Raw genomic sequence first — 86,828 nt, 5'->3', positions numbered from 1 at the left:
GCGACCTTCGTCTTCTACACCCAACAGGACTCCGCCCCCCCACCCCCCCCCCCCGTGCAGGAGACCTGAGCTTCTACTTCCCCCGGCCCCGCGCCACCGGCGGTCTGCGCCTTCACGGGGTCCGACGGTCCCGCCCGCCCCGGGCGCCGCCGAGCCCGGGGCGGCTCCTGAACCCCGCCGCGCTCAGGCGGTCGTCACATCGATGATGGGGCTCATCGGGGTGGCCGTGGCCGGGGGTGTGCGGCGGAGGTGAAGGCGTCCCAGTCGGCGCGGCCGCCGGCGCCCAGGACACCTGGGTCGGCGGCGAGTTCGGTGTCGGAGCGGGTCATCAGTTCGCGTCGCGAGATCCGGCCGACCAGTGCGGGGAAGAGCGGGCGCAGCGGTTGGCACCAGCGCAGCCAGGGGGGTGCGTAGATCTGGTGGGCCCGGCGGACGATCCCGGTGGTGAGCCAGTCGGCGACCTGCGCGGGTGTGTGCACTCGGCGCGCGAACCACGGCTGGTGCCGGCGCAGTGCCTGCAGGACGGGATGGTCGTCGATGCCGCTGATCATGTCGGTGCCGGTCCAGTGCAGGTAGGCGATACCGACGCCGATTCCGTCGGGTGCCACCTCGCCGCGCAGTGCCTGTGCGAAGGATTCCGCCCCCGCCTTGGAGGCGCAGTACGCGCTCATCATGGGCGCGGAGCCGAACGCGGCGGTCGAGGCGATCTGGAGGAAGTAGCCACCAGTGCGGGCCAACTGCGGCAGGAAGGCCCTGGCCGTGTTGGCGGAGCCGATCAAGTTGACGTCGACGACCCGTTGCCACAGCTCGGCCGGCGTTCGGCTGAACGGCCCGCCCACCGCGATGCCCGCGTTGGCCACGACCACACTCGCGGGCCCGAGTCGTTCGGCGACCTGCTGGGCGGCACGGTCCAAGGCGGCACGGTCGGTGACGTCCGCCTCGACGCAGATGCTCGGGGACGGCAGGGACGCCGCCGCCCGGTGCAGGGTCTCCGCTTCACGGCCGAGGAGAGCGACTCGCATGCCGATGCCGGACAGGCGGCCGGCGAGCGCCTCGCCGATTCCGCGGGCCGCCCCGGTGACCACGGCGACACGTCCCCGCAGCGGGTCCTCGCACCCGTGGGCGTGTGCACCGGTGCTAGCCATGGCCGACCTCCGTCCGGGTGCGGGCGCTCCAGCGCCTTGTCTCCACGTTCGCACCACCGTCTGTCCCGCGCGCGCTGGGCATGATCGCCAGGGCCCTCCCTGAGAGGCGGGCGGCGAGGGTTGCCGCGAGGGCGGACGAGCCGGACCACTGCCGTTCCGATGCACACGGGAGGGCGATCACGGACAGGACGCACCTCATCGACATCACGGCGCGCCGCGCCGCCGAGACCCCGGCAGCAGGACTCGCCCCGGAGGAGATCGACCGGGTAAGGGAGACCCTCTTCGGGACGGTGGAACACCCCCGGACGATCGCCGAGGCGCTCAAGGCCGACGAGACGGTCGGCCTGGGCAGCTTCGGCAGCGTCCACAGCGCTGACGGCACGGCCGCGTTCCGGCCGGGCAAGGCGCTGTCCGAGTATCTCCAGGGCCGGGTCGGATGAGCCCCTGCCGCACCATGGGCCGGACGCGGGGGGACGGGCCTTCCATAGGCCGCCTGACGCCCCGTCCACCTCAGGCTGGACTATGAGGTACGCGCGCATATTCGCGGCAGCCAGACGTCCCTCGTCATGGACGGTCCGGTGCTCGTGGCGACTGTCTACGCCCCGTTCACGGGCCTCGCCTTCCGCCGCCTCGTACGGTCCTGATCGGATCGATGAAGCGTGGCAGGCCGGCGAGTCCGGCTCCCCTACGGCGGCTTCCGCTCGCGTCCACCCCCCAAGCTCCCACCGGTTCACCACACCACCCACCCGAGCGGAGAACACCCCCCCAGAGCGTGAGCACCCGGTGTGCGATCCCCCACCGCCTCCTCAGAAGACGTGGAAGAGCTGCAAGAGCATCAGCGCGACGAACTCCATTACGACCTGGGCGGTGAGACAGACCGCGACGATCCCGATTTCCACTCCCAGAACTTCCAGTTCGGCCGTGATGCGGGCCCGCGCGGGGTTCTTGGGATCGTAGGTCACCTCGACCTCTTCGCCGGGCGAGGCATAGGTCCAGCGGTATCCACGGGTCTTCTTCGAGAAGGAACCATGGCCGGCGATCCGGTAGCGGTAACTGGTGAACGCGGAGTTCTCCGACCGCTGGACATTGACGCAGTCACCCGTGATGGCCAGCCCGCGTCGCCGCAGCACCAGCTTCGCATACAGATGGATTCCACCCCAGACGGCGACGGCAAGTGGAAGGTGCAGAAGGCAGACGACCGTCCAGACGCCCCAATGCATACCCCTCCCCCTTCTACGCATCGCAGGCGGATTATTCGCAGTGGCGCGGCATGGTACCCGCTACGAGAAGACCGCCACGATCTACCTGGCCGGACTCTACATCGCAAGTATCTTCCTAGGGTCGTTGACTGCGGCGACGGACCTCATCCGGCTCGCCGTCCTGGTTCCGGGCTCCGGTGATCACTGGGCCGTGTGCCGCGCAGCCGCTTGAACGACACGCTCAGCGTGAAGGCGTTGGCATAGCCCACCTTCCTCGCGATCGTGCCCACCGTGTGGTCGGTCTTTGGCAGGAGGTCTGCGGCCAAGGCGATGCGCCAGCTCGCGAGGTAGGCCGTGGACGGTTCGCCGACCAGCGCGGTGAGACCAGCGTCAGGTCCCGCAGCCGGTCCGGTACGGGCTCTGTCCCGGCCGGTCTCGGGCGATCTCCTCGGCCACCATTTCCACCGACGGGTAGGGGCTGCCCTCGGCCGGCGCCCCAGCACGGGGGGCAGCGCCTGCAGCAGTCGTTCGCTCAGTTCCCCCCGTTGCTCGAAAGACCCGCCAAGTAGCACGGTCGCGCGCTGGCGAGCTATGCCCGGTGACGATCGGCGATGTCCACTGAGAACACGGCCAGTGGGGCCGGTTCGTCAGCCAGGGCAAGCGCGCTCGCGGCTCAGGGTCGCGGCCACGCGAGGCGTGCCTGTTCGACGGGGTGTACCTGGCCGAGGTCGACCTGGAGCCAGTGCGGCCCCGGTCACCTACACGCCGCTGACGGTGCCGGCGCTCTCTCTGCGGCGGCAGGCCGGCCGCACGGGACGCAGGACGATTGCCACTTGCGGCGGAGGGGGCCCACGAGCGTGAGATGGAAACGAGGAAGCCCGGCCAGGGAGCGTGAGTGGCCGGTCTGAACCGCCCGGGTCGCTCCGTACCGTCGTCGCTCTCGCCAACTCCGGCGCGTCCGTGCCGGACTCCCCGGCAAAGAAGCGGCCCGGGCACCGCCTACTCCTTCGGTGCGGTCACTTCGCAGTCTGAGCCCGGGAAAATCAAGCTTTCGTGCCCGCCCGAGAATCGCACCAAGTACGGGGGCGCGCCGTCCTCCCCTCGCACCTCGACGATCTCCCCACGATGATCCCTGAGCCGACGGTCCTCCCGCGCACATAGATCTCGTCCCCTACGGACGCACGCATCATCGTCCTCCACTGCACTTTGCTGCCTTGTCTGACCTTTCCTGCGTTCCCTCTGGCCAGGATCACCAAGCGAAGCTGCCCCGAACGGAGGACACCCGGAACACTGCATGATGTTCGAAGCCGCACGCGCCGGTTACAGAGGCGGCCAGTGGGGTGACGTGCTGGTCCGCGATCACGTGGTGCTTGGATCCGGGGCTGCCGCGGTCGACGGGAGAGGATCCGACATGATCCCCTTTGAGTGCACGAATGTGGGAGCCGTCAATCGCGAAGTCGTCCATCTCCAGCAGGCCCACAGGCGGGCCAGTGCCGGTTGGCAAGATCCACGGCACCCCGCAGGCTCCCGCCCCCGAGTACTGCTACGACTCCGCGCAGGAACTCGCCAGGAAGATCGACACGTACATGCGGTTTGCCAGCAGAAGGTGAAGGACGCCGACGGCAAGGAGCGGCCGACGGTGATGACCTGTGGGCTTGCAGCCGCACGGTCGCCGAGGCCAGGTCGTGCTGGTCCGGCCCGGCAGGGATGATGGTCAACTGAGGGAAACCCGGTGGCCGGTCGCCGTTTTTGGCGACCGGCATACGAGGTCCTCAAGTACTACAGGTCACCTCTCAGAACCTGGGGCTTCTCAGCTCTCTGCGGTGATTTCGATGAGCGTTGTTGGTCTGCTTGTAGGGGAGCCTCCCAGGTGGCGGTGATGTCGCGGGCGACGTCGCGTAGGAGGTCGATGAGCATGCCGACGAGGGCCTGGGCGACGTCGTAGGACTCGGTCTCGAACCGCACGGTGGGTGTGAAGCCGGCCTCGCGGGCGGCGTCGTGGAACTGTTCGCGGCCAGCGTTGGCCGGCCAGGATGGAAAACCCACGATTCGTTGCGCAGTTGTTTCAGGTGAAGTTCCGTGTCCGCGGGATGCCCGGTGGCCAGTGGGTGGTCGTCGGGGAGCACCACGACCATCGGGTCCAGCAGGAGCGGGTGGGCCCGTAGGTGCGGGGACGGCGTGAGCGGCGTGCCCCAGGATGCGACGATGGCCACGTCCAGGCGCCCTGCGCTGATCTCGTCCGCTCCACGTCCGGACACCACGTCCACGACCGAGACGTCGGCTTCCGGATGGCGGTGCGGCAGAGCCGTCAGGGCTGGTGGCAGCAGGTGCGGGGCAGCCGCCTGGAACGTACCGATCCGCAACCGTAGGGACAGATGGCCCAGCAGTGCGGCTGAAGGACAGGTCGTAGTCGTAGTCCTTCATGCAGCCCCAGCAGCAGGTTTCCTGCTCACACATCAGCGACGGAACATCAGCAGCAGCCCGCGCCAGGTCGTGCCCGGACGGTGTTGGTCTCGGGATCGTAGCCGTACGGGTTCTCGGTGCCGGTCTCATGGGCATCGCACCTCTCCTCGTCCACGCGCGCTGGTGGGCTGAGTGTGCCGGGAACGCGCGGGGCGTGACAGTGGCGACAGGTGGAAGCCCACTGCTCCGGGGCCCGATGAACCTGTGAGGTCTGTGAGGCTCACACGCGTCGCCTCCGCGTCGGCGGTCGACACGTTCCTCGCCTCCGGCCATGACGACTCCGGCTTGGTGGACCTGAAGGAGATCCGGAGCAGGCAGCCACACCCTGCCAGGAGGTCGGCGCCTGTGGTGGCGGATCAGATAGCCGGTGTAATGACTCCGATTTTCCGGTTTCACCCTCTTGAGTGGATTAAGTAACTAGCGGCAATAATTTTGACGATTTCTGCTTCGCTAGGCAGACCTGCACATCGGAGGTCATGTCATGCGATACCGCAACATCGCGTTGTACGCACCCGCCGCCGCTGCCCTGCTGGCTCTGGCCATGCCGACGGGAACCGCTCAGGCAGCCACTGGCACCTTCTTCTACCACGAGCAGCCCGGAGACCTTGAACGCTCCCTGACCAACCCCGCGGACAACACGTGCTTCAACCTCGGAAACGGCGGAGGCCCAATTTCCAACCAGACCAACCGCGTAGCCAACGTCTACTTCCAGAGCAACTGCAGTGGCGGGATCTTCGGATTCTTCAACCCCGGCGACAACGGCACTCTGCCCGAGTACCACAGCGTGAGGTTCACAGAGTTCCCCCCGTGACTGCCGCTCAGCTTGTTTTTGGTCTGACCTCGCACGATGTCCCGAAAGTGATCGCTCGTTCGAGGATTCCGGGGACGTGAACACGGCCTCCGTCTGATCCTGTGCTCCGCCCAAAGAGGCACTTGACCAGTAGGAAGGCCGTGGGGGGATGAGTCTGCTGCATCACGATGCCGGCGGGAAGCGTTCGCGGTGACGTCACACTTCCGGGACGACTTCTTCGACTGCCTGAACGTGCGTGGGGACACGCTGTTCGAGCTGACCGACGCGTTGCTGTGCGCGGACGGTCCGGTGACCACGCCGGTGGACCTCACGCTGACAGCCGAGCACCGTCGCGGACACGGCGCGATGTACGCGGCGCTGAACCACGGGAACGTGGATGTGCCGGGGCTGCGGCAGATCTTGGCCGGGCTGCCGCAACCTGAGGCCGCCGAAGGGCGCCTGGTCCTGGCGGTGGCCTTGGTGGACGTCACCCACTGGCTCCGGCCGGACGCTCCGCGCAGCGCGGACCGATTGTTCTGCCCCGTCTACGGCCGCAGCGGACGCTCGTCGGACCAGTTCGTGCCCGGCTGGCCATACTCGTTCGTCGCCGCGCTGGAGTCGGGCCGGACCTCGTGCAGCCCTCGCGGACCTCGGCCTTCGCCGCTTGGACAACGACGTACGCGACCCCAGGATCGTCACCGGCTTCCAGCCGGCCGCGCCCACGAGCTCACGGTCGGTCAGGGGGACGCCGGCCGGGTTCTCGCCACCGCACGTGCACCCGGTCGAGTACGGCGTCACCCACCTCAGGATCGGCGAACCTCACCAAGCTCTGCTCCGACTCAGCCCCGCGCCACCCGCCTCCTGCGCGCCCCGCTTGTACTGACGACCCTCGAAGTCAACCACTGGCGGTTCTGAGGACCCGCGCCGTCCGAACGCTGAAAGTCACTCGGGGAAGGTGAGGGAACGGAGGTGAGCGTCCAGCACGCGGATCAACTCACCAACTCGTCCTCCGCCACTTGGCGCCGCGGGGAAGCGTTTGAGTACGTCAACTACGATGGGCGTGGCACGGTGCACCGTCTGCTCAAGGTGCCTGGCGCCAACGCTCCGATCGTCGCCGGCGAGGAGTTCCGCTGCTCTGGCTGCGTAGGCGCCGGCTCCGAGAATGTGCTTGACCTGGGTGGCCTTGGCCAATGGATGCAGGTAGGCGGCACCTGCCGCGGACATCGCTGCCCATGCTGCCTCGCGCGCAGCCGCAGTGTTCGTGCCCTTGGCTGCCTTGAGGGCCGCCGACGCCGTGTCGCGCAGAGATTTTCCGCGTTCGCCGCCCCGGGCGAACTCCCACGCGGCATTGACAGCATCTCGAGGCCGCGAGTCGCCCGGCTGATCGACCTCGAATATCTTGAGCACCACTTCTGCACACGTCGCGGCGAACGCAGTGACCGCACGAAGGTCCTGCTTGCTCAGAACGATCTCGCTCACTTCCGCTGTCATCGTTTCATCTTGCATGACTAGTGCTCTGACCGGGAAGGTTCGCCGGGTTGGCGGGTCATTCCTTCTCAGAGGCAGCTGCGAGGTGGCGGCGGCAGAGGTCGGCAGCCGTGAGGTGGGGTGTGTGCAGCGCATCGCTGTAGAGCCGCATCTCACGAGCTGCTCGGTCGAGGTGCTGCCAGAAGGTCAGCGGCAGGTCGAGGTCGTCACCGAGATCGACGAGACAGTCGAAGGCCAGTCCCAGCTCGTTGTGCTCCAGGAACTCACGCGTCGCTGAGAGGTCGATGTTCGCCAGGCCCGTCAGGTGGGCCCGAGCGGCGTCGAGGTGGTTACGGGTGCAGTTCCAGCTGGCCTGAACTGCCTCACGATCAAGGGTCATGGCGTCAGTGTCGCCGGTGCTGTTCGTATGGTCACGCGGCTTTCGCCGGTCGCCCGCCCCAGCGGATGCCCTTCTCACTACGGATGCGGGCGCGCTCGCGCCGTTGGGCGGCCAGCACGTCGGGATGGCGGGCGTTCTGGTTCCGCCAGCGCAGATAGCCGTGCAGGGCGCGCGTTTGGGCGGTGTGGTTGCGGTGGTTGGAGTTGGCGACGGTGAACTGCCGCAGCGGTCCGAAGTGGGCCTCGATCGGATTGGCCCAGGAAGCGTAGGTCGGGGTGAAGCACAGCTTGACCTTGCTCTTTTTCGCCCAGCGGCGGATGTCGGGGCCTTTGTGGGCGGACAGGTTGTCCAGGATCACGTAGATCGGGGCGCCGTCGGGCCGGGCGGCACGAATCGACTTCAGCGCAGCCAGGGTGTTCGCAGCACCCTTCTTACGACGGTTGACGCCCCACAGGGTGTCGTCGCCGATCGAATAACAGCCGTGGAAGTAGCGCACTCCGTGGGCGCGGTGGTAGGTCGCGGGATGCCGTTCGGGCCGACCGTGTTCGGCCCAGCACGACCCGGCGGTGGGCCGGATACCGAGCGGCCCGAACTCGTCGAACGCGAATACGCGGTCCGGGAAACGCTCCAGCACCTGCTCGATGTGGTCGAGCTTGGCGTCGCGCTCGGGGTCGGGCGACTCCTTCCACGTCTTGGTCCGCTGGAAGGTGACGCCGCGGCGGGCGAGCAAACACCGTAACGCCTCGCGGCCGATGCGGATGAAGTGGCCGTGCACTCTCCGCAGGTAGGCGGCGAGTTTGCGGATGGACCAGCGGGTGAAGGGCTGGCCGACCTTGGTGGGGCGGGTGGTGGCCGTCTGGATGACGAAGTCCTCGTCGTCAGGCTTGAGCAGGCGGGGACGGCCTCCCGCCCACTGAGGGTCCAGGCAGGCCAGGCCAATCTCGTTGAACCGGTGGATCACGTCGCGCACGGTGCCCTCGTCGGCCTGTACCAGCTGGGCAATCACCGGCACCCGGTTCCCGCCGGCCGACGCCAGCAGCATCATCGCCCGCCGGTAACGCACCGAGTCGGTGCTGCCCCGGCGCACGATGTGCTGCAGCTTCTGCCCTCCTGGTCGGTCAGTCTGCGCACACGGACAGGCTCGGCCACCGCGCCTCCAGCGGTCGGATCAGACGTAACCACACATCCAACCGCCACGACCACCAACCCCGCGAACCTATGCGGTCAGAGCACTAGCTGAGCCTTTGGGACCCGGGGCGACTCGGGGCCATCCATGCCGACGGGCTCCCAAGCAGCCGGGATCGTAGAAGGCCGCCCGGCCGCAGCGAGCAGGAACCGGCCAGCCGGACCACTCCGTCAGACTGCCGCCCGCAGCGTTAGACCCTGGTGGCGCCCGGAGACCAGGTCGGAGATCCCCAGGACGCCACCGCCATCCCGGCGCCGACGCCCTGTGTATGGGTCATCGGCCGCACGCAGACCAACGGTCCCGACGACTACAAGTTCGTCAACGTGATCCGAGACGACTACACGGTCACCTTCGTCAACGGACTCAGTGCCGTCGACTTTTTCCGCCCCGGTGCGGAGTTGCTGCGCGTGCATTCCCCGCACGCCACGGACCTCTCCGTCCTGGCCCGTATTGCCGGTCTCGGCCTCGTCCCCGGCCGCCCCTTCATGGACAGCGACTTCACTCCGGAGCGACTCGGGGAGATCCAGGCGGGCGTCGATAAGGCCCAACAGCAGATGCTCGCCACCCGCACCTCGTTGGGACGGCAGGCCAACGGCTGGGCGGTCGTCACGGAAAACATCGGGCTCTACGGCGACAACTACTTCCAGCGCGCTGTCGTCAGCATGGTCGGGTTGGGCGCCAACCAGGTGATGCCCCCGGTCTCCGCCTTCTGGTCGGTCACCATGTACGACACGGCCGGATTCCAGGCACCCAACGAGCTGAACCGCTTCGCGTTCGGCGACCGCGATCGGCTGAGCTACGACGGCTACGGCTCCCTCGACATCCTCATCAGCCACGCCCATCCCAGCCCCGAACGCGAAGCCAACTGGCTTCCCGCCCCTACGGGCCCGCTGGGCGTCACTCTGCGCCTGTACGCCCCCCGCCCGGAGGTCCTCAGCGGGCGCTGGGTACCGCCCGCTGTACGCAGGACCTGACGCACCGCCGGACGCTCCGGCCGGGGCCCGGGCCGGCGGAGATCACTGATGTAGCCGTGACCAAGTTCGCACCGTACCGCGGAAACCGCGCCGTCGCGGCAGGGGCGATCATGCTTCTTGGCGGCCTCCTCATCAGCGGATACGGCACGATCCGCTACCGCTCGGTAGGCCGTCAGCTCGTCCTCGGGCTCTACGCACCGGCCCGGCTCGGCCAGATCACCGCCAGCGCGGCTGGGTACCGGAGTGCTCAGCATCGGCTCCGGCAGCGTCCACGTCACACGGGAGCCCTTCCACCAGCCGCTGTCCTACCTCCTGCCACCGGCCCTCGCGTCAGCTGGCTGGCGGTGTAATCGATCCACAGCAGCGTCGACTCGACTCCGGCCCGCCAAAGGTCGTCAGTGAGGACCTGTCCATGGAGCAGGAGCCGGTCGGCGAGGGAGTCAAGGGCTGGGGTGCGGTGCCCATGCCGGGCCGGGCGTGAGCTAACTCGTCCAGCTGTGCGCTACGTCGATCACGATCCGGTCGTTCAACTGCGTCACGCGGAACGGCAGCCGGGCGCGTGTACCGAGACCGACCTGCGTCTGTCCCTCGAAGGTGCCGCCGAACCGGGTGTCCCGGAAGGTGCGGTACCCGCTGATGTTCACGCTGGGCAGGGCCTCGCCCACCTCTCCGGGGTAGGTCGCCACGCCGGCCTCCAGGTCGTAGCTCCACGCGCCGACGCGGATGTCGAGGATCGCCCCGCCGGCAACTGGTATGTACTGGCCCGAGGGGTCCGCGTAGAACCGGTCCACGTACTGGACGTGGTAGCCGATCCGGTCGCCGCCGCCGGGCACGTCGAACACGATGCGGTCGTAGCATTCGTGCTGTCCGGTCCTGATGTCCTCCAGGTGATCGGCCCCCATGGTGACACCACCCTTGGCGCCGCTGCCCCAGCCTGTCGGGCAGGCCGCCGCCGCGCGTGGTCCCTCCGCCGGGGCCGCGCCCGCGGTGCTCGACGCCGTCCCCAGCGTGGCGCCCGCGAGCATGATCACCGCCACTGCCGCTCTGACACGTCGCATCCTGTCCCCCTTGGTCGCGTAACTCTGGTGTTGAGTGAGACGGCCTACCGCACCGGAAGGTTGTACGCCAGGTCGGGCAAATAGGGAATCTTGCCGTCCGTGAGATCACTTCGAGGACGCCCGGTTCGATGTGTGCCAAGACTCCCGGCATGAGCACCGGGGCCGACGGCACGCGCGGCCGGGCGGAGCGCGAGGAGTAGGAGCGCATGGACTGGCTGCTCGGCGCCGCGGCCCGGGCGCGGTGTACGCCCCGGACGGCGACGCGGTCGTCCAGACCGAGTTCGCCGCCGAGGTCGAGGTCGAGGCCGCCGCCGCACGAGAGGCCGAGTTGTGCGAAGCCGTGCGGATCGAAGCTGGCCGAGCTGCAGCGCCTGGTCCTGGCCGCGTTCGTACGGCGCTGGGACGCGGCGGGGGAACGTCTGCCTGAGCGGCCCGCTGGGACTACGAGCGCTTCGCCCTGCGTGTACCGGATGCGCTGCTCTCGCCCTACCGGCCGCAGCTCATCGGCTCGGATCGGGAACCGCAGGGGAGGGGAGCCGGGGGGAGGTGGGGGAGCGGAGGTGCCCAGTTCTCCCTACAGGTAACCAGTCTCGCCGTTGGCTGCGAACCGTGTCAGGGATTGCTCCAGCAGCTCCAGAAAGTGCCGCAGGTCATCAGCCACCCGGTTGAGCTCGGGCTTGTCCAGCGACGCCGTCCGTGTCCGGTAGATCACCCCACGAGGGCCGGCGACATAGGACAGGCCGCCGCCGTTGGAGCCGATGACCAGGCCACTGGGTTTCTGGTCCGCGCCGACATCGAGGCCGGATCATGGCATGACCCACGGACTCCACGGAGTGACCAGCGAGCTTGTACGCCATCGCCGGTCTCGTCCCTGTCGGCGGGTGCCTGCACGTCAAGGTGCCGGCACTGGTTACGCAGGCTCCGAAGGCACGTACCTCGATGCAGCGTTCGTTACTCCCAGCACCCGCCGTGGACCGGTGCGCCAGGTTCCCGACGGACATCGCATGTTCAAGATCCACTTTTGATACGCACCCTAGGTGCGATCCTGCGGTGTATGAACCATTTCGGCGATGCGCACGTGCGTACCTGGACGCTGCGCTTCATGGCCCTCCTCGCAGCCGACACCCAGGATCAGCTTGCCTGGCTGGGGGAGCGGGAGCTGGAGACGGAGGCCGTCGTTGAAGAGGGGGAGCTCCTCTGCCGCGTCTGCGAAGGACTCGCGGAGCGCGGAGTCTTCGAACCCAAGAATCTGCGTGATCTTCAGGCCATCGGCCGTCGCCTCGGCAAGATCGATGCCGCCAGCCGCGCCGGCCTCTGGGTAAACGCCCTGGCCACAGATCCGGCGTGGGACGAGATACGTCCTCTGGCCCGCCAGTTTCTCCTGACGACGCTGGGCGACTGGCGTCAACCCCTCCCACGCCCCGTGCGCCCGCCCGCGGGTGACCACTGAGCACGTCCAGGCGGCCTGTGCGGCTGTATGCCGCGCGTCTGAAGGAGCTGGGTGCGGCGCTCGCCGATGTCGGCGGGGGCGACACTTCGCGGAGCGTTCTGGCCGACCCGGAGGGCGACGAGTTTTGCGTCCTCGGCCCGGCCTGACACGGAGCCCCGCCCGCCTGCCCGACTGCTCGCCCACGCTCACGCCACAGAGCGTGTGGATGACGGCATCCGCCGCCGCCGAAGTCGTCGGCCGCCTGGGCTACGCCTGCGCTGGGACCGGTGCACTGCGTCGACAAGACCCGGCGGGGCCTGCTTGCTGGTCGCCCGACGAGGATCTGGTGGCACCGTCGACCCCCACAAGGACGCGCGGATCGCTCCGATAGCATGTTCGAACTTCGATGGTTGCCCACATCGATTTTCATCTGTCGAACCCACTTGAACAAAACGGCTAAACGATTGAAATCCACAGCATCGCGGGTTTTCTCGCAAGAAAATGTCAGAACTGTCTTGGCCGCATGGCGTCAACAGCGAGCGATGGTGTGGGTCGCAGTGGGTGTGGCGGCCCTTGGATTCCTGGTCGTGCTGGAGGTCGCCGCGCGCCGATACGGTCAACCGGGGCCGATTTCCAGCCAGGTGAGAGAGCTGATATGCGCCCCCAAACCGGGGCCGCTGTACGGCGGTTTGGCGCTGATGATGGTGGTGCTCACCTGGCGGCAACGGTTCATCGCGGCTGGGGTCGCGATCGGGATCGATGTCGGCTTCCTGCTGGTGCGGTGGGCGGTCGACGTCAGGGTGACCGACGACCGTTTCTTCGGCAATGGGGCGTTGTGGGTGATGTTGGGATACGCGGTCGTCGCTGTCACGCGCCGCACCGGCCCGGAACGCGTCTTGCTGCTGAAGGGCGTCGGACTGGGCCTGCTGCTGGTGACCGGTCGTAAGATCGGTGACACCTGGCTGTTCCTGACGTCGAAGACCCGCCCGACGGTGCTCGACCAGTATGTGGCAACCGCCGATCACGCGCTGGGCAATCCGTCGTGGCTGGTAGGCCGGATCGTCAGGGCAACCGACCCGATCGGCACCCATCTTCTCCACTTGGTCTACGCGCAGCTTGCGGTGGCCGCGGTGGTCGTCACGCTGTACCAGTTGCGTGACGTGGCGGTCGAACGCCGCTTTCCGCGCCACCACCTGGTGCGCACCTTCCTGCTGATCGGCTTCCTCGGACCGGCCATCTACATGATCTTCCCGGTGGTCGGACCGGTCTTTGCCTACGGCCCGGGCGCCTCCGGCACCGGCGGCGTGCAGTGGGCGGTGGCCAACCTGTGGCCGGACACGCCGCCGTCGATCACCACGCCGCACCTGATGTCGTACGACGGGATCACCCCGCGCAACTGCATGCCCAGCCTGCACACAGCGTGGGCTACCGCGATATTCATACACTCCCGCAAGGGCTCACGGCTTTTGCGATACGCAGGTACGTTCTGGCTGATTGCCACGCTCTGCGCCACGCTGGGCTTCGGCTACCACTACGGCGCGGATCTCGTCGCCGGCGTAGTGTTCGCGCTCACCATAGAGGCAGCGCTGCGCTCGTTCGACCGTGGCTGGGACCGGCAAGGAATCCAGTTGGTCATCTATGGCGTTACGGTCTTTGCCGCGCTCTTGGTGTCGTACCGCTATCTGCCGATGGAGTTGGCCAGACACCAAGGGATTTCCGGGCCACTTCTCCTTCTGGCGATGACCTCTGTGGTCTACGGCTACGTACGGATCACCAAGCTATGGGAAGCGACGGCCGCACCCACACGACAGCCGGAACCGCAACCCGAACCCGTCTGAGCGTGTTGTCTCAGACGTCGTCGGCCAACCGCGCAGGCAGGTCAGGTAGCTCAGAGGGGGCACCCCGCTCGCCGCAGCGGACCCGGGCCCGAGTACATCCAGTACGAGTTCGGGGGCCCGGCACTCCGCCAGACTCCGACCGGGCCCCCCAGAGCGCCGCCAGGACCTGAGAGCTGTCCCGTAAAAGATGGTCAGGGGTCGGTAGGGGGCGCTCCGGGAGGAGCCGCTCCGGCGCTCCACAGCTTCTCGTCCGATTCGAGGACGAGGCTTCCGCCGTGGTCAACAGCCTTCGAGGACGCCGTCCGGAACCGATGTCGCATGGCCTGGGACGCCCCGTCCGCTGACAGCCCCGTGAAGGTGACTGCGCTCAGGCGAGTTCCTTCCGCATCAACGTGCACATCGTTTCGTACCGCCGCAACGATCCATCAGCGGCTTGCTCGTCCCACGAGTCCGGCTGGCGGTCATACGCGACATATCCCAGTCGTCCGTATAGCGCCCGTGCCCGGGGATTGCTTTCCTCCACAGCCAACTCGGCCTGCCGCAGACCGCGGTTCCTTATCCGCAGTTCTGCGGCTTCGACAAGGAACGTACCGATCCCACACGACTGCAATGCGGGGTGGACTGCCAGCTGCCGCAAAGTGCCGACGCCCTCCTTGACCTGGTAGTCGACGCCGCCCTTCGCTACAGGGATGTTCGTTGGAGGGCATACCGCAAGGTAGTCGACCTCCCCGATCCGGGCACGTTCCAACTGCTTGGCGACGCCGGCCAGGTGATGGTCAGACCCTGCCCACCCGAGCGACGCCAGGTCCGCATGCACCAAGGCACGGGCTGACAGCTTCAACACCACGTTGGTCATCTTCAGCACCTCCGGCGGAGCCAGCATCCACGCCGATCACACGGGACGCAAAGCCGTTTTCGCTTCCGGACCGGGAGTTCGGCCTCGCCGCGCTCACGAACGTCTGGGATGACCAGGCCGGTGCCGCTAGTTTTCGACTGCTCAGCGATCGTGTGGTCACGGGTGGGCACCGGGGTGCCGTCCACGATCAGTTCGGTGTCCTTGCCGAACCGCCTGCGTAGAAGGAGTGCGATCGACGGGCCGAGGTGGTCAATGATGCGGCCGGCTGCGGACTTCGAGATGCCGCACAGCGGAGGTTGGTGCGCCATAGGACATCTCCGACCGACGCCGTGATCACAGCAGCCGCAGCGAGGCCGTCTCAAAGATCGACGCTGTGAAACGATGATCGGCATGGCAGGTCAGGTCTGGGTGTCACTCATATCGTTGGGCGGCGTCGTCCTCGGCGGCGTGTTGTCCTACCTCGTCCAGCACAAGACTCAGCAATCAGCGGAACGTGCCGAACAGCAACGGCAGCGGATCGCATTGTCGGAGACCCGCCGCGCGGAACGGCTGGCGCTGCTGGAGCGGTTCATCGAGGTATCGGCAGAGGCGGAACGATGCGCCTACACCCGGCCGTCCGAGTGGGAGGACACCGATGACTGGTACCTCACGACCCGGGACGTCATGTACCGGTTGTGGGTCGCGGATCGGCTCCTCCGCATCCAGTTTCCCCTTCCCGTCCATGACGCGGCACACGCGCACTTCCTTGACCTCAACCGGACCGTTTGGCACGGCTTGCCCGACGGTGAGAGCGTGCGGGACTACCTGGAGGGCAACCGGTCGGCGTTTCTCGACGCAGCCCGCGAGGTCATGGGATAGCTCACCCACCGACTCCCGAGGTCTTTTGCGGCACAGCTCTCAGGTCGACGAGCGCGACGGGTGCCGGACAGGGGGAGGGCCGCCCGGGAGGGGGGCCTGTTGATCGTGGGTGCTGACTGTGGAAGAGCCTGGGCCGCCCCATGGTGCACGGCGGAGCAGCTCGCGCCCTGGCGCAGAACCACGTGGACTCGCTGGAGAGCCTGGTCGCGTACGCGGGCTTCGAGGTGAGCGGGCTCAGTGACGTCGGGCCTTGGTTGTTTCTCCTGCAGGCGGCGGGGCCGGGGTAGCTACGGGGCGTCGACCCGCCCTGCACGATGAGTGGGTCATGACGACTTCACCCCATGCACCTCGCCTGTACCGTTCCGGCTGGATATCGGAGGCGGCGGTACGGGAAACAGCTGCCCGCGCCGATGCCCGCCCGGTCTTGGTCGTCCTGCTGCTCGCCGGGGCATGTCCTGGATCCCGTCGGACCAGTGCCGTCTCAGGGCAGCTGACGCTTGTTGTCACGGGGCAGGCGCTCGGAGCCTGGCGGTCCACCGCGACACGGGAGCCGCGTATGAGCGGTTGGTCACAGGTTGGCTCCGGTACCGCCCAGCTCCTGCCGCGGCTCATCGTCGGCCGTATCCACGGCCCGCTGTTCCTCACCGACCGTAAAACCCCGCCAGCACGTCGACCCTGGACACCTGCCCCGTGACAGGCCGCGCACGGCTGCCCCTACCGGCGGGCGGAAGAAGTCTTCGAGAAGAGCACCCGGCTGCTGACCAATCCCTCGCGGCCCCCGCCAACTTCGACGACCTGGAGGGGTGGACACTCCACCGGCTCCGCCGCAGTGCACTGACACACCATGCGGAAGACGGCACCTCAACGCCGATGTTGTTGGCCCACTCCCGCCATGCCTCCGTGCGATCCCTGGAGAGGCACGCCCGGCCCGGCGTCGACGCGATCACGAAACCGCGCTGGAGTACTAGTCGGAGTCGAACTGTTCTTCCCACAGGGCGAAGCTCTCCGGCTGAAGCCCGTAAGCGCTGTACTCCTTCAGCGCAGCGTCGATTCGTGGCGGCAGGGACGCCATCGGCCCGAGGTCGCAGACCACACGCCACCCCGTGTCGCGCGCCCGTCGTTCGGCGGGAGTCAACGCGTCCGGTCGCAGGCGGACCTGGAGAAGGTGTCGGCCAGTGCTGACGCCGCGGGGTCTGAAATCGTGCAACGCGATCTCGTCGACGTGCCGCCATTCGAAGCGGGAGGAATACCGGTGCCGCCACTGACACTCCAGGGTGTCGCGGTTCAGGCGCAGGTCGACGACGTAGGGTTCTCGGGTGTCTCGGCCCGTGGGATGTGAAAGTGGATGCCGCCGTAGTTGTCCCGGAACTGGACGACGATGTCGGCGTTGCCGTTGAAGACGTTGTGAAAACCGCCTCGGGAATCGCCTCCGGCCGGCCCCCGCTCAGTCATCGGCCCCCCGTGGGTCGCTTGCGCTCCGATGGTGACATGGTAGCTACGGAGGGCCATCGCGGCTCGGCTTTGAGCATGCGAGGGAATCCTGGGCAATCATCCACGCACCGGGGGAAGTTGGGGCGTGCGTTCTTGATCGGGGAACCGGCCGGTAAAACTCATTCGGCCATCAATGGAAGTTCATCGGGCCATGGAAGTCCCGGCCCATGACGACGTTGCGCTGCGTGCCGCCTTCGATCGTGTTATGGACGTCGCCCTCGCCGGCATGCCGCACCCACGCGTCCTCGGCCGCTCGCCCCTGCGACCGCCACCAGGCCCCGAGGCCCGCCCGAAAGGCGGCGTCGTGCCTGGCCCTCAACTCCAGTGCGAGCGCGAGCGCACGGGCGTCGGCAGCGGCTCGCTCTTGCCCGACGTTCTGTTCCAAGGCGTCGACTTCGGCCACGCCCGGTGGCAGTTGAGCCGCGCCACCGCCCGGCTCCGTGCCCGACGCTGTGTCACGCCTCACCAGATCCCGCAGAGCCGTCCACGCCTGGGCTCCCGCAGCCCCCGCCGTACCGCTGGCCAGCGCCATGAGCAGTTCGGCCGCCATCACTTCCACGAGCACCTCCGGTCTCCGCACACGCTCCACGGTCCAGCGAGCGTAGAACAGAAGGGCGTCCTGAGGCCGTTGCGGGAATGACCGAGGACACGCTCACCGGAGGTACGGGGCCGCTCAGAGCGTGTCCTATGGGGTGAGGCGGATGAGTCGCTTGTAGCTTGCGCCGCAACTTGTCCAACGGCGCGGACCTTCCCTTGTAACGGCCAGGCGCCTGCCATGATCGTCATCATGGGGATACACATCGCACCGGCCGCGGTGGCCGACTTCCACCAGGTCCTGACTGATCACTCCCGTTACTGGGGCGAACGCGACCTTCGGTCGCTGCACCTTCTGGCCCTGGTGCAGGAGTTCGGTTCCACCTGCTTGGTTGCCCACGCCGAGGACGGAATCCGCGGGTACGTCTTCGGGTTCGTCACCCCAGACGGAACCGGGTACGTGCATCTGATCGCCACGCGGGATGATGCCCGTGGCACCGGTCTCGGGCGTCGTCTGTACACGGCGTTCGCTGAAGCAGCGGAACGTCACGGTGCACGGAAGTTGAAGGCGATCACATCAGTCGAGAACACCGGCTCGATCGCCTTCCACCGCAGCCTCGGCTTCGACACGAAGATCGTCGACGACTACAACGGCCCCGGCCGGGCTATGGCCGTCTTCCACCGAGATCTGCCGCTCGACGTCTCGCGGCCCCGACCCACCAACCATCACCGGTAAGTGCTGGAGCCGTTGTTGCCGAGGGGCAAGAAGCCCGGCCGCCCGCTGACGTGGTCCCGGCGACAGTTCCTCGACGGCATACGGTTCCGGGTCCGCACCGGTGTCCCTGGCGGGACATGCCCACCGAGTGCGGACCCTGGAGCCGGGTCTACGACCTGACCTGTTCCGTCGATGGCAGCGGGACGGCACCTGGCATCGGATCTTCACCGCGTTGCAGGTCCGAGGAGATGCCAAGGAGCTGATGACCTGGGGCCTCAACGTGGACTCCACGGACGTGCGCGCCTACCAGCACGCCGCCGGTGCGCGTCAAAAAGGGGAGTTGCAACACGCATCGGGGTGCTCCGACTGGGTGCGGTAGGCCCCGCGTGCGCCCGCGACGGGTGCGGGCGGACAAGGCGTAGGCGGCCCGCAAGAACCGCGCCTACCCTCAGCGTCGCGGTGTCCGCTGCAACATTCCGGACAAGGCCGACCAGGTCCGCAGCCGCAAGAAGCGCGGGTCGCGGTCCGCTACGGGGCTACCGTCCTCGTTGCCGCCGTCAACGCGTGGTTGTGACGTACTGGTCCGACGACAACGCGAACACTCGTACTGGTCGGTTGCCGTTGGGATTGACGGTCTCACGGACCGGATGCATCCCCAGTTTGGTCATGATTCGTTCGGAGGCGTCGTTGCCCACTTGAGCGATGCTGACGATCCGCTCCAGCCCTCGTTCTTCGAACCCGAACCGTACAGCGGCCGCAGCAGCCTCGGTGGCCAAGCCCTGTCCCCAGTGGGAACGTCCCAGCCGCCAGCCGACCTCAACCGCCGGCAGTACCTCCGGCAAGTAGTTGGGCACCGAAAGGCCGGTGAACCCGGCCAGCTCGCCCGTGGCCCGGATCTCCACGGCGAACAGGCCGAAGCCCTGCGACTCCCACTCGCTCTCCCATGCCTGGATCCGGCCGCGAGTCTGCTGTTCGTCAAGGACGCTGCCGTCACGGATCCACCGCATGACCTCGGGGTCGGCATTGACGGCAGCCATGGGCGCAACGTCTTCCTCGCGCCAGCGACGCAGGATCAAACGGGGAGTGTCAAGCGGGACCATCCAATCATTCTGGATCACCACTGGGCTCTCCGCCATCCTCACCAGGCACTTTCGGTAAATGCCCTGACGAACTCGTGCACGGTAGGCGGTGAGGCGTCGGCTTCCTGATCGTTGATCACGGTCGTGTGGTGGGGAACGCATCTCGTGCAGCGATCATCAGGGACCGGGGGATCACGAGCCTGTCGGCTGACGTGATCGCTGAACTCGTCGCAGGCTTCGGCCGGTTGTGGCATGAAAGGCACAAGGCGAAGCTTGCGTCCAGACCGCGGAAGCGCGCCCTGGGCGCCGACGCGAAGCACCGGCTGGTTTTTGTCGACCGGCTCCTGGCCCCCCTCGTGCATCTGCGACACGGGCCCGCGCACGCACGACGTGCCGGCCTGCTGGTCTGACGTGGACCGCTCCACCATCACCCACCCCATCCCGAGGTACGACCGCTGCTCGCCGAGCGAGGACGCACGGTGAGCTCCGGCGTGCGGCTGCGGTCTCTGACCGAGGTCGTCGACCATCTCGGTGTGAGCGGGAAGACCGGGATCATCGACGGCACCGAGATCCGGGTCCGGTGGCCGGTTGCCAGCCGCCGGCAGCCGGCAGCCGGACGCAAGGACCGGGACAAGTTCATCTCAGGCAAGAGCAAGCAGAACGCTCCTCGCCGCCTCCGCCGCCCGTGACGGGTTCGTCCGGTCGTCCCAGCGGCTCGGCCGTCGGCGGAGTCGCCGGGCTGACGATGGTCGGGCTGACGATGGTCGGGCTGGGCATGAAGGTCGAGGTCACCGGCCAGAAGGTCTGACGGCCTCGCGATCGGCCGGGCGAGGGAGCCGTCTCGCTCCTTCGGCTTACGACGGAAGGCCGACTCGGGCATCGGGTGATCCGCTGATTCCAGCGCCGGGGCACCGGACGAGTGCCGCGGGCGCGGAAGGAGGAGCACCGATGCTTTTGCTGAGTTCCAGACCCAAAAGCCCCGCTGCACGCCGTTGGCGAGCGCGGTTTCTTCAGGTGGGCACGTTGTTGGTGGCCGGACTGACGGCCCTTCCGGCTCCAGCTGCCCAGGCGGCCCGCCCTGACTCCCCGCCGGGAACAGCGTCCCGCCCCACGGTGAGCACCGCCGCTGCCCAGGACCGGCTGAGCGATCCGGTGGTCACGCCCCTGGGTTCGTTCGGCGGCATTCGCTATGTGCAGTACGACGGTGTGTTCGAGGGCAGGACGTCGACCGGGCGGTTCCGCGTGCCGTACCGGATCAGCGCCCCTGCCGATCCGCACCGCAGCAACGGCACCGCTCTCGTGGAGCCGTCCCACTTCGTGACGGGCCTCGGCACACTCAATGTCTACCTGGGCAGGGATTTCCTGTTCCGCCGGGGCTTCGTGCACGCCGGCATCGGCTGGAGCACCCTCCGTAACCGCATCCTCGACCCGTCCGTGCCCGGCACCTTCATCGAGGGCGGAGTCGAGGAGGACGGTGCGAGGGTCGACGACGAGATCATCACGGACTTCGCCCGCGCACTGTCCTCCCGCTCCTCCGGAGCGCGTCCTCTGGTCGGCAAGCTGTCCCGCCGGTACGGCACGGGCTTCTCCGACAGCTCGTACCCGCTCCTGCGCCTTGTCCATTCTCGCGACGCCACAGGCGCTTTCGACCTGGTGCTGCCCATCACCACGGAGGGCTTCGACCCCCAGGCCGACATCGCCGCCGGCCGCTACAAGGGGAAGGTGCTCATCGTGAACTCGGAATTCGACAACCCCTCGAATCTGACCGACCGGGGCAAGGTGACCAAGCGGTACCGGTTCTACGTCGTCGCGGGAAGCCCGCACGTCCCGGATCCGTTGGACGCGCCGCTGAACGTGCCCTTCCCGGTGCACGGGACAACACCGGCGACCTTCGTGCCCCAGCTGCGCGCACACTTCCTGCAGGGCCACAACTGGGTACGCAAGGGGTCAGCGCCGCCGAAGAGCACGCAACTGCGCACCACGAACGGCAGCGTCGTCCGCGACGCCAACGGCAACGCGATCACCGAGGACCGCACCGGCCGGCGCGTGCCCCGGCTGCCGTTCCTGGAACTCGGCGAGGCCCGCTTCGTCACCGGGTTCACCGGCAGCTATGACAACGTGCGCACCGTGCGGCAACTGGGCTTCAGCAGCCACCAGGCCTATGCCAGGGCCTTCGCCGACAAACTCCGGGACTACAAGAAGGCCGGCTTCATCCTGCCGGAGGACGCCGACGACATGAGGCGCCGTGCCAGGCTGTGCCCGCCCTCCACGTTCACGGAAACCTACCGCGACCACTACACCGAATTCGTCGAGATCCGCCCCTGCGCGGCCTGAGTGCAGGGCACTTGGCCGTGACAGGACGAGGCCGGCGTCCGGCACGGAAAGCCTGACCTTCGCCTGGCCGGTACCCGGCAACAAGGCAGACGCCCATGTGCGGCGCGAGCCGGACCTGCCGGCCGTGGCGGCGGGCACGACGGTGGCGGCGGGCACGACGGTGATCGAGGACGGCGCCCACCCGGCACTGGGCTGATTGCCCCGCACCGCGGAAGAACCGGACGTCAGCCTCCTGGGTGGCCAGGAGGAGACAACGCCGAACACCGGTACTCGCTTGCTGTGGTGCCGAGGATGCGCTGGAAACGCAGACAGGCGCAGGTTCGCGCCGGCGCCGAGGCCCGACGGCGGCGGCGATCTGTCCGACGCTGCGCTGGGAGCGTTCGAGCCGTTCGCGGGGGCAGGTCGATGCGGGCGCGCATCATCCACTGCCTCGGCGTGTAGCCGTCCCCTCGACGAAGCGTTGGGAGAAAGGTGCGTGGCGAGGCCCTCGGCCTGCCGTGACAGTGTGGCGAGGGTGAGGGGCCTGCTGAGCCGGTGCATGGTCCACTCGCGGGTGGCGGTGAAGCGTTCGCCGGGGACGCCGACGCCGGCGAAGGTGAGCAGCCCCAGTCCGGTCACGGCGGTCACATGTCACCATGATGGCCCTGCCCTTCCAGCACGCCTGGCTGGGAACCCCCGACGAGCGAACGTTGCCGCCCGCGTCTACGGCAGCCGCAGGCCAGTTCCGTGAGCGATTTGTCGTCCGGCCGGACCACTCCCTCACTGTCGGGCGCCCCCGGTTCCGCGCACGCCGACGAGATCGTGGTGGCCGTGAGGTCGCTGCCAGTCCGGCGCACGTGCTGGTCGGTGGCACAGCAGCCTTAAGCGCTGACACGGGGGCCGCCGTCGAGGAGGCATTGCCTGCCATTGCACTCATCCTGTGCTTCGGACTATGGCTACTGCTCGGTACCTACACTCGCGGTCCCGTCGCTCCCCTGAAGGCCCTCGCTGTCGGACTGGTCAGCCTCGGCGCCGGCTGGGGGTCCTCGTGACCGTCTTCCAGGACGGTGTGCTGGTGAACCAGCTCGGCGGGTTTACCGTCACAGGCAGCCTGGGCAGCGCTCTTCAGGCAGACTGATGACCTCAGCCGCCCTCGCCGTAGCGTGCTGACGGTGAGGCGACCACCGGCGCACGCTCAGGACTCGTTGCCTACACCGCCGAAGCGTCGTTCACCGGGCATGAAACTCTTCGGCAAGGCAATTACGGCGGCCGGCCTCGCGACGGCGGTTCTCGGGACCGCTTGGTCGTCACAGTGCCCGCCCACGCCGGGGGCATCGGCGGTGCCCTGAGCCCCTCGTTCGGCGCCCCGTCACAGAGTGGGTCAGTGCGAAGGCCGTGGTCGTGAATTTGGTGTATCAGAGCGTCCAGCGGGACGCGTTCGCGGAAGCGTCACACTTCCGGTCGGAACCGTACGCGTGTCTGACCGCGCGGGGCGACGCGTTGTTCGAGTCATGCGACGCGCTGCTGTGCGCGGGCGGCCCGGTGCGGACGCTGGTCGATCTCGCGCTCGCGCCCGAACACGCCGTGGGCGCGGAGCTCTGTACTGCGGACTCAACCAGGCCCGGATCGACGTCGCCCGGCTGCGTCGTGCTCTGGTCGGGGTGCCGTTGCCGAGGGCGGCGGACGGTCGGCTTGTGCTGGCGGTGGATGTCTCGCCGTGGCTGCGACCGAACGCCAATACATGCTGACCGGGCCCTTTGGCACACCTTCGGCCGGGTGAGGGTAAGCATCAGATGGCGCCGTACTCGGTGGTGGCCGCGCTGGAGACCGGCCGCACGTCCTGGACGGCGGTGCTGGACGCGGCCCGTCTGGAGCCCGGCGCCGACGTCGCCGCGGGGACCACGGTGCAGATCCGTGAGGTCGTCGAGCGGCTGGTCGCCGCCGGCCTGTGGCGGCCGGATGACTCGGAGGTCCTGGTCGTGCCGGCCACGGGCTACGATGCCCCGCGCATCATCCATCTACTGGATGACCTGCCCGTCGAAGTCCTCGGCCGACTCCGTTCAGACCGGGTGATGCGGCGTCCTACACCCTCCTGCGAAGAGTTCCACCTGGCCAACCCCAAGGGTGGCCGGCCACCCAAGCACGGCGGCGAGTTCGTCTCGGCGCCCATGGCACGTGGGGCATCGAGCAAGCCATGACGGTCACTGACACCAGGCTCTACGGGGAAGGCAACCGCCCGGGGGTGGGACCGGCTGCACCCTCGGCTGACCCGCCGGGCCGCATGGCTTAACCACGGCGGGCCGCTGCCCATGATCGAGGGCACCGTGATCCGCCTGGTCATGGAGAAGCTGCCGTCCGGCCGGGTGAACAAGCCGGTCTCGCTGTGGTGGTCGCGCACCAGCGCCACCGAAGCGGACATCGACTGCTGCTGTGCGGTCCTTCCTCCGCCGCTTCGACATCGAGCCCACATTCCGCCTGTCCAAACAGACTCTCGGCTGGACCAGACCCGGCTCCGCAGCTCGGCAGCGGCTGACCGGTGGACCTCGCTCGTGATCGCCGCCGATGCCCAGCTCCGGCTTGCCCGCCTGCTGGCCACCAACCTCGGCAGGCCCTGGGAGAAGTTGGCTGATCCGCACAAACTGACACCCGCCCGCGTCCGCATAGGGTTCAGAAGCCTGCACGCGAACACCGGCTCTCCGGCCGGTGCACCGAAGCCGTCCCGTCGCCTTGCGACCGGTGAGGCGTTCAGCCGCCCTACCCATCACAGCGTCGGGAGGAAGCCACGGCGCACCAATCAACAGCTCAGGGCTTAACAGTTGTCCAGGTAGGCGGTGTGGATCCACACACCGGTGGTACCGCCCCACAGATCGCCCATGACCCAGTTGCCCTGATGGCCGCGGTAGTTGAGATTCTGTCCCCGATTCACTTGCCCCAGCACAGGATACTCGGGGCCCGGACCTCCCCTGTAGTTGACGCCGTTGTCATTGACCGTGCATACGGGCGCGAGGGAACTGCGCACGTGGGGCGTTCCGACACTGCTTGGACGCATGTCGGCAGCCGATGCGGTGACGGTGGATACGGAAGTCAGACCGATGAGAGTTGCTGTGGCAATGACGGCGGCGCGGTGAATCACATTGGTCCCTTTGCTCTAGGAAGTCCGGCACCTGGGACTCTGTCCAGCAATCGCATCAGCCAAAGACGCCATCACCCCTATGGGCGGCACACTTTCCAGCCAATCCGCGCAGCTGCTACGGCGGTCCAGGTAGGCGGTGAGGTGTCGTGGGCCTCGAGCACGCCCGCGCCGCAACGGCCGCGATCTGGGTCCGGGTCGCCGCTGTGGTCGACGTCGCCCTGCCGGCCGTCGACGTCGCCGAGACCGTTCGTGATGAACGGTCGCGGCCGGTCCACCGCCGGCACTTGCTCGCTGAAGCCCGCCGTCACCTCGCTCTCGTCCCGCGCGGCCGCCGCCGCGAGCCGGGCCTGGACGAGGCGGTCGTGGGCGCCGCCCTCGCCCGGCCTCTGCCTGGACATCAGCGAGCCCAAGACGCTGCGCGGCCGGTAACGAAGCACTACTAGAGCGTTTCTTCTGGATCATCGTGCGGCCGTGGCGGCATTGGGTCCCCGAGGCCGGAGAAGTTCGGCCCGATCAAGCGCCCCCGCTGGCTCTGGCCACGGCTTCGGACCTCTACTTGATTCTCACCTTGAGGATGCGGTCCTTGCCGGTGCCCTGGTCGCTCGTGCCCATCCAGAGCTGGTCGGCGCCGGGGACCTTGGCGATCGCCCGCAGCCGGCCGTACGTGCCGTTGTAGTAGGCCGTCGCGTGTTCGACGTCCTCGCCGGTGGCGTCGATCGGCATCCGCCACAGCCGGCGGCCGCTCAGCGTGGTGGCGTAGATGACGTCGTTGACGACAGCGATCTGCGCGGGTACGCCTCCCTCGTCCGGTTTCCAGACCATCTTCGGGTTCGTCATGCCGGAGGTGGAGCAGTTGCCCTGGCAGGTCGGCCAGCCGTAGTTCTTGCCTGGTTTGATGAGGTTGAGTTCGTCCCACTTCTCGGCGCCGATCTCGGTCTCCCACAGGCGTCCGGCGCGGTCCCAGGCCAGTCCCTGGGGGTTGCGGTGACCGTAGCTGTAGACGCGGGTTCCGAAGGGATTTCCGGGAGCCGCGGCGCCGGTCTTGGTGATCCGCAGGATCTTTCCGTTGGGCGACTTCTTGTCCTGGGCCAGGTGGCGCTCCGAGGCGTCGCCAGTGGTGACGTACAGATATCCGTCGGGTCCGAAGGCGATCTGCCCGCCGTTGTGCCTGGTCTCCTGGGGGTCCCTGCGGATTCCTGTCAGGATCGGGGTGTAGCCGCTCAGTCCGGTGCCGTCGAAGTGCATTCTGACCACACGGTTGTCCGCGGCCGTGGTCTCCATGAAGAACACGTCCTTGTCGGTGGTGCCGTTCCAGGTCGGGGACACGGCGACGCCCAGCAGGCCGCCCTTGTCCCGTGACTCGCTCCACACCGCGCCCGGCACGGTGCCACCCTTCTTCTTGGCACCGTCCAGGGCGATCTTCCAGACCACTCCGGTGTCGCGTTCAGTTACCAGCGCCGCCTTATGGCCCCGGAGGAACGAGATCCCCCAGGGTGTCGTCAGCTTGTCCGCGAGCGTGCTGATGCCTGATGGTGCGCCACCTGCGCGGGGCGCACCCGTTCCGTCGCCATGCGCAGGGGGGACGAAGGGCCGTTCCGTCGCCGTAGCGGCCGGCCCGGACGTGCCGAAGGCCATGATGGCGGCGACAGCGGTGAACACGACCATGCCCGGCCGGGCCCAACCCAGCGACGAAAGCCTTAAGTGTGACATCCTGTTGTCCTTCCTATTCTGAAACGACTATGTGATTCCTAACCTGAATGACACGGCCGACCGCGATACCAGGGGGTGGTGCTTGTTGCTGCGCTGCATCATGAGGATCCGGTGAACAGGGCGTATCCATGACTCCTTTCCGAAATCTCAGGCGGCTCCTGAAAGTAATCAGCACCGATCTCGGTCCGTCCTGCTGACTGACCGTTTTCCGGCGTCGGACGACAGCGCACTTCAGTGAGCTTGCGGCTGACTCGTCCGCCATCGGTCCACCGACCCCAAGAGGTCCCTCCCAAGAGTGACCGCAGTCATGCGGGTGGGCGCGGATGGAGTGAACCGTGATCGAGGGCCAGGCCTAACAGCTCATTCCAGGTGGATCGGATAATCCACCTCGTCGTCGATCGCCGTGGCCTGCTGCTCTCGGTGGGAATGTCCGCCGCCAACACCCACGACAGCCAAGCCCCGCAGCCGCTCGTGCAAGGCATGGCTCACCGGCTGCCGACGTCTGCACCGCCGCTACGAGCGCAAGCCCGGCCACTTCCTGGCCTTCACCGCGCTGGCAGCGGCCCTCATCTGCTACCGCAGACTCCCCAAAGGAAAGGGCCAGCTCAGGGGCTGTGTCCGCGTCGTTTGTGGTGGCTGGTACGGGCCTGGTGTTGTCGTCGTCGGCGCCAGGTCGACCAGCGCAGGATGTGCTCGACGGGCGCGGGTCGGCGGTTGGTCACGCGGGTGATCAGCCGTCGTATCTCGGCGAGGCTGAGGCGGATGAGCTGGGAGGATCCGTTTCCGCTTTCCCGGTGTCCAGCTCGCGGACTCGCGGTCTCAGACGGTCAGCATGCGGATCACCGCAGGGAAGGCCATCAGCAGCATCACCGAGCCAGCCAAGAGAGCTCCTGGCGCGGTCATCTTCTCGCTGGCCGCGTTCGCCTCGGCGGCCTGGTCGGCCAGCGGTTCCGCATTGGCCGCCGTGGTACGGGCTCGCAGCGCCTTGATAGCGGCGGGGCGCCATCGGTGGCACTGCCGCGAATGATGTCGGCGACGTCGTCCAGGACGGGCAGGTCATACTCCGCGGTCCACTGCGCGAGCGCCTGATACGGCGGGATTGAAGGAACCGCAGCGGAGAGATAAGGACGCTGGTCCCGGTCCATTGTCAGTGGTTGCCCCTACGCTTCCTCGCGATCATCGACGAGCGACGGAGAGGCTGCCGTGACCACCGAGGACAAGACCATGAAGCGTATCGAGGAAGCCATGGCGCTGCAGCACGCAGGCGACATCGACGGCGCTCGGCAGCGGTTCACCGAGGTCTGGGGGGAGATCGCCTTGGACGGTGACCCGTTCCACCGCTGCGTCCTCGCCCACTACATGGCCGATCTCCAGCAGGACCCGCAGGACGAACTGGACTGGGACCTGCGGGCCTTGGACGCCGCCGCGTCCGTCTCCGACGACCGGGCCAAGCAGCACGACTCCTCCTTGGCCATCCGCGGGTTCTATCCGTCCCTGCACCTCAACCTCGCCGCGGACTTCCACAAACTCGGAGACACCACACAGGCCCGCACGCATCTGGCTCAGGCCCAAGAGCACCTTGACGCGCTCAACGATGACGCCTACGGCCACGGCATCCGATCGGCAATACAGCGGCTCGCCAACCAGCTCGCCGAGTAACAACGCCTGACACAATGACTTCAGTTGTCTGCCGCGGTCGTGGCTTCTGCCGATTCGCCGCCCGGCGCCCCACGACGACTCGGCTGCTCATTAGGACGGCGGCCTCGGCAACGAGGTCGGGCAGCAAGCGAGGGCTTAGCGGTGTCGGGGCCGTCATCGGCGGAGTCAGCGAGCAGCTGCGGCGCGCAGCGCTTGTCAAGATCGACACTGTGACGGCGTAGCTCGCCAGCTCCTCGGGGCGGAATGAGGGGAAGACGCCGAACAGGACCCTGAGCCGCCACCTGGACCCATGGCATCCACCAGGTCGAAGACCTGCTCCACGGTGGACGTTGGACGCTCGTCGGCCTCCTCCTGTCGATGCCTTTGGATGACGGGAGTCGGACCGGAGCAGAAGGCTCCACCAACCGTGTGCCTTTCAGCGCCCCGAAGCGCCGCAAACCCGGTTCATGGTGGGCGAAGTATCCCTACTCTGAAGGGCGCACGAACGCTCAGAGGTCTGCTCCGAGTATTGGCCTGTGTTTGATGGGGGACAGCAGGGATGGAGATCACGCAATGGGTGGCGCAGGCGGGGCCAGTGGTGTCGGCCGCGGTAGGGGCGTATGGAGCGGCGGTGCTGACGCGTGCGGAGGATGCCATGGCCGATGCGACGGTGGGATGCGGGCAGCGCCTTGTGCAGGCTGTGTGGCGGCGCGCGGACGCGGCAGGGCGAGCTGAGCTGGAGCAGGCGGTGGTAGAGCACGCCGAGGACCCGGAGGACCCCGATACAGAGGCTGCACTGAGGACAGTGCTGAAGCGGGCACTGCGGGACGATCCCGACCTGCGCGAGGAATTGGCGGCTCTGCTGCCGGTTTCGGCACCAGGCTCGGTAACCATCACAGCGTCCGGTGAACGGTCGATCGCCGCCCACCACATCGGGACCGCGATCACAGGGGACGGCCACACGCCGCGCCCATGAACGGACACGAGCCCCAGCCCTCGCAAGGAAGCTCGTTTCATGCCATGGGGAAGGGGTCGATCTCCGCCCAGCACATCGGAATCGCGATCACCGGCGACGTGTTGCCCGTAGAGTCCCCGGACGCTCCGAAGAAGGCGGAGGCGGCTCCCGGCACGTCCAACCTTCCGGAAGGCGGGTTGTGCCTGGGACGTGCGGAAGAGTTGGCCGAGCTGCGGCGCATGCTGACGAGCCAAGGAGGGGGCGCGATCACGCAGAGTGGGGCGGTGCACGGCCTTGGCGGAGTGGGTAAGACCACGCTCGCCCTCCACTACGCCCACCACCACCGCAGCCTCGGCGACTATCCGCTGGTGTGGTGGATCGACGCCGTGTCCCCAGCGTCCATCGAGCAGTCCCTTGCCGCACTGACCGAGCGATTAGTGCCGCGCTGGGCGGCTGAGGCAAACCCGGCGTCGCGGGTAGCGTGGGCGTTGCAATGGCTTGCCTGGCATCCCGGTTGGCTCCTGGTGTACGACAATGTCGAGAACCCGCAGGACCTCTCTCCCTACACGGGTGCATTGCACGGCGGGCATCATCTGGCGACCAGCCGCCGCAGCACGGGATGGCCGGACCATGCGCCAAACCTGGCATTGGGCACACTCGAGCCAGACGACGCCACCGACCTGTTGTGCCGGCTCGCGTTGAAGGACGGGCCGACAGCACGGGAGCGGGCTGACGCAGCCGTGCTCGCTGCTGAGCTGGGATTCTTGCCGTTGGCGTTGAAGCAGGCCGGGGCCTACCTCCGCCAGAACCGCGGTATCGGCATCGACGCCTACCGCCGTCGGCTGCAGACGAACATGCGGGAAGCCGCGGATGGCATCGACGCCGAACGCACCGTCGCCCGCGTCTGGCACGTCACCCTGCACACTCTGAGCAAGACCTGTCCGCTCGCGGTGCACGTGCTGGACGTCGCTGCCTGGCTGGCACCCGAGGGCATACCCCACACCCTGCTCACCCCGCCAGACAGCGACCCGTACGAGATCGCCAAGGCAATCGGGACCCTAGCTGCCTACAGCATGGTCACCGACAGCGGTACCGCCATCACCCTCCACCGTCTGGTCCAGGCCGTCCTGCGTACACCGATGCCTCGCCGCTGGTGGTCCCGGGCATGGAAACGCCGCCTCTCACGAGCACGTGCTCAAGCCGAGCGCGCGGTTCTGCAAGCCCTTCCCCCGTCGGTGAGCCAGGAAACAGCCGACGAGATCAGGTGGGACGCCCTCACGCCTCACCTGATCTCCCTCGCGGCCACCACCCCGGCGGGACATGCCACCAGCGTTCCGCTCGCCAACGCGTACAGCGCTGTTGCCCACCGCCTCCACCACCAGGGCAACACCGCTCGCGCCATCCCTCTGCTGCTCACCATCGTTGCCCAACGCGAGCAGTGCCTCGGCAACACGCACCCCCACACGTTGACCAGCCGCAACGACCTCGCCCTCGCTTACCAGGACGCGGGAGACCTCGATCAAGCCATCCCCTTGTATGAGGCCACCCTTGTCCAACGCGAACGGACCCTAGGCGACACGGACCCCCACACGTTGACCAGCCGCAACGACCTCGCCCTCGCCTACCAGGACGCGGGAGACCTCGACCGCGCCATCCCTCTGCTCCAGACCACCCTCGCCCAACGCGAACGAATCCTCGGTAACGCCCATCCCCACACGTTGACCAGCCGGAACAACCTCGCCCTCGCCTACCAGGACGCCGGAGATCTCGACCAGGCCATCCCCCTGCTCCAGATCGCTCTCGTCCAACGCGAGTACTTCCTCGGTACCGTCCACCCCCACGCCCTGACCAGCCGGAACAACCTCGCTCTTGCCTATCAGGACGCGGGAGACCTCGGCCGCGCGATTCCCTTGCTGCAGACGACTCTCGCCCAACGTGAACGGATTCTTGGTGACGTCCATCCTCATACGTTGACCAGCCGGAACAACCTCGCCCTTGCCTATCAGGACGCGGGAGACCTCGGCCGCGCGATTCCCTTGCTGCGGACGACTCTCGCCCAACGTGAACGGATTCTTGGTGACGTCCATCCTCATACGTTGACCAGCCGGAACAACCTCGCCCTTGCCTATCAGGACGCGGGAGACCTCGGCCGCGCGATTCCCCTGCTGCAGACGACTCTCGCCCAACGTGAACAGATTCTTGGCGACACCCATCCCCATACACTGACCAGCCGGAACAACCTCACCCTCGCTCTGAGAGCCGCTGAAGGCATACAACCCGAGCAGTCCAGCAACTCCACTCTCCCTTGAGGTTCGCGTGGAGGAACGGGGAGAGCCGGGCCATGTCGCTGTCCAGGACGTCATGCTCGCGCTCGGCGGCCGGAAGGCGCCGGCGCAGGGGCTCCGACGAGCGTGCGGTGACCTGTCCCATGAGCGAGCCGACGGTGCTGGGCAGCAGCACCGAGGCGACGTCGGCCAGTGCGGACTGCAGATGCCCAGGCAGAGCCCGCGCGAACCGCGTGGCGAGGCCGCCGCCGCGCAGGTACTCCTCCGCTGGACGCCGCACGCCCGCACCGGACCACCACGGTGGACGACGTCCGTATCCGCGTGGCGCATCTCGCCGCATCCCGGCCCACCACCGTCGCGGCCTGACACCATCGGACCCATGGGCAAGCACTGCCGAGCCGGACCGCCGGACCAGCCGTCCCGCGCGATCCTGCGCGCCGACGCCGACGACCCGCTCGCGGGGTACAACAAGCGGCGCCGTCCGCCGCTGGACGTCGGCGCCGGCACCGCCCGCTCCACGGCGGCGGTGGTCACCTCCGGCCCGACGAGCCGAGGGCACTGGAGGAGTGGAACGGCTTTACGTACGCGCCTGCGGGCACGGCCGCGAACCTCGCGGAGGCTCAACGGTGGGTGAACGAACAGGCGGCCGGCGACCAACCAGCGGCGTGACCGGCCAGGCGGGCGTCAGCCGACCGGCGCGAGTGCGGCGTCGTACTGCTCGACGGCCCACTCCCCGGCCTCCGAGTACGACCTGGCCGTCCTGGTCACGTCGAGGGTGGTCACCGAGCACCCGGACGAGCCCGTCACCGCCGCGCACCTGCCGGCCAGGATGGCCGAGCACAGCGACCAGGTCCTCGCCCCGGACCGGCCGGGAGCCTGCTGGACCCGTACTCCCTCGACGGCGGCCACCCCCGGCCGGCTCAGCGGCCCCGCGCCTGGCCGCGCGATCGAGCTTGAACTCCGACCGGACCGCTGCCGCTCCTCGCCAGCATGGCAAGTCCGCCCGCGCCCGGCACGCCGCATGCGGTGTGCCGTCAGCACGTGGGTGGTGATCGCCGCCCTCCTTGCCGAGGAGTCTTGGCAGGTGGCGGACCTGCCTCAGGGTTCAGCGCTCTCGGTGCCGCGCGTCGCTGGTGCGTGGTCGGCCCGGAGTGTTCATGCTGCGTCGAAGTCGGACCGGGGCCGGACCTCCACGACGAAGTCGGCATCCTTCAGCTCGCCCGCCTCGTGGTGCCAGAGGAAGACCCGCACGTGCATCGCGTGGCTCAGGCCGGTCCGCTCCCACTCGGTCATGAGGTCGCCGACGATCCGGCCGATGGCGTGCTTGGCGCCCTCGTCCGTGTCGGGAGCGGTGATCGTGCCGTGCCACCGTTCGGGGTCGCTGCCGTAGGGGCGCCAGCCCTCGGACCCGTGGGGCTCGAACACCCGGTACGCCCAGTCCGTATTGGTGTCCATAACACCGATCGTGTCACCTCAAGGAGTCTCATGCGCCGCATCGGATCGACGCCCGCCGAGCGCGGGTCCGTCGGAGCGAACAACTGCCCTGACGTCCTGGAACTGGAGGACGGTGACTTCCTCGTCATCGGCACGCTTCACCTCCTGACCGCGCCGGAGGCGGAACGGATGAACGAGGTGGGCGCCTCGATCGGCGAGGATGAGGCCGTGGTCCTCGTGCCCCGCGACTGCGTCCTGGCCGCTGTGAAGCAGCTGGCGTCGGAGGGGGTCACCGGCTGACCAGCGCCAATCGGGCCCTCTTGGCCTACTCCCGCACGTAAGCCGGTCGAGACCCGACCCGGTCCTCAGAACGGTCCGGCACAGCACTTGGTGTAAGGGCCCGCCTACGAAAGACACCACAGCGGATACGGAGAGTAACTGTTACTCCAGCGCAACGGGGGAGGGACAGTGTCGTAGCACCCACCGGCCCCCGGCCCTGCGGAAAACCGCAGGGCCGGTGCTACGGAGAACGGTATGCCGTTCGATGGCAATCCTCGTACTGCGGCTGAACTGGGGCTCTTAGGTTGGAGATCGTCGGGGCGCCCGCCTCGGCCCCGTCGATGCGCCACCTTGGAGACCACCATGCCTCACCTGACTCAGGCCCTGTCCCAGGAGCCCGCGGACGGCATTGCGGGGTGGGCTGCCGACCTCGTGGACAAGATGGGAGGCCTCGGCGCCGGCCTGGCCATCGCCCTGGAGAACCTCTTCCCGCCGCTGCCCAGCGAGGTGATCCTGCCACTGACCGGATTCGCCGCGGGGCAGGGCGTGCTCAGTCTCGCGTCGGCGCTGTTCTGGACGACGCTCGGTTCGGTGGTCGGCGCGGTCGCCTTGTACTGGATCGGCATGCTCTTCGGCCGAGAACGGATGTTCGCTCTGTGGGCGAGGCTGCCGTTGGTGAAGACCTCGGATCTGGAGCGCACCGAGGCATGGTTCGCCAGGCACGGCACCAAGACGGTCTTCCTCGGCAGGATGGTGCCGATCTTCCGCAGCCTGATCTCGGTGCCCGCCGGCCTGGAGCGGATGCGGATGCCCGTCTTCATCATGCTCACCACGCTCGGCAGCCTGATCTGGAACAGCATCCTGGTGTTGGCCGGCTACTGGCTGGGTGATCAGTGGGATGTGGTGGAGACCTACGTCGGCATACTGAGCAAGGTGGTCCTGGCCTTGGTGGCCGCCGCCCTGGTCATGTACCTGGCCGTCCGGCTCAAGGGCCGCAACAAGGCCCAGCACCGCCGCATCTGATGCGCCCCGGCCCGCTCCCCGATAGCCCGGCCGTGTTCGTGCCCACAGCCCCGGACGATCTTGTCCGTGGCTGTCCGGCCGCGCTAGGCTCGGCGCCCGTGCACGAGGAGCTGAGAGGCGCGGCGTCCCGCGGGCCAGCAGGAGCCCTCGGCGCCCCGGGCCCCGGAGCCACTCCGACTGCCGACCCGACGCCCTCGTGGCGCCGCCGCGGTACAGGCCTCCTGCTCGGCTGCCTGACCGCGCTGCTGGGTTCCCTCTACTTCCTCGTCGTCGGCGCCGCGCTCGGCCCGTTCCTGCTGTGGCCGCGCACCCGGACGGACGCCCTCGGCGTACTGATGACCGGCGCGCGCACCTTGACGGCGCTCGAACGCAGCCGCCGCTCGGTGTTCTTCGCGGACCGCTTCCCCGGGCTGTACACGGCGTCCGACCGGAAGATCCTGCGCTACCTCGCCGTACGCTGCTACACCGGACTGCTGTGCGCGGTCGTCATCGCGCTGCTCGGCTTCGGCGCCGTACTGGCCGGGCTGCTGGTCTACGGCCTTGCGCGGGGCAGCCTCGGCTGGGAGGAACTGCTGACGCAGGTGGTGCTGGGCGGCGTGCTGCTCTTCCTCGACATCCAAGGCCTGCACTCGCTGGCCGCCCTGGACGCCCGCACCGCCCTCGAGTGCTTCGGACCCTCCGAGCGGGAGCTGCTCCAACAGCGCATCGACGAACTCGCAGCCAGCCGCGCCGCGGTGGTGCGGGCGGTGGACGCCGAGCGACGGCGCATCGAACGCGATCTGCACGACGGAGTGCAGCAGCGCCTGGTCGCGCTCGCCATGCTGCTCGGGCGGGCCCGGCGCAGCCGTGACCCCGAACGGACCGACGCGCTGCTGCGGCAGGCGCACGAGGAGTCCCAGGGGGTTCTCACCGAACTACGCGAAGTGGCCTGGCGGGCCTACCCCTCAGCGCTGGACAGCGTCGGTCTGCGGGAGGCGCTCGGCGGAGTGGCCGAACGGTGCAGCATCCCGCTGCGCATCCGGTACGAGGTCGGCACGCCCTTGCCTCAACCGGTGGAGACTGCCGCCTACTTCGTGGTGTCCGAGGCCGTCACCAATGCCGCCAAGCACTCCTCCGCCACCGCCATCGAGGTGCGGGTCGCGCTCGTCGGCGAGCGCCTCACCCTGCGGATCGAGGACAACGGCAAGGGCGGCGCGGACCCCTCCGGCAGCGGCCTGACCGGATTGCGCGGCCGCATCGCCGCGCTCGACGGTGTCCTGTACGTCGACAGCCCCCTCGGGGGACCCACCATCGTCACCGCGGAGCTGCCATGCGCGTGATCCTGGCCGAGGACTCGGCCCTGCTGCGAGAGGGCCTGGTACGGCTGCTCGCCGACGAAGGCCACGAGGTTGTGGCGGCGCTGGGCGACGCGGTGACGTTGCTGGAGCAGGTCGACAAGCACCAGCCGGACATCGTCGTCGCCGACATCCGGATGCCCCCCACCCACACGGTCGAGGGCCTGCGGGTGGCGGTGGAAATCCGTGAGCGCCGGCCGGAGATCGGCGTGCTGGTCCTCTCGCAGCACATCGAGCGCAACTACGCGGTCCAGCTTCTGGCGTCCAACGCCGAGCGGGTCGGCTACCTGCTCAAGGACCGAGTGGCCCAAGTGGAGGAGTTCCTGGACGCCTTGGAACGCATTCACGCGGGCGGGGCCGCGATCGACCCGGAGGTCGTACGGCAGTTGCTCATCCGCACCACGCACGGCGATCCGCTCGCCCGGCTCACCCCGCGCGAGCGCAGCGTGCTGGAGGCGCTGGCCCAGGGGTACACCAACACGGCCATCGCACAGCAGCTGCATATCTCGGTCAGTTCGGTGGAGAAGAACCTCAACGCGGTCTTCGACAAACTGGATCTGAGTCACACCACCGGCTACAACCGGCGCATCCTCGCGGTACTGCGCTATCTCGAGTCCTGACACCGTGTCCCGTACCCCAGTGGCGGCGGTCGGGCCGGTGCCAGGGCCGTACCTCGACGCGGGACCAGTCGTAGATGCGTAGGCCGTGAGCCCCGCTGCCGTAGCAACGACGCTTCCATTTGTGCCGGGCAAGACCGTTGGACAGGTCCAGCTCCGACCGCCGGCCCTCGGAGCCGATCTGGCAGTTCTCCGTCCGCCCGGCAGTACCGGCGTACTGCCGCCGCACCCACCACCTAACTCCCGCCTTGTTCGGTGATCTGTTTCCTCAGGGCATCGGTAAAGCCTGATCGGCTGTCCAAGTTGAAGAAATGCCCTCCGGGTATCACCGTGTGCTCGAACGCACCGTGCGTGTTGGCCCCCCAACCGATCATGGCGCCGGCCGGCAACTCTGGATCATCCTCTCCGGCGTACGCGCTTATGGGGCAGGACAGCAGCGGCATGGGGCGGAAGGCGTAGGTGTCGGTGAGTTCGAAGTCCGCCCTGAGCGTGGGAAGCAGCATCTGCCGCATCGACCGGTCCTCCGCGATCTCGGGGGGCACACCCCCCATCTCGCTGACGACTTGCCACAGCGCCTGATCGGTGAGTTTGTGTCGCTCATGCCCTGTCGGGTTGTCCTGTGGAGCCTCCATGGCGGAGACGATCAGCTGCCGGGGGTGCATGGCGTAGCCGAGTGAGAACAGTCGGGCCGTCTCGAAGGCGATCAAGGCGCCCATGCTGTGACCGTAGAGCATGTAGGTACTGCCCAGACGAGGGCGGAGTGCGGGCGCGAGTGCGCGGACCAGGGGGCGGACGTCGGTGAAACGGGGTTCGGCGGACCTGCTCTCTCTGCCGGGAAGGCGCACGATGAGGGGGCGGACGAGGTCGCGCAGCGACAGGGCCAGCCGCCAGTATGCTGCGGCGCCCGCTCCCGCGTGAGGGAACAGGACCAAGGTCGGCAGTGATGAGGGGGCGTCGGCTTCCAGGAACCACTCGCCCGGCGTTGTGGAGTTCACCGCGGCTACCTCGTCGCGAGCGTGCTGGCCCGAACGGACAGGAGATTGGCCTCGTACTGGGTGCGGCACAGGCCGCGCTGCCGCTTGCCGGAGGTGGTCTTGGGCAGTGTTTTCGGTGAGACCAGTACGACGTCGTGCGGCGCGTACGACAGCTCCTGGGAGAGCGTCTCGCGCACGGTGTGGGCGAGCTCCTGCGCGGACGCGCCGGTCAGGCTGGTCTCGGCCACGACGATCATGTTCTCGCTGGCCTGGAGCGAGAACGCCATGACGTTGCCCAGCCGGATGCCGGGGATGCGTTCCGTGGTGAACTCGAAGTCCTCGGGGTAGAGGTTGCGGCCGGCCACGATGATCATGTCCTTCTGCCGTCCGCAGACGTAGAGGCGGCCGTTCAGAGAGAAGCCCAGGTCCCCGGTCACGAGACGTCCCACGTGGTCCAGCAGGGGTACCGGGTGGGGGCTGCCGTCGGCCGTCCAGTACTGGTCGACCACCCCGGGGCCCTGAACGCGGATCGAGCCGATCCGGCCGTCGGGCAATGGCGCGCCGCTGTCGTCCGTAATGGTCACGGTGGTCGCAGTGATCGGGGTGCCGCAGTCCACGAAGGTCCGGCCGGAGCCGCCCGCCTCCACCTCCAGCGCCACACCGTCCTCCAGAGCGGCCCGGTCGACCGTGACACTCGTGTACAGCTCGTCGTGCCGGCCCATGGTGACTGCCAGGGTCGCCTCGGCGAGGCCGTAGGAGGGCGCCATGGCTGTGCGGGGCATGCCGTACTTGAGCGCGGTCGTCGTGAAGCGTTGGAGACCCTCGGCGTCGATGGGTTCGGCGCCGTTCACTGCGTACCGCAGCGAGGACAGGTCGTAGCCGCCACGCCTGAGAGAGAGGTAGTGGTTGGCCAGTCCGTAGGCGAAGTTGGGTGCCACGGTGGCGGCGGCACGGTAGGTGGCGATGGTTTCGAGCCAGGCTCCCGGCCGGGCGCTGAATGTCTGCGTCGCCATGGTGCAGGCGGTGTAGCCATGGGCTATGGCGCCGGTCAGAAGGATCATGCCCATGTCGTGGAAGAGGGGGAGCCAGGAGACGAAGGTGTCTGTCGCCGTCAGCCCTCCGGCGGCGAAGACTTCATGAGAGTTGGCCACCAGCTGGCCCTGAGTGACGGCGACGGCTCGCGGAAGGGCGGTCGTGCCGGAGGTGAACTGGAGCAGGGCCGTGTCGTCCGGGCTCGGCAGCGGGGGAGGTGCGCCGGGTGAGGAAGAGGCCAGGGCCGGGAAGTCGGTCACGGGTGCCGACACCTTGCCCGTCAGGGCGGATGCCGCCTGCGGATCGGTCACCACCAGCGACCCGTGCGCTGCCGCCACCCTGCGCTCGGTGAGGTCGTGCAGCTCGTCAACGCCACCCGCACGCGGCAGCGGCAGGACGGTGACCGCCGCGCCGGCCCGCCAGATGCCGAACAGCGTGGTGATCAGGTCCAGGGACGTCCGGCCGAGCACACACACGCGATGGCCCGGCCCGACTCCGTACCGGCGGCGCAGTGATCCCGCGACGGCCTCGGCACGGGCACGCAGTTCGCCCAGGGCGAGGGAGGCAGGCCGCAGCTGGTCGTCGAGGAAGATCAGCGGCCGGTCATGGGGTTGGGGCGCCAGACGCTCGACGATGGACGGCTGGTCCGTCATGGGATGGGTTCCTCCTCGTCAGTGGGCGAGCCAGTGCCGCAGAACGTCGAGTTCGGCCGGAAGCTCCATGGGCGCGGGGTGACCGAGGGCCCCGACGGTGATGTCGTCGCCGATCTCGCGCAGAAGGTCGTCCGCGCCGGGGGTGCAGGCCACGATGAGTCGGCCGGAGACAAGGCCCGCGAGAATCTCCAGGCGAGGGTTCTTCGGGTCGCGGGCCGGCAGCACTCCCGGGTGATCGGGGCTCAGTGTCACTCCCCGGGGGGCCCACAGGGCGTCCGAGTGCCCGAGGTAGTTGAAGAGCACCGGCGCGGGTGCCTTCCGGATCGCGGGCTCGCAGAAGGTGGCGAGCAGTTCGTAGTGGTTTCCGGCGGCCGGGGCCCGGCGGCGTGCCTCGCCTGTGACGGCTGCCGCCTCGCGCAGCGTCAGGTCCGGCAGGGCCGGTACGTCCAGCGGCCACCGGGTGGCCAGCCTGCCGAGGATGCGGGCCGGGTTCAGTCCGTCGGGGGGCAGATCACGGCCGTGCGCGTCCAGGTCGACACGTACCACGTCGGCTCCCGTGCGCTTCGCCACCGCGCGGGCTGTCGCCGCCAGCAGGAGGTCCGGGACGGCTGACGTCTTCACGAGGGCCGCGGTCGCTTGCGGGTCGAGTGCGATGAGCGCCGGCTCGTCCGGCGTCGGCTCGTTCAGGGGGACCGGTCGGGGGACGTCCTGGAGCCGGAGCCAGTACGCGAGTTCGCCCCGTACGTCCGGGTCCTCGGCCCGGGAGCGCACCAGCTCGGCCCAGGCCACGACCGAGTCCGCGGGCGCGAGGGCGGCTTCTCCCGTCGCGGTCACCTGGTCGTAGGCGGAGAGGAGGTCCTCGCACAGGATCCGGCAGGAGTAGTTGTCGCAGATCAGCTGGTTGACGACGATGAGCAGCTGCTGCCGTCGCGCCCCCTGGAAGGCGGCGACGCGCCAGAGGGGAGCGGCGTCGATGTCGAGGGAGGACTGCAGGCTCAGGCTGACGTCCTTGACGGTGCGCTGGGCCACCTCGTCCGCAGCGTCGGTGAGATCCACCCAGGTCAGCGGTACCTCGAGCTGGTCCAGCGTCCGGACGCGCCCCGTCCAGCCGGAGTCCCCTGCGACGAACGAGAGCCGCAGTGCCTCGTGGTGGCGCAGCAGCGTGCGCATCGCGACCTTGAGGGCAGTGCGGTCCAAGGGTTCGGTGACGTCGAAGAGCAGGACGTAGTTCTGGCTCTCCGGGTGGTTCCACTCGTCCAGGAGCGCCAGCTGTCTCGGGAGGAGGGCGGCCTCTCCGTCACGGGGCGTGCGGGACCCGGTGTCGGCCGGTCGCGCGATGGCGGCGAGCGCGGCGACGGTCTGGTGGGCGAAGAACTCTCGGGGGGATACGACGAGACCGGCGTCCGCCGCCTTGGCGATCACCTGCATCGCCAGCAGCGAGTCGCCGCCCAGCCGGGTGAACTCCGTGGTGTCGTCGATCGCGTCGACGCCGAGCACCTCGCACCAGATCTGGGCGAGTACGCGTTTCGCCACGGCGCTGTCGGCTGCGGCCGGGGCGATGTCCGGCACGGTGGACGGTGCGGGGAGGCGAGTTTCGATCGTCGGGCATTCGAGAGGCTGTACGCGGCGGAGGGCGGCGTCCGCCCACGCGGCGCCCTCGGAGGACAGTCGCTCCACGAGACCCACGTACTGCTGGAACATGCCGTCGAGATCGCGCTCGTCAAACAGTTCGTCAAGCGAGTCCCAGTTCAGTACGAGTTCTCCGTCGTACTCGAAGACCTGGTGGTCGATGTGGACCTGGGGGGTGTGCACGATGCCGCCGACCATGGTGCCGAGCCCGCTGACCGCCTGCCCGAAGTCGGCGCCGGCCGAGTCGAGGGCGCTGGTGAACACCACCGGCATGGCCGCGCGCGCCGGGCCGTGCAGTCGGGCCACCTCCCGGAGCACGCCGATGCCGGTGAACTCGCTGTGGTCGAGGTCCCTGGCCAGCTGTGTCTGTAGTGCCCTCGCGCGGTCGGCGAAGCCCGCCGCCGGGTCGGGAGCCACCGCGAGGAGGTTGACGGCGGTGAAGTCACCGATGATCTCGCTCACTTGGTCGTGGACCGGTAGGCGCTTGTTCACCGTCACGTTCAACGTGAACGGGTAGCCGTCGGACCACGCGGCCAGGGTCTCGGCGTAGGCGGTGGCGAGTGCGGCCGACGGTGTGATGCCGTGCTGTGCGGCATTTCGCCGTAGCGCACTCCACGCCTCGGCGGTGATGCGGTGGGTGCGACGGGTGAAGTGCGGTTCGGCGACGTCTGCGGGGTCGGTCACCAGGGGAAGGCGGGGGGCCGGCGGCAGGTCGGGGACCCGCGCCGTCCAGTAGTCCCGGGCGCGCTGGTGGCGTGGGGTCCCTTCGGTGCCTGTCATGGCGAGGTGGTAGTCCCGGAACGTCAGCGTCAGGTCGGGCCAGCCGCGGTCGGGCTCGGCGTAGCGGGCGGCCAGTTCGGTGAGGAACACGGCGACCGTGCCGCCGTCCGCGATCAGGAGGTCCAGGCAGACGTGGAGCCGGCTCGATCCGGCGAGCCGGCTGACCCTGACGTCGAAGAGCGGACACTTCCCGGGGTCGTAGATCTTCTCGCTGCATTCGCGGCGGATCCGGGCCAGTTCCGCCTCGGTCCCGGCCGGGCCGAGGTGGCGCAGGTCGGTCACGGGGACCCGGTAGGGCGGCACTTCTTCCTGCACGTGCCACTGGCCGTCCGGGCCGATGACGGCACGCAGCATGTCATGGCGCCGCACCATCCCTTCGACGGCCGCGGACAGGCGGTCGGGGTCGAGGTCGTCGGCGGTCAGCTCGATGTAGAAGGAGGCCGCGACGTTGCCCAGGTCGAAGAAGCCGTTGCGGCCCAGCAGGTATGCCTGTTGCAGATCGGTGAGGGGGAAGGGCTTGAAGCGGTCCTCCGGCGTCGGAACCACCTGGGGCGGCTCGGCCGGTTCCGGGGCGGCGTCGGAGGCCGGTCGCCGACGGCGTACCAGGTCGGCGAGCTGAGCGATGGTGGGGTGGGCGAACACGTCGGCGACGGTGACCCCGACCCCGGCGTCGCCGGCCGCTCGGACCAGGCGCACGGCGAGGAGCGAGTCGCCGCCGATCTTGAAGAAGTCGTCGTGGACCTTCACGCCGGCCAGGCCGAGGACCTCCTGCCACGCGGACGCCAGCGCCTGCTCGGTGGCGTCCCGGGGCTCAGCCTCGGTCGGTGCGGCGGAACAGCCCCGGTCGCGGGCCGCGGTCTCCCGGAGGCGGCCGACGTCGACCTTGCCGTTCGCCGTGAGAGGGAGCGCGGCGAGCACGAACACCTCGCTGGGCACCATGTAGGCGGGCAGCACCTGGCGGGTGTGGTCGATGAGCCGAGCGGGCAGGGAGGCTACCTGACGGGCCAGGAGCGGCGAATTCGCCGCCGTAGCCACGTCGACGGGATCGGACAGGGCGACCGCGTACGTGCGCACTGCTGCCTCGGCGTCGTGGGGGGAGAGGGTGAACACCGCGTCGAACGTGCCGGTGGCCGCTTCCGGACGGTAGAAGAACTCGCATGTGTAGCCGTGCCGTTCGGCGAGGTCGATGAGCGTCGAGGGCGCCGTACATCGCAGTGCCTCGGTCTCCGGCCAGACCACGTCCTCGTACTCCGCGAGTGAGCAGCCGGCCACCGCCGAGTCGTCGAGCCGCTCCGCCCAGGCGAGGTCGCGTTCGAGCCGCTCGTTGACCACACCGCTCAGGCAGACGGTCGGCTGCCGAAGGCTCAGCAGCCGTGCGAGTTCCGGCAGCGCGCTCAGGCTGTCGGTCCACGGCAGCGCGACGGAGAACGGAGTGGCGGCCGCCGTGTCGTTGAACAGCATCGCGTCGTACCGGTAGTCGGCCATCTCGGTGTCCGCGCGCCCGGGACGGGGCAGCACCGCGGTCCGGCAGCCGAGCCCCGCCCAGAACAGCCGCGGGTCCACGACCAGTTCGTCCTCGGTCAGTTCCCGCTGCCGGAGTCGCCAGGCCAGATCACGGACGAGGTCCTGTGGTCCGGACCGCGCGCGCTCGACGGCGGCGTGGAACGCACGGAGCAGGCGCAGGTCCCGGACGTCCCCGAGGTAGAGCATCCCGCCGGGCCGGAGCGTGGACAGCGCGAGTCGTACGGTGTCCATGAGGTAGTCGGCCGAGGGGAAGTACTGCACGACCGAGTTGATGACGACACAGTCGAAGTGCCCGCGCGGAATGCCACTGAAGTCGCTCGCCTCGCGATGCAGGAGGGTGGCCCTCGCGGACAGCCCCTCCCGTTCAAGGTGGCGGGTCAGGTCCTCCAGGGTGCGCGCGGACAGGTCGGTACCCACATACTCCACGCACTCGGGCAGCAGCCGGGAGGCGATCAGGCCGGCCCCGCAGCCGATCTCCAGCACCCGGCGCGGACGGTGGGCCAGGACGCGGCGGGCGGTGACGTCGGCCCAGTCGGTCATGTCCGCCTCGGAGATCATCCCGCCGGTGAAGCTGTCGGCCCATCCGGCGGTCTGCGCGGCGGATTCGGTGCGGAGTGAGTCGAAGACCTGCTGCCAGTCGGTCACCTGTGCCCTGGCGCTCGCGTCGGGATCCGCCGAGCCTTCGCGGCTCGTGGTCACGAAGGCGAGCAGCCGGTTGCCCTCCGCGACGGCCACCGCCCGCTGTACGACGGGGTGCTCGGTGAGGGTGTGCTCGATCTCCCCCAGCTCGATGCGGTAGCCGTTCACCTTGACCTGGCCGTCGTCGCGGCCGAGGAACTCGATGGTCCCGTCCGGGTGGTAGCGGCCGACGTCGCCGGTGTCGTAGAGCCGTTCGCCGGTGTGGGGGTCGGGCACGAAGCGTTCCGCGGTCCGTTCCGGGTCCCGCCAGTAGCCGCGTGCGAGACCGATGCCGCCGATGAACAGCTTTCCGGCCACCCAGTCCGGGCAGGGCCGCATGGCGTTGTCCAGGACGTGGAAGGTCTGATTGGCCAGCGGTGTGCCGTAGGGGACGGACTTCCAGCCGGGAGCGGGGGCGTCGATCGGGTGGTGGATGGACCAGATGGAGGCTTCTGTCGCGCCGCCGAGGCTGATGATCTCGATCGGGCCGTTCTTCTGTGCCCTGATGCGGTCCGCCAGCGTCACCTCGATCCAGTCACCGGACATGAGGACCAGGCGCAGTGGTGCGACCGCCTTCAGGGACGGCTGGGCCTCGGCGTAGGTGACGTACATCTGCATCAGGGCGGGGACCGTGTTCCAGACCGTCACCTGATGCCGGGTGACCAGTTCGGACCAGCGATGGGGGTCGCGGTCGGCCGCGGGCTCGGGTACGACCAGTGCCCCGCCGGCCGCCAGGATGCCGAAGACGTCCCAGACCGACAGGTCGAAGCTGAGCGAGGAGAGGGCCAGGACACGGTCGCCGGAGCCGACGCCGAATCTGGTGTTGATGTCCCAGGTGGTGTTGACCGCGCCGCGATGGTCGATCATGACGCCCTTGGGCTCACCGGTCGAGCCGGAGGTGAAGATGACGTAGGCGAGATCGGTGGCGCTCTGTACGTCCGTCAGCGGTGCGTCCATCTCGTGTCCCCAACGGCTGGGGTCCGAGACGTCGAACACGGTGAGTCCGGGGGGCCATTCCAGGCGGTCACGTACCGACGTCTGCGTCAGGACGAGGTCGACTTCGCCGAGCGCGAGGAGCCGGCGGATGCGGTCGCCCGGGAGCGACGCGTCGATGGGCAGGTACGCGGCACCGGAGTACAGGACGGCGAGGACGGCGACGACCTGTTCCCAGCCCTTCTCCATGACGACGGCGACCAGTTGGTTCGGGCGGGCACCGGCCCTGCGCAGGCCCCGGCCGATACGGCAGGCCATGCGGTCCAGTTCCCCGTAGCTGATGGCGCGGTCGGCAGTGATCACCGCGGGCTCGGTGCTCCGTCCCGTCAGGGCCGTACCCAGCCTGTGCAGCAGCGTGTCCGGCACCGGAGCGGCGGTCTGGTTGGCCCTGCGGCGCTCGACCAGCTGGCGGGCGGGCAGCCGTACGGTTTCGCACCGGGCCCAGGCATCGTCATCCCCGGCCAGTTGCTCCACGAGTTCGCGGTAGGCGGCGAACATGTCGTCGAGCACTCCCGGTACGAAGGCCGCGTCGACGGAATCCCAGGTGATGTGCAGTTCGCCTCGGTGCTCCAGAGTCAGGCACTCGAGGGTGAGCTGTGGCGCCTGGGCCAGGGTGTAGTGGATGCCGGTCAGCCAGTCCGGGGCGAAGTCGTCACTGAATCCGGAGCCCACGAAGGTCGAGAAGACGACGGGTGAGACGGCGGCTGCGGGACCCGACCGGCGTGCGAGTTCGCGCATCACGCGGATACCGCTGTACTCACGGTGGTCGAGGTCTTCCCACAGCTGTGTCTGGAGGGCCGTGGCGCGCTCGGTGAACGGCCGGCCGGCGTCCGAGTGGACCTCCAGCAAGGTCAGCGTCGTGAAGTCGCCGATGACCTTCTCGACCTGCTCGTGCACGGGGCGGCGGTTGTTCACGGTCACGTTGAAGGTGAAGTCCGCCGACCGGGACCAGCGGGCGAGGACATCGGCGTAGGCCGCGGCCAGAGCGGTGGAGGGGGTGAGTCCGCGCGCGGCGGCCCTGTCCTTGAAGGTCTGCCAACGCTGCGCGGACAGGGCGTGGTGGCGGCGGTGGAAGCGCGGGCTGTCGATGGCCGTCAGCGGGGCTGCCAGGGGCAGTACAGGGGCCGGGGGCAGCGTGTCGAGCCGGTCAGTCCAGTACTTGCGTGCCTCGTCCCTGCGCGCGAGCTCCAGGCCGTCGACCGCCCGCTGGTAGTCCCGGAAGGCCAGGCCCGCCGCCGGCCACTGCCGGTCGGGATCCGCGTAGCGTTCGGCGAGTTCCTCGATGAGCACCGCGAACGACGCGCCGTCGCAGATCAGCAGATCCATTCCGAAACGCAGCAGGCCCCGGTGGCTGTCCAGGCGGCTGAAGTGCAGGTCGAACAGCGGCCACTGCCCCACGTCGCGTCGCTTGCCCGTCATCTCGGTGCGGAGGGCTTCGAGCCGCTCGTGCTGCTCCGTGGCCGGCAGCGTCGACAGGTCTTCTCTGACGAGGGTGAAGTCGGGCACCTCGGGCAGAACCTGCTGCCGACCGTCGTCCAGGACGACCGCGCGGAGCATGTCGTGGCGCGCGATCGCCGCGCGCACCGCCCGCTCGAACCGGTCGACGTCGAGATCGACCGTGGCCAGCTCGACGTAGAAGGAGGCGTCCACGTTGCCCAGTTCGTGGCTGCTGTCGCGGCCGTACAGGTACGCCTGCTGGACGTCGGTGAGGTCGAACGGCTCATAGCTGCTCGCGGGGTCGGCGAGGGCCTCCTGTGTACGAGCGCCGGCCGGGTCCGGTGCGGCGGCGAGGAGCAGTTCCGTCAGCTGGGGGACGCTGACGCCGGCGACCAGGGAGCGCAGGGGCACCAGCACGCCGAAGGCCGCGTCGAGCACCGCGCGGATCTGGGTCGCCTGCAGCGAGTCGACCGCCAGCGGCTCTTCCTCGGGCACGTCGCCGGTCGGGATCCCGGTGATCGAGGACAACAGATCGATCAGACCTACGCAGATGTACGCGCGCCGGTCTTCCGGCGTTCCGCTCGATCCGGTGCCCAGCGCCATCGTCTCGACAGCGCGCTCGATGGATGACTCAGAACGATCGTCCATTTCCCTTCCCCCCTCCGAGGCCGGGCCCGGGATGCCAGGCCCTGCTGAATGAACGTCACCATGGGCGGTGCGAAACGACGCTCGTGATCGACACGGCCGCGTACGGCGCGGGCCGGGCAGCTGTCAGGGCGCGAGTCTTGCTGTTGAACTCGGCTTTAAGTCAACCCTGTTCCGCCCGGCACCTTCCTGGGCTGGGGAACGTCCTCACCGCGGCGAAAAATGATCGGCTGAGGGCTTGACCTTGGTGTCGGGTCCAAACTTTACGCTCGGCGCAGTTGGCTCCCATCTCTCACCGATTGGCAGGTGACCGAGGGTGAACGAGTTCGCTGCCGGGGCCGGCAGCAACGTGGCTGTCCCGCCCGAAGCCGATGTCGGTGCACGCCGCTACCGTGTGATCTCTGGCTGTGTCGAGTGCGCCAGTGACCTGACGGCGCTGCGTCGTGTCCCCGGCGTACGCGACGTACGCGTGCTGTCCGCGACAGGGACCCTCGTGGTCGAGGCGCCCACCACGCTGGACGACGACGTCCTGCTGAGGACGGCGAACGCTTCCGGTCTGGTCCTTGAGCCCGAGAACCCCGGTGGGGAGAAGGTGACCGAACAGACCGGGCGGCGGTCCCGCTGGTGGCTGCGTCCGGAGATGATCTTCCTCGAGATCGCGGCGGTCCTGCTGGTGTTCGTGGAGTCGCTCGGCTGCTACGCGCAGTACGAGTCGACCGCGGAGATCATCGCGTACTTCTGCGTGGCGGTCGGCATCGTCTTCCCGCTGCGTACAGCCGTGATGATGCTCAAGGCCAAGCGGGTGTCGATCAACGTCCTGCTCGTCGTCGCCGTTGCGGGGGCGCTGGCGCTGGGCAAGGTGACCGAGGCCGCCTGCGTGGTGGTGATCTTCTCGCTCGGTGTCGTACTGGAGAGCTACGTCGCCGACAGGGCACGCAAGTCGATCCAGAAGCTGATGGATCTCAGCCCCGCCATGGCGGAACGGTTCTCCATCGATGGCGCGGTCGAGCAGGTGCCCGTCGAGCAGCTCCAGGTCGGCGACGTGGTGCTGGTCCGTCCCAGCTCGCGACTGCCCACCGACGGCACGGTCACCCAGGGCACCTCCTGGATCGACGCGTCCGCGATCACGGGCGAGTCCATGCCCGTGGAGGTCGCGCCCGGCGCCGAGGTGTACGGCGGGACGCTGAACGGCCACGCCGCCCTGCGGATCCAGGTCGCCAAGCCCTTCCAGGACACCGTGCTGGCCCGGGTCATCAAGGAAGTGGAGGAGGCCCAGCAGAACCGGGGCCAGGCCCAGAGGTTCGCCGACAAGTTCGCCGGGATATACACGCCGATCATGATCGGCCTGGCCGTCCTCATGGCGGCGTTCGGCCCGCAGGTCTTCGACATCTCCTACAAGGACGCTCTGTACCGCGCGCTGGTCGTGCTGATCGTGTCCTGCTCGTGCTCCCTGGTGCTGTCCGTGCCCGTCAGCGTCGTATCGGCGGTGGCGAGGGCGGCACGGGACGGCGTGCTGATCAAGGGCGGTGCGTACCTGGAGCAGCTGTCCAAGCTCCAGGCCGTGGCGTTCGACAAGACCGGAACGCTGACACTGGGCCGGCCCACACTGCTCCAGGTCCACCCGCTGGCCGGCTCCGACGAGAACGAGCTGCTGAGGCTGTCGGCCGCCGTCGAGGCGGGGGCGACCCACCCGATCGCGGAGGCGATCGTGCGCGCGGCGCGGGAGCGGGGCATCACCGTCAGCCCGGCATCCGATGGGGAGATCATCCCCGGCGTGGGCGCGCGGGCGGTCGTGGACGGTGCGATGGTCGTGGTCGGCCGGGTCGGCGACCTGGACGGGAACGCGGCGGCACAGGCAGCCCTCGACGCCATAGAGAACGCCGGCGGGACTCCCGTCGCCGTCACGTCGGCCGGCCGTCTCCTCGGCCTGCTGGGCGTCGCCGATGAGCTGCGCCCCGAAGCCGTCCCCGCCCTGACGTCCCTTCGGAAGCTCGGCGTCACCCACACGACCATGCTCACGGGCGACCGTGAGCGGGTCGCGACCGCGATCGCCGACCGGGTGGGGATCGAGAGCGTGCGTGCCCAGCTCATGCCCGACGAGAAGAGCACGGCCGTCGCCTCGATCAAGGAGTCCGGCATCACGGCGATGGTCGGCGACGGCGTCAACGACGCTCCGGCCCTCGCGACGGCGGACGTCGCGATCGTGATGGGCGCCGCCGGCACCGACGTCGCGCTGGAGATGGCCGATGTCGCGCTGATGGCCGACGACCTCAACAAGCTGCCCTACGCGGTGGCGTTGGCGCGCCGGGCGAGCCGGGTCATCGCGCAGAACATCGCCCTGTCGCTGGCCGTCATCCTGTTCCTGGTGGTCGCCGCGGTCGGCGGGAAGTTCTCTCTCACCCAGGGCGTGCTGATCAACGAGGCGTGGGCTCTCGTGATCATCGCGAACGGTCTGCGGCTCCTCCGGCTGCACTCGTCGCTGCGTGCGGCCGGCGCCATCACCGGCGGCTCCGTCAAGCCACTCGCGGCCTCGACACAGTCCGCCTCCGACGATGACGGCTGCGGGTGCGGCACCAGCTGCGGGACACAGGAGCAGGCGACCACCCCCCTGCCCGTGGTGAATCTGCTGTCCGAGCCCGGCACCACCGCCTCCGACGGCGCGTGCGGTTGCGGCCCGGCCTGCGCGACACAGGAGCAGGCGGCCCTGCACCCTGTGGTGGATCAGCTCTTCGAGCCCCAGGGGACCGGCTCGGACGGCGGGTGCGGTTGCGGCCCGAGCTGCGGGACGCGGCAGCCCGAGGTCGTGGAGCTGCCGCAGCTGAGCCTCACGGAGGCCGAGGTGAGCAGCTGCTCCGCGGACGGTGGCTGTGGGTGCTCGTCCACGCCCGCGAGCCCGGCGGCCAGGTCGCAGCGTCGTACCTGACCGCCTCCCGACCAGGGGCCCGGCTGTAATCCCCCGGCAGCCGGGCCCCTACCGCATGAGCACCGTTGACTTGAAGCCAGGTTCAACGACGACACTCCCACCCACGGACGCCCCAGGAGGAGAACGAGATGGCAGCTGATGCGGTCCTGCGAGGGGAAGCGGCGCGGGACGGGGACGGCGTCCCCTCGCACGTGCGCGGATGGACCCTGGGCATCGTCTGCGTCACCACGTTCATGCTCCTCCTCGACGTCACCGTCGTGAACGTCGGTCTGCCCAGTGTGCGAGACGCGCTGGACGCCAGTTTCGCCGACCAGCAGTGGGTGATCGCCGCCTACACGCTGTCGATGGCCGCGTTTCTCCTCACCAGCGGGTCGCTGGCGGACCAGGTCGGCCGCAAGCGCGTCTTCACTCTCGGGCTGGTTGTCTTCACCCTCTCCTCGCTCACGGCCGGCCTCGCCGTGAACCCGCTGATGCTCAACGTCGCCCGTGGCGTCCAGGGCGTCGGCTCGGCGATGCTGTTCGCCGTGGGACTGGCGCTCATCGGGCAGGAGTTCCACGGGGCGCGCGAGCGGGGGACCGCCTTCGGGGTGTGGGGCGGGATCGGTGGCCTGGCCTTCGCGTTCGGCCCGCTCATCGGCGGCTTCCTGACCACGTCGTTGAGCTGGCGGTGGATCTTCCTGGTCAACGTTCCGATCGGTGTCGTCGCGCTGACCGCCGCCAGACTCCGGTTGCGGGAGTTCCGCGACCCCTATGCCCGGGGCATCGACTGGGCCGGCATGATCACCTTTGGGCTGTCCCTGGCCCTCCTGCTGTTCGGGTTCATGGCGGGCAACGCGCTGGGCTGGGACTGCCCGCCCATCGTGTTCGCGTTCGGGATCGGCACGGCGCTGATGGTGCTCTTCGTCGTCATCCAGCGGTCCAAGGGCAGCGCGGCGATGCTGGACCTGTCGCTGTTCCGGATCAAGTCGTTCAACGGCGTCGCCTGGGGCACCTTCCTCAACAACGCGGCCGGCCTGGCCTCGGTCTTCCTCCTCATCTCGTACATGCAGAACGCCCTGGGCTATTCAGCGTGGGAAACCGGGCTCCGCTTCCTGCCCCTGACCCTGACGCTGTTCGTGGTCGCCCTGCTCACCGGGCGGTTCGGCAGCGCCGTCGCGCCGGGCGTACTGCTCGGGACAGCCATCTCGCTGATCGCCGTCGGGCTGGGGCTGGTCAGCCTGGTGCGTCCGACCAGCGACTGGACCGCCCTGCTCCCCAGCCTGATCGTGACAGGGACGGGCATGGGAATGTTCAACCCGCCCCGCGCCGCGGTCACCGTCGGCGTGGTGGGCTCGGCCCGGGCCGGCATGGCGTCCGGCATGGGGCAGACCTTCCAGCAGGCCGGTGTCGCCCTCGGTGTCTCGGGCTTCGGCGCCATGTTCCAGCAGTGTGTCGTATCGGCGTTCACCGGATCCGATGCCGGCCGGCAGCTGGGAGACCGGGCCGACTCGGTGGCTCACGAGGTGGCCACCGGCGCGACCAGCGACCTGAGCGGCCTCGTGCCGCCGTCGATGCTCGACGCGGCGACGGCGGCGGCCCGCACCGCCTACGTGGACAGCCTGACCGAGGTGATCCGCGTGTGTGCTCTGGTCGCGGCCGTCGGCGCGGTGCTCGTGTTCACTCTCATCCGCCGCAGCGATCTGCACGAGAGCGCGCTGGGCGGAAAGCACCCCCACGGACGATAGGTGTCCCGCCCGGGCCGGCAGCGGCCGAGCGGGGAGCGTCGTGCGCTCGGAACGCGGCCCCAGCGGTGACGGCCGGCAGATCACGAGGCCGGCCGTCACCGCATTCAGGCGGACTCGGCCGTCAGGGGCTTCCACACACCCGGCACCGGATCCGGGCAGTCCTGGCTGGGCAGTTGCCCGACCATCTTCTCCAGCTCCCCGAAGAGGGCGGAGAGCCGGTCGATCTCGCTGCGGACCTCGTCCATGCGCTTGCGCAACACCACCGCGGCATCGCCGCACGGGCAGGTGCCCGTGTCCCGGATGCTGAGCAGGTCGGCGATGTCGCTCAGCCGCAGCCCGAGCCGCTGCGTGCCCTGGATGAACTTCATGCGGTCGACCGCATCGCTGCCGTAACGGCGGTAGCCGGCACGGTTACGGGGTGGCGCGGGCAGCAGTCCGAGCCGCTCGTAGTAGCGGATGGTGTCGGGTGTGGTCTCCGCCAGGCGGGCCAACACCGCGACGGACATCCCCTGTTGACCCGGCGTTGTGGACTCCATGTTTTCCAAGTCTACGTTCCTCCCCGTGAGTTCAGGTATGGGCGAATGCCGCTGGGCCGACCCGTGGGATGGCAGCCCCGCGGATCGGCCCGTGCGTCATCCGGCGTCGTCAGTACCGGTAGTGCTCGGACTTGAACGGACCCTCGACATCGACACCGATGTAGTCGGCCTGCTCCTTCGTGAGTTCGGTCAGCTCACCGCCGAGCGCTGTCAGGTGAATGCGGGCCACCTTCTCGTCCAGGTGCTTGGGAAGCCGGTAGACCTGCCGTTCGTAGTCGGCGTGCCGGGTGAAGAGCTCCACCTGGGCGATGACCTGGTTGGAGAAGCTGTTGGACATGACGAAGCTCGGGTGGCCGGTGGCGTTGCCGAGGTTGAGCAGGCGGCCCTCGGACAGCACGATGACCGAGTGCCCGTCCGGGAAGATCCACTCGTCCACCTGGGGCTTGATCTCGACGCGGCGGACCCCCGGGTACCGTGCCAGCCCCGCCATGTCCAGCTCGTTGTCGAAGTGTCCGATGTTCCCGAGGATCACCTGGTGCTTCATGTGCGCCATGTCCTCGGCCATCACCACGTCCCTGTTGCCGGTGGCCGTGATCACGATGTCCGCGATCGGCAGGACGGACTGCAGCCGGGCGACCTGGTAGCCGTCCATGACTGCCTGGAGGGCGCAGATGGGATCGACCTCCGTCACCACCACCCGGGCGCCCTGCCCCGACAGCGACTCCGCGGCGCCCTTCCCGACGTCACCGTATCCGCACACGACGGCGACCTTGCCGCCGATCAGGACGTCCGTGCCACGGTTGATGCCGTCGATGAGGGAGTGGCGGATGCCGTACTTGTTGTCGAACTTGGACTTGGTCACGGCGTCGTTGACGTTGATGGCCGGCCAGAGCAGCTCGCCGTCGGCCGCCATGCGGTCCAGGCGCATGACGCCCGTGGTGGTCTCCTCCGTCACGCCGAGGATCTCGGAGGAGATCGCCGTCCACTTGCCCGGAGCGGTGTCGAGGGAGGCGCGGAGCAGGTCCAGTACGACGGACCACTCCTCGGAGTCCGTCTCCTCGGTCGCCGGGACGCGCCCCTGGCGTTCGTACTCCACGCCCTTGTGCACCAGCATGGTCGCGTCCCCGCCGTCGTCGAGGATCAGATTGGCCCGCCGGCCGTCCGGCCAGGTGAGCATCTTCTCGGTGCACCACCAGTAGTCCTTCAGGGTCTCGCCCTTCCAGGCGAACACGGGCACTCCGCGCGGTGCCTCCGGCGTGCCGTCGGCGCCGACCACGACCGCCGCCGCGGCGTGGTCCTGGGTGGAGAAGATGTTGCACGAGGCCCAGCGCACTTCCGCGCCCAGTGCGACGAGGGTCTCGATGAGGACGGCGGTCTGGATGGTCATGTGCAACGAGCCCGAGACCCGGGCGCCCCGGAGCGGCCGGGTGCCGGCGTACTCGCGACGCAGCGCCATCAGGCCGGGCATCTCGTGCTCGGCGAGCCGGATCTCCTTGCGGCCGAACTCGGCCAGCGAGAGGTCGGCGACGGCGAAGTCGATGCCGTTGAGCGACTGTGCACGGGTGCCGTCCGGCACGTGTGCTGAGGACATGGGAGATCTCCAGTACGTGATGAGGTCAGAGCCCGGCCGCGGCGCGCAGGTCGGCCACGCGGTCGGTGCGTTCCCGGGGGAGGTCGAGGTCGGGCCGGCCGAAGTGGCCGTAGGCCGCCGTCCGCGCGTACAGCGGACGGAGCAGGCCGAGGTCGGCGATGACGGCCGCGTGCCTGAGGTCGAACACTTCGGCGACGCCGGCCTGGATGCGTGCCAAGTCGACGGTCTCGGTGCCGAAGGTCTCCACGAACCGGCCGACGGGTGCGGCGCGGCCGATGGCGTAGGCCACCTGGACCTCGGCCCTGGTGGCCAGTTGAGCCGCGACGATGTCCTTGGCCACCCGGCGCATCGCGTAGGCGGCCGATCTGTCGACCTTGGAGGGATCCTTGCCGGAGAAGGCCCCGCCGCCGTGCCGGGCCATCCCTCCGTGACTGTCGACGATGATCTTCCGGCCGGTGAGACCCGCGTCTCCCATCGGGCCGCCGACCACGAACCTGCCGGTGGGGTTCACCAGCAGTCTCGTGCCGGAGGAGTCGAGGTCGAGTGCGGGCAGCTCGGGGGTGAGGACGTGCTGGTCGATATCGGCGGCCGGCGTCTTGAGGCCGATGTCGTCGGCGTGCTGGGCCGAGACCACGACCGTGTCGAGGCTGACCGGCCGGTCGCCGTCGTACGACACGGTCACCTGCGTCTTGCCGTCCGGCCGCAGGCAGGGAAGCCCGCCCGTCCTGCGCACCGCGGACAGCCTGCGGGCGAGCCGGTGGGCCAGGGCTATGGGCAGGGGCATCAGTTCGGGGGTGTCCGTGCACGCGTGACCGAACATGATCCCCTGGTCGCCCGCTCCCTGGCGATCTGCACCCTCATGGAGTCCTCCGGTCCGGGACTCGTAGGAGCGGGCCACGCCCTGGGCGATGTCGGGGGACTGCCCGTCGAACGACACGTGCCCACCGCACGACCGGCCGTCGAAGCCCTTCGCGGACGAGTCGTAGCCGATCCCCAGTACGACGCCCCGGGCGACGGCGGCGATGTCGACGCGGGCCGTGGAGGAGACCTCGCCCGCGACGTGGATCAGCCCCGTCGTGACGATGGTCTCGACGGCCGCCCGGGACAGCGGATCGGCCGCGAGCAGCCGGTCGAGAATCGCGTCGCAGACCTTGTCGGGGTGGCCTTCGGTGACCGACTCGGAGGTGAACAGCCCGCGCCGCATGTCAGGCCCCCGACGCCAGCAGCGGACCGAACTCCGTTGCGGCGATCGCCACCGCCTCGCTCTGGGTGAGGACCTGGCCCTGGCGGTCCGGATGTGCGGCCAGCTCACGCTCGCCGAGTTTCCGCGCGGCGTGGAACTCGGTGTGACGGCAGGCGGACGCGATCGGTCCGGAGCACTCGGTGGCCGAGAGGAGGACGACCGTGGTCGCGGGTTCCCAGGTCCAGCCGCCGTCGCGGTCTCTCGTGACACGGATCGGCCTGCCGGTGGCGGGATCGCTGGAGACGATCGCGGCGGCCGTGCCGGCCATGAGCGGAACCCCGAGCGCGTCGATCGCGCACATGGCCGCCAGGGTCGGCCCGCCTTCCAGCGTCACACTGTGCGGGGACGGTGCCGCGGACAGTGGATAGGCGATCCGGACCTGCTCGTGTGCGGGGTCGAAGTGGACCAGGTCCGCGTCGGCGAGCACCTTGACGGTCTCCTCGGGATCGAGCGCGTGGCGCAGTGCGAGGCCGCGGACGCACTCGGCCGAAGGTCCTTCACCGGTGGCGAGGAACTGGCGGAGCAGGTGCTGGTGGACGGTACGGAGGGCGGGAGGCAACTGCGCCTGGCTGAGGGCGATCCCTCCCCTGGCGACGGCGTCGATTCCCTGGGGCAGCACCGCGCTGAAGGACTGTACGGGGTCGGCCACGGTGTCCTCCTTTCGAACGTCCGGGTCACGGGCCGGAGGCAACCGCGGCCTCCGGCGGTGTGGACGATGCGGCCTTGGCGCGCTGACGACGGGTGAAGAAGGAGATCGGCAGGATCGCGAGGCTGACGCACAGCCCGGTCAGCATCACCGAACCGCCCCACTGGGCACCGCCGTAGACCAGGAGCACCAGGTTCACCGCGCACAGCGCCACCCCCAGGACACCGGCCCACCTGCCGAGGCGGAAGCTGCCGGCGCGGCCGGCGGGGTGCCGGCGCAGTACCAGGTAGGCGATGGGCAGGAGGACGAAGACGGCCAGGTAGCCGAAGTTCGCGGCGGCCACGACATCGACCACGTCCGTACCGAAGACGACCAGCAGCAGTCCGATCACCGCAGCGTCCCAGGCGATCGAACCGACCGGCGCCCCACGCTTGTTGACTTTCCCGAAGGCCCTCGGGAGGTGGCCGTCCTGGGCCATCTGATAGATCGTCCTGGACGAACCGATGATGAAGGTCTCCGCCCCGAGGACGAGGACGGCGGTCAGCCCGATCTGGACGAACGCCTCCCCGGTGGACCCCAGCAGTACATGGCCGGCGTTGGCGAAGACCTTGAACGGGTCCTCCTGGACTCCACGGACACCCGAGAGGGCGAACATCACGATCGGTACGGCGGCGAAGGCGATGAAGCAGATGATGGCGGACGTCGACATCACCCGCTTCATCGTGCGCTCGGGCTTCCTGATCTCCGCGCACACCGTCGAGGCCATCTCCGCCGCGTAGGAGGACCAGGTGGCGACGAAGCTCCACTTGGCGATCAGAGCAATCTGTGCACCCAGTCCGTGTTCGGTGCCGTGAGGCATGACCGAGGGGAACGCCTGGGAAAGGTCGGCGGCGTGGGGACGCACCACCGGGCTCAGCACGATCACCAGGACGACGGCCACGGCGACCAGGGCCAGTACTCCGTTGATCACGGTGGACAGCTTCAGTCCCATCGCCGTGATGAAGTAGAGGACGGCGGCCATGGCGAGCGCCAGCAGGATGGGGGAGAAGCCCGGCAGCCACTGGTCCCGCAGGAACGTCGCCGCGAGCACGAGGTTGACCGCGATGCCGGGGGTCCAGGCGAACCAGTAGCACCAGGCCGAGAGAGCACCCATCGTGGGGGAACCCTGCGGGCGGACGCGGTAGGCGAACTGTGCCGTACCGCCGGCCCGTTCAGGGAAGCGGGCCGCGAGTTCCGCGATCAGCAGGCACTGGGCGGCGCCCAGGGCCGCCGTGGCGATCCATACCCAGATCGACACGTTGCCGAGTTCCGCGGCCATGGCTCCGAGAGAGACGACGACCATGAGGGAGCCGCCCGTGGCGACCAGCACCGCGGTCATCCACGACGAGGTGACGGGCAGGCCACTGCGGCCGGGGAAGACCGGGGCGTCCGGGTCCTCAGTGGACGTGCCCCGCCTTTTGGGCAGCACTGTTTCGGATTCGTTTCCGAACAAATCATTGCTCCAGCCGAGATGGACGGCACGGAAAGGCCGTCAACTTGAGCGGTGGTGACAGCTGAAACAGGCACGAAAGACAGAAGTGCCGCCTACAGAACGCGGCAGCGATCATTCCGTGGGGTTAGGAGTGATCCAGCGCATCGAAAGACCGATGGCTGTAAGTGCCCGTGAGGCATCACGGGCAGCAACGCTCGACGGGGCAGAAAGCTAGACCACGGCGGAGGATTCCACAACCGGTTTGACGCAGTACTGAAGAAGAGGACCGCCGAACGCCGGCACGGTCCTCCGTGTGACGTTAAATGGGTGTCAATCGTTCCGCTTGGCGGACCGATTGATGGCCAAAGGTTGATCCTTCAAAAGGAAAGACCCTTACCTGTGACCAGTTGACCGGAAGGTGGAAGCCCGACGCCCCGGCGGCCGTCCCTGGAGCGTCGAGCCTCGACGTGTGCGTCACAGGCCCGACGCCTGCGCAGACAAGGAGTCGGTCCCGTAGCAGCCGTCCTCGGTCTCCATGACGAGACCGACGGCGAACTGGCCGCCCGGCCCCATGTGCGGGCAGTCGCACAGCGCGCTGCAGTCGCAGTCCAGGGTCCGGTCGATGAGTCGAAGCAGGTCACGCAGTGCGGCGATCTCGCGTTCGATCTCGGACCGGCGGGCCGTGGCCACGCACCGCCATGTCCCGTCGCCGGTCATGTTGCCCTGGAGCAGATCGGAAATCTCGGCGAGGCTGAACCCGATCCTCTGGCAGATCTTGATCACCGAGAGCCGGTGCAGTACAGCGGGCGGGTAGTGCCTGCGACCTGCCACCTTGACCCCCATGGGGATCAAGCTGCATCGCTCGTAGTACCGCAAGGCCGAGGTGGCTATGCCGGCCTTCCTCGCGACCTCGCTTATCGACAGCAACTCGTCACCCATGTCGCCCCCCGCGGTGTTGACTTGAAGCCGACTTCAACGGCAAGACTACCGTCCGAGAGATCAGCCATCCAGGTCTTGACTCCAGGCAGAAAGGACAGGTGCCACCCTGTCTACTCGCGGATGGGGGGCATTCGGGCGGGATGCCCGGATGGTGCATAGGCGAGTCTTTGTGCATATGGACGCGATCTCTTGAGGCACATGGCTAGGCCCTCGAAAGTGCGCACGGCAACGTATCGACACGAGCACTCTGTTGAAGAGTTCCCCAAAACGGGGAGCCGAAGTGACTGGTATGAGGGAGCGACGTGGCTAATCTTCTGAAGAAGGCCTACAACGCGACGTGGGGGAAGTACGTCTTCGCCGGGATGTACGACAGGTTCCTGGCCCACGTGGAGAAGCACGGCCTGGCGGAGAAGCGCGCGGAGATGCTGGCGCCGGCATACGGTCGCACCATCGAACTGGGCACCGGGACCGGCCTGAACCTGCCGCACTACCCGGACGCGGTCACCGAGCTGGTCCTCACCGAGCCCTACCCGCCCATGGTGGCCAAGCTGGAGGAGAAGATCCGCGACAACCCCAAGCGGATCCAGCTGACGGTCGCCGGTGCGGAGCGCCTTCCGTTCCCCGACGCCAGCTTCGACACCGTGGCCGCGGCGATGATCCTCTGCACCGTCCCTGATCCCGACGTGGTACTGAAGGAGATCGAGCGGGTCCTGAAGCCGGGCGGTCAGTACCTGTTCCTGGAGCACGTGCGCAACCGCGACCCGCGGATCGCGCGGCGGCAGGACCTCATACAGCTCGGCTGGTACTGGTTCGGCAACGAGTGCCACTGCAACCGCCCCACGCTCGACACGCTGGCCAACTCCTCACTGGAGATAACCGACCTCCAGGAGACCAAGATGCCGGGAGCCTGGGAGTTCATCGAGGCGATGGCCATCGGCAGGGCGGTCCGGCGCGCCGACGGCGCCCCGGCCAAGGAGCCGGCAACGGTCAGCGTGGGCAAGGCCGGCAGCAACGGTTCGTCCGACTGCGGCTGCTGACGCCGAAGTCACCCTGCTGCGCGCGCGACCGGCGAGAGGATGCCGGGCCGACCTCGGAGCAACTGCCGCATAGACGCTCCCGGCGGACGCGAACTCCTGGGTTCGCGTCCGCCGCGTTCTCCTGATCGCTGTTCAGCCGGTCACAACGGAGGTTCCGTGACCTACATCATCGCCCAGCCCTGCGTCGACGTGAAGGACAAGGCGTGCGTCGAGGAGTGCCCCGTGGACTGCATCTACGAGGGAGAACGGATGCTGTACATCCACCCGGACGAATGCGTCGACTGCGGAGCGTGCGAGCCCGTCTGCCCGGTCGAGGCCATCTTCTACCAGGACGACGTGCCCGAGCAGTGGCAGGACTACGTCAAGGCCAACGTGGACTTCTTCGAGACCATCGGTTCGCCGGGTGGGGCCTCGCAGCTGGGCGAGATCAGTGCTGATCCCCAGTGGATCAAGGACCTGCCTCCTCAAGGGCAGTGAACGACTGCCGTGACACGCCTCCTGACGGTCGCCGAAGTAGCCGCCCGTTCCGAGCTGAGCGCCAGCGCCGTGCGCTACTACCACCGGCTGGGACTGCTCACCGCACACAACAACACCCGGGGAAGCCATCGCCGATTCGACGAGTCCGTTCTCGACCGCCTGCGCTTCATCCGCTCCGCCCAGCGTCTCGGCCTCAGCCTGACGGAGATCACCGAGCTGCTGTCCGTCCGTGACGGCCGACCGAGCCCTGTGGCCGGGAACCTGCTGCGACGGCACCTCGGCAGGCTGGAGGCCGAGATGGCACGGCTGAGAGAACTTCAGCGAGAGATGGCCAACCTGCTCCGCCACCACACGGCGGACGCGCACTCGCCGCTCACCGGTGCGATCACGGCGGGCAACGGGGACAACCCCCCTGAGTGCGGGACCCACACCCAGACCACCGAAACCGCGGGTCGACAAGCCCGCATGCCCAACAGCAGGCTCTAGCCAAGGCGGCGACCCTTGCACAAACGAGACTTACGGTCCAAGGTCGGCATCGCTGTCTTGCTGGTCGCCACGGCGACCAGCGCGACGCTCGCCGGCACCGCAACGACGACGGACGACGCCGTCGCCCGGATTCTCTTCACGATGGCCCTCGCCATGCTCGCCACCGCAGTCACGGTCAGCCGGCACCGTGACGCCCGGGTCCGCCGAGCGCGCCAAGAGGCATCGAGCGGGGAAGCTCACGGGGCCGACTGATCGAGGGCGGCGTCACTCTGGACGGCGAGCCGGATTTGACCTTCAAGACGACTTGAAGGTCTACCGTCTGTGCTGTGAGCACCATGCTGATCTCCCAGCTGGCCGAGCGCACGGGCGTGCGGGCCAGCACGCTGCGGTTCTACGAGACCGCAGGTCTGCTCCGGGCCGGCCGAACCGCCTCTGGATACCGGATCTACGACGACGATGCCGTGGAGCGGCTCTCCTTCATCAACACCGCGAAGCAGCTCGGCCTGCCCCTGGAGGAGATCGCCGAGCTTCTGAAGGTGCGCGACGACGGGGCCTGCGCAGACGTCAAGACGGAACTGCGTGCACGGCTGCACGCGCGCATCGACGACGCCGAGCGGCATATCGCCGACCTGGGCACGTTCGTCACCACTCTGCGCCGAGCGGTCGAGCACCTCGACGGGCTCCCTGTCCGGTCCGGCCCCTGCGATCCCGCCTGCGACTTCCTCGCCGCCCCGGCGCAGGCTCAGCCGATCGAGACCCTGGCCACCGCCCCTCCCACCGACGCCACGCCTCGATGGCGCTCCTCCCCGGTGTCCTGCGCCCTGACCGCCGACGCACTGGGCGAGCGCACGAGGCGCTGGCACGAGGCTCTGGCGGGGGCCACCGCCGAACCCATCGATGACGGTCTGAGTCTCACCCTGCCCATCGATCGAGCGGGCACTGTCACCGAGCTCGCCGCCGCCGAACAGCAATGTTGTCCGTTTTACGATTTCCGTATCCGCCTCGACGGCCGCACACTCCGTCTAGAGGTCCGCGCACCCGCAGAAGGCGCCGCCATGCTCGCCGAACTCTTCAGACCTACCTGCTGACCCTCCCGCTCCACCCAGAGAAGAGACTCCACCGCCATGCTCGTCGCCCGATCCGTCGTCCTGTTCCTCGCCGCCGCTCTGTTCGAGATCGGCGGTGCCTGGCTGGTGTGGCAGGGCATCCGAGAACACAAGGGTGTCGCCTGGATCGGGCTGGGTGTCATCGCCCTCGGCATCTACGGCTTCGTCGCCACCCTGCAGCCGGACGCGAACTTCGGCCGCATTCTCGCCGCCTACGGTGGTGTCTTCGTCGCGGGGTCACTGGCCTGGGGCGTGATCGCCGACGGTTTCCGCCCGGACCGCTGGGACCTGACCGGAGCGGTTGTCTGCCTCATCGGCATGGCTGTGATCATGTACGCGCCGCGGGGCCAATGACGCCGCTCTGGGCGTCGACCACGGCAGCGGTCGGCTCGACGTTGCGGCCGTGGGCTTGGCGGGTCTTGTCACGTAGCAGGTCGTGCACTCGGGCTGCCGTACCAGCGGGCATCGGATACATCGCTGCGGTACGGACGGCGATCACTCACACACGGTGCAACGGCCGCCAACGCGGTCACACAAACATCCCAGAACACCAACCCCCCCAGATCAGATGCCCTCTTAGTCCCTCAACATGCGCCACCGGTTGTCGGCAGTGCCATGGTCCGAGTCCTGGACCGCGAACGCGCCGACAGCGGTGGAGTTGTTCGCGATGGCCAGCAACTTGCCGCTGTGCACGTTGCGGATCTTGTAGGTCCCGTCTCCCTGGTCGAGCAGCGTCCACTTGTGGTCGGCGGTGCCGTTGTCCGACCACTGCAGGACGGTCGCGCCGTCTGCCGTGGACATGCCCTGGACGCCGAGCACCTTGCCGCTGTGGGCATTGCGGAAGCGGACCGCGTCGCCGTCTGTGATCACGTGCCAGTCGTGGTCGGCGGTGCCCGAGTCGGGCCACTGCAGCGCGCGGCCACCGTCGGCCGTGGACATGTTCTGGATGCCCAGCACGAGACCGCTGCCCACGTTGGCGAGACGGACGGTTCTGCCGCTGGTGTCCCAGTAGACGGTGTAGTTGTGGCCGTGCGCGTCGTGGAACGGACCCAGGTCGACGGTCGAGCCGTTGGCGATGGCGGTGAAAGCGAGCGAACCGCTGCTGGTCCGTCTGATCGAGGACGTGTCCAGTGACGGGAGAGAGCTGAGCGAGGAGTCACCGTAGTTGCCGGACAGGACCACCGGGCCGTAGGTGATCGCGGCGACGTCCGGGTTGTCGTTGGCCGCTCGCATGACGATCCGCATGGGCAGGCGGACGGTGACCGTGTCGCCGGAGGCCCACGAGCGGTTCAGGGTGGCGTAGCTGCCGGGCGTGGTGGCGATGTTCTGCACTGTGCCGTTGACGCTCACAGTGGCCCCAGTGGTCCAGCTCGGGATGCGGATGCGCATCGCCCAGGTTCCGCTGACGTTGCCGGTGACTTGTAGGGTCGTGGTGTCGCTGTTCGGATACGACGTGGTCTGGGTGACCGTGATTCCGCGCTCCGACCAGTTGAGCACCGAGGGCACGAACAGGTTCACGATCAGCGTGTTGTCGCTGCGGAAGTAGAGGGAGTCCATCAGCCTGGTGTGTATCTCCAGGCCCGTGCCCTGACAGCACCAGAAGGTGCCGTAGTCGGTGCTCCAGGTGCCGCCGCCCCACGCCGGGCCCACACCGCGTCGGCCTCCCGGATTGAGCGGGGTGAAGTAGGTGACGTGGCCGTGGTTGTCGGCCGGGTTCTGCTGGCCGATGATCTGGTTCAGCCACGCCCGCTCGTAGTAGTCGAACAGCTCGGCTCGGTTCGGGTCCAGGGCGAACAGTTCGCGGGTGAGGGTGAGCATGTTGATGGTGTTGCAGCTTTCGCATGTGTCCTTGTTCAGGTAGCCGGCGATGGCGTTCGGGGCGCGGAAGTGCTCCGCCTGGCTGTTGCCGCCTATGGCGTAGGTGTGCGCGTTGACGGTGAGGTTCCAGGCGTTGGTGGCGATGTCCCGGTAGCGGGTCGTGCCGGTGGCCTTGTACTCCCGGGCGGCCCCGATCCACTTGGGTACCTGGGTGTTGGCGTGCAGTCCGCTCAGCTGGTCCTGGTTGGACGCCAGGGGGTCGAACACCGCGGCGTGGTCGAACCGCCGGGCGACGGTGAGCCACCGTGCGTCGCCGGTCTGCTGGTAGAGATCGGTCAGCACGGCGTTCATGCCGCCGAACTCGGTGCCCAGCATGGTCTGCATCTGCTGGCTGCTCAGCCGGCCGGTGCGCCAGTCGACCCATCCCGCCAGGGCGAGCAGCACCTCCCGGGCTTGTGTGCTGCCGATGTGGCGCCATACGTCCAGCAGACCGGCGAGGGTCTTGTGGATGGTGTAGTACGGCACGTTGCCGTTGCTCAGGGTCCGCTGCTCGAGAGCGGTGAAGTCGGACTCGGGGTAGCCGGAGAGGTACCCGGCGTTGAAACCGGCGGCGCTGTTGTTGGCCTGGCACTTGGCCAGCTCCGCAACCATGTGGTTCGCCTTGTCCCGGCACGTGGTGTCCCCGGTCACGGCGTACAGCTGTGCCCATGCCGTGAGGAAGTGCCCTTGGACGTGGGTGCGGAAGGGGAAGTCCGGTGCGTCCCAGCCGCCGTTGGCAGCCGCGTCGTTGGTGGACAGCCGGTGGTTGGCGCGGAAGTTGTACAGCAGCCGGTCGACATCGACGAACCGCAGGTAGTTCCGCGTACGGTCCTGGTTGTCCAGCCACCGGCTTGCGGTGAGCCGGACCTGGCCGAGCTCGAAGGGGTGCGCGGAGACCCCGATGTCGGCCCTTGCTGGGGGGAGGGCCGCGTGGGCGGGAGAACTGCCGATCAAGGATCCGGTGGCAGAGGCGGCGGCGGTGGCCCCGGCTACCTGCAGGAGGCGCCGTCTGCTGACGGAGGAAGACATCTTGCACCCTTTCGTGACGAGAGAGTCCGTCGAAGCTGCCCGAGGGGTAACAGGCCGCAGTTGTGGCTCACTGGGTGGAGAAGGTGGCGTCGGCCCGGTCGGTTGCCGTGCTGAGGGCCTGGACCCGCAGCAGGTAGTCGTAGTGGCGGATGTAGCGGCCCGGGAGGTTGTACGACTCGTACGAGACGCCGGCGGAGTCCGTGAGGCCGGCCCGGGCCGTGAAGGAGGCGTCACCGGCGAACAGCGACGTCCCGTCGTTCTTCTCTAGCCACACCTCGTAGTTCTTGTGGCGCAGGAAGTAGCCGGGGAAGTTCGCCGACTCCAGGGAGACGGTGCCGGTGCCGGCGAGACCGGTGACCACACGGAACTGCGAGTCGGACAGCGGCGAGACGTTCGGCTCGATCCTGGCGCGGTACTCCCAGTGCCGGATGAACCGGTCGGGGACGTTGTACGAGGAGAGCCGGATCGGGGTGAGTCCGTCGGCGACCGGGATGCCGAAGTCGGGTGTGCCGTCGGCCTTCCAGTAGATCTTCTGGACGCGGGTGCGACGGTTTGGGTCCCGGAGAGGGTCACCGCTGATGTCCTTGTAGCCGCGGTCGTGGTAGACGAGGATGTCCGACTTGCCGTCCTCGGAGACCGTGAACTGGTTGTGCCCGGGGCCGTACTGGCTGGTGGCGGCGTAGCTGGCGAAGACCGGGTTCGCGGTCTTCGCCCACGACGACGCGCTCAGCAGGTCGGCCGAGGCGGACGCGGTGAGCAGGCCCATGCAGTAGTTGGCGTCGGTGGCGCCGGCCGAGAAGGTCATGAAGACCTTGCCGCCCCGCTGGATCACAGCCGGGCCCTCGTTGACCGTCTGACCTCCGGCGGTCTCCCACGAGGCGGTCGGCCGGCTGATCATGACCGGTGTGCCGGTGATGGTCCATGGGCTGGACATCCGCGCGATGTAGAGGTTGGTGCCGGTGCCGACGGCCGGGTCGTGTTGAGCCCAGGCGAGATAGCGGGTGCCGTTCACGACGAAGGTCGTCGCGTCAAGGGAGAAGGTGTCCAGCGGTAGCGCGATAGGCCCCTTCTCCGTCCAGCTTCCCGTGATCGGGTTCGCGGCGGTGCACTCCAGGACGTACGGCCGGATTCTCCAGATGTCGTTCGCGGCGCCGGCGGCGAAGTAGATGTACCACTTGCCGTCGATGAAGTGGATCTCCGGAGCCCAGATGTGGGCGCCCATCACACCGGTGGAGTGCTTCGTCCAGAGGGTCGTCTCGGGAGCCGATGCGAGCCCCTGGATCGTGGTGGCCCGGCGCAGCACGATCCGGTCGTACGCAGGGACCGTGGCGGTGAAGTAGTAGAAGCCGTCCGTGTGTTTGTGGATGTGCGGGTCGGCCCGCTGCTCGGCGATGGTGTTCGTGTACGTGACACCGGGTGACGCGGGCACGGCGGCGTGGGCGGTACCGGCCGAGACACCGGTGACGGTGGCGGCGGCCGAGCCGGTGATCATGCCGAGGACCGTTCGACGGGTGAGCGCAGGTCTCACGGAATACTCCCTCTGCTGCCGGTATTTCGAACGCCGTTCGCAAACTCGGCCAGAACATAGATCCTGCACCTGCCCGGGTCAACGCTTGCGTCACAAAAGGCGGTCCGAGGTCTCGACGGTGGCGGAGACGGAGGTTTCGGCGCCCGAGCTCGGTCACGTCGGATGTATTGACGCACCCTGTTTCTCCCACCTATTGTCTGCGCGATCTTACGAACACCATTCGATATGTCGCACAACTCGGCTGGCGGGACAGCGAGTTGGCTGCGGAGGCTGCCCCCGGCCGACCACCGGGAGGGAACGCCGCCGAGCGCAACAGCCGTCGCCGGGAAACCGCCAACCGTCCTGCTGCGCAGCGACCACCCGCGCTCGGATCAGCCCACCGCATCGTCCGGCCCCGCCGTCACCACGGCAGAACGACAGGAGATGTGCATGTCCGTGCTTCGTGCCCGGCTGTCGGCGATATTGCTCGCCGCGTGCCTCCTCTTCACCGGCCAGGTCCTGATCACACCGGACCGGGCGGCCGCTGCCGACCCGGGTTACCTGATGGCGCACTTCATCGGTGAGGGGGCGACCGGGCAGCAGATCTACTTCTCGTACAGCACGGACGGCCTCAACTGGCGTGATCTCAACGGCGGCGGGATGACCCTGCGGTCAACGGTGGGCACCCGCGGCGTGCGCGACCCCGCACTGGTCCGCTCCCCGGGCGGCGACAAGTACTGGATCATCGCGACCGACCTGTGCATCGGCTGCGGGCAGGACTGGGACACCGCCATTGACAACGGCAGCCGCAGCCTTGTGGTGTGGGAGTCGACGGACTTGGTCACCTGGTCCGAGCCGTGGCTGCTCAATGTCGCCGGGGCGATCCCCGACGGGCGCAACGCATGGGCGCCAGAGGCGATCTGGAACCCGGCCACCAACGACTACGTCCTGTACTGGGCGACGAACAAGCCAGTCAGCGGCGTGAAGAAGCACCGCATCTACTCCGCCCACACCCGCGACTTCCGCACCATCACCACCCCGCAGATCTACATCGAGCGCCCCGGCACCCAGGAAATCATCGACACCCAGATCGTCGAGCTGCCGGCCGGCGTCGGCAGCTACCGCTACGTACGAGCCTCCGGCGACGGCCAGATCACCCTCGAAGGCAGCAACTCGATCCTCGGTACGTGGACGAACCTGGGCAACCTCTCCGGCATCGGCCTGACCGGTTCCCAGGTCGAGGGCCCGATGTGGATGAAGTTCCGGGACCGCAACGAGTGGACCCTCTACCTCGACCAGTACGCCTCCGGCCGCGGGTACATGCCGGTCACGACGACCGACCCCTCCGCCTCCAGCACCTACAAGCTTCCGGCGTCGGGAAGCTACAGCATGGGCGGCACGAAGAAGCGTCACGGCTCGATCCTGACCCTGACGGCCGCCGAGGAGGGCCGCGTGCTCGCCCGCTGGCCCAACACCCCGGCCCAGCGGCTCCAGTCGTACAACTTCCAGGACCGGTACGTGCGGCACGCCGACTTCGACGTGCGCATCGACCAGAACATCACCGGCCCGGACGCCCAGTTCCGGCTGAGGTCCGGCCTGGCGGGCTCCGGCACTGTCTCCTACGAGTCGGTGAACTACCCCGGCTACTTCCTGCGGCACTCCGGTTTCGACTTCCAGCTGGCCTACAACGATGGCACCACCCAGTTCGCCGCCGACGCCACCTTCCGCCAGGTCGCCGGGCTCGCCGACTCGAGCTGGTCGTCCTTCCAGTCGTACAACCACCCCGACCGCTACATCCGCCACTACGCCTACCAACTCCGCCTCGACCCGATCACCACCGCGACGGCCCGCAGCGACGCCACCTTCCGCGTGACGAGCTGACCCGACGCCGACAGGCATTCCGGCGCCCTCAGGGCGACCCCGACTCCCGAACCCGCCTCGCCACAGCCATGTCTTCTTCAGGGAGGTGACCCATGCACAGCGTGAGACTTCCCGGCCGCCGGACATTCCGGCCGGCCGCTCCGGCCACCGTGGCCATCGCCTCGCCGCTGTGGGGCTTCGGCGGCCCGGCCGTATCCGCCCCTGCGCCCCCGGGAACCCGTCCGCCGAGCAGAACACCCAGGCCGTCATGAGGAGCCCGGTCCTGCCAGGGCTCACCGCCGACCCGAACATCATCAGGTTCGGCGACACCTACTTGCCACCTCGACCCGGTGACGTCCTCCAGCGCCACGGCTGTCAAGCAGAACGCCACCTTTGCCATCGTCCCTGGCCGTGGTCGGCCCCTGGGCCTGACCTGTCCGCCCCCGCCGTGGCGTCGCGGAAGCCACCCACCGCCAACCGGAAGCACTTACTCAAGGAATGAGGACCCCATGCACAGACGTATCTTCAGCCGCAGACATCTGTCGATGGTGCTCGCGGCCCTGGTCGCTTCGGCGGCGGCACTCGTCGCCAACCCGGCTCAGGCGGCTTCCAGCGGCGCCTTGCGCGGTGTCGGTTCCGGCCGGTGCCTCGATGTGCCGGGCGCCGGCCAGGCCGACGGCACGAACCTGCAGATCTGGGACTGCCACGGCGGGACCAACCAGCAGTGGACGCTGACGGACAGCAACCAGCTCACCGTGTACGGCAACAAGTGCCTGGACGTTCCGGGCCACGCCACGACCGCCGGTACCCGGGTGCAGATCTGGACCTGTTCCGGCGGTGCGAACCAGCAGTGGCGGGTGAACTCCGACGGCACGGTCGTCGGCGTGGAGTCCGGGCTGTGCCTGGACGTCAGCGGCGGCGGCACGGCCAACGGCACGCCAGTGCAGCTTTGGAACTGCAACGGCGGCAGCGGCCAGAAGTGGACCGGCCTGTCCGCGCCGCCGGGCGGCACGTGTGCTCTGCCGTCGACGTACCGGTGGACCTCGACGGGTCCCCTGGCGCAGCCGGCGAACGGGTGGGCCTCGCTGAAGGACTTCACCACCGTGACGTACAACGGCAAGCACCTGGTCTACGCGACCGCCTCTGACGGATCGTCGTGGAAATCAATGGGGTTCAGTCCCTTCACGAACTGGTCCGACATGGCCACGGCCGGACAGACCGGCATGAGCCAGTCCGCGGTGGCGCCCAAACTGTTCTACTTCGCGCCCAAGAACATCTGGGTGCTGGCCTCGAACGGGTGGGGTACCAACTGGCCCTTCGTCTACCGCACGTCGAGCGACCCCACCAACCCCAACGGCTGGTCCGCGCCGCAGCCGCTGTTCACCGGCAGCCTGCCCACCGGCGGCCCGATCGACCCGACCATGATCGCCGACGACCAGAACATGTACCTGTTCTTCGCCGGTGACAACGGCAGCATCTACAAGTCGACCATGCCGATCGGGAACTTCCCGGCCAGCTTCGGCTCGTCGTACACGACGGTCATGAGCGACACGGTGAAGAACCTGTTCGAGGCGCCGGAGGTCTACAAGGTCCAGGGCCGGAACCAGTACCTCATGATCGTTGAGGCTCGGGGTGCGACCGAGCAGCGCTTCTTCCGCTCGTTCACGGCCTCCAGCCTGAACGGTCCGTGGACCCCGCAGGCCGCCACCGAGAGCAACCCCTTCGCGGGCAAGGCCAACAGCGGTGCCACCTGGACCAACGACATCAGCCACGGTGACCTGGTCCGCAACAACCCCGACCAGACCATGACCATCGACCCCTGCAACCTGCAGTTGCTCTACCAGGGCCTGTCCCCCAACACCCCGCCGAACACCCCCTACGTGCAACTGCCCTACCGGCCGGGCCTGCTGACCCTGCAGCGCTGACCTGCCCGAACCCACGGCTCGAGGAACCCCAGCCGCACGTCGGCTGGGGTTGCCCTCTTGCGCATGTCCACGTCCACAGGAGGTCGGCCGAGCAAAGCGGCGACGTGGGCCCTTCGGCGACGAAGACGGGAACGCGCTCGAGCGGGGCCCCGGAAAACAGATCTGTGACCAGCGCGTTGGCTGGCCGGCGAGCTCGCCGACGACGAGTTCGAGGACCACTTCATCGACGACGTCATCGTGGCGGACATCGGTGAAGGCACCGACGGATGGGAGTTTCCCGGCGCCGCGTACTCCGTCGAGCTCAGGTGACGCCGCAATCGCCCGCACGTACCCCGGGCCCGAACTGCTCGCCTACGCGACCCCGGACTCGCCCCCAGCCAGTCATGGTCGATTGCGGCAGGAGGCCGAGGCGGGCCGGTTCGAAGGTGTGGGGTCGGTGAAGCGGTGAGCTTCAGGCGGCGGCTGACTGTTCGGCCGTGCGCAGGGTCAGGGCCTGGTGGTAGCGGCGCAGCAGGAGCAGGGCGGTGGTGGCGAGGCCGGTGAGGAGGCCGAGCCAGACGCCTTCGGTCTCCAGGCCGGCGAGGTGGCCGAAGAGCCAGGCTGCGGGCAGGCCGATCAGCCAGTAGCCGACGAGCGTGATACGGAAGCCGCTCTTGGTGTCGTCCAGGCCGCGTAGCAGTCCGACGCCGATGTTCTGGGTGCAGTCGAAGAACTGCAGGACGGCCGCGACGAGCAGCAGGTGGGTGGCGATGTCGGTCGCGCTGTGCCCGTCGGCGGAGGACGGGTCGAGGAACGGGCGCAGGACCAGGCTGGGCACGGTGAGGTAGACGACGCCGACCACGGCCATCACGGCCGCCGCGCACGTCAGCGCGGTGTTCTTGATGCGCCGGGCCGCGTCGATCCGGTCCAGGGCGAGTTCGCGGCTGACGTTGAGGGACGCGGCGTGCGACAGGCCGACCGCGATCTGGAAGACGATGTAGATGACCTGGTTGACGGCGGTGTGGGCGGCCAGGGCGGCGCTGCCGAAGGTGCCGATCAGCAGGGCGACGACGGAGAAGAAGCCCGCTTCGGAGCCGTAGGTGGCGGCGATGGGCATGCCCAGGCCGGTCAGCCGGCGCAGGGTGGCCGGGCGGGCCTTCCAGATCCGGATGTCCAGCAGCGGGGTGAGCCGGGGATCGCGGCGGGCGGAGGTGTACAGGGCGAGGCAGGTCAGCAGGTAGACGAGCGAGGTGGAGATGCCGATGCCGGGCAGGCCCAGCTCCGGGAGGACCCAAGTGCCGTGTATCAGTGCCCAGTTGAGGGTCACGTTGACGGCGACGGAGGCGATGGTGATCTGGAGCAGGGCCTGGGGGCGGCGCATGCCGACGGTGAACTGGCGGATCGCCTGGAACCACAGGCAGGGGATCAGTCCGGGGGCGAGGGCGAGCAGCACCGGCCAGGCCGTGTCCACCACCTCCGGGTCCTGGCCGAGGTAGGCCACGGCCCGGCCGGTCAGCAGGATGACGAGGGCGCCGAGGACACCGGCCAGGGTGGCCAGCGCCAGCGCGGCACGGACCACGTCCCGGACCTCCTCCTGCGCCGCCTCGGTGAGTTCCTCGTCCTCGTCGGCGCGGGCGGAGGCGGCGGACACCTGGTTGCCGACCGCGGTGACCAGGCCGACGCCCATGGTGCGCAGCTGGTTGAAGATGACCATCGCCAGGCCGCCGCCGGCCAGCGCCTCGGCGCCCATCAGGCCCATCATCACCGTGTCGGTGGTGGTGAGGGCGACCTGGGCGAGCTGGGTCAGGGCGAGTGGTACCGCCAGGGTGGCCAGGGCGCGGCTGTCCCGGAGCAGGGTGGTGAGCGGTGTCGGCATCGGTGTCAGTTCTCACGGAGTTTGGTCAGGAGCTCGTCGATTTCACGCTCGACGGCCGGGTCGATGAGATGGCGGGCGTTCATCCAGTCGTCGTTGAAGACGGTGTCCATGTACTTCTCGCCTCCGTCGTTGACCAGCGCGACCATAGTCGTGCCCGGGGCGAGGGCGGACATCCGGGTCAGCGCCTCGTACACGACTCCGCCCGCGGAGCCGCCGATGAGGAGACCGGTACGGCGGGCCAGCACGCGCGCGGTGGCGAACGCCTCGATGTCGCCGACCTTGACGCCCTCGTCCAGCAGGTCGTAGTCGACCATGGCGCCTATGGTGGCGCCCTCGGGGGTGCCCGTGCCGGACTGGTAGTAGTCGTGGGCGGGCGGTCCGAAGGCGATCGACCCCTTCGGCTCGACACCGACGATCCGCACCCCGGGCACGGTCTTGCGCAATTCCCCACCGGTTCCGAAGAGGCCGCCGCCGGTTCCCACAGCGCCTATCAGGATGTCGATTCGACCGTCGAGCGCGGCGTCGAGCTCGTGCGCCACGGGCCGGTAACCATCGCCGTTGGCGGGGTTGTTGTGCTGTTCGGTGAAGTAGGCGTTGTCGCTCTCGGCCGCCAGTTTCTCGGCGAACTCCTCGCGGGCGGCTGTGGCCAGTTCCTCGTCCCCCTCGTCGGCGACGTAGACGAGTTCGGCGCCGAGCGCCTTCATGCCGCGCAGTTTGTCGGCGGCGGCATGGTGGTCGACGACCGCGGTGAAGGTGTAGCCGCGCTCGGCCGCGATCACGGCGAGGCCGAGGCCGGTGTTGCCGGAGGTGGACTCGACGATACGGCCGCCTGGGCGTAGCAGGCCGCGTTCCTCGGCGTCGAGGACCATCTGCCGGGCCATGCGGATCTTCGCGGTGCCGGTGGGGTTGAACTGTTCGAGTTTGAGCAGGAGTCGGCTGCCGGTGCCGGTGCGGCACACTTCGAAGAGCGGGGTGTGGCCTATGAGGTCGGAGACACGGCTGACCACGGCGGGACGCGAGAGCGCCTTGTCCATCGGATGGCTCCAGGTTCCGGGGAGAGAGTCAGGCGAGTGGATGGCGGTCGAACCGCCAGCGGGTCATACCGCCGGCGGTGTCGAGGACGACCTTCGGGGGGAGCGGAAGCTCGTGGAAGGGGGACTCGTTGGAGTCCATCTGGTAGCCGGCGGTGTTGGGGTAGACCAGCAGGTCCCCTGCGGCCGGGCGGATGGGGAAGCGCACCTTCCGCCAGGTGAGCATGTCGGACTCCAGGCAGGTGGCGCCACCGACGCAGGCCACGTACGGCTCGGCCGTTTCCCCTGCGGCGGGTGCGGGCAGCAGTACCGGATCCGGCAGGTACTCGCTGTTGAACCACTGCTCGGACAGGCTGAGGCTGCTTCCGTCCACGGTGACGATGCCGTATCCGGGCCGGTCCTTGACACCCTGCACGCGGAACACCGTGCAGCCGGCCCGGTCGAGGAGCGCCCGGCCGGGTTCGAGGAGCAGCATCACGCCCGCCTCGCGCAGTCGCCCGGCCAGACGGTTGGTGGTGAGGACGGCGCGCAAGGCGTCGGGGCCTGCCACCGGCGAGTGGTACGGGTAGAAGTCGGACGCGGTGAAGGATCTGCCCGCGTGGTAGTGGTCGGGCCGCTGCTCCTTCAGGAAGTGATCCCAGTGCTCCGCGGCGGTGTAGTCGACGGCGAAGCCGCCGCCGATGCTGATCCGGTCCGCGCGCAGCCCGAGGACCCGCGCCTTGAGGCAGGTGTCGACCAGGTCGCCCGCCAGCTCGGCGCGCGCATGTGTGTCGTAGCCGGACAGATGGAAGGAGAAGCCCTCCATCGCGATCGTCTCGCCGGCCTCGGCGCACCGGGTGAGGGCGGAGGTCAGCTCCTGGTCGTCCAGCCCGAAGCGGCTGTGCGGCTGGGCCGGTGGCAGCCTCCGCAACAGCACACGTGCCGGGCGTGCCGTGGCCTGCGCCTGCGCGATGACGCGTTCCAGTTCGTCGAGCGCGTCGACGGCGATCAGGCAGCCCTGCAGGACGGCGACCCGCAGGAGGCCCTCGGCTTTGGCGGGCCCGGTGATCACGATGTTCTCGCCGCGCACGCCGTGTGCGAGCGCGTCACGCAGCTCGCCCGCGCTGGCCACGTCCACGCCCGTGCCGGACAAGGCGCAGCGGTCCATCCAGGCGGCGGCCTTGTTGGCCTTCTTCGCGTAGTACACCTGGCCTTCGACACCGGCTTCGGTCAACACGTGTGCGAAGGAAGCCGTGTTGGCGTCGAAGCGGTCTGGCAGCAGCAGGTGGAACGGGCCGCCGAGCGCGTACGACAGCTCGTGCGGCAGTCCGCTGCCGAGGATCGCGTCGAGACGCGGATCCGGATGGGCGGGCAGCGGCGGAGCACACGTGGTGTGGGACGTCACTGCCACAGCCGCGCCCGCGTTCCCAGGCCCTGCTCGATGGCCAGCTGTGCGAAGCGGTGCCCGAGCGCGATGTCGGTGACGACCAGGCCGCTGTTGTAGGCGAAGATCCGCTCGTCGGCGGAGCGCCGGCCCTCGGTCCGGCCCGCGATGACCTCGGGGAACTCGGCGTCCACGGCGGGGAAGTTGCCGTCGGCGTCGGCCATGTCGGTGCCGGTGACCTTCATCTGGGCCTCGCTGGTCGCGACGACCCGGTCCGCCCGCTGCAGCGTCGAGGGTGCTATGCCGTGGCCCACCAGGATCGACAGGGCGCCCGGCTTCAGGTCGTCGGACTCCACGGCCGCCGGGGTGTGCCGGCCCGCGGTGGCGACCACGATGTCGGCGTCGGCCGCGGCGGCCCGTACGTCGTACACGACCTCCACCTCCCGCTCGGGGAAGTAGTGGTGGAGCCGTTCGCGGACCGCGGTCAGTCCGTCGGGGTGGGTGCCGTACACCATGAGCCGATCCAGGTCCGGCAGTGTGGTGAGCAGGAACGGCAGGGCCAGCCGGCCCTGGGTCCCGGTGCCGATGACGAGCGCGCTGCGGCTGCTGGGCGGCGCGCACTCGCGGGCCAGCAGCGCCGAGACGGCCGGGGTGCGCAGCGAGCCGATGCGGCCGCAGTCCATCATCGCGACCGGCAGTCCGGTGATGTCGTCGTAGATCGTCAGGGTCGTGTAGTAGTGCTGCTCGTCGCGCGAGCGGTCCAGGCCGTGCTTGTAGGACGTCTTGATCGCGACGACCTCGCGGACACCGTCGCGGCCGAGCATGGCGTACGAGACGGAGTGGCCGTCCTCGGGCTTGACGGTGAGCTTGCGCGGGTTGGCGGACTTGCCGTCGGCGAGGGTGCGGTACGCCTGCTCGACCACGTCGACCACGTCGGCCAGCGAGATGTCGATGCCCGCGAGGTCGCTGGTGCTCAGGATGCGCAGGGCCTTGTCGTCCGCGGATATGTCGACCGGGGTTGCGTCCGTGCGTGCGGAGGTGCCGGTCACGGCTGTTCCCTTCATGCCGGGGGATTCGGACCAGAAAGTGCGGTGCAGAGGATGTTGACGGGAATCAGACGACGGCCACGATCGCGGCCTGCCCGTAGCCGTGCTCGTCCGCCTCGGCGAGGGGGCGGCTGCGGCGGCCGGGGACGCGCACCGAGGCACGCTTGAGCCAGCGGTCGGTGCCGTCGTAGCGGGCCTTGAACGCGACCCGGCCATGCACGACCTGGTCGTTGTCGACGACCAGGACGTCGCCGGGCTCCAGGACGACGGCCACCGAGACGCGTTCCAGTTCGGCAGTCAGCCGGTCGTAGGCGGCACGGTAGTCGGCGGGTGCCTCGTCGAGCGGGGTGTAGGCGGGGTCGTAGCGCAGGGTCGGGCCGGCCTCGGTGTGCCACAGGACAGGAACCCTCGGCGGCTCGCCCGCGAAGCCCTGTGCCTCCGCGTAGGCGTCGTCGGGGAGGATCGGCAGCACCGGGCGCGACAGCAGCGCGACATCGTCGGGAGCGAGGCGGACCTTGCGGATGCTGGCGGCGGTGGTGGCGACGGCGTCGTGGTTGCGCATGCAGGCGAGCAGCAGCAGGTGGGCGCGGCCGGGGTGAAAGGCGTCCTCGGTGTGCGGGCTGAGCAGCACCGTGCTGCTCGCGCCGGTCTGCTCGTCCTCGTGGCCGGGCGCGGGCACGATGTTGTGCACGAAGCGGCCTTCCTGCTGCCCGTCCCAGGCGATCGGGTGGCCCATGGCCGTAGCGAGTAGCAGCAGGATCACGTCCCAGGCGGCGGCGCGGTCACCGGCCGTGGCCCAACTGCCGGGCGTGGGACCGATTCCGCCGTCGTCGACGGGCAGGCCGCGCAGGACGTACAGGCCGTCGTCGGTGTCGACCGGGCGACACGCCTGACGAATCGTTTCCCTGAGGCGGGTGGCGGACCTCGCGACCCGGCGGAGCACTTCGGGCCGTGCGGCCGAACTGCCTGACTCGGCAAGGATCTTGTGGGCGGTCTCGGTCAGCTCCTCGACGTCGTGCGGGGCGAGCTGTCGTACGGGTGCGGCTCCTGTGGGCATGGCGCAGACATCCCTTTCGGGCGTGGGTGCGGGGTGCGGGTGCGGTGGAGCTCGGAACGCGGACCTGTGAGTTTGCTGTGGGTCGGCTCGGCGGTCGCTGCGGAACGTATCAGCCGTAGTTAGGTAAGGCAAGCCTTACTAACCTGCCGTGCTTCTGTGGTGAACTGCCCGCCCTCCGTGAGCCGTTGCGTGCATCCGTGCGCCGATCTGACGCGCCGGCAGAGAGCGGGGAAGCCCTCGGCGAGCCTTGCACACAGGATCTTCTTAGGATAGGCAAACCTAAGCAATGTGCCCCGCACGAGTGGAACGAGGTCGTACGACGTGAACCTGAACAGACGCCAGGTGCTGTGGGCCGGTGGCGGAATAGGCGCGGCCGCGCTCCTCGCCGCCTGCGGGGGTGGTGACGAGAACTCGGCCAAGTCGTCGGCGAAGGCGAGCGAGAAGCCTCGCCGTGGCGGCACTCTGCGGGTGGGCGCGCTGGGCCGAGCGTCGGCCATCACCCGTGATCCGCACGGCACCCAGGCCAACGAGAGCGACTACCTGATCATCTCGCTGATCTACGACACCCTCACCGTCCCCGGGACCAAGCCGAACACCGTTCCCCGCCTCGCCGCCAACTGGCGGGCGTCGGACGACTTGAAGACCTGGCGCTTCACTCTCGCCAAGGGCGCGAAGTTCCACGACGGCACTCCGGTCACCGCCGAGGACGTCGTCTGGTCGCTGAAGCGGCTGCGCAACACCCCCTCCGGCGCGTCCCGCCTGCCGGGCATCAAGCCGGAGAACATCAAGGCCGAGGGCGACGACACCGTGGTCCTGGTGTCCGACTACGCCAACGCGGAACTGCCCCTGCTGACCCGCCTGACGACGTTCGTCCTGAAGAAGGACACCGCGGACAAGGACCTCGGCAAGGCACCTGGCACCGGCCCGTTCAAGCTGGACTGGTTCCGCTCGGGCAACGCCCGCCTGGTCCGCAACGACGACTGGTACGGCGGCGACGTCCACCTCGACGCCATCGAGGTCAAGATCTTCGAAAGCCCGCAGGCGATGGCCAACGCCCTGCTCGGCGGACAGATCGACGTCGCCTCCAACGTCGGAGCGGTCGCGGCCCGTACGGCCGAGAAGCGCGACGACATCCAGATCGTGCGCCGCCCCAACGACATGGCGATGCCGATCGTCATGCGCACGGCCGACGGACCGTTCGCGGACGCGAAAGTGCGTGAGGCGCTGCGCCTGGCCGCGGACCGCGAGGCGATGGTCAAGCAGGTGCTGTCCGGCTACGGCACGGTCGCCAACGACATCCTCGGTACCGGCGACCCCGCCTTCGCCAAGGACATCCCGCAGCGCCGGCGCGACCTCGCCAAGGCCAGGCAGCTGCTGAAGGAAGCCGGCTTCGACACGTCGAAGACCTACACGCTGCTCACCACCGAGGACATCGCGGGCCTCGCCGAGTCCGCCACGCTGTTCGCCTCCCAGGTCCGCGAGGCCGGGGTCAAGGTGGAGGTGGTCAAGCAGGAGTCGGCCACGTTCTGGGAGAAGACCTGGCTCAAGGGCGACCTGTACACCACGTACTGGGGCACCAACGACTCCGTGGTGTTCTTCGCCAGCAAGACCATGGTGTCCGACTCCGGCCAGAACGAGGCCGGTTGGAAGAACAAGGAATTCGACGCCGCGTACAAGAAGGCGATGGCGACCAAGGGCGCGGGGGAGCGCGCCAAGGTGCTGCACGAGCTCCAGCGGATCGAGTACGACGAGTCCGGCTACGTGCTGTGGGGCATGGCCGACGGCATCGACCTCGCCGTCTCGGCCGTGCGCAACCTGCCCACCCTGCCCGGCTACGGGCGCGTCCAGCTCGAGCAGGCATGGCTGACTCGCTGATCCGGGACGAACCGGCCGCGGCCTCCGGGCCGCTGCCGGGTCCAGCTGTCATGCGTACGGCCCTGTACGCGGCCGGTGTGCTCGCGCGCCGGATCCTGCTGCTGGCCGTGCTCCTCGCCGCAGTCTTCACCGCCGTCGAACTGCTTCCTGGCGACGCCGCCCACGCCACCTCCGAACGCGGAGAGAGCGCGGCCGACCTCGCCGCGCGGCGCCATCTGCTCGGCCTGGACCGGCCGGTGGCGGAACGGTTCCGGGACTGGATGACCGGCCTGCCCACCGGCGACCTCGGAACCTCCGCACGTGGGGAACCGGTCGCGGACCTGCTCGCCCACCCGTTCCCCAACACCCTGCTGCTCGGCGGGCTCGCGCTGCTGGTGACCCTCCTCGCCTCGGTCGCGCTCGGCTGCTGGGCGGCTGCCCGGCCCGGCGGGACGGTCGACCGGGTGGTGTCCGCGAGCGCCACCGGCATCCTCGCGCTGCCCGAGTTCGTCGTCGCGGTCGCCCTCGTCCTCGTCCTCGCGCTGCGGACCGACTGGCTGCCCGCCGTCACTCTCACCGACGCCGACGGCTCGCCCGCCTCGTGGCGGATGCTCGTCCTGCCCGTCCTCGCCCTGGCCATCCCGCAGATCGGCTGGAACGTACGGATCGTGCGGGCCGCGCTCGCCGACGAGGCGAAGGCCCCGCACATCGACACCGCCGTACTCGACGGACTGTCCCGCCGTCGGATCCTCACCTACCATCTGCTGCCCGGCGCCCTGCCCACCATCGCGGCCGGCATCGCCACCTCCACCGGCATGCTGCTGGGCGGCGCGGTCGTGGTGGAGACCATCTTCAACTACCCCGGCATCGGCTCCGTCCTCGCCGGAGCCGTCGCCGACCGGGACAGCCCCGTCATCACCGGGGTCGTCGCCGTCACCGGATCCGTCATCACAGGTGTGCTGCTCCTCGCCGACCTCGTACGCGCCTGGGCCTCGGGAGGCCGCACATGACCGCGACCACCACCCCCGCGAAGACGACCCCGCCCGTGCACCGAGCCCGCCGCCGGGTCGTCCTTCAGGTGCTCCCGGCCCTGCTGCTCACCGCCCTCGCCCTGGCCGGACCCTGGCTCGCCCCGCACACCATCGACGCCCCCCTTGTCGCCCCGTACGCGGAACCCGGCGGTGACGCCCCGCTCGGCGGCGACCAACTGGGCCGCGACGTGCTCAGCCGCGTACTCGCCGGAGGTCGAGAACTCGTCGTCACCTCACTCCTCGTCGCCATCCTGGTCACCGCGGTGGCCGCCGTGCTCGGCGCGGTCAGCGCGCTGCGCCCGGCCGTCGGACGGATCGTCGAACGCACCGCCGACGTGCTGATGCTGCTGCCCGCCGTGCTCGGCATCCTGCTGGTCACCCTGTCCTGGCCGGACGGCGGACGCCTCGCCGTCGTCACCGCGTCCATCGTCCTCGGCGTCCCCTACGCGGTGCGGCTGGTCGCCGGGGCCGCCGCACCCGTGGCGGCCTCCGGGTACGTGGAGGCGGCGGCCGTCGGCGGCGAGCGACTCGGGTACCTGGTGGTCCGGGAGGTGCTGCCCAACCTGCGGGCCACCCTGCTGGCACTGTTCGGGCTGCGGTTCGTGGCCGCCGTCTACCTCGTCGCCACCGCCGGCTTCCTCCAGGTCGGCCCTCAACCACCCGCTGCCGACTGGGCATTGATGATCCGCGAGAACTCCGCCGGCATCGTCCTCAACCCCTGGGCCGTCCTCGCCCCCAGCATCGCCATCGGCCTGCTCGCCATGAGCGTCAACCTGGCGGCCGCCGCCCTCGTCCCCGCAACCGGCCGGAAGGCGGTGCCCACGCTGTGAACCACATGCCCCACTGGTACTCCGACAGCCACACGGCCGACGGAGAGAACGCGGTGCGTGTCTCCGACCTGACCGTCACCGCTCCGAACGGCCGCCTCCTGCTCGACCGGGCCGACCTCGAACTGGCCTCCGGCCGCATCACCGCCGTCGTCGGCCCCTCCGGCTGCGGCAAGACCACACTGCTGCGAGCCGTGACAGGCACCCTGCCCCCGGGCACCGAGCGCACCACGGGCAGCGTCACCGTCCTCGGCCAAGACCCCCTCGCCCTCCCGGCAGCGGCCCTGCGCACGCTGCGCCACCACCGCCTCGCCTACGTCGGCCAGGACCCCGGCTCCGCTCTCAACCCCCGCATGAAGGTGCGCCGTCTGCTCGCCGAGGTCGCCGTGGACAAGAGCCCCGAGGCGATCCGGGCCCAGCTCGCCGAGGTACGGCTGCTCACCGACAACGGCCTGCCCGACCGCCGTATCGGCGCTCTGTCGGGCGGTCAGCAACGCCGGGTCGCGCTCGCCCGCGCCCTGGCCCGCCGCCCCGCCGTCCTCCTCCTCGACGAACCCACGGCCGGACTCGACCCGGCTCTGCGCGACGAGATCGCCGACCTCCTGCGCCACCTCGCGGAAAGCCACCGCATAGCCATCGGCCTGTCCTGCCACGACCCCGACCTGGTCACCCGGCTCGCTGACGACGTCGTAGACCTGACCGGCCCACGCCTGAGGGAAAACGCGCGCCCCGCACCGCAGCCGCGCGAGCAGGCACCGCACGACGGCTCGCCCACGCTCACCGCGTCCGGCCTGCACGCCGCCCACCTCCACCGCGGCCGTCGCGTCCCCGTGCTGCACGGCATCGACCTCACCCTCGCCGCAGGAAGCAGCCTCGGCGTCGTCGGCGCCTCCGGTTCCGGCAAGACGACGCTGCTGCGCACCCTCGTCGGCCTGCACCGCGCCTCCGCCGGCACCGTCAGCCTCGACGGCACCCGCCTCGCCCCCACGGCACACCGCCGCTCGCGCGACCAGCGCCGCCGCCTCCAACTCGTGCCGCAGAACCCCCTGGGCACTCTCAACCCCAGCCGCACCGTCGGGGCCACTCTGCGCCGCCCGCTGCTGCTGCACCGCCGGGCCAAACGAGCCGAGGTTCCCCACCGCGTTGTGGCACTCCTGGACCAGGTCGGCCTGCCCGCCGCATTCGCCGACCGCTACCCCCACGAACTCTCCGGCGGACAGCGCCAACGCGTCGCCATAGCCCGCGCCCTGGCGGCCGACCCGGATGTGCTGTTCTGCGACGAGGTCACCTCAGCCCTCGACGCGGACACCACCGTCGCCGTCATGGACCTTCTGACGGATCTGCGTGACCGGCGCGGTCTGTCCCTCGTCCTGGTCAGCCACGACCTGCGCCTGGTCGCCGACCGCACGGACACCCTGATCGTGATGTCCGAGGGGCAGGTGGTCGAGTCGGGACCCACCGCACGGCTGTTCACCTCACCGTCCCACCCCGTCACCGCGGCACTGGCCACGGGAACCCTGCTCGGCGGCTGACCATGTGGTTGTGGCCGCTCTGCAGTGAGCCTCACCCTGGTGCAGGGGCCCAGGACGAGGCTGGGCTTCGGGCCAGTGCCCATCACCCTCGGCTGGACCTGGGCCGACCCGATCGCCGCCCTCGTGATCGCCGCCATCGCCGCCATCGCCGTCGAGGAAGACCGCGACGCCTGGCAGGGCCGGGCTGCGACTGCTGCTGAGTACTTATCGGATGTGCCGATCTTCGGGTATGGGACGGTGCGTGGCCGTACCGAGCCTGTGGGTGTGGCCCGTTAGGGCCCTGCCAATACATGACCAGCACGCTCACCGCTCCTGTGAGGTACCCGTTGCCGCGGACCGCAGGGCAGGCTGTCCTGGGCGTGGACACGCACCGGGGTGTTCGGCACCGCGGGCTTTCCTGCCACCGCGTCCGGCTACGGCCTGCCTATTGGGTGGGCGCGTGAGCTCGGGGTGAGCTCTTTCAGCGTTGCCACTCCAGGGTGAGGACGGCGGCGGCGATAGCGGTCATCCGGTTGGGACTGCAGCAACGCCGCGAACGCTCCCGCGTCCGATCAGAACGCCAACACCGCTGGGCCGCCCCCACCGCCTACTTTGGCACGCGGAAGCGGAGCATCGTGACGGCGCCCGACTGGGTATTGCTGAAAGGTTCCAGGTTGATCCTGTCGAGGCTTGGGGGCGAGAAGCGGACACCGTCGCCGAGTAGCACCGGTAGGACATACACCAGGATCTCGTCGACGAGCCCGCGCTGCAGGCACTGGGCGGCCACGTCAGCACCGAGGATCTCCAGGTTCTTGCCGCCCGCGGCGCTGCGTGCCGTGGCAACGGCTTCCTCAATGTCACAGGTGAGGAACGTGACGGTAGGGTCCGGCTCGTCGGGAGGCTCGTGGGTGAGGACGAACTGTGCTCCCCCGTCGTAGGTGGTGTCCTGGTCGGCCATACGCTTGGCGACCTCGTATGTGCCCCGTCCGATGAGCATGGCGCCCGTGGCCGCCATGACCTCCGGGAACGTGTCCGCAGTCAGGTACTCGAAGATCCAGTCCATCGCGTGGCCAGGACCGGCGATGAACCCGTCCAGCGACATCGCCCTGTTCACGACCACTTTGCCGGTGCCGATGCTCACATCGCTCATGCGTCTTCTCCAAGGATTTTGGAGGCCCGAGGCCGAATCATAGTTCGGCCGGTGGGGAGGCGACGGTGGGAGTTGCATGCGTATCTGCAGTGGCCCAACGCGAACAACCGGCATCCGGATGTGCTGGTCGCGCAGCGTCGGGAACGTGCCCGGGTACGGAGTGAACGACACGCGGGGTCGTCCCCGGTCCCGGGCTGCGTGACCAATCCGGTGATCGTTTGTGGTCACCCGCACTAGCGGCTTCCGTCATGCCGTTATAGCGTTGTGATCAGCAGTCGTGGTTCCGAAGTTCCGTTCGCCCGTGATCGCCATCACGGGCGTTCTTGCTGTTCAGCGCCTCTCCGGACCAGGGCGATCACCTCCCGGTCGCGCAGGGTGCGTGCCCGGTTTCCCTCGAAGGAGACAGCCATGGCCAAGGGCACTGTGAAGTGGTTCAACAGCGAGAAGGGCTTCGGCTTCATCGAGCAGGAGGGCGGCGGCCCCGACGTCTTCGCCCACTACTCCAACATCGCCAGCCAGGGTTACCGCGAGCTGCAGGAGGGCCAGAAGGTCGAGTTCGACGTCACGCAGGGCCAGAAGGGCCCGCAGGCGGAGAACATCCGCCCCGCCTGATCGCGCGCCTCGGTAAGGGCCCGGCTTCGGGACGCCGGGCCCTTACCGTCTGCCGCACTGGTCAGCGGGCCAGAGCCGATCGGTGTCTCGCGTGTCCCAACAAGCCGATGGCAGGAACAGCGCGCGAAACTGCCGGTACGACGGCGCCAGGCAGGTGACAGGGCAGTGCCGGACGGAGGCGGACTGCGGCGGTTCGACCGCCGACAGCGATGACGCGGTGGCGGAGTCGGGCCGAGGACTACCTTCCGGTTCGGGTCGGGCGAGTCGACCCCGCGCCCGCGGTGATGGTCTCCCCGCTGGGGAGGGTCCTGGGCACCGAGTCCTTCCTGGCCACGGCGACCGGCTACCGCCGGCTGCGCGTCTGGGCCCGCAAACTGGGGACGATGCGCCGGGCCGGTGTGGAGGGCACCGGCACCTTCGGAGCGGGCCTGTACCGCGACCTGCTGGCCCAGCACGTCCAGGGGTACGAAGTAAACCGGCCCGACCGCACAGCCCGCCGTCTGGCAGGGAAGTCGGACCCGCTCGATGCGCAGGCTGCCGGGCGGGCCGTACTCAGCGGTCGCGCCAGGGCCCGGGCGAAACCTGCCCGCCGCCGCGGTGGGTGGTCCGCTGGGGGCGGGCAGGCAGGGCGAGGTCGGCCTGGACCTTGTCGGTGTGGGCTTCGCGCGCGGTGGCGGACCGGTGCCGTAACGGGACCGTCACGAGTAGTACGGAACGGTGCCGCAGCTGGACTTGGCCGCCTTGTCGGGGTGGTTCGAATATGGAAGTCCGAGGGCCGTTGTTCTTGGTGGCCTGGACTGAATGCCAGGCCACGGATTCATCTCGGACGATGAAGGGGGCGGCAGGACACACGTCTTGGTCCTCATCCATGTCCCGCAGGCCAACTGTGCCAGGCCGCCGTCCCAGCCCTCGGTGTGCTTACAGCGCGATCCATTCGCTGGAGGTGGTGACCTCGTCCAGTACGTCCGGCAGCGGCTCGGTGCCGAGGCCGGGGCCGGTGGGAACGTCGAGGTGGCCGTCGTTGAGGACGAACGGCTCGGTGATGTCGGTGGCGAAGTAGCGGCGGGAGCCGGAGGTGTCGCCGGGGAGGGTGAAGCCGGGCAGCGCGGCGAGGGCGACGTTGGCGGCGCGGCCGATGCCGGTCTCGAGCATGCCGCCGCACCAGACGGGGATGCCGTGGGCGCGGGCGAGGTCGTGGATGCGGCGGGCTTCGAGGTAACCGCCGACCCGGGCCGGCTTGACGTTGATGACGGAGCAGGCGCCGAGGGAGATGGCCGCGGCGGCGTCGGCGGCGGATTCGATGGACTCGTCCAGGCAGACGGGGGTGCGCAGCAGCTTGGCCAGCTGGGCGTGCTGGACCATGTCGTCGTTGGCGAGGGGCTGTTCGATCAGCAGCAGGCCGAAGTCGTCGAGCTTGGCGAGCTGTTGGGAGTCCACGAGGGTGTAGGCGGCGTTGGCGTCGACCTGTAGGAGCAGGTCGTCACCGAAGCGCTCGCGTACGGCACGCACCGGCTCGACGTCCCAACCGGGCTCGATCTTCAGCTTGATCCGGACGTAGCCCTCGGCGATGTAGCCCTCGACGGCGTCGAGGAGTGCGGGGATCGAGTCCATGATGCCGACGGACACGCCGCAGGGAACGCGGTCGCGCGCGGCACCGAGGTAGGAGCCGAAGGACTCGCCGGCGCTGCGGAGCTGGGCGTCGAGCACAGCTGTCTCCAGCGCGGACTTCGCCATGTGGTGGCCGGTGAAGGGTGCCAGGATCCGTCCCACCGCGTTCGCGTCCACGCCGTCCTTCGGCAGGGCGGGGATGAGGAACTTGCGCAGGACGTCCTGGGCGCCGTCGACGTACTCGGAGCAGTAGCGGGGCTCGGACATGGCCGCACATTCGGCCCAGCCTTCGCCGTCGGCGGTGACGACGCGGACCAGCAGGACATCACGGCTGGTCTCCACGCCGAAGGACGTACGGAAGGGGGCGACGAGCGGCATCGCGATGCGGCGCAGCTCGACTCCGGAGATCTTCGACTTCATGAGGGGGCTCCTTCGCAGAATGTCAGGAAAGGGATGTGGTGCGCTGGACCACGTAACGGCGGCGGTCGTGGAAGCCGGTGACGCGGGCGCCTTCGCTGAGAAGGCCGCCCAGGGTCTGTCGCAGGGCCAGCCGCCAGGCGCGTGCGGCGCCGGGGTCGGTACGGCGCAGGGCCTCGATGTCGTCGGGGAGGTCGATGAGCACGGTCTGGGCATCGGTCGTCCCCGGCACGGGCCGGCCTCCGTGGTCGCGCAGGCCGTGGGCGGCGTCGGCGGGGAGTTCGGACAGCTCGGGCGGCGCAGGCGCGGTGAGGTCCCAGGCGGTCAGGACGCGGTCGGAGTCGTCCCCGCCGTTGATGGCGTCTTCCATCTCCCCGTAGAAGGAGACCAGGTACTCCTCGGGACGGGCGCCGAGTTTGACCAGGTTGAAGTAGGCGTTGCGGCGGATGAGGGGGTCGTAGGTCCAGGTGATGCGCTTCAGCCCGCGGGCGAGCGCCCACTGCCGTTGGTGGAGCTTGAGGGCGAGGCCCACGCCTCGCCCCATGGTCGCGCCGGTGATGTGCGAGTGGAGGCTGGCGCCTATGGGTTCGCCGAAGAAGGCGACGGACGCTCCGACCAGCTGGTTGTCCTCGTACGCTCCGGCGACGTAGTTGCCGGCGTGGGCCAGCGCCCGCATGATCTCCGCGGAGATGGGCCCGTTGCCGGGTTCGGTGCCCCAGATGCCGGCGTACAGGAGGGCGACGGTGTCGAAGTCATCCATGGTGTGCAGTTCGCGAATGACGGGTGCGTTCATCGCAGTGCTCCGACGAGGTGGGCCAGGAGCCGGGCGCGGGCCGGCATGGTGGCGGTGACGACGTGTTCGTGGTCGGCGTGCGCGCCGTCGCCTACCGCGCCGAGGCCGTCGAGCGTGGGGCAGCCGGCTCCGGCGGTGTAATTGCCGTCGGAGGCACCGCCGACGGCCGCCTGCCGCAGCGGGCCGAGGCCCAGCCGTTCGGCCTGTTCGGCGGCCAGGGCGAACAGCTTCCCGGACGCTCCCGGGTCCAGGGGCGGCCGGTTGTGGCCGCCGTCGATCTGCAGGCGGGCACCCGGCACCTGCGGCTGCAGGGTCCTGATGAGCTGGTCGACAGCTTCCTGCGCCGCGGCGTTGGGCACGCGGACGTCCACGCTCAACTCGGCGCGTGCGGGCACGGTGTTGCTCGACGTGCCGGCCGACATCAGCGTGGGGGTGACGGTCGTTCCAAGGCCGGTGGAGGCCGAGACGGTGTCCGCGATGGCCCGCACGGCGAGGAGCTGATGGGCCAGTTCGGTGGCGGCGTTGACGCCCTTCTCGGGTTCCAGCCCGGAGTGGGCGGCGCGGCCTTGGACGGTGATGTCGTAGAGGGACACGCCCTTGCGGCTGGTCTTCAGGGCTCCGCCGGGCGCCGAGGGCTCCAGGACGAACGTGGCTGAGCACTGGCGTGCGATGTCCTCGATGAGCGCGCGGGAGGTGGCCGAGCCGGTCTCCTCGTCACCGGTGACGAGGACGCACAGGCCGTCCAGCGAGGGCAGCGAGGCGAGAGCGTGGAACATCTGGACCAGCCCGGCCTTCATGTCGAAGACGCCGGGGCCCCGGGCGACGCCGTCCTCCACCGACCAGGGACGGGCGGCCAGGGAGCCGATCGGCCATACGGTGTCGTGATGGCCCAGCAGCAGGATGCGCGGCGTGCCGAAGGTCCACTGGACGTGGGTGACGCCGCCGATGTCCAGCAGGCGGGGCGGGGCGCAGAGCAGGCGGCTGCCCTGCGCGGCGACCACCTGGGCGCTGCGGGCGACGGCCGCGTGGTCGGCGGAGAATGACTCGCAGTTCACGAGTTCTTCGAGGTCTGCGAGCATGGCGTCGAGGGCCGCCTGGTCCGCTGGTGCGGAGAGGGGTGCGTGGTCGTGCGGCACGAGTGTGTCCTCCAGGGTGGGATCAACGCCACGCTAGGCATGCAGGCCACGGCCGAGTTGGTGGCCCGGTGACAACCTGAGCGGCCGATTCGTGCCGGGAACCCAACGCCGGCGTTCGGCGGTGCCCGGCGGGTCGTTCGACCTGCCGGGCACCGCTGGGACGGATGTGCCGTCAGCCCATGTGCTTGTTCATCAGGCGTCGCGTGTTCCCGCCGAGGATCTTCAGGATGTCCTCCTCGGGCAGGCCCCGACGGACCAGTGCCTCGGTGACCAGCGGCATGCCGGCCGGCCCCTCCAGGCCGGGGAAGTCGAACAGGGGGTCCTCGTCGTCGAGGTTCTCGCAGCAGGGCGGGGTGACGTCGTGCATGACCTCGCGGACGAAGTCCGAGCCGAGGCCGACATGGTCGATACCCGCCAGGGAGACGATGTGCTCGATGTGGTCGACGACCCGCTCGACGCTCACCTTCGCCTGGTCGTCGGTGAGGAAATCGGGTACGAAGTTCACGCAGACCACGCCGCCGGTGTCGGCCACCCCGCGGATCTGGTCGTCGGTGAGGTTGCGGTGATGGTCGCGCAGGGCTCGGGCGCAGGAGTGGGTGGCGATCAGCGGACGGGTGGCGAGTTCCAGGACG

General features: G+C 68.9%; 73 protein-coding genes and 12 pseudogenes (1 of these 85 cut by a window edge). 40 read left to right on the top strand and 45 right to left on the bottom strand.

What is annotated here, in order from left to right:
* Positions 1-212: 212 nt before the first annotated feature.
* Positions 213-1,145 (bottom strand): SDR family oxidoreductase, encoded by a 933-nt coding sequence (locus ACZ4U1_RS01005; protein WP_467897924.1) that lies wholly within the window; start codon positions 1,143-1,145, stop codon positions 213-215.
* A 17-nt stretch (positions 1,146-1,162) separates the two neighbouring features.
* Between ACZ4U1_RS01005 and ACZ4U1_RS01000 the strand changes: the two genes are divergently transcribed.
* The gene (locus ACZ4U1_RS01000) at positions 1,163-1,585 is read left to right on the top strand and encodes an HU family DNA-binding protein (protein WP_467897922.1); all 423 of its coding nucleotides are present in this window, start codon (positions 1,163-1,165) and stop codon (positions 1,583-1,585) included.
* A 366-nt stretch (positions 1,586-1,951) separates the two neighbouring features.
* Here the strand turns inward: ACZ4U1_RS01000 and ACZ4U1_RS00995 are convergent, their stop codons facing one another.
* The 6 genes and pseudogenes from ACZ4U1_RS00995 to ACZ4U1_RS00970 form a co-directional block, all read right to left on the bottom strand.
* Entirely contained in the window at positions 1,952-2,365 is a 414-nt protein-coding gene (locus tag ACZ4U1_RS00995; protein WP_467897920.1) for a DUF3592 domain-containing protein, read from the bottom strand.
* A 143-nt stretch (positions 2,366-2,508) separates the two neighbouring features.
* Positions 2,509-2,847 (bottom strand): helix-turn-helix domain-containing protein, encoded by a 339-nt coding sequence (locus tag ACZ4U1_RS00990; protein ID WP_467900021.1) that lies wholly within the window; start codon positions 2,845-2,847, stop codon positions 2,509-2,511.
* A 496-nt stretch (positions 2,848-3,343) separates the two neighbouring features.
* Positions 3,344-3,640: a DUF1918 domain-containing protein gene (locus ACZ4U1_RS00985; protein ID WP_467897917.1), complete on the bottom strand. Its 297-nt coding sequence runs from the start codon at positions 3,638-3,640 to the stop codon at positions 3,344-3,346.
* 19 nt (positions 3,641-3,659) lie between these two features.
* A pseudogene (locus ACZ4U1_RS00980) lies at positions 3,660-3,821 on the bottom strand (IS5/IS1182 family transposase); the annotation flags it as partial.
* A 302-nt stretch (positions 3,822-4,123) separates the two neighbouring features.
* On the bottom strand, positions 4,124-4,390 hold the full coding sequence (locus ACZ4U1_RS00975) for a hypothetical protein (protein ID WP_467900111.1): 267 nt from the start codon (positions 4,388-4,390) through the stop codon (positions 4,124-4,126).
* A gap of 44 nt (positions 4,391-4,434) precedes the next feature.
* Positions 4,435-4,707, bottom strand: a pseudogene (locus ACZ4U1_RS00970) (LysR substrate-binding domain-containing protein); the annotation flags it as partial.
* 581 nt (positions 4,708-5,288) lie between these two features.
* Here ACZ4U1_RS00970 and ACZ4U1_RS00965 point away from each other — a divergent pair.
* Together ACZ4U1_RS00965 and ACZ4U1_RS00960 are read left to right on the top strand one after the other, a co-directional pair.
* Positions 5,289-5,618 carry a hypothetical protein gene (locus ACZ4U1_RS00965; RefSeq protein WP_467897915.1) on the top strand — a complete coding sequence of 110 codons (330 nt, stop codon included), beginning with the start codon at positions 5,289-5,291 and terminating at the stop codon, positions 5,616-5,618.
* Between the two features lie 189 nt (positions 5,619-5,807).
* Positions 5,808-6,230: pseudogene (locus ACZ4U1_RS00960) on the top strand (transposase); the annotation flags it as partial.
* 309 nt (positions 6,231-6,539) lie between these two features.
* Here the strand turns inward: ACZ4U1_RS00960 and ACZ4U1_RS00955 are convergent.
* The 3 genes and pseudogenes from ACZ4U1_RS00955 to ACZ4U1_RS00945 all read right to left on the bottom strand — a co-directional run bounded on the left by ACZ4U1_RS00955 (position 6,540) and on the right by ACZ4U1_RS00945 (position 8,613).
* Positions 6,540-7,088, bottom strand: a complete 549-nt coding sequence (locus tag ACZ4U1_RS00955; RefSeq protein WP_467897912.1) for a putative immunity protein — start codon at positions 7,086-7,088, stop codon at positions 6,540-6,542.
* A 55-nt stretch (positions 7,089-7,143) separates the two neighbouring features.
* Positions 7,144-7,464, bottom strand: coding sequence for a MafI family immunity protein (locus tag ACZ4U1_RS00950; protein WP_467897909.1), 321 nt, complete (start codon positions 7,462-7,464; stop codon positions 7,144-7,146).
* A 31-nt stretch (positions 7,465-7,495) separates the two neighbouring features.
* Positions 7,496-8,613: pseudogene (locus ACZ4U1_RS00945) on the bottom strand (IS630 family transposase).
* A 237-nt stretch (positions 8,614-8,850) separates the two neighbouring features.
* Between ACZ4U1_RS00945 and ACZ4U1_RS00940 the strand changes: the two are divergent.
* Positions 8,851-9,624 (top strand): DUF1214 domain-containing protein, encoded by a 774-nt coding sequence (locus ACZ4U1_RS00940; RefSeq protein ID WP_467897907.1) that lies wholly within the window; start codon positions 8,851-8,853, stop codon positions 9,622-9,624.
* Between the two features lie 482 nt (positions 9,625-10,106).
* Here ACZ4U1_RS00940 and ACZ4U1_RS00935 read toward each other — a convergent pair whose 3' ends face one another.
* Positions 10,107-10,682, bottom strand: a complete 576-nt coding sequence (locus ACZ4U1_RS00935) for an AMIN-like domain-containing (lipo)protein (protein ID WP_467897904.1) — start codon at positions 10,680-10,682, stop codon at positions 10,107-10,109.
* A gap of 1,054 nt (positions 10,683-11,736) precedes the next feature.
* Here ACZ4U1_RS00935 and ACZ4U1_RS00930 point away from each other — a divergent pair.
* From ACZ4U1_RS00930 to ACZ4U1_RS00920, 3 genes and pseudogenes are all read left to right on the top strand, one after another.
* On the top strand, positions 11,737-12,132 hold the full coding sequence (locus ACZ4U1_RS00930; RefSeq protein ID WP_467897903.1) for a hypothetical protein: 396 nt from the start codon (positions 11,737-11,739) through the stop codon (positions 12,130-12,132).
* Positions 12,133-12,164: 32 nt separating this feature from the next.
* Positions 12,165-12,272, top strand: a pseudogene (locus tag ACZ4U1_RS00925) (VOC family protein); the annotation flags it as partial.
* Between the two features lie 381 nt (positions 12,273-12,653).
* Positions 12,654-13,949: a phosphatase PAP2 family protein gene (locus ACZ4U1_RS00920; protein WP_467900019.1), complete on the top strand. Its 1,296-nt coding sequence runs from the start codon at positions 12,654-12,656 to the stop codon at positions 13,947-13,949.
* Positions 13,950-14,316: 367 nt separating this feature from the next.
* Here the strand turns inward: ACZ4U1_RS00920 and ACZ4U1_RS00915 are convergent, their stop codons facing one another.
* Entirely contained in the window at positions 14,317-14,805 is a 489-nt protein-coding gene (locus tag ACZ4U1_RS00915; RefSeq protein WP_467897901.1) for a GNAT family N-acetyltransferase, read from the bottom strand.
* Positions 14,806-14,876: 71 nt separating this feature from the next.
* Positions 14,877-15,113, bottom strand: a pseudogene (locus ACZ4U1_RS00910) (hypothetical protein); the annotation flags it as partial.
* A gap of 73 nt (positions 15,114-15,186) precedes the next feature.
* On the opposite strand from ACZ4U1_RS00910, the gene ACZ4U1_RS00905 reads away from it, so the two are divergent.
* Positions 15,187-15,663: a hypothetical protein gene (locus ACZ4U1_RS00905; RefSeq protein WP_467897899.1), complete on the top strand. Its 477-nt coding sequence runs from the start codon at positions 15,187-15,189 to the stop codon at positions 15,661-15,663.
* Between the two features lie 1,284 nt (positions 15,664-16,947).
* Here ACZ4U1_RS00905 and ACZ4U1_RS00900 read toward each other — a convergent pair.
* Both ACZ4U1_RS00900 and ACZ4U1_RS00895 read right to left on the bottom strand, forming a co-directional pair.
* A complete protein-coding gene (locus ACZ4U1_RS00900) occupies positions 16,948-17,115 on the bottom strand; it encodes a hypothetical protein (RefSeq protein WP_467897896.1) in 168 nt (55 codons plus the stop codon).
* A gap of 169 nt (positions 17,116-17,284) precedes the next feature.
* Complete coding sequence (locus ACZ4U1_RS00895; protein ID WP_467897894.1) at positions 17,285-17,719, bottom strand: hypothetical protein; 435 nt, start codon at positions 17,717-17,719, stop codon at positions 17,285-17,287.
* 210 nt (positions 17,720-17,929) lie between these two features.
* Here ACZ4U1_RS00895 and ACZ4U1_RS00890 point away from each other — a divergent pair, with 210 nt between their 5' ends.
* Positions 17,930-18,424: a GNAT family N-acetyltransferase gene (locus ACZ4U1_RS00890; RefSeq protein WP_467897891.1), complete on the top strand. Its 495-nt coding sequence runs from the start codon at positions 17,930-17,932 to the stop codon at positions 18,422-18,424.
* 127 nt (positions 18,425-18,551) lie between these two features.
* Positions 18,552-18,782 carry a hypothetical protein gene (locus tag ACZ4U1_RS00885; protein WP_467897888.1) on the top strand — a complete coding sequence of 77 codons (231 nt, stop codon included), beginning with the start codon at positions 18,552-18,554 and terminating at the stop codon, positions 18,780-18,782.
* Between the two features lie 178 nt (positions 18,783-18,960).
* Here ACZ4U1_RS00885 and ACZ4U1_RS00880 read toward each other — a convergent pair whose 3' ends face one another.
* Entirely contained in the window at positions 18,961-19,503 is a 543-nt protein-coding gene (locus tag ACZ4U1_RS00880; RefSeq protein WP_467900016.1) for a GNAT family N-acetyltransferase, read from the bottom strand.
* Between the two features lie 458 nt (positions 19,504-19,961).
* Between ACZ4U1_RS00880 and ACZ4U1_RS00875 the strand changes: the two genes are divergently transcribed.
* The 3 genes from ACZ4U1_RS00875 to ACZ4U1_RS00865 all read left to right on the top strand — a co-directional run bounded on the left by ACZ4U1_RS00875 (position 19,962) and on the right by ACZ4U1_RS00865 (position 21,816).
* Entirely contained in the window at positions 19,962-20,171 is a 210-nt protein-coding gene (locus tag ACZ4U1_RS00875; RefSeq protein ID WP_467897885.1) for a hypothetical protein, read from the top strand.
* Positions 20,168-20,290 (top strand): hypothetical protein, encoded by a 123-nt coding sequence (locus ACZ4U1_RS00870; protein WP_467897882.1) that lies wholly within the window; start codon positions 20,168-20,170, stop codon positions 20,288-20,290. Before ACZ4U1_RS00875 ends, ACZ4U1_RS00870 begins: the two co-directional genes overlap by 4 nt.
* A 305-nt stretch (positions 20,291-20,595) precedes the next feature.
* Entirely contained in the window at positions 20,596-21,816 is a 1,221-nt protein-coding gene (locus ACZ4U1_RS00865; RefSeq protein WP_467897880.1) for an alpha/beta hydrolase domain-containing protein, read from the top strand.
* A 224-nt stretch (positions 21,817-22,040) separates the two neighbouring features.
* On the opposite strand, the pseudogene ACZ4U1_RS00860 reads toward ACZ4U1_RS00865, so the two are convergent.
* A pseudogene (locus ACZ4U1_RS00860) lies at positions 22,041-22,389 on the bottom strand (helix-turn-helix domain-containing protein); the annotation flags it as partial.
* 917 nt (positions 22,390-23,306) lie between these two features.
* Between ACZ4U1_RS00860 and ACZ4U1_RS00855 the strand changes: the two are divergent.
* A pseudogene (locus tag ACZ4U1_RS00855) lies at positions 23,307-23,993 on the top strand (transposase).
* A gap of 111 nt (positions 23,994-24,104) precedes the next feature.
* On the top strand, positions 24,105-24,608 hold the full coding sequence (locus ACZ4U1_RS00850) for a hypothetical protein (RefSeq protein WP_467897879.1): 504 nt from the start codon (positions 24,105-24,107) through the stop codon (positions 24,606-24,608).
* A gap of 397 nt (positions 24,609-25,005) precedes the next feature.
* Here the strand turns inward: ACZ4U1_RS00850 and ACZ4U1_RS00845 are convergent, their stop codons facing one another.
* Together ACZ4U1_RS00845 and ACZ4U1_RS00840 are read right to left on the bottom strand one after the other, a co-directional pair.
* A complete protein-coding gene (locus ACZ4U1_RS00845; protein WP_467897877.1) occupies positions 25,006-25,326 on the bottom strand; it encodes a hypothetical protein in 321 nt (106 codons plus the stop codon).
* Positions 25,327-25,480: 154 nt separating this feature from the next.
* Entirely contained in the window at positions 25,481-26,563 is a 1,083-nt protein-coding gene (locus tag ACZ4U1_RS00840) for a PQQ-dependent sugar dehydrogenase (RefSeq protein WP_467900012.1), read from the bottom strand.
* Positions 26,564-27,019: 456 nt separating this feature from the next.
* On the opposite strand from ACZ4U1_RS00840, the pseudogene ACZ4U1_RS00835 reads away from it, so the two are divergent.
* Positions 27,020-27,224, top strand: a pseudogene (locus tag ACZ4U1_RS00835) (hypothetical protein); the annotation flags it as partial.
* A gap of 617 nt (positions 27,225-27,841) precedes the next feature.
* Complete coding sequence (locus tag ACZ4U1_RS00830) at positions 27,842-28,297, top strand: hypothetical protein (RefSeq protein ID WP_467897874.1); 456 nt, start codon at positions 27,842-27,844, stop codon at positions 28,295-28,297.
* A 191-nt stretch (positions 28,298-28,488) separates the two neighbouring features.
* On the opposite strand, the pseudogene ACZ4U1_RS00825 reads toward ACZ4U1_RS00830, so the two are convergent.
* Positions 28,489-28,651: pseudogene (locus ACZ4U1_RS00825) on the bottom strand (tyrosine-type recombinase/integrase); the annotation flags it as partial.
* A gap of 184 nt (positions 28,652-28,835) precedes the next feature.
* Here ACZ4U1_RS00825 and ACZ4U1_RS00820 point away from each other — a divergent pair.
* The 3 genes from ACZ4U1_RS00820 (at position 28,836) to ACZ4U1_RS00810 (ending at position 32,185) form a co-directional block, all read left to right on the top strand.
* Positions 28,836-29,252, top strand: coding sequence for a hypothetical protein (locus ACZ4U1_RS00820; RefSeq protein WP_467897872.1), 417 nt, complete (start codon positions 28,836-28,838; stop codon positions 29,250-29,252).
* Positions 29,249-31,540, top strand: a complete 2,292-nt coding sequence (locus ACZ4U1_RS00815) for a tetratricopeptide repeat protein (RefSeq protein WP_467897869.1) — start codon at positions 29,249-29,251, stop codon at positions 31,538-31,540. The genes ACZ4U1_RS00820 and ACZ4U1_RS00815 overlap by 4 nt, the downstream gene beginning before the upstream one ends.
* 366 nt (positions 31,541-31,906) lie before the next feature.
* The gene (locus ACZ4U1_RS00810; protein WP_467900010.1) at positions 31,907-32,185 is read left to right on the top strand and encodes a DUF6087 family protein; all 279 of its coding nucleotides are present in this window, start codon (positions 31,907-31,909) and stop codon (positions 32,183-32,185) included.
* Positions 32,186-32,200: 15 nt separating this feature from the next.
* On the opposite strand, the gene ACZ4U1_RS00805 is transcribed toward ACZ4U1_RS00810, so the two are convergent.
* A complete protein-coding gene (locus ACZ4U1_RS00805; RefSeq protein WP_467897868.1) occupies positions 32,201-32,323 on the bottom strand; it encodes a hypothetical protein in 123 nt (40 codons plus the stop codon).
* A gap of 348 nt (positions 32,324-32,671) precedes the next feature.
* On the bottom strand, positions 32,672-32,971 hold the full coding sequence (locus ACZ4U1_RS00800; RefSeq protein ID WP_467897865.1) for a hypothetical protein: 300 nt from the start codon (positions 32,969-32,971) through the stop codon (positions 32,672-32,674).
* 30 nt (positions 32,972-33,001) lie between these two features.
* On the opposite strand from ACZ4U1_RS00800, the gene ACZ4U1_RS00795 reads away from it, so the two are divergent.
* The 4 genes from ACZ4U1_RS00795 (at position 33,002) to ACZ4U1_RS00780 (ending at position 36,206) form a co-directional block, all read left to right on the top strand.
* Positions 33,002-33,250 carry a hypothetical protein gene (locus ACZ4U1_RS00795; RefSeq protein WP_467897862.1) on the top strand — a complete coding sequence of 83 codons (249 nt, stop codon included), beginning with the start codon at positions 33,002-33,004 and terminating at the stop codon, positions 33,248-33,250.
* Positions 33,251-33,592: 342 nt separating this feature from the next.
* Positions 33,593-34,252 (top strand): DedA family protein, encoded by a 660-nt coding sequence (locus ACZ4U1_RS00790; protein ID WP_467897859.1) that lies wholly within the window; start codon positions 33,593-33,595, stop codon positions 34,250-34,252.
* A gap of 98 nt (positions 34,253-34,350) precedes the next feature.
* On the top strand, positions 34,351-35,571 hold the full coding sequence (locus ACZ4U1_RS00785) for a sensor histidine kinase (RefSeq protein ID WP_467897856.1): 1,221 nt from the start codon (positions 34,351-34,353) through the stop codon (positions 35,569-35,571).
* Positions 35,562-36,206, top strand: coding sequence for a response regulator (locus ACZ4U1_RS00780; RefSeq protein WP_467897854.1), 645 nt, complete (start codon positions 35,562-35,564; stop codon positions 36,204-36,206). Before ACZ4U1_RS00785 ends, ACZ4U1_RS00780 begins: the two co-directional genes overlap by 10 nt.
* A gap of 12 nt (positions 36,207-36,218) precedes the next feature.
* Here ACZ4U1_RS00780 and ACZ4U1_RS00775 read toward each other — a convergent pair.
* The 4 genes and pseudogenes from ACZ4U1_RS00775 to ACZ4U1_RS00760 all read right to left on the bottom strand — a co-directional run.
* Positions 36,219-36,354 (bottom strand): annotated as a pseudogene (locus ACZ4U1_RS00775) (IS701 family transposase); the annotation flags it as partial.
* Between the two features lie 85 nt (positions 36,355-36,439).
* Complete coding sequence (locus ACZ4U1_RS00770) at positions 36,440-37,198, bottom strand: thioesterase II family protein (protein WP_467897851.1); 759 nt, start codon at positions 37,196-37,198, stop codon at positions 36,440-36,442.
* Positions 37,199-37,203: 5 nt separating this feature from the next.
* A complete protein-coding gene (locus ACZ4U1_RS00765; RefSeq protein ID WP_467897849.1) occupies positions 37,204-38,862 on the bottom strand; it encodes an AMP-binding protein in 1,659 nt (552 codons plus the stop codon).
* Positions 38,863-38,880: 18 nt separating this feature from the next.
* On the bottom strand, positions 38,881-46,551 hold the full coding sequence (locus ACZ4U1_RS00760; RefSeq protein ID WP_467897847.1) for an amino acid adenylation domain-containing protein: 7,671 nt from the start codon (positions 46,549-46,551) through the stop codon (positions 38,881-38,883).
* Positions 46,552-46,864: 313 nt separating this feature from the next.
* On the opposite strand from ACZ4U1_RS00760, the gene ACZ4U1_RS00755 reads away from it, so the two are divergent.
* Together ACZ4U1_RS00755 and ACZ4U1_RS00750 are read left to right on the top strand one after the other, a co-directional pair.
* Complete coding sequence (locus ACZ4U1_RS00755) at positions 46,865-49,471, top strand: heavy metal translocating P-type ATPase (protein WP_467897844.1); 2,607 nt, start codon at positions 46,865-46,867, stop codon at positions 49,469-49,471.
* Positions 49,472-49,599: 128 nt separating this feature from the next.
* Entirely contained in the window at positions 49,600-51,195 is a 1,596-nt protein-coding gene (locus ACZ4U1_RS00750) for an MFS transporter (RefSeq protein ID WP_467897842.1), read from the top strand.
* 104 nt (positions 51,196-51,299) lie between these two features.
* Here the strand turns inward: ACZ4U1_RS00750 and ACZ4U1_RS00745 are convergent, their stop codons facing one another.
* From ACZ4U1_RS00745 to ACZ4U1_RS00720, 6 genes are all read right to left on the bottom strand, one after another.
* Complete coding sequence (locus ACZ4U1_RS00745; RefSeq protein ID WP_467897839.1) at positions 51,300-51,731, bottom strand: MerR family transcriptional regulator; 432 nt, start codon at positions 51,729-51,731, stop codon at positions 51,300-51,302.
* A 109-nt stretch (positions 51,732-51,840) separates the two neighbouring features.
* Positions 51,841-53,322, bottom strand: a complete 1,482-nt coding sequence (gene ahcY / locus ACZ4U1_RS00740) for an adenosylhomocysteinase (protein WP_467897837.1) — start codon at positions 53,320-53,322, stop codon at positions 51,841-51,843.
* Between the two features lie 25 nt (positions 53,323-53,347).
* On the bottom strand, positions 53,348-54,526 hold the full coding sequence (metK, locus tag ACZ4U1_RS00735) for a methionine adenosyltransferase (protein WP_467897835.1): 1,179 nt from the start codon (positions 54,524-54,526) through the stop codon (positions 53,348-53,350).
* A gap of 1 nt (position 54,527) precedes the next feature.
* Positions 54,528-55,214, bottom strand: a complete 687-nt coding sequence (merB, locus tag ACZ4U1_RS00730; protein ID WP_467897832.1) for an organomercurial lyase — start codon at positions 55,212-55,214, stop codon at positions 54,528-54,530.
* Between the two features lie 25 nt (positions 55,215-55,239).
* Positions 55,240-56,589: an APC family permease gene (locus tag ACZ4U1_RS00725; protein WP_467897829.1), complete on the bottom strand. Its 1,350-nt coding sequence runs from the start codon at positions 56,587-56,589 to the stop codon at positions 55,240-55,242.
* A 567-nt stretch (positions 56,590-57,156) separates the two neighbouring features.
* A complete protein-coding gene (locus ACZ4U1_RS00720) occupies positions 57,157-57,621 on the bottom strand; it encodes a MerR family transcriptional regulator (RefSeq protein WP_467897827.1) in 465 nt (154 codons plus the stop codon).
* Between the two features lie 302 nt (positions 57,622-57,923).
* Here ACZ4U1_RS00720 and ACZ4U1_RS00715 point away from each other — a divergent pair, with 302 nt between their 5' ends.
* From ACZ4U1_RS00715 to ACZ4U1_RS00690, 6 genes are all read left to right on the top strand, one after another.
* Positions 57,924-58,658, top strand: coding sequence for a class I SAM-dependent methyltransferase (locus ACZ4U1_RS00715; protein WP_467897824.1), 735 nt, complete (start codon positions 57,924-57,926; stop codon positions 58,656-58,658).
* Positions 58,659-58,814: 156 nt separating this feature from the next.
* Positions 58,815-59,135, top strand: a complete 321-nt coding sequence (gene fdxA / locus ACZ4U1_RS00710; protein WP_467897821.1) for a ferredoxin — start codon at positions 58,815-58,817, stop codon at positions 59,133-59,135.
* 9 nt (positions 59,136-59,144) lie between these two features.
* On the top strand, positions 59,145-59,621 hold the full coding sequence (locus tag ACZ4U1_RS00705) for a MerR family DNA-binding protein (RefSeq protein WP_467897819.1): 477 nt from the start codon (positions 59,145-59,147) through the stop codon (positions 59,619-59,621).
* Positions 59,622-59,636: 15 nt separating this feature from the next.
* The gene (locus tag ACZ4U1_RS00700; protein WP_467897817.1) at positions 59,637-59,873 is read left to right on the top strand and encodes a hypothetical protein; all 237 of its coding nucleotides are present in this window, start codon (positions 59,637-59,639) and stop codon (positions 59,871-59,873) included.
* 83 nt (positions 59,874-59,956) lie between these two features.
* Positions 59,957-60,709, top strand: coding sequence for a MerR family transcriptional regulator (locus ACZ4U1_RS00695; protein WP_467900008.1), 753 nt, complete (start codon positions 59,957-59,959; stop codon positions 60,707-60,709).
* A gap of 36 nt (positions 60,710-60,745) precedes the next feature.
* A complete protein-coding gene (locus ACZ4U1_RS00690; protein WP_467897814.1) occupies positions 60,746-61,081 on the top strand; it encodes a YnfA family protein in 336 nt (111 codons plus the stop codon).
* 222 nt (positions 61,082-61,303) lie between these two features.
* Here ACZ4U1_RS00690 and ACZ4U1_RS00685 read toward each other — a convergent pair whose 3' ends face one another.
* Both ACZ4U1_RS00685 and ACZ4U1_RS00680 read right to left on the bottom strand, forming a co-directional pair.
* The gene (locus ACZ4U1_RS00685) at positions 61,304-63,613 is read right to left on the bottom strand and encodes a beta-L-arabinofuranosidase domain-containing protein (RefSeq protein ID WP_467897811.1); all 2,310 of its coding nucleotides are present in this window, start codon (positions 63,611-63,613) and stop codon (positions 61,304-61,306) included.
* A gap of 67 nt (positions 63,614-63,680) precedes the next feature.
* Positions 63,681-65,105, bottom strand: a complete 1,425-nt coding sequence (locus ACZ4U1_RS00680; protein ID WP_467900006.1) for a family 43 glycosylhydrolase — start codon at positions 65,103-65,105, stop codon at positions 63,681-63,683.
* A gap of 465 nt (positions 65,106-65,570) precedes the next feature.
* On the opposite strand from ACZ4U1_RS00680, the gene ACZ4U1_RS00675 reads away from it, so the two are divergent.
* Together ACZ4U1_RS00675 and ACZ4U1_RS00670 are read left to right on the top strand one after the other, a co-directional pair.
* The gene (locus ACZ4U1_RS00675) at positions 65,571-67,001 is read left to right on the top strand and encodes a glycoside hydrolase family 43 protein (RefSeq protein ID WP_467897809.1); all 1,431 of its coding nucleotides are present in this window, start codon (positions 65,571-65,573) and stop codon (positions 66,999-67,001) included.
* Positions 67,002-67,489: 488 nt separating this feature from the next.
* Positions 67,490-68,905: a non-reducing end alpha-L-arabinofuranosidase family hydrolase gene (locus ACZ4U1_RS00670; RefSeq protein WP_467897807.1), complete on the top strand. Its 1,416-nt coding sequence runs from the start codon at positions 67,490-67,492 to the stop codon at positions 68,903-68,905.
* 451 nt (positions 68,906-69,356) lie between these two features.
* Here ACZ4U1_RS00670 and ACZ4U1_RS00665 read toward each other — a convergent pair whose 3' ends face one another.
* From ACZ4U1_RS00665 to ACZ4U1_RS00645, 5 genes are all read right to left on the bottom strand, one after another.
* On the bottom strand, positions 69,357-70,760 hold the full coding sequence (locus ACZ4U1_RS00665; protein WP_467897806.1) for an MATE family efflux transporter: 1,404 nt from the start codon (positions 70,758-70,760) through the stop codon (positions 69,357-69,359).
* 5 nt (positions 70,761-70,765) lie between these two features.
* A complete protein-coding gene (locus ACZ4U1_RS00660) occupies positions 70,766-71,794 on the bottom strand; it encodes a cysteine synthase family protein (RefSeq protein ID WP_467897803.1) in 1,029 nt (342 codons plus the stop codon).
* A gap of 28 nt (positions 71,795-71,822) precedes the next feature.
* Complete coding sequence (locus tag ACZ4U1_RS00655) at positions 71,823-73,181, bottom strand: alanine racemase (RefSeq protein WP_467897801.1); 1,359 nt, start codon at positions 73,179-73,181, stop codon at positions 71,823-71,825.
* Positions 73,172-74,203, bottom strand: a complete 1,032-nt coding sequence (locus ACZ4U1_RS00650) for an ornithine cyclodeaminase family protein (RefSeq protein WP_467897798.1) — start codon at positions 74,201-74,203, stop codon at positions 73,172-73,174. The genes ACZ4U1_RS00655 and ACZ4U1_RS00650 overlap by 10 nt, the downstream gene beginning before the upstream one ends.
* A gap of 64 nt (positions 74,204-74,267) precedes the next feature.
* Complete coding sequence (locus ACZ4U1_RS00645; protein ID WP_467897795.1) at positions 74,268-75,257, bottom strand: TauD/TfdA family dioxygenase; 990 nt, start codon at positions 75,255-75,257, stop codon at positions 74,268-74,270.
* Between the two features lie 321 nt (positions 75,258-75,578).
* Here ACZ4U1_RS00645 and ACZ4U1_RS00640 point away from each other — a divergent pair, with 321 nt between their 5' ends.
* The 5 genes and pseudogenes from ACZ4U1_RS00640 to ACZ4U1_RS00620 all read left to right on the top strand — a co-directional run.
* Complete coding sequence (locus ACZ4U1_RS00640; RefSeq protein ID WP_467897792.1) at positions 75,579-77,132, top strand: ABC transporter substrate-binding protein; 1,554 nt, start codon at positions 75,579-75,581, stop codon at positions 77,130-77,132.
* Complete coding sequence (locus ACZ4U1_RS00635) at positions 77,117-78,121, top strand: ABC transporter permease (RefSeq protein WP_467897790.1); 1,005 nt, start codon at positions 77,117-77,119, stop codon at positions 78,119-78,121. Before ACZ4U1_RS00640 ends, ACZ4U1_RS00635 begins: the two co-directional genes overlap by 16 nt.
* A complete protein-coding gene (locus ACZ4U1_RS00630; RefSeq protein ID WP_467897788.1) occupies positions 78,118-78,972 on the top strand; it encodes an ABC transporter permease in 855 nt (284 codons plus the stop codon). Before ACZ4U1_RS00635 ends, ACZ4U1_RS00630 begins: the two co-directional genes overlap by 4 nt.
* Complete coding sequence (locus ACZ4U1_RS00625) at positions 78,969-80,501, top strand: ABC transporter ATP-binding protein (protein ID WP_467897785.1); 1,533 nt, start codon at positions 78,969-78,971, stop codon at positions 80,499-80,501. Before ACZ4U1_RS00630 ends, ACZ4U1_RS00625 begins: the two co-directional genes overlap by 4 nt.
* An 84-nt stretch (positions 80,502-80,585) precedes the next feature.
* Positions 80,586-80,777 (top strand): annotated as a pseudogene (locus ACZ4U1_RS00620) (hypothetical protein); the annotation flags it as partial.
* Positions 80,778-81,087: 310 nt separating this feature from the next.
* Here ACZ4U1_RS00620 and ACZ4U1_RS00615 read toward each other — a convergent pair.
* A complete protein-coding gene (locus ACZ4U1_RS00615) occupies positions 81,088-81,630 on the bottom strand; it encodes a dihydrofolate reductase family protein (protein WP_467897782.1) in 543 nt (180 codons plus the stop codon).
* Positions 81,631-82,038: 408 nt separating this feature from the next.
* On the opposite strand from ACZ4U1_RS00615, the gene ACZ4U1_RS00610 reads away from it, so the two are divergent.
* Complete coding sequence (locus tag ACZ4U1_RS00610) at positions 82,039-82,242, top strand: cold-shock protein (RefSeq protein ID WP_014670069.1); 204 nt, start codon at positions 82,039-82,041, stop codon at positions 82,240-82,242.
* 552 nt (positions 82,243-82,794) lie between these two features.
* On the opposite strand, the gene ACZ4U1_RS00605 is transcribed toward ACZ4U1_RS00610, so the two are convergent.
* The 5 genes from ACZ4U1_RS00605 to ACZ4U1_RS00585 all read right to left on the bottom strand — a co-directional run.
* Complete coding sequence (locus ACZ4U1_RS00605) at positions 82,795-82,944, bottom strand: hypothetical protein (RefSeq protein WP_467897780.1); 150 nt, start codon at positions 82,942-82,944, stop codon at positions 82,795-82,797.
* A gap of 216 nt (positions 82,945-83,160) precedes the next feature.
* Positions 83,161-84,270: an o-succinylbenzoate synthase gene (gene menC, locus ACZ4U1_RS00600; protein ID WP_467897777.1), complete on the bottom strand. Its 1,110-nt coding sequence runs from the start codon at positions 84,268-84,270 to the stop codon at positions 83,161-83,163.
* A 22-nt stretch (positions 84,271-84,292) separates the two neighbouring features.
* Positions 84,293-85,060 carry a GNAT family N-acetyltransferase gene (locus ACZ4U1_RS00595; RefSeq protein ID WP_467897775.1) on the bottom strand — a complete coding sequence of 256 codons (768 nt, stop codon included), beginning with the start codon at positions 85,058-85,060 and terminating at the stop codon, positions 84,293-84,295.
* Positions 85,057-86,139 carry a M20 family metallopeptidase gene (locus tag ACZ4U1_RS00590; RefSeq protein WP_467900004.1) on the bottom strand — a complete coding sequence of 361 codons (1,083 nt, stop codon included), beginning with the start codon at positions 86,137-86,139 and terminating at the stop codon, positions 85,057-85,059. Before ACZ4U1_RS00590 ends, ACZ4U1_RS00595 begins: the two co-directional genes overlap by 4 nt.
* Before the next feature lie 229 nt (positions 86,140-86,368).
* Positions 86,369-86,828 carry the end of a dipeptidase gene (locus ACZ4U1_RS00585; RefSeq protein WP_467897773.1) on the bottom strand. The gene runs 563 nt beyond the window's last position, so 460 of the gene's 1,023 nt are visible here — the last part of the coding sequence; its start codon lies off the right edge, out of view; it ends in the stop codon at positions 86,369-86,371.

It is taken from the genome of Streptomyces sp. NPDC028928 (assembly GCF_055564915.1).
This window is presented reverse-complemented; position numbering and strand designations above follow the sequence as displayed.

Coding starts and splice junctions, on each gene's coding strand:
- ACZ4U1_RS01005 (WP_467897924.1), bottom strand. CDS start 1,145: ATGGCTAGCACCGGTGCACACGCCCACGGGTGCGAGGACCCGCTGCGG.
- ACZ4U1_RS00995 (WP_467897920.1), bottom strand. CDS start 2,365: ATGCATTGGGGCGTCTGGACGGTCGTCTGCCTTCTGCACCTTCCACTT.
- ACZ4U1_RS00985 (WP_467897917.1), bottom strand. CDS start 3,640: ATGCAGTGTTCCGGGTGTCCTCCGTTCGGGGCAGCTTCGCTTGGTGAT.
- ACZ4U1_RS00965 (WP_467897915.1), top strand. CDS start 5,289: ATGCGATACCGCAACATCGCGTTGTACGCACCCGCCGCCGCTGCCCTG.
- ACZ4U1_RS00955 (WP_467897912.1), bottom strand. CDS start 7,088: ATGACAGCGGAAGTGAGCGAGATCGTTCTGAGCAAGCAGGACCTTCGT.
- ACZ4U1_RS00950 (WP_467897909.1), bottom strand. CDS start 7,464: ATGACCCTTGATCGTGAGGCAGTTCAGGCCAGCTGGAACTGCACCCGT.
- ACZ4U1_RS00935 (WP_467897904.1), bottom strand. CDS start 10,682: ATGCGACGTGTCAGAGCGGCAGTGGCGGTGATCATGCTCGCGGGCGCC.
- ACZ4U1_RS00930 (WP_467897903.1), top strand. CDS start 11,737: ATGAACCATTTCGGCGATGCGCACGTGCGTACCTGGACGCTGCGCTTC.
- ACZ4U1_RS00920 (WP_467900019.1), top strand. CDS start 12,654: ATGGTGTGGGTCGCAGTGGGTGTGGCGGCCCTTGGATTCCTGGTCGTG.
- ACZ4U1_RS00915 (WP_467897901.1), bottom strand. CDS start 14,805: ATGACCAACGTGGTGTTGAAGCTGTCAGCCCGTGCCTTGGTGCATGCG.
- ACZ4U1_RS00905 (WP_467897899.1), top strand. CDS start 15,187: ATGATCGGCATGGCAGGTCAGGTCTGGGTGTCACTCATATCGTTGGGC.
- ACZ4U1_RS00900 (WP_467897896.1), bottom strand. CDS start 17,115: ATGACTGAGCGGGGGCCGGCCGGAGGCGATTCCCGAGGCGGTTTTCAC.
- ACZ4U1_RS00890 (WP_467897891.1), top strand. CDS start 17,930: ATGATCGTCATCATGGGGATACACATCGCACCGGCCGCGGTGGCCGAC.
- ACZ4U1_RS00880 (WP_467900016.1), bottom strand. CDS start 19,503: ATGGTCCCGCTTGACACTCCCCGTTTGATCCTGCGTCGCTGGCGCGAG.
- ACZ4U1_RS00850 (WP_467897879.1), top strand. CDS start 24,105: ATGATCGAGGGCACCGTGATCCGCCTGGTCATGGAGAAGCTGCCGTCC.
- ACZ4U1_RS00845 (WP_467897877.1), bottom strand. CDS start 25,326: ATGTCCAGGCAGAGGCCGGGCGAGGGCGGCGCCCACGACCGCCTCGTC.
- ACZ4U1_RS00840 (WP_467900012.1), bottom strand. CDS start 26,563: ATGGCCTTCGGCACGTCCGGGCCGGCCGCTACGGCGACGGAACGGCCC.
- ACZ4U1_RS00820 (WP_467897872.1), top strand. CDS start 28,836: ATGGAGATCACGCAATGGGTGGCGCAGGCGGGGCCAGTGGTGTCGGCC.
- ACZ4U1_RS00815 (WP_467897869.1), top strand. CDS start 29,249: ATGAACGGACACGAGCCCCAGCCCTCGCAAGGAAGCTCGTTTCATGCC.
- ACZ4U1_RS00800 (WP_467897865.1), bottom strand. CDS start 32,971: ATGGACACCAATACGGACTGGGCGTACCGGGTGTTCGAGCCCCACGGG.
- ACZ4U1_RS00795 (WP_467897862.1), top strand. CDS start 33,002: ATGCGCCGCATCGGATCGACGCCCGCCGAGCGCGGGTCCGTCGGAGCG.
- ACZ4U1_RS00790 (WP_467897859.1), top strand. CDS start 33,593: ATGCCTCACCTGACTCAGGCCCTGTCCCAGGAGCCCGCGGACGGCATT.
- ACZ4U1_RS00780 (WP_467897854.1), top strand. CDS start 35,562: ATGCGCGTGATCCTGGCCGAGGACTCGGCCCTGCTGCGAGAGGGCCTG.
- ACZ4U1_RS00765 (WP_467897849.1), bottom strand. CDS start 38,862: ATGACGGACCAGCCGTCCATCGTCGAGCGTCTGGCGCCCCAACCCCAT.
- ACZ4U1_RS00760 (WP_467897847.1), bottom strand. CDS start 46,551: ATGGACGATCGTTCTGAGTCATCCATCGAGCGCGCTGTCGAGACGATG.
- ACZ4U1_RS00750 (WP_467897842.1), top strand. CDS start 49,600: ATGGCAGCTGATGCGGTCCTGCGAGGGGAAGCGGCGCGGGACGGGGAC.
- ACZ4U1_RS00745 (WP_467897839.1), bottom strand. CDS start 51,731: ATGGAGTCCACAACGCCGGGTCAACAGGGGATGTCCGTCGCGGTGTTG.
- ahcY (WP_467897837.1), bottom strand. CDS start 53,322: ATGTCCTCAGCACACGTGCCGGACGGCACCCGTGCACAGTCGCTCAAC.
- metK (WP_467897835.1), bottom strand. CDS start 54,526: ATGCGGCGCGGGCTGTTCACCTCCGAGTCGGTCACCGAAGGCCACCCC.
- ACZ4U1_RS00725 (WP_467897829.1), bottom strand. CDS start 56,589: ATGACCGCGGTGCTGGTCGCCACGGGCGGCTCCCTCATGGTCGTCGTC.
- ACZ4U1_RS00720 (WP_467897827.1), bottom strand. CDS start 57,621: ATGGGTGACGAGTTGCTGTCGATAAGCGAGGTCGCGAGGAAGGCCGGC.
- ACZ4U1_RS00695 (WP_467900008.1), top strand. CDS start 59,957: ATGCTGATCTCCCAGCTGGCCGAGCGCACGGGCGTGCGGGCCAGCACG.
- ACZ4U1_RS00690 (WP_467897814.1), top strand. CDS start 60,746: ATGCTCGTCGCCCGATCCGTCGTCCTGTTCCTCGCCGCCGCTCTGTTC.
- ACZ4U1_RS00685 (WP_467897811.1), bottom strand. CDS start 63,613: ATGTCTTCCTCCGTCAGCAGACGGCGCCTCCTGCAGGTAGCCGGGGCC.
- ACZ4U1_RS00680 (WP_467900006.1), bottom strand. CDS start 65,105: ATGATCACCGGCTCGGCCGCCGCCACCGTCACCGGTGTCTCGGCCGGT.
- ACZ4U1_RS00675 (WP_467897809.1), top strand. CDS start 65,571: ATGTCCGTGCTTCGTGCCCGGCTGTCGGCGATATTGCTCGCCGCGTGC.
- ACZ4U1_RS00670 (WP_467897807.1), top strand. CDS start 67,490: ATGCACAGACGTATCTTCAGCCGCAGACATCTGTCGATGGTGCTCGCG.
- ACZ4U1_RS00665 (WP_467897806.1), bottom strand. CDS start 70,760: ATGCCGACACCGCTCACCACCCTGCTCCGGGACAGCCGCGCCCTGGCC.
- ACZ4U1_RS00660 (WP_467897803.1), bottom strand. CDS start 71,794: ATGGACAAGGCGCTCTCGCGTCCCGCCGTGGTCAGCCGTGTCTCCGAC.
- ACZ4U1_RS00645 (WP_467897795.1), bottom strand. CDS start 75,257: ATGCCCACAGGAGCCGCACCCGTACGACAGCTCGCCCCGCACGACGTC.
- ACZ4U1_RS00635 (WP_467897790.1), top strand. CDS start 77,117: ATGGCTGACTCGCTGATCCGGGACGAACCGGCCGCGGCCTCCGGGCCG.
- ACZ4U1_RS00630 (WP_467897788.1), top strand. CDS start 78,118: ATGACCGCGACCACCACCCCCGCGAAGACGACCCCGCCCGTGCACCGA.
- ACZ4U1_RS00615 (WP_467897782.1), bottom strand. CDS start 81,630: ATGAGCGATGTGAGCATCGGCACCGGCAAAGTGGTCGTGAACAGGGCG.
- ACZ4U1_RS00610 (WP_014670069.1), top strand. CDS start 82,039: ATGGCCAAGGGCACTGTGAAGTGGTTCAACAGCGAGAAGGGCTTCGGC.
- menC (WP_467897777.1), bottom strand. CDS start 84,270: ATGAAGTCGAAGATCTCCGGAGTCGAGCTGCGCCGCATCGCGATGCCG.
- ACZ4U1_RS00595 (WP_467897775.1), bottom strand. CDS start 85,060: ATGAACGCACCCGTCATTCGCGAACTGCACACCATGGATGACTTCGAC.
- ACZ4U1_RS00590 (WP_467900004.1), bottom strand. CDS start 86,139: ATGCTCGCAGACCTCGAAGAACTCGTGAACTGCGAGTCATTCTCCGCC.